The 115,343-nt window shown below is 44.1% G+C and carries 100 protein-coding genes, 2 tRNA genes, 4 pseudogenes and 1 riboswitch (2 of these 107 running past the window's edge); of the genes and pseudogenes, 42 read left to right on the forward strand and 64 right to left on the reverse strand.

The features are described 5' to 3' along the window. The 5 genes from rsxD to gloA form a co-directional block, all read left to right on the forward strand. On the forward strand, window positions 1-352 hold the end of the coding sequence (rsxD, locus tag sps_RS05685) for an electron transport complex subunit RsxD (protein WP_077751640.1). The gene continues 701 nt to the left of window position 1, outside the view; only the last 352 of its 1,053 coding nucleotides appear in the window; its start codon lies beyond the left edge, outside the window; it ends in the stop codon at window positions 350-352. Between the two features lie 15 nt (window positions 353-367). Next, window positions 368-1,006, forward strand: coding sequence for an electron transport complex subunit RsxG (gene rsxG / locus sps_RS05690; protein ID WP_077751641.1), 639 nt, complete (start codon window positions 368-370; stop codon window positions 1,004-1,006). Between the two features lie 68 nt (window positions 1,007-1,074). Next, window positions 1,075-1,773, forward strand: coding sequence for an electron transport complex subunit E (locus tag sps_RS05695; protein ID WP_149027386.1), 699 nt, complete (start codon window positions 1,075-1,077; stop codon window positions 1,771-1,773). 65 nt (window positions 1,774-1,838) lie between these two features. Beyond that, complete coding sequence (gene nth, locus sps_RS05700; RefSeq protein WP_077751644.1) at window positions 1,839-2,480, forward strand: endonuclease III; 642 nt, start codon at window positions 1,839-1,841, stop codon at window positions 2,478-2,480. A gap of 413 nt (window positions 2,481-2,893) precedes the next feature. Next, complete coding sequence (gloA, locus tag sps_RS05705; protein ID WP_077751646.1) at window positions 2,894-3,304, forward strand: lactoylglutathione lyase; 411 nt, start codon at window positions 2,894-2,896, stop codon at window positions 3,302-3,304. Window positions 3,305-3,380: 76 nt separating this feature from the next. Here the strand turns inward: gloA and sps_RS05710 are convergent, their stop codons facing one another. From sps_RS05710 to sps_RS05730, 5 genes are all read right to left on the reverse strand, one after another. Further along, entirely contained in the window at window positions 3,381-5,972 is a 2,592-nt protein-coding gene (locus sps_RS05710; RefSeq protein ID WP_077751647.1) for a TonB-dependent receptor, read from the reverse strand. Between the two features lie 707 nt (window positions 5,973-6,679). After that, the gene (locus tag sps_RS05715) at window positions 6,680-7,099 is read right to left on the reverse strand and encodes a hypothetical protein (protein WP_077751649.1); all 420 of its coding nucleotides are present in this window, start codon (window positions 7,097-7,099) and stop codon (window positions 6,680-6,682) included. A gap of 118 nt (window positions 7,100-7,217) precedes the next feature. Next, a complete protein-coding gene (locus sps_RS05720; RefSeq protein WP_237157998.1) occupies window positions 7,218-10,199 on the reverse strand; it encodes a TonB-dependent receptor in 2,982 nt (993 codons plus the stop codon). Window positions 10,200-10,277: 78 nt separating this feature from the next. Continuing rightward, window positions 10,278-11,078 (reverse strand): fimbrial biogenesis chaperone, encoded by an 801-nt coding sequence (locus sps_RS05725; RefSeq protein ID WP_077751651.1) that lies wholly within the window; start codon window positions 11,076-11,078, stop codon window positions 10,278-10,280. 144 nt (window positions 11,079-11,222) lie between these two features. Continuing rightward, complete coding sequence (locus sps_RS05730; RefSeq protein ID WP_077751653.1) at window positions 11,223-11,690, reverse strand: hypothetical protein; 468 nt, start codon at window positions 11,688-11,690, stop codon at window positions 11,223-11,225. A 555-nt stretch (window positions 11,691-12,245) separates the two neighbouring features. Here sps_RS05730 and sps_RS05735 point away from each other — a divergent pair. Next, complete coding sequence (locus tag sps_RS05735; protein ID WP_237157999.1) at window positions 12,246-12,704, forward strand: hypothetical protein; 459 nt, start codon at window positions 12,246-12,248, stop codon at window positions 12,702-12,704. Window positions 12,705-12,752: 48 nt separating this feature from the next. Here sps_RS05735 and ruvB read toward each other — a convergent pair whose 3' ends face one another. The 6 genes from ruvB to sps_RS05765 all read right to left on the reverse strand — a co-directional run bounded on the left by ruvB (window position 12,753) and on the right by sps_RS05765 (window position 20,583). Continuing rightward, window positions 12,753-13,772, reverse strand: coding sequence for a Holliday junction branch migration DNA helicase RuvB (gene ruvB, locus sps_RS05740; protein WP_077751655.1), 1,020 nt, complete (start codon window positions 13,770-13,772; stop codon window positions 12,753-12,755). 36 nt (window positions 13,773-13,808) lie between these two features. Further along, window positions 13,809-14,426 carry a Holliday junction branch migration protein RuvA gene (gene ruvA / locus sps_RS05745; RefSeq protein ID WP_077751656.1) on the reverse strand — a complete coding sequence of 206 codons (618 nt, stop codon included), beginning with the start codon at window positions 14,424-14,426 and terminating at the stop codon, window positions 13,809-13,811. Beyond that, window positions 14,423-14,944, reverse strand: coding sequence for a crossover junction endodeoxyribonuclease RuvC (gene ruvC, locus sps_RS05750; RefSeq protein ID WP_077751657.1), 522 nt, complete (start codon window positions 14,942-14,944; stop codon window positions 14,423-14,425). Before ruvC ends, ruvA begins: the two co-directional genes overlap by 4 nt. A 3-nt stretch (window positions 14,945-14,947) precedes the next feature. Continuing rightward, window positions 14,948-15,694 (reverse strand): YebC/PmpR family DNA-binding transcriptional regulator, encoded by a 747-nt coding sequence (locus tag sps_RS05755; RefSeq protein ID WP_077751659.1) that lies wholly within the window; start codon window positions 15,692-15,694, stop codon window positions 14,948-14,950. 131 nt (window positions 15,695-15,825) lie between these two features. After that, a complete protein-coding gene (aspS, locus tag sps_RS05760) occupies window positions 15,826-17,613 on the reverse strand; it encodes an aspartate--tRNA ligase (protein WP_077751660.1) in 1,788 nt (595 codons plus the stop codon). Window positions 17,614-17,784: 171 nt separating this feature from the next. Beyond that, window positions 17,785-20,583, reverse strand: a complete 2,799-nt coding sequence (locus tag sps_RS05765) for a transporter substrate-binding domain-containing protein (protein WP_237158000.1) — start codon at window positions 20,581-20,583, stop codon at window positions 17,785-17,787. Window positions 20,584-20,732: 149 nt separating this feature from the next. On the opposite strand from sps_RS05765, the gene cmoA reads away from it, so the two are divergent. The 8 genes from cmoA (at window position 20,733) to sps_RS05805 (ending at window position 29,639) form a co-directional block, all read left to right on the forward strand. Continuing rightward, a complete protein-coding gene (gene cmoA, locus sps_RS05770; protein WP_077751662.1) occupies window positions 20,733-21,467 on the forward strand; it encodes a carboxy-S-adenosyl-L-methionine synthase CmoA in 735 nt (244 codons plus the stop codon). A 66-nt stretch (window positions 21,468-21,533) separates the two neighbouring features. Next, window positions 21,534-22,526, forward strand: a complete 993-nt coding sequence (gene cmoB / locus sps_RS05775) for a tRNA 5-methoxyuridine(34)/uridine 5-oxyacetic acid(34) synthase CmoB (protein ID WP_077751664.1) — start codon at window positions 21,534-21,536, stop codon at window positions 22,524-22,526. Between the two features lie 81 nt (window positions 22,527-22,607). After that, the gene (locus sps_RS05780; protein WP_077751665.1) at window positions 22,608-23,351 is read left to right on the forward strand and encodes an ATP-dependent zinc protease family protein; all 744 of its coding nucleotides are present in this window, start codon (window positions 22,608-22,610) and stop codon (window positions 23,349-23,351) included. An 11-nt stretch (window positions 23,352-23,362) separates the two neighbouring features. Beyond that, window positions 23,363-24,868 (forward strand): UUP1 family membrane protein, encoded by a 1,506-nt coding sequence (locus sps_RS05785; RefSeq protein ID WP_077751667.1) that lies wholly within the window; start codon window positions 23,363-23,365, stop codon window positions 24,866-24,868. Window positions 24,869-24,870: 2 nt separating this feature from the next. Then, on the forward strand, window positions 24,871-25,833 hold the full coding sequence (locus sps_RS05790; protein ID WP_077751668.1) for an alpha-L-glutamate ligase-like protein: 963 nt from the start codon (window positions 24,871-24,873) through the stop codon (window positions 25,831-25,833). Next, on the forward strand, window positions 25,796-27,616 hold the full coding sequence (locus sps_RS05795; RefSeq protein ID WP_077751670.1) for a M2 family metallopeptidase: 1,821 nt from the start codon (window positions 25,796-25,798) through the stop codon (window positions 27,614-27,616). Before sps_RS05790 ends, sps_RS05795 begins: the two co-directional genes overlap by 38 nt. Then, the gene (locus tag sps_RS05800) at window positions 27,555-28,652 is read left to right on the forward strand and encodes a DUF3541 domain-containing protein (protein WP_077751671.1); all 1,098 of its coding nucleotides are present in this window, start codon (window positions 27,555-27,557) and stop codon (window positions 28,650-28,652) included. The genes sps_RS05795 and sps_RS05800 overlap by 62 nt, the downstream gene beginning before the upstream one ends. A 69-nt stretch (window positions 28,653-28,721) precedes the next feature. Continuing rightward, window positions 28,722-29,639 (forward strand): LysR family transcriptional regulator, encoded by a 918-nt coding sequence (locus sps_RS05805; protein WP_077751673.1) that lies wholly within the window; start codon window positions 28,722-28,724, stop codon window positions 29,637-29,639. A 42-nt stretch (window positions 29,640-29,681) separates the two neighbouring features. Here the strand turns inward: sps_RS05805 and sps_RS05810 are convergent, their stop codons facing one another. The 9 genes from sps_RS05810 to sps_RS05850 all read right to left on the reverse strand — a co-directional run bounded on the left by sps_RS05810 (window position 29,682) and on the right by sps_RS05850 (window position 39,548). After that, window positions 29,682-31,064 carry a putative metalloprotease CJM1_0395 family protein gene (locus sps_RS05810; RefSeq protein WP_077751675.1) on the reverse strand — a complete coding sequence of 461 codons (1,383 nt, stop codon included), beginning with the start codon at window positions 31,062-31,064 and terminating at the stop codon, window positions 29,682-29,684. Window positions 31,065-31,069: 5 nt separating this feature from the next. After that, window positions 31,070-31,327: a chemotaxis protein gene (locus sps_RS05815; RefSeq protein ID WP_077751676.1), complete on the reverse strand. Its 258-nt coding sequence runs from the start codon at window positions 31,325-31,327 to the stop codon at window positions 31,070-31,072. Between the two features lie 131 nt (window positions 31,328-31,458). After that, window positions 31,459-32,574 carry a 2-iminoacetate synthase ThiH gene (gene thiH, locus sps_RS05820; protein WP_077751678.1) on the reverse strand — a complete coding sequence of 372 codons (1,116 nt, stop codon included), beginning with the start codon at window positions 32,572-32,574 and terminating at the stop codon, window positions 31,459-31,461. A gap of 24 nt (window positions 32,575-32,598) precedes the next feature. Beyond that, the gene (locus tag sps_RS05825; protein ID WP_077751679.1) at window positions 32,599-33,363 is read right to left on the reverse strand and encodes a thiazole synthase; all 765 of its coding nucleotides are present in this window, start codon (window positions 33,361-33,363) and stop codon (window positions 32,599-32,601) included. Window position 33,364: 1 nt separating this feature from the next. Beyond that, the gene (gene thiS / locus sps_RS05830; RefSeq protein WP_077751680.1) at window positions 33,365-33,607 is read right to left on the reverse strand and encodes a sulfur carrier protein ThiS; all 243 of its coding nucleotides are present in this window, start codon (window positions 33,605-33,607) and stop codon (window positions 33,365-33,367) included. Next, window positions 33,608-34,435: a HesA/MoeB/ThiF family protein gene (locus tag sps_RS05835; protein ID WP_077751681.1), complete on the reverse strand. Its 828-nt coding sequence runs from the start codon at window positions 34,433-34,435 to the stop codon at window positions 33,608-33,610. Continuing rightward, the gene (gene thiE / locus sps_RS05840) at window positions 34,422-35,999 is read right to left on the reverse strand and encodes a thiamine phosphate synthase (protein WP_077751682.1); all 1,578 of its coding nucleotides are present in this window, start codon (window positions 35,997-35,999) and stop codon (window positions 34,422-34,424) included. The genes sps_RS05835 and thiE overlap by 14 nt, the downstream gene beginning before the upstream one ends. A gap of 4 nt (window positions 36,000-36,003) precedes the next feature. Beyond that, window positions 36,004-37,980 (reverse strand): phosphomethylpyrimidine synthase ThiC, encoded by a 1,977-nt coding sequence (thiC, locus tag sps_RS05845; protein ID WP_237158001.1) that lies wholly within the window; start codon window positions 37,978-37,980, stop codon window positions 36,004-36,006. A 229-nt stretch (window positions 37,981-38,209) separates the two neighbouring features. After that, a riboswitch (TPP riboswitch) is annotated at window positions 38,210-38,308 on the reverse strand. Window positions 38,309-38,486: 178 nt separating this feature from the next. Continuing rightward, window positions 38,487-39,548, reverse strand: a complete 1,062-nt coding sequence (locus sps_RS05850) for a hypothetical protein (protein ID WP_149027222.1) — start codon at window positions 39,546-39,548, stop codon at window positions 38,487-38,489. A 345-nt stretch (window positions 39,549-39,893) separates the two neighbouring features. Here sps_RS05850 and trhA point away from each other — a divergent pair, with 345 nt between their 5' ends. Then, window positions 39,894-40,574, forward strand: a complete 681-nt coding sequence (gene trhA, locus sps_RS05855) for a PAQR family membrane homeostasis protein TrhA (RefSeq protein WP_077751686.1) — start codon at window positions 39,894-39,896, stop codon at window positions 40,572-40,574. Window positions 40,575-40,602: 28 nt separating this feature from the next. On the opposite strand, the gene sps_RS05860 is transcribed toward trhA, so the two are convergent. Beyond that, on the reverse strand, window positions 40,603-41,130 hold the full coding sequence (locus sps_RS05860; protein ID WP_077751687.1) for a DTW domain-containing protein: 528 nt from the start codon (window positions 41,128-41,130) through the stop codon (window positions 40,603-40,605). A 175-nt stretch (window positions 41,131-41,305) separates the two neighbouring features. Between sps_RS05860 and sps_RS05865 the strand changes: the two genes are divergently transcribed. After that, window positions 41,306-42,745 (forward strand): HAMP domain-containing sensor histidine kinase, encoded by a 1,440-nt coding sequence (locus tag sps_RS05865; protein WP_077751689.1) that lies wholly within the window; start codon window positions 41,306-41,308, stop codon window positions 42,743-42,745. Between the two features lie 34 nt (window positions 42,746-42,779). Here sps_RS05865 and def read toward each other — a convergent pair whose 3' ends face one another. Beyond that, complete coding sequence (gene def, locus sps_RS05870; RefSeq protein ID WP_077751690.1) at window positions 42,780-43,271, reverse strand: peptide deformylase; 492 nt, start codon at window positions 43,269-43,271, stop codon at window positions 42,780-42,782. A 182-nt stretch (window positions 43,272-43,453) separates the two neighbouring features. On the opposite strand from def, the gene sps_RS05875 reads away from it, so the two are divergent. The 3 genes from sps_RS05875 to sps_RS05885 all read left to right on the forward strand — a co-directional run bounded on the left by sps_RS05875 (window position 43,454) and on the right by sps_RS05885 (window position 46,930). Continuing rightward, a complete protein-coding gene (locus sps_RS05875) occupies window positions 43,454-45,175 on the forward strand; it encodes an MFS transporter (protein WP_077751691.1) in 1,722 nt (573 codons plus the stop codon). Window positions 45,176-45,610: 435 nt separating this feature from the next. Continuing rightward, the gene (locus tag sps_RS05880) at window positions 45,611-45,937 is read left to right on the forward strand and encodes an MGMT family protein (protein WP_077755562.1); all 327 of its coding nucleotides are present in this window, start codon (window positions 45,611-45,613) and stop codon (window positions 45,935-45,937) included. A 234-nt stretch (window positions 45,938-46,171) separates the two neighbouring features. After that, window positions 46,172-46,930: a DUF3108 domain-containing protein gene (locus sps_RS05885; RefSeq protein WP_077751692.1), complete on the forward strand. Its 759-nt coding sequence runs from the start codon at window positions 46,172-46,174 to the stop codon at window positions 46,928-46,930. A gap of 94 nt (window positions 46,931-47,024) precedes the next feature. Here the strand turns inward: sps_RS05885 and sps_RS05890 are convergent, their stop codons facing one another. Next, a complete protein-coding gene (locus tag sps_RS05890; RefSeq protein WP_077751693.1) occupies window positions 47,025-47,816 on the reverse strand; it encodes a class II glutamine amidotransferase in 792 nt (263 codons plus the stop codon). Between the two features lie 248 nt (window positions 47,817-48,064). On the opposite strand from sps_RS05890, the gene fadE reads away from it, so the two are divergent. Next, on the forward strand, window positions 48,065-50,512 hold the full coding sequence (fadE, locus tag sps_RS05895) for an acyl-CoA dehydrogenase FadE (RefSeq protein ID WP_077751694.1): 2,448 nt from the start codon (window positions 48,065-48,067) through the stop codon (window positions 50,510-50,512). A gap of 162 nt (window positions 50,513-50,674) precedes the next feature. Here the strand turns inward: fadE and sps_RS05900 are convergent, their stop codons facing one another. From sps_RS05900 to dnaQ, 7 genes and pseudogenes are all read right to left on the reverse strand, one after another. Beyond that, window positions 50,675-52,582, reverse strand: coding sequence for a cation:proton antiporter (locus tag sps_RS05900; RefSeq protein ID WP_077751695.1), 1,908 nt, complete (start codon window positions 52,580-52,582; stop codon window positions 50,675-50,677). Between the two features lie 152 nt (window positions 52,583-52,734). Beyond that, window positions 52,735-52,946, reverse strand: a pseudogene (locus tag sps_RS28660) (transposase); the annotation flags it as partial. 18 nt (window positions 52,947-52,964) lie between these two features. Continuing rightward, a protein-coding gene (locus tag sps_RS05905; protein ID WP_169915688.1) for an IS630 family transposase occupies window positions 52,965-53,997 on the reverse strand; the annotation gives its coding sequence in 2 pieces (ribosomal slippage) (window positions 52,965-53,532 and window positions 53,531-53,997; 1,035 coding nt in all). Window positions 53,998-54,147: 150 nt separating this feature from the next. Continuing rightward, a tRNA-Asp gene (locus sps_RS05910) sits at window positions 54,148-54,224 on the reverse strand. Between the two features lie 68 nt (window positions 54,225-54,292). Further along, window positions 54,293-54,369: transfer RNA gene (locus sps_RS05915), tRNA-Asp, on the reverse strand. Between the two features lie 131 nt (window positions 54,370-54,500). Beyond that, window positions 54,501-55,832 carry a TIGR03503 family protein gene (locus sps_RS05920; RefSeq protein WP_077751696.1) on the reverse strand — a complete coding sequence of 444 codons (1,332 nt, stop codon included), beginning with the start codon at window positions 55,830-55,832 and terminating at the stop codon, window positions 54,501-54,503. 147 nt (window positions 55,833-55,979) lie between these two features. After that, window positions 55,980-56,708 (reverse strand): DNA polymerase III subunit epsilon, encoded by a 729-nt coding sequence (gene dnaQ, locus sps_RS05925; protein WP_077751697.1) that lies wholly within the window; start codon window positions 56,706-56,708, stop codon window positions 55,980-55,982. Between the two features lie 68 nt (window positions 56,709-56,776). Between dnaQ and rnhA the strand changes: the two genes are divergently transcribed. Next, entirely contained in the window at window positions 56,777-57,241 is a 465-nt protein-coding gene (rnhA, locus tag sps_RS05930; RefSeq protein WP_077751698.1) for a ribonuclease HI, read from the forward strand. Between the two features lie 13 nt (window positions 57,242-57,254). Here the strand turns inward: rnhA and sps_RS05935 are convergent, their stop codons facing one another. Together sps_RS05935 and sps_RS05940 are read right to left on the reverse strand one after the other, a co-directional pair. Beyond that, window positions 57,255-58,151 (reverse strand): LysR substrate-binding domain-containing protein, encoded by an 897-nt coding sequence (locus tag sps_RS05935; RefSeq protein ID WP_077751699.1) that lies wholly within the window; start codon window positions 58,149-58,151, stop codon window positions 57,255-57,257. Between the two features lie 10 nt (window positions 58,152-58,161). Then, entirely contained in the window at window positions 58,162-58,902 is a 741-nt protein-coding gene (locus sps_RS05940; protein ID WP_077751700.1) for a class I SAM-dependent methyltransferase, read from the reverse strand. Window positions 58,903-59,084: 182 nt separating this feature from the next. Between sps_RS05940 and gloB the strand changes: the two genes are divergently transcribed. Together gloB and sps_RS05950 are read left to right on the forward strand one after the other, a co-directional pair. Further along, a complete protein-coding gene (gloB, locus tag sps_RS05945; RefSeq protein ID WP_077751701.1) occupies window positions 59,085-59,894 on the forward strand; it encodes a hydroxyacylglutathione hydrolase in 810 nt (269 codons plus the stop codon). Between the two features lie 84 nt (window positions 59,895-59,978). Then, a complete protein-coding gene (locus tag sps_RS05950; protein WP_077751702.1) occupies window positions 59,979-61,526 on the forward strand; it encodes a LysM peptidoglycan-binding domain-containing protein in 1,548 nt (515 codons plus the stop codon). Window positions 61,527-61,603: 77 nt separating this feature from the next. Here sps_RS05950 and sps_RS05955 read toward each other — a convergent pair whose 3' ends face one another. The 3 genes from sps_RS05955 to sps_RS05965 are packed head-to-tail and all read right to left on the reverse strand — an operon-like array spanning window position 61,604 to window position 64,528. Continuing rightward, window positions 61,604-62,176 carry a BsuPI-related putative proteinase inhibitor gene (locus tag sps_RS05955; RefSeq protein WP_077751703.1) on the reverse strand — a complete coding sequence of 191 codons (573 nt, stop codon included), beginning with the start codon at window positions 62,174-62,176 and terminating at the stop codon, window positions 61,604-61,606. Further along, complete coding sequence (locus sps_RS05960; RefSeq protein ID WP_077751704.1) at window positions 62,176-64,002, reverse strand: AsmA family protein; 1,827 nt, start codon at window positions 64,000-64,002, stop codon at window positions 62,176-62,178. The genes sps_RS05955 and sps_RS05960 overlap by 1 nt, the downstream gene beginning before the upstream one ends. A 31-nt stretch (window positions 64,003-64,033) precedes the next feature. Further along, the gene (locus tag sps_RS05965; RefSeq protein WP_077751705.1) at window positions 64,034-64,528 is read right to left on the reverse strand and encodes a putative 4-hydroxy-4-methyl-2-oxoglutarate aldolase; all 495 of its coding nucleotides are present in this window, start codon (window positions 64,526-64,528) and stop codon (window positions 64,034-64,036) included. A 193-nt stretch (window positions 64,529-64,721) separates the two neighbouring features. On the opposite strand from sps_RS05965, the gene sps_RS05970 reads away from it, so the two are divergent. After that, the gene (locus sps_RS05970; protein WP_077751706.1) at window positions 64,722-65,045 is read left to right on the forward strand and encodes a hypothetical protein; all 324 of its coding nucleotides are present in this window, start codon (window positions 64,722-64,724) and stop codon (window positions 65,043-65,045) included. 63 nt (window positions 65,046-65,108) lie between these two features. Here sps_RS05970 and sps_RS05975 read toward each other — a convergent pair whose 3' ends face one another. The 3 genes from sps_RS05975 to msrP all read right to left on the reverse strand — a co-directional run bounded on the left by sps_RS05975 (window position 65,109) and on the right by msrP (window position 68,673). Continuing rightward, window positions 65,109-66,755 (reverse strand): methyl-accepting chemotaxis protein, encoded by a 1,647-nt coding sequence (locus tag sps_RS05975; RefSeq protein WP_077751707.1) that lies wholly within the window; start codon window positions 66,753-66,755, stop codon window positions 65,109-65,111. 194 nt (window positions 66,756-66,949) lie between these two features. Continuing rightward, the gene (gene msrQ, locus sps_RS05980; protein WP_077751708.1) at window positions 66,950-67,582 is read right to left on the reverse strand and encodes a protein-methionine-sulfoxide reductase heme-binding subunit MsrQ; all 633 of its coding nucleotides are present in this window, start codon (window positions 67,580-67,582) and stop codon (window positions 66,950-66,952) included. A gap of 65 nt (window positions 67,583-67,647) precedes the next feature. Next, window positions 67,648-68,673: a protein-methionine-sulfoxide reductase catalytic subunit MsrP gene (gene msrP, locus sps_RS05985; protein WP_077751709.1), complete on the reverse strand. Its 1,026-nt coding sequence runs from the start codon at window positions 68,671-68,673 to the stop codon at window positions 67,648-67,650. A 295-nt stretch (window positions 68,674-68,968) separates the two neighbouring features. Between msrP and rmuC the strand changes: the two genes are divergently transcribed. The 6 genes from rmuC to sps_RS06015 all read left to right on the forward strand — a co-directional run bounded on the left by rmuC (window position 68,969) and on the right by sps_RS06015 (window position 77,520). After that, window positions 68,969-70,465: a DNA recombination protein RmuC gene (gene rmuC, locus sps_RS05990; RefSeq protein WP_077755563.1), complete on the forward strand. Its 1,497-nt coding sequence runs from the start codon at window positions 68,969-68,971 to the stop codon at window positions 70,463-70,465. Between the two features lie 50 nt (window positions 70,466-70,515). Further along, window positions 70,516-72,516, forward strand: coding sequence for a transglycosylase SLT domain-containing protein (locus tag sps_RS05995; protein ID WP_077751710.1), 2,001 nt, complete (start codon window positions 70,516-70,518; stop codon window positions 72,514-72,516). 211 nt (window positions 72,517-72,727) lie between these two features. Next, window positions 72,728-73,468 carry an EAL domain-containing protein gene (locus sps_RS06000; protein ID WP_077751711.1) on the forward strand — a complete coding sequence of 247 codons (741 nt, stop codon included), beginning with the start codon at window positions 72,728-72,730 and terminating at the stop codon, window positions 73,466-73,468. A 120-nt stretch (window positions 73,469-73,588) separates the two neighbouring features. Next, on the forward strand, window positions 73,589-74,500 hold the full coding sequence (locus sps_RS06005) for an AAA family ATPase (protein ID WP_077751712.1): 912 nt from the start codon (window positions 73,589-73,591) through the stop codon (window positions 74,498-74,500). A gap of 9 nt (window positions 74,501-74,509) precedes the next feature. Beyond that, on the forward strand, window positions 74,510-75,511 hold the full coding sequence (locus sps_RS06010; protein WP_077751713.1) for a DUF58 domain-containing protein: 1,002 nt from the start codon (window positions 74,510-74,512) through the stop codon (window positions 75,509-75,511). Beyond that, a complete protein-coding gene (locus sps_RS06015; protein ID WP_077751714.1) occupies window positions 75,508-77,520 on the forward strand; it encodes a transglutaminase TgpA family protein in 2,013 nt (670 codons plus the stop codon). Before sps_RS06010 ends, sps_RS06015 begins: the two co-directional genes overlap by 4 nt. A 367-nt stretch (window positions 77,521-77,887) precedes the next feature. Here the strand turns inward: sps_RS06015 and sps_RS06020 are convergent, their stop codons facing one another. The 6 genes from sps_RS06020 to sps_RS06045 all read right to left on the reverse strand — a co-directional run bounded on the left by sps_RS06020 (window position 77,888) and on the right by sps_RS06045 (window position 83,406). After that, entirely contained in the window at window positions 77,888-78,400 is a 513-nt protein-coding gene (locus sps_RS06020; protein ID WP_077751715.1) for a YybH family protein, read from the reverse strand. 74 nt (window positions 78,401-78,474) lie between these two features. Further along, entirely contained in the window at window positions 78,475-79,500 is a 1,026-nt protein-coding gene (locus sps_RS06025; RefSeq protein ID WP_077751716.1) for a copper resistance D family protein, read from the reverse strand. Continuing rightward, window positions 79,493-79,891 carry a copper resistance CopC family protein gene (locus sps_RS06030; protein WP_077751717.1) on the reverse strand — a complete coding sequence of 133 codons (399 nt, stop codon included), beginning with the start codon at window positions 79,889-79,891 and terminating at the stop codon, window positions 79,493-79,495. Before sps_RS06030 ends, sps_RS06025 begins: the two co-directional genes overlap by 8 nt. A 120-nt stretch (window positions 79,892-80,011) precedes the next feature. Next, complete coding sequence (locus tag sps_RS06035) at window positions 80,012-80,740, reverse strand: copper resistance protein B (protein ID WP_237158003.1); 729 nt, start codon at window positions 80,738-80,740, stop codon at window positions 80,012-80,014. 62 nt (window positions 80,741-80,802) lie between these two features. Then, entirely contained in the window at window positions 80,803-82,722 is a 1,920-nt protein-coding gene (locus tag sps_RS06040; protein ID WP_077751718.1) for a copper resistance system multicopper oxidase, read from the reverse strand. Window positions 82,723-82,932: 210 nt separating this feature from the next. Beyond that, window positions 82,933-83,406: a hypothetical protein gene (locus tag sps_RS06045; RefSeq protein WP_077751719.1), complete on the reverse strand. Its 474-nt coding sequence runs from the start codon at window positions 83,404-83,406 to the stop codon at window positions 82,933-82,935. A 453-nt stretch (window positions 83,407-83,859) separates the two neighbouring features. On the opposite strand from sps_RS06045, the gene sps_RS06050 reads away from it, so the two are divergent. The 6 genes from sps_RS06050 (at window position 83,860) to sps_RS06075 (ending at window position 95,377) form a co-directional block, all read left to right on the forward strand. Continuing rightward, window positions 83,860-84,675 (forward strand): M23 family metallopeptidase, encoded by an 816-nt coding sequence (locus sps_RS06050; RefSeq protein ID WP_237158004.1) that lies wholly within the window; start codon window positions 83,860-83,862, stop codon window positions 84,673-84,675. Beyond that, window positions 84,585-84,992, forward strand: coding sequence for a bactofilin family protein (locus sps_RS06055; protein ID WP_077755565.1), 408 nt, complete (start codon window positions 84,585-84,587; stop codon window positions 84,990-84,992). Before sps_RS06050 ends, sps_RS06055 begins: the two co-directional genes overlap by 91 nt. A 374-nt stretch (window positions 84,993-85,366) precedes the next feature. Further along, window positions 85,367-88,966 carry an exodeoxyribonuclease V subunit gamma gene (gene recC / locus sps_RS06060; protein WP_077751721.1) on the forward strand — a complete coding sequence of 1,200 codons (3,600 nt, stop codon included), beginning with the start codon at window positions 85,367-85,369 and terminating at the stop codon, window positions 88,964-88,966. Further along, entirely contained in the window at window positions 88,966-92,667 is a 3,702-nt protein-coding gene (gene recB / locus sps_RS06065; RefSeq protein WP_077751722.1) for an exodeoxyribonuclease V subunit beta, read from the forward strand. Before recC ends, recB begins: the two co-directional genes overlap by 1 nt. Further along, window positions 92,664-94,658 (forward strand): exodeoxyribonuclease V subunit alpha, encoded by a 1,995-nt coding sequence (gene recD, locus sps_RS06070; protein ID WP_077751723.1) that lies wholly within the window; start codon window positions 92,664-92,666, stop codon window positions 94,656-94,658. The genes recB and recD overlap by 4 nt, the downstream gene beginning before the upstream one ends. Then, window positions 94,649-95,377: a DsbA family protein gene (locus tag sps_RS06075; RefSeq protein ID WP_077751724.1), complete on the forward strand. Its 729-nt coding sequence runs from the start codon at window positions 94,649-94,651 to the stop codon at window positions 95,375-95,377. Before recD ends, sps_RS06075 begins: the two co-directional genes overlap by 10 nt. Window positions 95,378-95,394: 17 nt before the next feature. On the opposite strand, the gene sps_RS06080 is transcribed toward sps_RS06075, so the two are convergent. After that, window positions 95,395-95,628 carry a hypothetical protein gene (locus sps_RS06080; RefSeq protein WP_169915621.1) on the reverse strand — a complete coding sequence of 78 codons (234 nt, stop codon included), beginning with the start codon at window positions 95,626-95,628 and terminating at the stop codon, window positions 95,395-95,397. Between sps_RS06080 and sps_RS06085 the strand changes: the two are divergent. Then, window positions 95,626-95,859 (forward strand): annotated as a pseudogene (locus sps_RS06085) (transposase); the annotation flags it as partial. The gene sps_RS06080 and the pseudogene sps_RS06085 overlap by 3 nt on opposite strands. Before the next feature lie 278 nt (window positions 95,860-96,137). Here sps_RS06085 and sps_RS06090 read toward each other — a convergent pair. From sps_RS06090 to sps_RS06100, 3 genes and pseudogenes are all read right to left on the reverse strand, one after another. Further along, window positions 96,138-96,413, reverse strand: coding sequence for a hypothetical protein (locus sps_RS06090; protein WP_077751726.1), 276 nt, complete (start codon window positions 96,411-96,413; stop codon window positions 96,138-96,140). Further along, window positions 96,410-96,871, reverse strand: coding sequence for a hypothetical protein (locus sps_RS06095; RefSeq protein ID WP_149027225.1), 462 nt, complete (start codon window positions 96,869-96,871; stop codon window positions 96,410-96,412). Before sps_RS06095 ends, sps_RS06090 begins: the two co-directional genes overlap by 4 nt. Before the next feature lie 367 nt (window positions 96,872-97,238). Then, window positions 97,239-97,886 (reverse strand): annotated as a pseudogene (locus sps_RS06100) (outer membrane beta-barrel protein); the annotation flags it as partial. 115 nt (window positions 97,887-98,001) lie between these two features. On the opposite strand from sps_RS06100, the gene sps_RS06105 reads away from it, so the two are divergent. Further along, complete coding sequence (locus sps_RS06105) at window positions 98,002-99,129, forward strand: ISAs1 family transposase (protein WP_077751231.1); 1,128 nt, start codon at window positions 98,002-98,004, stop codon at window positions 99,127-99,129. A gap of 541 nt (window positions 99,130-99,670) precedes the next feature. Here sps_RS06105 and sps_RS06110 read toward each other — a convergent pair. From sps_RS06110 to sps_RS06150, 9 genes are all read right to left on the reverse strand, one after another. Beyond that, window positions 99,671-100,132, reverse strand: a complete 462-nt coding sequence (locus sps_RS06110; RefSeq protein ID WP_077751728.1) for a hypothetical protein — start codon at window positions 100,130-100,132, stop codon at window positions 99,671-99,673. Window positions 100,133-100,190: 58 nt separating this feature from the next. Next, a complete protein-coding gene (locus tag sps_RS06115) occupies window positions 100,191-101,108 on the reverse strand; it encodes an IS5 family transposase (RefSeq protein ID WP_077750614.1) in 918 nt (305 codons plus the stop codon). Window positions 101,109-101,143: 35 nt separating this feature from the next. Next, window positions 101,144-101,620 carry a hypothetical protein gene (locus tag sps_RS06120; RefSeq protein ID WP_149027226.1) on the reverse strand — a complete coding sequence of 159 codons (477 nt, stop codon included), beginning with the start codon at window positions 101,618-101,620 and terminating at the stop codon, window positions 101,144-101,146. 55 nt (window positions 101,621-101,675) lie between these two features. Further along, window positions 101,676-101,903 carry a helix-turn-helix domain-containing protein gene (locus sps_RS06125; RefSeq protein ID WP_077751730.1) on the reverse strand — a complete coding sequence of 76 codons (228 nt, stop codon included), beginning with the start codon at window positions 101,901-101,903 and terminating at the stop codon, window positions 101,676-101,678. A gap of 9 nt (window positions 101,904-101,912) precedes the next feature. Beyond that, window positions 101,913-102,461, reverse strand: coding sequence for a DUF2975 domain-containing protein (locus sps_RS06130; RefSeq protein ID WP_077751731.1), 549 nt, complete (start codon window positions 102,459-102,461; stop codon window positions 101,913-101,915). Between the two features lie 201 nt (window positions 102,462-102,662). Then, window positions 102,663-103,286, reverse strand: coding sequence for a homoserine/homoserine lactone efflux protein (rhtB, locus tag sps_RS06135; protein WP_077751732.1), 624 nt, complete (start codon window positions 103,284-103,286; stop codon window positions 102,663-102,665). 42 nt (window positions 103,287-103,328) lie between these two features. After that, a complete protein-coding gene (locus tag sps_RS06140) occupies window positions 103,329-104,285 on the reverse strand; it encodes a serine/threonine dehydratase (RefSeq protein WP_169915691.1) in 957 nt (318 codons plus the stop codon). Next, window positions 104,278-104,460, reverse strand: a complete 183-nt coding sequence (locus tag sps_RS06145; protein WP_169915693.1) for a RidA family protein — start codon at window positions 104,458-104,460, stop codon at window positions 104,278-104,280. The genes sps_RS06140 and sps_RS06145 overlap by 8 nt, the downstream gene beginning before the upstream one ends. A gap of 8 nt (window positions 104,461-104,468) precedes the next feature. Next, window positions 104,469-104,741 (reverse strand): RidA family protein, encoded by a 273-nt coding sequence (locus sps_RS06150; RefSeq protein ID WP_077751735.1) that lies wholly within the window; start codon window positions 104,739-104,741, stop codon window positions 104,469-104,471. 163 nt (window positions 104,742-104,904) lie between these two features. On the opposite strand from sps_RS06150, the gene sps_RS06155 reads away from it, so the two are divergent. Both sps_RS06155 and sps_RS06160 read left to right on the forward strand, forming a co-directional pair. Further along, the gene (locus sps_RS06155; protein ID WP_077751736.1) at window positions 104,905-105,792 is read left to right on the forward strand and encodes a LysR family transcriptional regulator; all 888 of its coding nucleotides are present in this window, start codon (window positions 104,905-104,907) and stop codon (window positions 105,790-105,792) included. 76 nt (window positions 105,793-105,868) lie between these two features. After that, window positions 105,869-106,495: pseudogene (locus sps_RS06160) on the forward strand (tyrosine-type recombinase/integrase); the annotation flags it as partial. Window positions 106,496-107,147: 652 nt separating this feature from the next. Here sps_RS06160 and sps_RS06165 read toward each other — a convergent pair. After that, window positions 107,148-107,357, reverse strand: a complete 210-nt coding sequence (locus sps_RS06165) for a hypothetical protein (RefSeq protein ID WP_077751738.1) — start codon at window positions 107,355-107,357, stop codon at window positions 107,148-107,150. A gap of 241 nt (window positions 107,358-107,598) precedes the next feature. Between sps_RS06165 and sps_RS06170 the strand changes: the two genes are divergently transcribed. Further along, window positions 107,599-108,609 carry a D-alanine--D-alanine ligase gene (locus sps_RS06170; RefSeq protein ID WP_077751739.1) on the forward strand — a complete coding sequence of 337 codons (1,011 nt, stop codon included), beginning with the start codon at window positions 107,599-107,601 and terminating at the stop codon, window positions 108,607-108,609. 100 nt (window positions 108,610-108,709) lie between these two features. On the opposite strand, the gene sps_RS06175 is transcribed toward sps_RS06170, so the two are convergent. Further along, complete coding sequence (locus sps_RS06175; RefSeq protein ID WP_077751740.1) at window positions 108,710-109,450, reverse strand: substrate-binding periplasmic protein; 741 nt, start codon at window positions 109,448-109,450, stop codon at window positions 108,710-108,712. After that, window positions 109,437-111,125: an ABC transporter substrate-binding protein gene (locus sps_RS06180; RefSeq protein WP_237158094.1), complete on the reverse strand. Its 1,689-nt coding sequence runs from the start codon at window positions 111,123-111,125 to the stop codon at window positions 109,437-109,439. Before sps_RS06180 ends, sps_RS06175 begins: the two co-directional genes overlap by 14 nt. Window positions 111,126-111,321: 196 nt before the next feature. Between sps_RS06180 and sps_RS06185 the strand changes: the two genes are divergently transcribed. Beyond that, the gene (locus sps_RS06185) at window positions 111,322-112,254 is read left to right on the forward strand and encodes a LysR family transcriptional regulator (protein ID WP_077751742.1); all 933 of its coding nucleotides are present in this window, start codon (window positions 111,322-111,324) and stop codon (window positions 112,252-112,254) included. A 254-nt stretch (window positions 112,255-112,508) separates the two neighbouring features. Here the strand turns inward: sps_RS06185 and sps_RS06190 are convergent, their stop codons facing one another. The 4 genes in view from sps_RS06190 to napA are tightly spaced (at most 20 nt apart) and all read right to left on the reverse strand, a layout consistent with a single transcriptional unit that may run on beyond the window. Then, on the reverse strand, window positions 112,509-112,637 hold the full coding sequence (locus tag sps_RS06190) for a TIGR02808 family protein (protein WP_077751743.1): 129 nt from the start codon (window positions 112,635-112,637) through the stop codon (window positions 112,509-112,511). Window positions 112,638-112,646: 9 nt separating this feature from the next. Next, complete coding sequence (locus tag sps_RS06195; protein ID WP_077751744.1) at window positions 112,647-113,237, reverse strand: NapC/NirT family cytochrome c; 591 nt, start codon at window positions 113,235-113,237, stop codon at window positions 112,647-112,649. 20 nt (window positions 113,238-113,257) lie between these two features. Then, on the reverse strand, window positions 113,258-113,713 hold the full coding sequence (locus sps_RS06200; RefSeq protein ID WP_077751745.1) for a nitrate reductase cytochrome c-type subunit: 456 nt from the start codon (window positions 113,711-113,713) through the stop codon (window positions 113,258-113,260). Window positions 113,714-113,722: 9 nt separating this feature from the next. Then, window positions 113,723-115,343: the 3' portion of a nitrate reductase catalytic subunit NapA gene (gene napA, locus sps_RS06205; RefSeq protein WP_077751746.1), read on the reverse strand. The gene runs 869 nt beyond the window's last position; 1,621 of the gene's 2,490 nt are visible here — the last part of the coding sequence; its start codon lies off the right edge, out of view; its stop codon occupies window positions 113,723-113,725.

The following is a 115,343-nucleotide window of genomic DNA, read 5'->3' on the forward strand; positions in this document are numbered from 1 at the left end:
GAAATTAATCCGCTGGCATATCAGTGTGGGACTCTTAGGTGCGCTCTATCTCTGTGCAAGCATAGGGTTTATTCTTAACCCAGATACCCATGCGGGACCACTATTTCACCTGTTTTCCGGTGCAACCATGCTGGCTGCTTTTTTCATCGCTACCGATCCTGTCACCGCAGCCACCAGTGTCAAAGGTCGGCTGCTGTTCGGCGCTTTAATCGGTGTATTAGTGTATATCATACGGACTTATGGAGGTTACCCAGATGCTTATGCCTTCGCTATTTTACTTGCTAACCTCTGTGCACCTTTCATCGATCACTATATGAAGCCCAGAACTTATGGGCACAGATCCAGAAGCTAATACAGAGGATTAAATATGCAGAAATCAATCTTAAAAAACGGCTTCTTACTAGGACTATTTGCTCTGTTATGCACCGCGTTTGTTGCCGTAGTAAATCATCAAACTGTCGATAAAATCAAAGAGCAACAACAACTAGAGTTAAAACGTACGCTTCATCAACTGATACCGGACGACATGCATGACAATGAACTGACCGAGTACTGTATCTTGATCCACGATAAGGAAGCTATGGGCGTCGATATGCCATTGCCTTCATATATCGCCACCAATCAATCGGTCCCGGTGGCCATTGCCATGGAAGCCATTGCCCCAGATGGATACAATGGCAATATTAAGTTGATCATAGGCATCGACAGTCATGGAACAGTCCTCGGAGTCAGAACTCTTTCTCATGCAGAGACGCCAGGGCTTGGCGATAAAATAGATCTTAGAAAATCTGACTGGGTACTAAGCTTCAATCAAAAAAAGCTTCAATCTGAGACCGATAAGCGCTGGAACGTCAAAAAAGATGGTGGTGATTTTGATCAATTTACCGGTGCAACTATCACCCCTAGAGCCTATGTTAAAGCCGTACGTAAGGCGCTGATTTATTTCAATGAAAATAGTGAAACATTACTCAAACGCCCTGCAAACTGTGAGGTTGATTACCGATGAATGAAACGAATGTCGATGCATCAGATGAGCCCGTAGTGAATATAGCTGAGGATTCAAAATCCGGCGTGTTGAATGTGTATAAAGAGATTGCCTTTCAAGGCTTATGGAAAAATAATCCTGGTCTGGTCCAACTATTAGGCCTGTGCCCTTTACTGGCAGTGACGGCCACCTTAACCAATGCATTGGGTTTAGGTCTCGCGACCATGTTGGTGCTAATTTGCTCTAATATTTTAGTTTCACTAGTAAAAGATTTTGTCCCAAAAGAGATCCGTATTCCGGTGTTTGTGATGATCATTGCCGCCTTAGTGACGAGTGTGCAACTCCTCATCAATGCCTACGCCTATGGACTCTATTTGTCCTTGGGGATCTTCCTTCCCTTGATTGTGACCAACTGTGTGATTATCGGGCGCGCCGAAGCATTTGCATCCCGTAACTCTCTGCCCAAATCTGCGTTCGATGGCTTTATGATGGGCTTAGGCTTCTTAATCGTTCTAGCCATTCTAGGTGCCTGTAGAGAGCTTCTTGGGCAAGGCACGCTATTTGATGGCGCCGATCTCTTACTCGGGAATTGGGCGGCTGGGCTTACGATACATGTCTGGCAGTTTGAAACGAGTTTTCTCTTGGCTATGCTCCCACCCGGTGCATTCATCGGCATGGGGTTTTTGATCGCCTTCAAAAATGTTATCGATAAAAGAATCGCAGACAAACAGCCTGAAGTGACCGTACAAGGACCAGTGAAGCGAGCAAGAATAACTAAAGTCAGCTAATACCATAGGTCATAAACAAAATTATGACCTATGGTGATGCAAGCAAATACATAATAAGAAAACATATGAATAAAGATAAACGTCAGCGGATATTAGAGATCCTCAGAGAGAATAATCCCCATCCAGAGACTGAGCTGAATTTCTCCAGCCCGTTCGAATTACTGGTTGCTGTTACCCTTTCGGCGCAAGCGACCGACGTCAGCGTCAACAAGGCAACGGATAAACTGTTCCCAGTTGCCAATACAGCAGAAGCCATCTATGCCTTAGGCATAGATGGCTTAAAAACCTATATCAAGACTATTGGCTTATATAATAATAAAGCGGTCAATGTCATTAAAGCCTGTGGGATCTTAGTCGAGAAATATAACGGTCAAGTCCCTGAAGACCGTGAGGCTCTGGAGTCTCTTCCCGGTGTCGGACGTAAAACAGCTAACGTGGTACTCAATACCGCTTTTGGCTGGCCTACCATAGCCATAGACACTCATATTTTCAGAGTGGCAAACAGAACCAAGTTTGCCATGGGGAAAAACGTCGACCATGTCGAGCAAAAAATGTTAAAGGTCGTCCCTACAGAATTTATGGTCGATGTTCACCATTGGTTTATTCTTCACGGTAGATATACCTGCTTAGCCAGAAAACCACGATGCGGTAGCTGCTTAATAGAAGACTTGTGTGAGTTTAAAGAGAAAGTTTATCCAGAGGATTAAATCAGTCAGATGGACGCCATCGGACTATTTTATTAAATTATTGGTATTACAAATACTTAAAAAGCCGCTTAGCGGCTTTTTTTATGCTAACTAACACTTAAAGCGAAGCGTTAAAACATGCTCCAAAAGAAGATAGACAAACATACGCCAATGACTGCACTCAAACCAAATGCCATTTTTAATTCAGTATTCATTCTCTTTCCTATTATGTGTCAGTATAAATCATAACTTGGTAGACATTATCTTAAGAAACGACTGAAATTCACACCACAAAAGCATCAGAGTGTGATCTACACCTAAATTATTCACCTGCAAAAATGATGAGAGCAAAGCATCGAGAACCTTAGATCAATGGGTTATCATTTCAGCCAAGTACACAGCTTTTTTAATAATTAAAAACTACCGAGGTTTCAATGTCGCAATTTTTACATACCATGATCCGTGTTGTCGATCTAGAAAAAAGCATACACTTTTATACGCAAATAATGGGTATGAAGCTACTTCGAAAGTCAGAAAATACCGAATACAGATATACCCTCGCCTTCGTCGGTTTTGATAGAGAATCGACGGGAGCGGGCGTGATAGAACTAACTCACAATTGGGATACGGCGAGCTATGAGATGGGTAATGCCTTTGGTCATTTAGCCATAGGTGAAGCAGACATCTATGGCCGTTGCGAAGCGATAAAAGCCGCTGGGGGAAGCATAGTCAGAGCGCCTGGTCCCGTAGCAGGTGGCACGACAGAGATTGCTTTTGTGGAAGATCCTGATGGCTATAAAATTGAACTCATCCAGATGAGCTCAGCAGCTAAAGGCATAGGTTAACGTTATTACGTTAATTGAAAAGCATAAAAAAGCGCCTTTCGGCGCTTTTTTATTTTAATAGCTAATCTATTAAGCTTTAGAACTTAACTGATACACCTGCGAAGTATTGACGCCCAACTGTGTCGTAAACTTCTGGTACCGTACCACCGGCACTTCCGTTAGAGACATTTGATGGCTCTTCGTCAGTTAGGTTTTTAACACCCGCACTCAGCATCCAAGTATCATTGATGAAGTAAGTCGCCGATACATTGTGATAAAGAACCGCATCAACTTTAGTACCTTCGGCTAAATCATCCATCTCTCCAATATAACGGTTGAAGTACATTACACTCCAGTCGTCTTGGCTTGCTTTAATGCTAAAGTTATTACGAACTTGTGCATATGCACCGAAGTTACCATCGACGGTATTAGTGTAATCAACGCCATCTTGCTCAAAATTAAGCAAGTAAGTGGTGTCATTGCTAACGGTCCAATCTAAGTTTAACGCTTCGAAGTTATACGCTAAGTTAAAATCAATACCGCTTGTATCTTGGTAACCTACGTTAGTCAATGAATTGGTTAGGTTAGTCAAATCACCGTCCGGTCCGATATTAAATGCTTCACATGCCGTAGTATCACCTTTAAAACAGTTGGTTAGGCCATTTTGCGTGTCCAGACGTGCAATTGCATTCTTCACTTTAAAGCGCCAGTAATCGACAGTAAGAGACATACCATCCACATAGCTAGGTGAGTACACTAAACCAGCTGTATATGATTCAGATTCTTCGGCTTGAAGGTCTTCATCCGATGTGTAATTAACAAGTATCTGTGGATCTTGCTCATTACCCCATGGATCTGTTAGATAATCGTATGAACCTGAGTTACCGCCGTATAGCTCACTGACACTTGGCGCGCGGAAACCTGTTGCAGCAACGGTACGGATCATCAAGTCATCTGTCGCTTCATATGTTAGACCAATTTTCCAGGTAGATGCGTTACCAAATGTAGAATAATCATCGAAACGTAATGCAAACTCACCGGTTAACTTATCCGTGAATGGAACGCTAACTTCCTGAAACACTGACATTACGTTGTAGTTACCATCAGTAGGATCTTGCTGAGCAGCAGTACTCTCACCGGCTACAACGATTGGGTCAGGATTGTAATAACCACTCTCATAACGGTACTCTGCACCTATTGCATATGCTACTGCACCTGCATCAAGGTCAAATAGCTCGCCGGTTAAACCAGCAGACAATACATGCTGCTCGTTACCGCCATCAGCTTGTTCGGTGTACGCCACACCATCCAGCATTTCTTGATTTGTTATTGGCTCGCCAGAGAACCAAGGATCTTGGTCTGCATAAATGGCATCAGCCATCAATGACGCATTAATTGAATTTTCTACTGATGTCTCGGCTTTGTTTTTACCGTAAGTGTAAGAAACATCCCAATCCATACCTGTATTGATATCTAACGAACCAGCTAGGCCTGCAGAAATACGCATAGTGTCAGTATCTTGCTTGTAGATACGAGGACCTACATCATTCATACGTTTTCTAAAGTTTATTTGCCCATTATCATCAGCAACAATACCACCTGTAGCCATATCAGAATCAATATCAACACAAGTCGACGTATTCTGACCTGGCTCACATACATCTAACATAATGTTTGCTGGCTGTGCTGCCAACTGCTGATTGGATTTACGTTTGGTATATAAAATGTCACCGGTCAGAACTAGATCGCCGCCTAACTCTTGCGTCATATTGGCGAACAAGCTGTAACGCTTGCTTGGTGTTTGATAATAGCTATCTTGCGTATAATCGTAGCCTTGCTCTTGTGGGACCCAAGTTCCACCATTATTATTTTTAACTTCCTGTACGGGTTTTCCGTTTTCTCCTATAACGACATTTCCATTTTCATCAAATTTATTACCGATAATGCCGCCATTCGGAGTAAATGAACTAGCACCTGGATCTGTCCAATCACGATCAGACTGAATGACACCGCGACGTTCAGAGTAAGCTGCGCCGAATGTGTAGTTACCGGAATCAGTATTAAAACCATAAAGTGCGCTGATTTCGCCGTTTTCACCGTCGCTCTTATCAGTCATGCCACCAGTAACATCAATCTGGAAGCCTTCAAAATCTTTTTTGGTAATAATGTTAACAACACCGGCGATGGCGTCAGAGCCATATACGGCTGATGCACCATCTTTTAGAATCTCAACACGTGCAATCATAGCAACAGGAATAGAGTTTAGATCCACAGCGCTATTTGCACCAGAACCTGAGTTAACCATACGGCGACCGTTGAGCAATACTAAAGTACGCTCTGCTCCCATACCGCGTAGGTCAACCTGTGCTACACCGTCTGAGCCATTGTTGGTGCTTGAGCCCATGGCAGCTCCAGCCATTGAGGTCTGTGCTTGTAGCAATTGATCTACTGACGTGAAGCCTTCAGCTTTAATTGTTGCCGCATCGATAATGGTAACCGGTGAAGCCGTTTCCATATCTTGACGTTGAATGCGGGAGCCAGTTACTGAAATTCGCTCTACCTTGGCTGTTTCTTCTTGTGCGAATGCAGTGTTTGATACTGTGAATGCAGTAGTTGAAACCGATGCGATCAACCCAAGCTTGATAGCTTGCGATAACTTACTACTTGAATGCAGCGATGTTCTTATCATTAAGATGTACTCCCTAACTTATTATGACTTGCTTATTATTTGTTTTTATTTTGCGCCAATTATCGTTGATTATTTACCAATTTGTGTCGCTTTGTTAATTGGAATTAATGGCGTTGAAATTGAAACTATAGTTTCACCATAAGCCAGTCAATCACCAATTTAATTAACCCTTGATGCCGCAAAGTTAAAGCAAAGATACCAATAAGTAATAGAATGAACATTTTATAAAACACAAGAGCGGAAACATGTTATCAAACAGCATAAAAAACTCAAGAAACGCTAATTAGGCAGAGATTACATCTAGCCAATACTTAACAGTTCCGCAACCCACGCAAAAACCAAAAACGTGAGCTTCGTCACACTTTTACTGTAAGTCATTATATGGAGCGCCATTCTGTCGCGTTTTTTTGACTAAGGTCAATTCCACTTACCTTTGTTTATCTTATTTGTCAGCTTAGGTTCAGGGAGGTATTCGTGTATTAAATAACATTTACCTTATTATTAACATAAATAGTGATTACAAATTAATACATTTAAATCTATTAAGTTAATAATGCAGGAGTAGAGATTGCCGCATCAATGATTCAACCACGAAAGTGATAACAAAAAAGTAGATTGTAAATGAAAAGTTTTTAATGCCAAGATGAAATCATTTATTTTAATATGCAGCATATAAATAAGTGACCACTCAATTTATTAAAATGATGCTATTGGTAATTGACTTCAACCATATAACTAATTTGGTATTGGGTGAGTGTTAGTGGCTTTTGAAGGATTAGCTCACCACCGATGGAGATATCTAATCCTCCATCCTGTACCAGATACTTATCTGACTGAGTGCCATTAGAGAGTAATGGGATGAAACTGATGTCGCCGGCGTACACTGGTGATAAATGTATCATTACGCTCTCATCTGCAGCACCAGAGATATGGATCACACCAGGGCCCCATTCAGACTCTACACAAGCGTCACCGGATCTTAGATTCAATACCACTCTACATCGCGCCGACGCTAGATTAGCAATATCACCTAAATTAATGCTTTGAGTTTCGGCTATCTGCAGAGGCACAACAAGGTTAAAGCTTGTCTGACCGATGACTGATGCAAGAATAAAAGTCGTTAACATATAAAACCAGCAAAGTAAGTCTGATTTCATTATAGGAAGTAAATGTTCTGCTTGCTGTGAAACAGCTCAAAAGACACATCTTAGACGGTTAAGCATCGAGATCCTGGAGACTGGGTTATTATTCCAGTGTGATCCCTTTCAACTCAAGATAATCACCAGGTTTAAGCACCAAGTCTGTGGTTAACTTATCTTCGATAAAAATTTGATATGCACCAGGGAGTACACGGTCAAAAATAAAGACACCATCATATTCAACCCTAGTCTTGTATTCGCGATTCAGTGTTTGGCTTCTTAGTGTGACTAATAAGCCCATTCCAGGTATGAAATTACCGTCAGATAGGCTCATGACACTGCCTTCGAGCTCTGCTGTGTATAAGACAGGATACAAGATCTCTTGAATATTACCGGGGTGTGGATTAACTGTGATGGCTGTTGAAAGGGGCACAAGAAAAGGATCTGGAAGACTCAATTCTTTGAGTAATAGACGTTGAGGCCTTGTCGTTTGAAGATGGGTTATCAATAGCTCACCATCGCTATCTGTTGTATTGTCAAACTGACTATGGCCTGAAAAACTCAAACCACTCAAGGCTAATTCGTTTTCATTAAACACACCATCAGCATTGTCATCCTGAAATGCAATTATTTTGACTGCGCCTGTGTTGAGGTGGCTTACTCTGTCCAGTAGCCAAAGGTTAGATTCCGGCTGCCATAGCAGTGAACTGTTCCACTTTAATTGCGCGAACCAATCGCCATCGGAATAATTGTCCACCACAAAACGTAATGCGCTATGGTCGAATAGATAAGCAATTGAATTACGAATACTGAATGGATCATCATTTTGCGGATAGTAGTTCAATTCTACCTGGTAATTAAGCCTGTCATTGATTGATGAATTTGCATTCACCACCCATTGGTTTACTTCGAGATCAGGCGCAACAGCTAGGTCAAGATAACTTCTTAAATACCAATTCTGTACTCGTCCCGACGCAGCGACTCGATTATAGATCTTGTTTTCATTGGGAGAAGATTGCCACCTAAGATCATTGCTGTAGGAGATCCTATGATATTGGCCAGAGACCATAGCATTGAATTGTAGGAAATCACTGGCTAAGTTATGATCCTTCCAATTACCAGACAATGACCAGCTAAGATTTGCCATATTTAAGCTGCCACTTAAATTCAACTGAGCCTGCTGATTAAGCCTGTCATCTGGGTTTTCCCAACTGGCGAAATCATCGAAAAACTCCCAGTCGGCTAACCAGTCAATGTCACCGCCACTTCCCTGAACTATGATCCCAGTAGCAAAACCATCACCTGTCCCCGCATAATTAACTTGGATCAGGTTTTTTCCACCTAAGAAATTCATACTGAGCTTAGGGATAGTTAACCAATCATCTTCTGCAATCTCCTGTTTGACAATAGAGACCCCTGTCGTGAGGCTCTCAGTTACCGACCAATTTACATTGATATAATGTTGCTGCAAGTCATCTTGCTCTCTGAGCATGGAGCCGTAGCTAAACCCTAGGCTTCCTTTCTCTAATACTGAATTATCCAACATCTTGCTAAAAGATTCAGTTCTGGTCTCACCATTAGGACCAAAGAATCGTAATTGATATTGATTGAGCCCCATATAGTAAGGAACCTGAGTAAATCGATAGCGGGCATCGGAGCCGACCCTCTGTATTGAAATCAAACTATTATTTCGATAAAGCTCTACATCCCAGTCAGGCTCAACCTCCCCCTCGACTGTGATATAACGAAAATCCTCGGTAAAGCCCTTACCCGCGGTGACTCTAATGCCGACCCCTTCGCTTGATTCAGATATCAGCGGCATAGAATGGGACTCTATGCTACCAATACGATAATGTTTGACCCAAGAATCAGCTAATGTCTTCTCTATATAGGCATTGACCACTTCAGCAGTTTCAGACCAGGAATAACCAGCATAAACATTATGCCCGGCAATATCACTTCGAGCTTGAATAAACCCTTCAACCTGTGTGTTTTTGATATCACGTTGCTTTTGGGAAACAATACCGAGATCGAAACTCATGGCAAGATCCCCAATCATGGCATCTTCTCTTTTAATCTCTTTCACTTTTAACTTATTATTTAGATCCTGCTGAGCGGTAAAAATCTCATATCTTCGCTTTCTCTCATGTATCTGTGAAAGAGGAACTGATGCCGATTCGAGGATGGAAAAACGTTGCCTTGAGGGCTCAAATATTATTGTTAGCCCGAACATTTGTTCGATGACCTTGCTTTCAACATAGAGATCCCAGTCATCATAAAACACTCTGGTCTGTTTTATACTGCAGTCACTGCCATGTCCCCAAAACATCATCAGGTTGTTGCTAACATCGATTTTTTTCTCAGGGGATAGATACCATCCGCTGAGACTGCTTGAATCAACATCGAATTGAATGGGGAGCATAAGCAATTCTGCGAGAAGTTGCATCGGCAGGTACTGTTTTCCCTCCTCTTGATAAGCAAATAACTCATCACTCAATATCAGCTGACCATATTTAAGCTGACTGATGATAAAAAGCTCTTGAGAAGCGGGTGCATCTTGATATTGAATAGAACGAGGCTGACCACAGCCTATCGAATGACCGGATCCCGTTGGAACCGACTGCTGCGTCGAGTCACTCAAGGTTTTTTGAAAGGCTCCCTGTTCTACATTGCCATTTTTTCTATAGATAACACTTTCTTGAGAAGAGATTGATTTTACAATGACTTCTCCCTGAATGACCCTCTTTTGAACTGTGAGCAGCTTTTGGTTATATGTCGGCGGAGGCTGAAAATGAGGCTCAGCTGATTGTACTGGGATTATCTGAGTTCCAGGGATATCCAACACCTCAATAATATTATCACGCTTTATCTTGTAGCTATTAACAGGTGTGTCAACGTGGATGGGAGGCTCATTCGAAGCTAGACTTTCGTCTCCTATTAGTGCTTCTTTAGTCGAATTCGAGGCCATGCTGCTAGCTGTTTCGTCGAAAAACAGAGGATGACGAGATAAATCATCCACAGGACTGGATGGAAGGATGATCAACAGCAGATAACTGAGTAATAGCAAGAAGGAAAACAAAAAAAACATAGGCCATAACAACCCATGTTTTCTTTTATTATACTCGTTTCGGCTTGGCGGATTCATATCAAGTCGTATTGTTAATCACTAAATAACGATACGTTTTTCGATGATTTTTGCATCCTTCAGAGTCTTACTTTCCGTATAGCGAACGATGATTTCAGTGCCCTTCTTAATCTCTCTGGATAACTTTACCTGGAAGCTCCTTTTATTAAGCTCAGTGTAGATAGCCGCATTTTTTGCACTTCCCACACTTTCAAGTTGAGCCTTGCCCTCTGATATATTCTCAACAAATATTTCAATATCTCCATAGGTGCTGCGTTGTCCCTGACGAATGAGAGTGACATTGAGGCTGGCTTGGGCTTTCTCATCACTTACAGTATCTATCGTCACCTCTCCATTGAGGTCACCGACTCTTAAAATAACAGGAATGGAGATCCGCATATAGGCAGTAACTGAAAGGCTAAAGGTCTCAGCGTTATCATCACCGGCATTACTTGCAACTTCGGGCGTGAGGGGGATCTGATGAAAAACAATGTAGCTTCGGTACTCAGCGACAGGCGTATTTTTAGGCAACCTGACCGCCATCCTGACACGAGTACCTTGTTCAGGTTCTAGTGTCACTCGTCTTGGCGAATATCGAACAAACTGAGATAGTGCCGCTTTATTGTCTTCTACAGCACGATAACCGCCCTCGGCCAGTTGCAGTTTATCCTCGAAATAGATGTTATACCGAGCCGTATCCGAGCCTTTATTCACCAGAGAAAATACGCTACTGCGATGACTGGCATCATCCAGTTCTGCACGTGTTGGAGTGACAAGTAGATTTGCATCTGCATTAAAAACACAAAATAAGGCTGCAATGCAGCCAATAATAATTTTCTTCATAACATCGCCCAGCTAAATTATATGAAACACTTATTGAGTGATTCAGCGTTATTTTTGGTTAGCTTACTACGAGCAAAACAGTGCCCTTATTTCAAAACACCTTGCAATAAATGAATCATGCATTTGAAATAAGGGCAGTCTATCTTAGTAGATCACATCTACTGTGTAACTTAAGGCATGTGCACCCGCACTGGCAGAAGCGGCTAACACAGCAACTGTACCGCCCACTTTTAAGCTTGCAGTGTTAGCAGCGACTGTCACTGTAGGACTGGCAATCGTAGGGGTAAATGTTACACCCGCGACTGATGTATCGGCGCCAGAAAGAGAGATGTTCACAATACCGTTGGCAGCGGTAATGGTAAAGTCACCTGAGGCTGCAGTTGCACCGCCAGCAATACAGTTTGCACCTGTTGTGGCGTCGGCATAATCCAGGACACAGGATCCATCAATGGATACATCAATATCACCAAATTCCATTGCAGTAGCTTCAGTCACTGTAATTGGGTAAACCAAGTTAAAATTAGCAGTACCAGTTGTTTGAGTGGCACCAGCTTGGCTAGACAGTAACAACGTTGAAGCGATCAGGGTTGAGAGGAGTATTTTATTCTTCATAATAGCTTTCCAAAGTGTTCTTTTAGTTATTTTGTTCTCTTATGCCAATGAACATCCTTTATGCTCTACTTTTTCTTCCATGAGTAACATAAGTCGATGTTTAAAAGGCACTTTGAGCAGCGCCTTGTTATTACATTATCAAACTGGAAATATTTAGCAACACTTTAATTACAATTGACACGCTTATTTAACCATGTAAGGTGTAGCTATAACGTATTGAATAAAATAAACATATTCACTTACTATTAGTGTGTGAATATGTTTAAACATAAATTTTCTCTAATTACAGATGACTTATCTTCAAACACTTATGAAAAAATGAATGCTTAACGGGATAAAAGAAACCTATCTGTTTTTTTTAATATAACTTATACCTAAGCAATTAAATTATATGTTTATTTATAATAAAACGATGAGTTACTGCTAAAAAATAGCATTCAATATAGCGACTTCATGTTCTAACTAATAATAATTAAGAGATTCGTTATGCTCCGAATTACGCAATTATTCAAAATATATTCACAAGGTTGTTTTCTAAACCCTTCTACTAAGATAATGATGTCCATAGTATTACTCGGTCTTACATCTCTCTCTTTACCGGCAAGTGCAACCGTCACCATCACAGAGATACAGCCGCTGAAGTACCCATCCGTGATAAAAAACCTGACAAGCAGTACCACTGTGACAGTCAATTGGAAAGGTAAACTAGGCGGCTCCACCAATGCGACGCTTCTTGATAATGATTACCATCAAGGACGCTATCTGGTGACTTCAGATACCAGTTCACCTATTACCATTAATTTTTTTCAACTTGCAAATGAAGCTAAAATAAATTTAAAAACACTCAGAGTGAGATACAAAAATAAGACTTATAAGGGCTTCCCAGTGTCAGGTTTAGACAATCCTGGGCTCAATGGCGAATACTTAGACATAGGGGCTAAGATGGTTGCTGGGAAAAAAAGTTCTGAGGGACAAAAATATCCGCAATATACCTTAACTATCGAAGAGCAATGATGACAATCATCACTCTTCGCTGTATTTAAGCAATAACGAATTAAACAGCTAGTCTTTTTCTGGCTGAATGATATTAAAGTGCTGATAAGCACGTTGAGTGGCAATGCGTCCACGGGGAGTGCGCTGAATAAATCCTTGTTGAATGAGGAAGGGCTCCAGAACATCTTCTATGGTTTCTCGCTCTTCTCCGATAGCTGCGGCCAAATTATCTAGGCCCACCGGCCCCCCCATGAATTTATCTATGATAGCCAGCAAGAGCTTTCTGTCCATATAATCGAAACCTTCGACATCGACATCCAGCATATCTAAAGCGAGATCGGCAACTCGCTTATTGATTTCACCGTCATGTTTAACCTCAGCATAATCTCTCACTCGTCTCAATAATCGGTTAGCGATACGCGGTGTGCCACGAGAGCGTCTTGCCACTTCAAGAGAACCTTCATCATCGATAGGAAGATCGAGAACTTTGGCAGAGCGAGTCACTATGGTGCTGAGATCTTTGACATTATAGAACTCGAGTCTTAGGGGGATACCAAACCTAGCCCTTAAGGGTGAAGTTAATGCCCCAGCCCGCGTTGTCGCGCCAATCAGAGTAAATGGTGGTAGATCGAGTTTAATTGAACGAGCAGCAGGTCCCTCACCAATCATGATATCCAGCTGATAGTCTTCCATTGCGGGATAAAGTATCTCTTCGACCACAGGGCTTAGCCTGTGGATCTCATCGATAAATAACACGTCACCCGCCTCCAGATTCGTTAAAAGCGCGGCTAAATCACCCGCTTTTTCCAGAACGGGTCCGGAGGTCGACTTGATATTGACTCCCATCTCATTAGCCACGATGAGTGCTAAAGTGGTTTTACCCAAGCCAGGTGGCCCATAGATGAGCATATGATCCAAAGCTTCACCACGATTCTTAGCCGCTTGAATAAATACTTTAAGTTGAGCACGAGTCGCGTCCTGTCCTGTGTACTCGTCAAGTAATTTAGGACGCATGGCTCTGTCTATCTGCTCTTCATACTCCTCAACACCTTGAGGCTCTGCATGAATAATACGATCGGCTTCTATCATTTATCTCTCTTTAAATTACACTATCAAACAAGTTTGCTACAGCATCGACTTGAGTGATGACTTGATCAGTTCCTGAGAACTCATTCCATCCTGGTAGGCCGCTGATACCGACTTACTAGCCTGTGCAGGCTTATAGCCCAAGGCCAACAGAGCAGAAATTGCATCCTCTTCGGCAGTATTGACTATCTTAGACGGCTTATAGTTGCTCTTGAGCATAAACTCTCGCTCAGATCCCGCCGATGCTTCCATCAGACTCTTGAGCTTATCACGCATCTCTACCAGTAGGCGCTCGGCGGTCTTCTTGCCTACGCCTGGTAACTTGACTAAAGTAGCAATATCATCACGCTCGACACAGGCGACAAACTCCGCCGATGTCATACCAGACAAGATGGTTAACGCCAACTTAGGTCCAACACCATTGGTCTTAATCAACAATCGGAACAGAGCCCGCTCTTGCTTGGTTATAAATCCATAGAGAAGCTGAGCATCTTCACGTACCACAAAGTGGGTGTAGACTATCGCTTCTTGATTGAGTTCGGGGAGCTCAAAAAAACACGTAAGAGGCATCTGAACTTCATATCCTAGGCCACTCACTTCTATCAAAATTTCGGGGGCTTGCTTCTCGATGAGCAAGCCTCTTAATCGACCTATCATCTATATCGTCCATATGTTCTTTTGTTCGCCATTCCGCCTAAAGCTAACAGGCTTTGACTGGTATGAAAATGACAAATTGCGACACCTAATGCATCGGCGGCATCGGCTTGTGGGCAAGCCGATAATTTAAGAATTTGCTGTACCATGTGCTGAACTTGAGATTTCTGTGCCTTGCCCGTACCTACTACGGCACTTTTTATCTGTGTCGCCGAGTATTCGCCAACAGGAAGATTTGCATTGGTTGCAGCAACGATAGCAGCGCCTCTTGCTTGGCCTAATTTAAGTGCCGAATCGGCATTTTTAGCCATAAAAACACGCTCAATGGCAAATTCAGTAGGCTGGTACTGCCGAATTATTTCGGAGATACCATCAAAAATTTGTTTAAGGCGATAAGGAAAATCTTCTGAACTAGTTCGAATACAGCCACTTCCCAAGTATACGGGGTGCCGCCCATTTCGTTTGATCACCCCATAACCTGTGATCCTTGAACCAGGATCAATACCGAGTATTATTGACATAGGTTAATCTAATGTTTCCATCACTTCATCAGAGATCTCAGCATTATGATACACCTCTTGGACATCGTCATGATCTTCAAGATTATCAATTAACCGCAGGAACTTAGCAGCCGTGCTGGCATCCAGAGAGGCTTTAGTCGAAGGCACCATAGTCACCTCGGCGTTAACAGATTCAAGACCCGCAGCATCCAAGGCATCCTTGACTGCGCCAAAATCTTCTGGGCTAGTAAAGACGTCGATGGCACTATCATCATGGCTAACAACATCATCGGCACCCGCTTCTAAAGCCGCATCCATAACATTATCTTCATTCGTTCCTTCAGCAAAAGAGATGATGCCTTTCTTTTCGAAAAGATATGAGACCGAGCCGTCTGTCCCTAAGTTACCACCGGACTTACTGAATGCATTACGCACACCTGATACCGTACGGTTCTTATTGTCTGTCATGGTTTCGACCATGACAGCTGTGCCACCAGGTCCATAACCTTCGTACATGATGGTCTCTAATACTTGACCATCAAGCTCTCCAGCCCCACGTTTAATGGCGCGCTCGATAGTATCGCGAGTCATATTATTAGACAGTGACTTATCAATCGCTGCCCGTAATCTGGGATTAGAATCCACATCTGAGCCACCTTCACGGGCAGCGACGGTTAACTCACGAATGAACTTAGTAAAAAGCTTACCTCGCTTGGCATCCTGTGCTGCCTTGCGATGCTTGATGTTGTCCCATTTACTGTGACCTGCCATGTGAACGCTCCTTGATTTCGAAGAGAATAAATTACCGGATAAAGAAGTTAAAGAAGTTGAAGAAGTAAACGCTAAATGAGAATTGGTTCTGACTGGCAATAATAAGCCGAGTTGCCCCGGCTTATTATTTATTACTCTTGTATTTCTTTCTCTTCTTCGTCTTTGATGACGCTAATACCTAACTCGACGAGTTGTTCAGGATTAGCAAGCCCTGGTGCATTAGTCAAAGGACAAGCCGCAGTCGTCGTCTTAGGGAATGCCATCACATCACGAATAGAGGAAGCACCAGTCATCAACATGATGATTCTATCTAAACCAAAAGCCAAACCGGCATGAGGTGGAGTACCGTAGCGCAGTGCTTCTAAAAGGAAACCAAACTTCTCGTTAGCTTCTTCTGCTTCGATACCTAGAATACGGAACACTGCGGTCTGCATCTCACTGTTATGGATACGCACAGAGCCACCGCCGAGTTCACAGCCATTTAACACCATATCATAGGCATCTGAGATAGCCGCAGTTGGGTCAGCTTCCAGTTGCTCCGGCGTCATACCACTCGGCGCGGTAAATGGATGATGCATGGCATGCAGTCCACCATCTGAAGTGGGCTCGAACATAGGGAAGTCAACAACCCACAATGGTTTCCAATCACCCTTTAATAGATCAAAATCTTCACCGGCTTTTAAGCGCAGTGCACCCATAGCTTCAGCAACGATGTTTGCCTTATCTGCGCCAAATAAAATCAGATCACCGGACTTAGCATTCGTACGCTCAAGTAAGCCCTTAACAACATCTTCGTTAAGGAACTTAAGTACTGGTGATTGAATGCCCTCGAGGCCTTTATCAAGCTCGTTGACCTTCATCCATGCTAAACCTTTAGCTCCATAAATGGTGACATACTTGGCGTATTGGTCTAATTGCTTACGAGATAGCTTGGCACCACCAGGCACACAAATCACAGCCACACGTCCCTCTGGATCGGTAGCAGGTCCCTGGAACACCTTGAAGTCGACGTCCGTAAGTAAATCGGCAACATCGATAAGTTCTAATGGGTTACGAAGATCAGGTTTATCGGAACCGAAGCGTCTTATAGCTTCGGCAAACGTCATCCTAGGAAATTCACCAAGATCGACATTTAACAGCTCTTGGAAAAGACTACGCATCATCTCTTCAGTTTTCGCCATGACCTGCTCAGAGGTCATAAACGAAGTTTCAATATCAATTTGGGTGAACTCTGGCTGACGGTCTGCACGTAAGTCTTCATCGCGAAAACACTTAACGATTTGATAGTAGCGATCGAAGCCAGACATCATCAACAACTGTTTAAACAACTGTGGTGACTGAGGCAACGCAAAAAATTGCCCCTTATAAGTACGGCTAGGCACTAAATAATCTCGAGCGCCTTCGGGCGTCGCCTTGGTCAAGATAGGCGTTTCAATGTCGAGGAAGCCATTACCATCGAGGAATCGACGCACGGCACTAGTGACTTTAGAGCGGAAAACGATGCGTTCAGCCATCTCTGGACGACGCAGGTCTAAATAACGATATTTAAGTCGCTGCTCTTCCGTGTTGTGCTGATTTTTGTCCATGTTAATGGGCAGAGGTGCTGAGCTGTTTAAAATAGTTAAGCCTTTGCCTAAGATCTCAATCTCACCAGTACGCATCTGATCATTGATCTGACTATCGGGGCGAGCACGAACCAAACCCGTGATCTGGACACAAAATTCACTGCGCAGGCTACTGGCAACGTCGAACACTTCAGGTAAATCCGGATCATAAACAACCTGTACAATCCCTTCTCTGTCTCTTAAGTCGAGAAAAACCACACCACCAAGGTCACGGCTACGATTTACCCAACCCACTAGGGTCACTTCTTGTCCAACGTGAGACTTGTTAACGTCTCCACAATATTGACTGCGCATCTAACTCTTTCCTTTAATCCGCAAACCTATGGCTGAGGAATATTCTAATCAACACAAAAGCGGCATTATAGTAAAATATTACCGCTTACAAAACCACTTAGCCTCTAGTCGGCTAAGGATCAATCATATTCTGCTGAAATCTTGTGATTTCATCTCGAGTGAAAATCATTATCATGATGATTTATAGCAATTGCCACCACTTTGTTTCGCTCGATACATTAATTTATCGGCAGACTTGAGTAATTCCACCACATTGTCACCGTCTGCAGGAAACATTGCAATGCCAATGCTTACCCTAACGTTCAATTTTGTGTCCTCGCAATCAAAAGATTTTGCTAAATTAATGATAATAGTGTCAGCAACCTGACAAACCAGATCGAGATCTTTGGTTTTATTCAATATCACCACAAATTCATTACTGCCAAATCGCGCTAAGGTATCAGAGCGACGAATGCACCCACTCATCTCCTCTGCCACAAGTTTAAGTAGCTTATCACCCACATTGTGACCCATCTCTTTATTAACAGGTTTCAGCTCTCCAATATCGATAAAAAGGACGCCGAAGCTAGCCTGCTCTCGGCTATGTAACAAGACAGCCTGCTTCAGTCTGTCATCTAACAGACAGCGATTAGCAAGACCTGTCATAGGGTCATAATTGGTTAACTTACTCAACTGACTCTCAAGCTGGCTTCTTTTTACCCGCTCTTTTGCGAGTAATAATCTAAACACGAACAGGCTTGCAACCAATAGCAACAAGAAAAGAATGATGCTCAAACACCATTTAACAGTATCAGACTCACGAGGAGCAATAGCCACAGGTTGAATCCAATTCTGATAGATAGCTTGGCGTTTAGTTTGATCTAAGGTCTTAATGGCTAAGTTCATTAACGGTATAAATTTTGCGAGGGATGGATGCACACCAAAGTGACTGTGTTGCTCAGAGAAATCGGCTAACACAGACATTTTTAACTGAGCATAGTCGCCATGCTTAAGTGTTGAAGCCAAATTAATCGCCTTATCGACAAATGCATCGGCCTTGCCTTCCTTCACCGCATTCAAGCCGCTATTAAGATCAGTGACCAACACGAGTTCAATGCCATAATCTGCCCCCATTAATTGATTAACGAGTTGATATCCTTCAACTATGGCTAACCTTTGCCCCGCAAGTTGCTGTACATTAAAAATAGCCTCTCTTTCAATGGGGGTCGCCAGTGACCATGGAGAAGGCCAGTAGGGATCGCTAAATAATAAGGTCTTTTTTCTATCGGCATCTTCTGCAACACTTCCTGCAATATCGACCTCTCCTTCAATGAGCGCATCAATAAGAGATTGCCACTCATTAAATACTACAGGTTCAACATTGACTCCGAGTTGCCCAGTTATCACATCGACAACATCTCGGTTGATCCCGGAAAAAATGCCATCCTCACTGGAAAATTCCATCGGCTTCCAGTCTTTAAGATAACCCACTCTTATAGACTTTAATTCTTTTAGATAATCTAGCTGCTCACTGGATAAGAGCATCTTCTCAAGACGAGATTCAAAGATGCGATCTTGATGATTTAAGATCCACTTTCGTTCAATTTCGGCCAATTCTTGGGTTTCAATTAATTCAAAACCTGTCTTTAATCTATTCGATAAGCCTAAATTTTGCGGACTGGTTAACACATAGATGTCGGTGACAAATTCTAGCTCAGGAAACGGATAAAACTCTGACCATGCATCCTGTAGTACTAAGTAATGATGCGTCCAAGAGGAAGAGGCAACAAAACTGGTGATGTGGCCTTCTTTCGCCGCTTGGATCATGGCCGTCACCGAGTCATAAAGTTTGAGTTCGACATCGGGCAGCGCCAGCTTAAGTTCAGCAAGATAAGGGGCCGTTGGTACTGCACCAACTCTAGTTCCTTGGAGGCTCTGCAGTGAGTCAATGGGCTTTCCATAACTGTGCAACCTGCTTTTCACTTGATAGAGGAGCTGACTTCTCAATAACCCTGTTTTAAACTTATCACTCTCGGGGTAGCCAATATGCACATCGGCCTTACCTGACTTAACCTGATCTAGAGATTGATTAATCTCAGATGTGACAAAGGAAATAGGTATCCCGGTTTTCTCAGACCAGAGACTCCAGATGTCCACATAGAGTCCATGAGGCATATCATCTCCTCCAAGGGAAATGAATGGCTCTAGATTTGTCGTGGTTGCAATGGTTAACCCATTTTTCTGACGCTTTATGCCAATCCAATGTTCTTCGATTTCATCGAAGCGTCCTTTATCGATAGCCGCAAATCCTGCGTTAACTTGCCGCAATAACGCAACATTAGACTTATTCACAGCAGGCCTTAGAGAAACCTGTTTAATTAATATTCGATTAGAGAGTGGAAATAAACTGATGACCTGTTTGTTTATCTTTTTATTTCTCAGATAGCCCTGCATTCCCGCGAAGACCTTTATCTCCCCCTGTAACACTCCTTCAAGCAGTTCATGTCGGTTTTTATAGTGCTTAAATCTCATCTTCGGGCTCAGCTTCAGCAGTTCAGCCTCATGTGATGATCCCGAGACGATACCGATTTGATAGGGCGCTAACGCCTCAAAAGTGAGTCTCTGGGGCAAATCTCGGTGAAGATAAAGGTAAGTGCCGACATGACTAAGGGGTTGTGCGAAGGCAAACCTCTCGCGGCGACTCTGTGTCACCGCCATACCAATATGCAGATCTGCATCACCAACAGATAATTGTGCTAATGCGTCGGTCCAATGACGAGAAACAAACATGACGGGCCTTGCCGTTTGCTTGGACCATTCTCTCCACATATCCACCAATACACCACTAGGTTCGCCTTGCTCATCGACAAATTGATATGGATAACTGTCTTCACCCATCACTAAAATAAGCGGTTCAGCTTCATTCGCCCAAAGGGAAGCCGAAGAAAAAATGAGAGAGCAAACGACAATAACTAAGGTAAAATATTTCAAGTATCATATCCAAAAAGCTAAACATGTGTAAAAATCTTGTTATATATTCGCTATTAGACAAAACTTTACGAGAAATATCCAGTACTAGGCTTGCTGCATATACAGTTATTTCGATAGAATGAAACGTTGAATTTACACATTAAAAGCTAATGACTTCATCTCAAGATAATATCTATGCGCAGGCATGCGAAAACGTAAGCGACTTTCAGTTTGATGAAAAAGTGGCGGGCGTGTTTAATGACATGATAAAGCGTTCTGTGCCCGGGTATGGCCAGATTATTAACACTTTAGGTGCTTTCGCCCAAAGGTTTGCCACTCCCGATAGCAATATCTATGACTTAGGCTGCTCCCTTGGTGCTGCAACTTTGAGTATCAGGCGCCAGATCGATAACCGTAATTGTCAGATCATCGCAGTCGACAACAGCCAGTCCATGATTGAACGTTGCCGTGAGAATTTGACAGCTTATGTGAGTGGTACACCTGTCGACTTAGTCTGTGGTGACATCAGAGATATCAAAATTAAAAATGCATCCATGGTGGTCCTTAATTTCACTATGCAGTTTCTAGCCCCGTCAGACAGAGACGAGCTATTGAGCAAAATCTATCGAGGACTCAACCCGGGTGGCATCCTGATCCTTTCAGAGAAATTAAATTTTGAAGATGAGGCGATACAGACACTCTTATATGACCTTCACCTGGACTTTAAGCGGGCTAATGGGTACAGCGAACTGGAAATAAGTCAAAAACGCAGTTCTCTGGAAAATGTGATGAAGCCAGATAGCTTGTCACAACACGAACAACGACTGAGAAAACAGGGTTTCAAACATTTTAATATATGGTTTCAATGCTTCAATTTCGCCTCTATGGTCGCCATTAAGTCTTAGAACCTAAGTATAACGATAGATTTCGTTTATAATTTCCACTTCATAGCTTCACAAGGTGATAAGCAAGTGATTAGTTTCAGCTCCTTTTATAAACAGATTGCAGATTCAAGCCTGCAGCATTGGCTAGAAACATTGCCAGCAATACTGGGTCAATGGCAAAGAGAGCATAAACACGGCACCTTACCTAAATGGGAAAAGGTCCTGAATAAACTGCACTATCCTGAGCCGGACAACTTAGATCTAAAGGAAAGTGTCACGATTGGCTCCGGTAGCCAACTGAGTTCGGGTGAGCAAGATAAACTCGAAAACTTATTACGTATTTTTCAACCTTGGCGTAAAGGCCCCTTCTCTGTCCATGGCATAGAAATAGATACCGAATGGCGCTCTGACTGGAAATGGGAACGCGTGCTACCTCACCTATCGCCTTTAAACAATAGAACGATACTCGATGTGGGCTGTGGCAGTGGGTATCATATGTGGCGCATGCTAGGAGAAGGTGCTAAGCATGTCGTAGGTATCGATCCTGCCACACTTTTCTTATGCCAATTTGAAGCAATAAAAAGATTGGCAGGTGAACATCACCCTATCCATTTGTTGCCCTTAGGCATAGAGGAACTGCCTCCCTTAGACGCCTTCGATACCGTCTTTTCTATGGGCGTTCTCTACCACCGCAGATCACCAATGGATCATTTGTTTCAACTTAGGGACCAATTGAGAACAGGTGGTGAACTCATTTTAGAGACATTGGTTATCGATGGTGATGAAAACACCGTTCTGGTGCCTCAAGATAGATATGGCAAGATGAATAATGTATGGTTTCTTCCTTCAGCGGCTGCATTGGAAGCTTGGCTTAAGAAAGCCGACTTTATCAATGTAAGATGTGTCGACATCGATGTCACTTCATTAGCCGAACAAAGAAGTACCGATTGGATGCCCAATGAGTCCTTAGTGGACTATCTGGATCCAACGAATATCGACTTGACGATAGAAGGTTACCCAGCGCCTAAGCGTGCTACGTTTATCGCCACAAAAAACCAGCCTAATAAAGATTTAATTTAAGTTTATCTAGGCCTATATAAGTTCAAAGGTAAAAGCTTGAAACGATCCACCGGACTAAACACAATAGTAATGGGAAGCACTATGTTAAAGCAGATATTCTGTATCGCTGCAATTACGACCTTGGCAGGTTGCGCGTCTACAAATCAAACCGAAAAATTACCACAACCGATTGATGCTGCAGCATTAGAAATCAGCTTAGCGAAACAACAAGCCGATCTCGTTGCTGTCATAGATGAAAATACTCAGAAGCAAGCTGCAAGCAATACCGTGTTATCTACACAATTGAAAGCTCTAGAGACTCAGATAGCTCAAATTAAAATTGATCCCAAAGAGACGGTTGTCCCTGTTGCGCTGGAATGTCCTCCCTCCCCCTTAGGTGGCAAGTTCATATTGGGCGCGACAGAAAATGTCTATATCGATGAAATTAAAGCGAGCTTTAAGACCCGTATCGACACTGGAGCCGAATCTTCTTCTCTCGATGCTAGAAACATCATTTTATTTGAACGTGATGGTAAGCAATGGGTACGTTTTGATGTATTTACTCAAGGCAGCGATGCCCCAGCAGAAACCTTCGAATCGAGAGTTGAACGTTTTGTCCGTATCAAGCAAGAAGCCGATGAAAAAAGTGACCGCCGCCCGGTGATCCATGCACATTTACAAATTGGAAAATACAAGGCCGAGACGGATCTTAATTTAGTCGATCGTAGTCATCTCGATTTCCCTCTCTTGCTAGGACGTAAATTCATGCAAGATATTGCCATAGTCGATGTGGGACAAACATTTATCCATGGAAAAAAACAGGCTCCCGCAGCCATCAATAAATAGGAATAGAGTTAATGCATTCTAAGAAACCCTTTTACATACTGGTAGCCCTGTTATTCATTTCAGGCATAGCAACCAGTGTTTTTCGTGGTATAGAGCACAATGTTCCTTTCTTGCCCGGTAAACAAGTCCAAAGCTGGGGCGTCGAGGCAAAAGTCCGATTCCAAGGTACCGGCGAACCAGCAGAAGTCTCATTCTCACTGCCAAACGATCCAGCATTTGAAATTTTAGTTGAGAATGCCAGCTCACCGGGCTTTGGATTATCTATCACTGATGAGCCGCAAAACAGACGTGCAATCTGGTCGATTCGCTCGGCTAATGGCCAGCAAGATCTTTATTATAAAGTCACCCTGATCCCCACAGGGAGCACCACGATTAAAGCGCAGGGCATCCCAGAGGTTACCGATACTTATATCTGGCCAGCAACAGAGAAGTTAGCAGCAGAACAAGCCATCGAAGAGGTCTGGGCCAAGAGTGCAACGAATCTCTCTTTCGCTAATCAGCTTAATAAGGCCTTCAATGCTAGTGAGCGAAGCCAGAATATCGAATTGCTCTTAAGTAGCAACTCCCCTAGTAAGCTTTTTGTGCGTATGCTCAATAGCAAAGGGATACCCGCTCAAGAAGTCAGCGCCTTATACCTTGAAGATCAACGACGCAGACAACAGCTAACCAACTTTGTAGAAGTCTATAATGATGGTGAGTGGCACCTCTTCAATCCTAACGATGGCACCCAAGGCCGCCCTGACAATCTGCTTTTGTGGGATAGATCGGGTAAATCGACTCTCGATGTGATCGGTGGCATCAATTCTCAAGTCAACTTTTCAATGCTTCAGGATACCCGCTCGGCCCTAGCCACCTCATTGGATGTGATGAACAACCAAGGCACACTTGATTTTTCCTTGTATCAACTACCTCTCGAAGAACAGAGCCTGTTTAAGGGTATCTTGTTGATCCCTATTGGCGTGTTAATGGTAGTGTTTCTTCGCGTCATCGTGGGTCTTAAGACTTCCGGGACGTTTATGCCTGTATTGATTGCACTGGCATTCATTCAAACAACACTGTTAACCGGTCTAGTTGGCTTTATTCTAATCGTTGCTTGCGGCTTGATGATCCGCTCCTATCTTTCACAGTTAAACCTTCTGCTTATCTCCAGGATATCGGCGGTGATCATCGTCGTTATCGGTATCATAGGCCTGTTTACCTTGCTGTCATATAAATTTGGCCTCAGTGAGGGATTAACCATCACCTTCTTCCCTATGATCATTCTTGCCTGGACCATAGAAAGAATGTCTATTCTTTGGGAAGAGGAAGGACCTAAAGAAGTTGTTTTACAAGGCGGTGGTAGCCTGTTTGTCGCCACGCTAGCTTATTTGGCAATGAGTGCGCCTTGGATACAGCACTGGGTATTTAACTTCTTGGGAATTCATTTAGTTATCTTGGCTATCGTACTACTCATGGGTCAATATACCGGCTACCGTTTACTCGAACTTAGACGCTTTAAACCATTGGCTGGAGAATAAACATGAAGTTCTCATTTGCCAAGCCATCGGCTCTACGCAGCAAGGGTGTCCTTTGCATGAATAAGCGTAACATCGACTATATTGGTCGTTGTAATCCACGTAAATTCTACAAGCGAGTCGATGATAAATTAACGACCAAACAACTGGCATTAGCAAACAACATCGCCGTCCCTTCCCTTATTGGGGTCGTACGGGAGCAACATGAAATCGAATCTATCCCGGCCATGGTCGCCTCAGAAGATGGTTTCGTTATCAAGCCATCTAAAGGCTCTGGTGGTAAAGGGATCTTAGTCATCACTAAGGTGGAAGCGGGTCGTTACTATAAACCTAACGGCCAAGAGGTCACACCTTCTGACGTCTATCGCCATGTATCGAACGTACTCAGTGGCTTGTTTTCTTTGGGCGGCAATCCCGATGTGGCTATCGTTGAGGGGCTTATCCAATTCGATCCGGTTTTCGATGGATACTCCTATGAAGGCGTGCCGGACATTCGCCTCATTGTTTATAAAGGCTTCCCCGTCATGGGCATGTTACGTCTGTCGACAGCCGCGTCCGATGGTAAGGCTAACTTGCATCAGGGCGCCGTAGGCGTTGGCGTCGATATCGGCACAGGTAAGGGGTTGCATGCTGTGCAGTTCGATGAACCCATAAATTTTCATCCTGACACCAATAAGAAGCTCACTGATATTGAGGTGCCTCACTGGGACTTCTTACTTCATACGGCTTCTAAAGCTTATGAGATGAGTGAGATGGGCTATTTAGGCACAGACATGGTGCTTGATAGAGTACAAGGGCCATTACTACTTGAGCTCAATGCGCGCCCAGGGCTCGCCATACAAATAGCCAATAACCGAGGGATTTTGCCCTATCTGGATAATGTGGACAAACTGGGCAATCATAATATGACGGTGGATGAACGTGTTGAATATGCTAAAAAGCATTTTTGTCATAGCGCTCAGCTCTAATCTATTAATCATTACGGCGGTCAATGCCGCCGTATCTCCTCTGCCTTTACTCGTAGAGCAATGCTTGCAACTGCAGTCACCAGGCAATGCCCTTGTAATTGGCTCACGAGCATCACACATCAATTCAGGTGAAAGTCCCCAAACCGATAACCTGCTTATCGAGCAGAGTCACGACTTTGAAGCCTCCCTACAAAGCCTATTTAATATCAAAGATAGGTTGCAATATTACCGGAGCTACCCTCTACCTCCCCACTATCAGGAAAGTCTGTTGCAATGTCAGTTGCACATGGCAGATATGATGGCAGAGATACTGGATTCGCCTTGGTTGACACAACTAACCCGTCAGTTAGCAGATGACGACAACGACAAAGAACTCTCTCAGCTCCTGACCAGACTCAATGCTCTCGAGGACAATCATCTTTCTTTAGCCCAAAAGTCCCAGCTGTACACGGCTCAAGCCAGTATAAAGCAAGGGTTAAGAACCCAGCAACTGACATTAGAATTTTCTGAGAAAGATTGTCAATTACACTCAGACTCAAGTAATAAAAATGGCGTAAATAAACTCGAAGGTGACAGTGAGAAAAAGCTCTCAACAGCTCCCAAATCTAGTAATGCTTTTAATCTCAGTATTGCAGCTTACTTAATAAAACAAGGCGATCCAGTCTGTCAAAAACGTGTTTGGCAAGCCTACCAAGGGCGTGCAAAGTATAAGAACCGACCGCCTCTCGAGCGGATCTTGCAGCTAAAAACCCTACATGCACAAGAAAAAGGGTTTCCTGACTATGCCAGTTTCTCTCTGGCTAAGCAGTTTCTATCTACCCCTGAGTTAGTAAAAGCATTTTTAGACACGCAAACAGAGGTTGCCCCCACTCCACCCTGGAATTTGGGTCATCATCTGGCTCTATCTAAACCCATGCCCACCACAAAAGTAGCTGGAGAAAAGCTAGTAGATAAGATACAGGAAAGAGCCAAAACCTTAGGTTTTAGTTTTGAAACTGTCTCTGGAAATATCGATAGAGTCTGGTATTCAGGTAGGCTATTAGGGGACATATTTAAAGAAACTGCCAAGCGAAGCAAGGTACATCTATTAAGATCGCCAGTTTTAGGCCGTCAGTTCGGCCAAGTTCAACTGTCAATGAAGCAAGAGCTTAGTCATATCAAAGATAAACAAGACCTGATAAAGGCATATGCCTCAGCACTTTCAGCTTTATCTGGCAGTAGCCATTACTATCTGGTCAATACAATGGGTGAGACGCTCGATACCAGCAATATTGAGGAACGTTGGCTCGCTTTATATCTAGCAGAAGGCATTATCGAACCTTATACCGCGCTAAGCCGTGAAGGCACCATCACCCGCTTTGCCAGACAGCTGAAAGTGTTCAGGGCAAAAGTCGCGTTAGATTTTTATTCCCCACGGGGCCTTAAACCCTATAAGAGTCTCGAGAATGAGTTTACTGCATCATTCGCTGGACAATGGGCACGCTCTGAAGATTATCCATATAACTTTTACGCAATCGTCACCACCGGTCCCCTGTACTACCAGGAGCTTTGGCAAGCATCACTATCTCAATTCATCTACCAATCTACAAAACACTGTAAAAATCAACACAGTGTGTACAATACTCTAGTGATCAATGAAGATTCTAAAACATTAAATCAAAAGCTTAAAATATTAGTCGGTGACCCTGTCGATGCACTATCTCTCATTAAAAGGATACAAGATGGCTTTTCTTACCAAGAAATATCTTCTCAAGATCAGTACACTTTCACTTGCCCTATTTAGTCTGGCTGCTGCGAGTTCAGTAACTGATGTAAACCAGACTCAAAACGATGCAGTGTATCAAGGCATAAAGAACAACCTCGAACAGCACCTTTATCAGCTGCCCCCTCGCGTACAGGGCCATTATGGGATCCGTCTTTACCGCATGACGGGTGATGAAAAATATGCCAATGCAGCGCTTGTCGACCTCTATGCTGTCACCGAATCCCAAGCCTTCTATGCCTGTTCTCTCGATAAACCTGGCTTTATCACATCTGAGGCCGAAAAAGCCATTTCAGTGCTAGGAAAAGGTCCTAGAGCTAAAGCTAGAAAGAAAGCATTAGAGCCCTTCCCGGAGTTTCTGTTTTACACCGATGTATTACTCAGATTCTCGAGTCGTATCGATGAGTTTGGCTTAACGGGCCCATGTAATGACAAATTAATTTCGGCGCTGAAGAAAGCTGACTTAAAGACAGGGCTAACCGACCAAGCCATGATTAAGTCCTGGGCAGCGCAGTTAATCAATTACGCCTATTGGGCTAAACAGCTCGAGGTTGGAGACTATGTCAATGAGTATAAACAGGCCTTCATTGCCGTGTACCCAAACAACAAGGATAGCGAGCTCAATAAGAAGCAGTACCGTAACAAGCTATATGGTCTCACCCACTTCATCTTTGCGGCGAGTGAATACTATCAGCATGATGTAGATCCTAAAGAGTTTGCCTGGATTTTGGACTACTTTGAAGACAATATCGATCGTATATTAGAAGATGCCACCGACGACATCATTGCCGAAGTGGGAATAAGTTTCCACCTGGCAGGATTATCTAACAACCCTGTGGTAGCTAAAACTCAGGCCCATATTGTGGATGCCTTCGATAAAGACGTGCAGTTTATTCGTTCACCTATGGGAAATCCTGACTTAGCACTGGGTGAGCACAGGAATGTCTTGGCTATGATGTTACTCAATTGGCCACAAAAACTGCATAAGGGACCTTATTTCACCGAACTCAAGGCCACCAAGAAGTACATGCCCAAACAGGTATCGGTTAAAAAGTAATGACAATGGCCTGATATTCAGGCCATTTTTAATTCAAACATTCATATCAGACCTTAACTCGGATTAAACATGGATAGAGCTAAATCAACCTTAGAACAATGGCGAATACTACAAGCCGTCGTCGATTTCGGTGGCTATGCTCAGGCTGCTGCGGCCCTAAGTAAAAGTCAATCGTCTCTTAACCATGCCGTTGCTAAACTTCAATCTCAATTAGGGATCCAACTACTTGAAGTCAGAGGACGAAAAGCCTATTTGACCGAGCAAGGTGATGTCTTGCTGAGACGTTCTAGGCACATCACCCAGTCTGTGGCTGAACTTGAGCTGCTCGCCAATAATTTAGAAAACGGATGGGAACCTAAACTGACGATAGCGAGAGAGATTGTCTACCCCATGGATATGTTAGTCGATGCTCTGGCGACTTTTCAGCCACAGAGTCGAGGCACTCGCATCACCATCATAGATTCAGTGATCAGCGGGACACATGATCTAATAAAAGATCAAGCCGTCGATATCGCCATATGTGGCGGTGTTCCGCCCAAGGGCTATATCTCAGAGCCACTGTGTGAACTAGACTTTCTGCTGGTTTGTCATCCTGAACATGCATTAGCCCAGAATCCAAATATTCAAGATGATCAAACCTTGGCCCAGCACCTGCAAATAGTGATAAAAGATACGGGACAATCGACCCATATCGATATTGGCTGGTTAAAAGCGGAGCAGAGATGGACCGTATCCAACTTTCATGAAGCATTAGCCATTTTAAACAGAAACCTAGGTTTTTGCTGGATACCAAGACACTTGGTCGAACCCTTACTCTCCCAAGGACGTCTGTGCCAGTTAAATTTAAAGGGCAATAGCCATAGAAGAGTCATGATGAGTCTGGTTATTCCAAACCGAGATGTTCAAGGGCCGGCTTCAGAGCTGTTAGAGAAGATCATAATCAGCAAGCATCAAGAAACTCATGAGATAGACGAATCAGCACGTTAATGCTTTGATTGATATTAGTGTTTGAAACTGATTTATCCTTATTTATACTGATTGGTAAAAGGAGTCAGCCTTAGCATCTTGTGTAAAAGCATTGGTGGCGTAATGTTTCGCGACACGTTCAGCTCCAAAAGATAGGGTGCCAGTCGACAGCTCAACGGGGGGCGACTCTGAACTAGCTTCAGAACTCGGATCGGCACTTGAAGGTATCTGCTCGTTAATCCGCTCAATCAAAGGTGACAGAGTAAAAACATCGTCAAGAGATGAGGGAGAGTCGACCAAGGACGATGAAATAACACCATTTTCATCGATCTCACCAAAAACTTGCGGTTTATGTGGCTCAGGAATGACCTGTCCTCTAATCGCACTCTCGGCACTAATTAATGGCTTCATCTCATCTAGATTTAATGGTTTCTCCTGACGCACATCGATGAGCTGAGCCTTAGCATCATTGAGTTTTTTCAGTGCCTCGGATGCCACACGAATATCGGCCATCGAAGGATTAGTGGGTGCCATTGCTGCCGCATAGACCTTTTTCATCTTGTTAACCGTCGCAAGGGGATCCCCCACTACCACGGCAATGTCTATCTGTACTTCGCCGTCAACCGCATAACGGCGGCCATCGCTACCCTTTTCATAGCTAAATTGTGGACTTTGCGCCAAATTCCCACCGACTGTAGAGTGCGCCTGTTCATGGGCTTTCACTTCTGCATCACGACTCGACAGCTCCTGAAGTAATTGCTGCTCAAGTAATACAATTGCTTCCCTTTTCGCCTCTTCGTTTTTAGTATCGGGCTCATCAGTGTTAGCAACTTGTTCAGCACCTGCAAAAGGTCTAAAAATAGCTTCTTTCTCGTCTTCACCTACTCCATCAGACGGGAAAGCACCGGTATTTCGTCGTTCCTGGTTAACTTCCTGCCCTTGACCTTTATTGGCTTGTGAATGATCGAATGGACTGATATTCGATTGAGGTTCACTCATAGCATTATGTGAGCTAAATCTGGGGAATGCCTCAGTCCCATGACCCGTGCCCTTTACTAACCCTGCCACAGACAATGGGCCTAAATTAAGACTAAAGCTTACCTGAGACGAGTTTGAGCCTGATAAATTGCCACTAAGGTTACTATCACTTGAATTAGATATAGATGTCGAATTTACGCCAAAATTAATCTCAGAGACTAAATCTGATGGCCCACGGCTTAAATCTACGATATTTGATGAATGGAGACGCACCGTTTTATCTAAGCCTAAAGTTGAATCAGTAGACTTAAGGTGCGCAGGACTGTTTATGGTGGGAATGGGCGTAGCAACTTGGGCACTTAACTTAGTGCTAGTCACTGAACTTGTCTCAGCTGAATTCGCCGATAGGGATATCGGCGAGACTCTCGCGCCAACTGGTATATCAGGTGAAGCGCTCACCCCTAACATGACAACTATACCTCTAGGTTAATAATAGTACCTAAGGTCTCTGATGATGCCTCTATCACTTCGACGGCAGCTTCACCTTGCTGCTCAGCCTCTACCGCAGAGACAAGGGCTTGTGTTTGATCCACTTCTTCAACAGGCCTTGCTTCATCGGTTTCGAGATTAGCATTCGCAGGTTTAGCAACATCGATAGTCGCTTGAGTCAGTCCAGACTGTGCGCTTTGTAAGCCAGCCAGTCCCGATGCATAACTTGAAGGAATTTCCATACCTTTAGCTCCAATATTTACTTGGTGTTAGTTCAATTATTAATCAGCACCAGATAAAAGTACAGCGAAACGATAGGCCTTGAAGTTATATAAACCCAAGTTATACACGATTAACCGTGTCGAAGCGTTATCTATCCCGCCACCCAGGCTGATTCCCAATCTTTCCACACAGGATTTAATCCCCTTCGCTTCATCGCATGACTGACCTGAGCTGGTGTTCTCTCATCACTGATCTCAAACTGATCTAGCTGAGTATCCGGATTAACATAACCTCCTGGTTGAGTCGAGCTGCCCGCGCTTAAGTGGGTTATACCCAGTGGAAACAGGTTATCTCTGAGTTGTGGCGCCTCTCGGGTGGATAAACTAATATCCAACTGCTGATTAAATAATCTAAATGCACAGATGAGTTGTACCAAGCCTTTATCTGTCAACTCAGCTTTAGGGGCTATCCCACCAGTACAGGGCCTCAACCTTGGTAATGATACACTGTAACGGCTACGCCAGTACTTAGACTCGAGATAAGCAAGATGATGGCCTAACAAAAGTGCATCCAAGCGCCAATCATCCAGGCCTAACAGTACCCCTAGCCCGATTTTGTCAACCCCGGCTTTGGCAACACGTTCGGGCGTATCTAAGCGATAGGCAAAATCTTTTTTCTTCCCTCTAATATGATGCTCAGCATAAGTCTGGGGGTTATAGGTCTCTTGATAGATCATGACGGCATCAAGACCTAAACCCACCAGTTCGCTGTATTCATCCTCGGCCAATGGCTGAACTTCCATGGCTAAGTAACTGAACTGATGCTTTACCTGAGGTAAAACCTGTTTGAAGTAGTCGATACCGACTTTTGTTTCATGTTCTCCGGATACGAGCAAGATGGAGTCATAACCCAGTTTTTTAATCACCGCCATCTCAGCATCGAGTTCCGGACCAGTTAATGTCTTGCGTTTCAGCTTATTACTCATACTAAAACCACAATAATCACACTCATTGGCACATAAATTCGACAAGTATAGGGGTAAAAACATACCTATATTGGCCCCGAATCTCTGTCTTGTCAGACGAACTGACTGCTGAGCCATCTGCTCGATATAAGGTTCTGCGGCCGGTGATAGCAAAGCTAAAAGGCTATTGAGATCCCCTTCGGGCGAATTGAGCGCACGCTCAACATCACCACTCGTAGCCGAATAGAGTGCCAATTTTAATTTATCCCGGGAGATCCCCTGAAGATAAGTTAGGAAACTCATGGGCATATTCCGATAGATTCACATTTAATCATTAAGAAATCCTGTCAATGGACTGGTTTCACTCGCCACCGAGTTCACCTGACCTAAGCCAGCAAGATAAGCCTCTCTTCCAGTCTGTACCGCAGAGGCGAAACAGCGGCCCATGGCGACCGGATCTCGGCTACTGGCGATGGCAGTATTGACCAGTACAGCATCGGCGCCGAGCTCCATTGCACGTGTTGCCTGAGAAGGCGCACCAATGCCGGCATCCACAATCACAGGTACCCTAGCTTGTTCGATGATCATTTTAAGAAAAGTTTCTGTTACTAAGCCTTGATTGGATCCGATAGGGCTGCCTAATGGCATCACGGCGGCGCAGCCAACTTCTTCGAGTCGACGGCACAGTACCGGATCGGCATGGACATAGGGCAAAACGATGAAACCTTTATCACAAAGGATCTTAGCCGCTGCTAAGGTTTCGATAGGATCTGGCATCAGATACTTAGGATCGGGGTGGATCTCAAGTTTTATCCAGCTCGTATCCAAGATTTCTCTGGCAAGTTCTGCCGCGAAGATCGCTTCCTTGGCATTTCTGGCCCCGGAGGTATTAGGCAAGAGTTTAACTCCACTGCTTAATAAGGGTTGTAAAATATCATCGCTGCCCGATTTTAGATCGAGTCGCTTCATCGCCATGGTTACCAGTTCTGAACCCGAGCACTCGATCGCTTCTAACATGGTTCTTGGTGTCGAAAACTTTCCAGTACCGGTAAGCAGTCTGGACGAAAATTGATGATCGGCAATCTTTAACATCTTAGCCTCCCGCCACTAGGGCAAATACTTCAAATTTATCGCCATGGCGACACAAGGTCCCTTCCCAGCGTGACTTAGGCAATACTTGTCCGTTACATACGACTGCAACAGAATTAGCGGCAATATTTTGCTGCAGGAGTAAAGATTGTATGCTCAAATCATTCGTCAATACGGTCAGCTCATCGTTGAGCATGACCTTGATTGACGCTTCACTGATATTATTCTCGGGGATTTTGTGACTCATTTATGCCTCTCCTTCACAGTACAAGCTTGGATTGGATGTCCGGGATTGAGCCTTGATTTTATTTTTGATCGGTTCCACTCGTCCACCACATATATGACATTCAAGATCTCGATTCAAATTAGCCTCACGCCATTGCATAGCAAGGCCATCGAACCAGAGTAATTTCCCATGTGGCACAGAGATCCCCAAGAGTAAATTCATCCCAAGTAAAGCCTGCATGGACGCCATCACTCCAACCATAGGGCCTAAAACTCCAACACTCTGACAGGTTTCACTGACGAGAGAATCTTCAGGAAACAGGCATGCATAGCAGCCAGACTCTGGCGATGACTCCATGTCTACGATGAAAATCTGACCATTAAAATTGGCCACCGAAGCCGTGATTAACGGCGCTTTGACTCGAAGGCTGGTTAAATTAATCAATTGACGAGTGCTGAAATCATCGGTGCAGTCGAACACAAGATCCATGTGTGCCAGTAACTCCACACCATTATGTTCGACTAATTTATCGGTCACCGCTTTCACGTTACTACCAGCATACGCATTTAAGAGCTTATGAGCCGCAGTCACTGATTTATACTCGCCGATATCCTGATCACTAAAAAGCAGCTGCCTTGGCAAGTTTGATAACTCAATGATGTCATGATCTATCAGTGTCAAGTTACCCACCCCCGCAGCCGCCAGATACTGTGCGACCAGATGCCCTAGACCACCAACCCCCACAATGGCGACATGAGCCTGTAACAAATTAATCTGACCCGCTTCACCGACATCCGGCAATAAAATTTGCCTAGAGTAGCGCAAAAAATCAGTATTACTGAGAGACATCAGCTTGCTCCCAGGCAGAGGATAAGGCTTGATAGGCGACGCCTGGCTGTTCTGACTCGGTCACGGCTCTTACCACTGCAACATCATCTACCCCAGTGAGCTTAACGGTCTCAATACGGCTGGCGTCTATGCCACCAATTGCTACCAAGGGATAATGTCCCTTAAACAAATTCACATAGTGTTGCAGTTTCATCAGACCTTGGGGCGCTGAGGGCATCACCTTAGTGGTCGTGGGGAAAATATGCCCCAGCGCGATGTAGGAAGGCATTATTTGTGATGCGAGCAAGAGCTCGAAGTAGCTATGGCTCGAAATACCAAGGGCAAGATTTGCGTCAGCGATACGGTTAAGATCGGCATCATAGAGATCTTCCTGCCCTAAGTGCACACCATAAGCGTTATATTTGAGCGCCAACTCCCAATAATCATTGATAAATACCTTCGCCTGATAATCCCGGCCTAAAGTGATAGCTTGCGCTATTTTATCTTCAAGATGAGGCTCCCCTGCATCCTTTATCCTAAGTTGAATCGTTTTAGCCCCAGCTCTGAGTAAGGTTTCTAGCTGTGACAATTGAGACACCACAGGATAGAGTCCCAACCGCTCATCTATTGCCTTAAACTTGATCCCAGATGGAAGTGAAGGCCCATCGTCTAAGCTAGAAATAATCGGAAAATCATTCAAATCATTAGGCCATCCAGTACGTGATAGGGGACCAGGGCCCTCACCTACAGGGTAACTGTGCTTTATTCCGGCAGTCACATAGGCTTTAGCGACGGCTATAGCATCATGAAGCACAAAACCTGAGGCCATTACGCTGGCAATAGCAGAGCTTAGCGTACAGCCAGTGCCATGGTTATTGTTCGATGGGATACGTTGACTCGATAGCAAGAAACTACGGTGTTGATGCATTTCAGAGCAAGCGGTAACGCGGGTGCAAACAAAAATATCTTGAGCTGCGTTAGCGCGCCAGGCAGGCCCTTTATCCCCTCCTTTAGCCAATACATTAGTCTCGAGCAATTGGGACAAGTCTTTGGCCGCGAGATGATACTGGGACATGTCATCTAAGGTTCGCCCCACCAGCTCTCCGAGCTCAAAGGCATTTGGGGTGATCAAGGTGAGCAAGCCTGTAAAGGGAGTAAAGTCGAGCCGACTTTCATCTCCATCGAATCGGTCACCGCAACTGGCTATCATAACGGGATCTAAGATAACCGCGACCTCAGTACCATTGCGCTTCATGTGGTCATGAAGATCCAAGGCAAGCCAGCGACTCAAGAGATCTATTTGATGCTGATTTGCCAGCAGACCTATCTTTATCGCTTTGGGTGGCAAGTCTTGCAGCAAGGTATCGAGTTGAGCCAGCAGCATCTCATCTGAGACAGGCTCAACCAAATTAACCGCTACTGAACTTTGGGCCGTTAATGTCGTGATCACAGTGCAAGCATGACAAGCGAGATCGTTCATGGTAGCGAGATCCGCCTGAATACCTGCACCGCCGCCACTGTCAGAGCCTGCTATTGACCAAACAACAGGCTTTAAAGCCGACAAGGTCAGCTCTAAATTTGCCATTAGATTATCCCTCAACCTCATCGAGTACAGGTTTAGCTGCACCGGCTTCATGATATAGGGCTGCGCCCTTAGCCTTAAACTCAGCAGACATAATGGCCATCCCCTTCTCTCTACCCATATCAGAACTTAAATCGGCAGTACTTCTCGCCTTAAACTCATCATTGGTTTGTATTTCAAGTTTCTGAGCCGCAGCATATTCACGCACCTCTTGGCTGATCTTCATCGAACAGAATTTAGGTCCACACATGGAGCAGAAATGCGCCACCTTAGCCGATTCCTGAGGCAAAGATTCATCGTGATAGGCTTTTGCGGTTTGTGGATCCAATCCCAGGTTATATTGATCTTCCCAACGGAACTCGAAACGCGCCTTAGATAAAGCATTGTCGCGAATTTGCGCCGTCGGGTGCCCTTTAGCCACATCACCAGCATGAGCCGCAATTTTATAGGCAATTAATCCCTGCTTCACATCTTCCTTGTTCGGCAATCCAAGGTGCTCTTTAGGCGTCACATAACAGAGCATAGAGCAACCAAACCAAGCGATCATCGCCGCCCCAATGCCTGAGGTAAAGTGATCATATCCAGGTGCGATATCTGTCGTTTGTGGGCCTAAAGTATAGAAAGGCGCTTCATCACACACTGCTAACTGTTTATCCATATTCTCTTTAATAAGGTTCATAGGGATGTGGCCAGGACCTTCTATGATCGTCTGCACATCATATTGCCAGGCGATCTTAACCAGTTCGCCTAAGGTCTCGAGCTCGGCAAACTGCGCCTCATCGTTCGCATCAGCGATGGAACCCGGACGCATGCCGTCACCGAGAGATAACGACACATCATAGGCGGCGCAAAGCTTACAAATATCTCTGAAGTGCTCGTAGAGGAAATTTTCCTGATGATGGGACAAACACCATTTTGCCATGATGGAGCCACCGCGTGAGACGATCCCCGTCAGGCGATTTGCCGTCATAGGCACATAGCGCAGTAATACGCCGGCATGAATAGTGAAATAATCGACCCCCTGCTCAGCCTGCTCAATCAAGGTATCCTTAAACACATCCCAGGTCAGATCTTCGGCGACACCGTTCACTTTCTCTAAGGCCTGATAGATTGGCACAGTCCCGATAGGCACCGGAGAGTTGCGAATGATCCACTCGCGGGTCTCATGGATATAACGTCCGGTAGACAGATCCATCACAGTATCCGCGCCCCAACGGGTAGACCAGACCAGCTTCTCGACTTCCTCTTCAATAGATGAGGTCACCGCCGAGTTGCCGATATTAGCATTGACCTTAACCAAGAAATTCCGGCCTATGATCATGGGTTCGGCTTCGGGATGGTTGATGTTCAACGGAATAATCGCACGGCCTCTGGCAATTTCGCTTCTGACAAACTCGGGGGTGATCGGCTCAGAAATCGAAGCGCCGAAACTTTCGCCAGGAGCCTTGCGGGTCAATACCTCGTCGGTGATCTCAGACTGTGCCATGTTTTCGCGAATGGCGATATATTCCATTTCAGGGGTAATAATCCCTTTTCTGGCATAATGTAACTGAGTCACACACTGACCTTGTTTCGCCTTTCTTGGAGGAAGTAGAGAATCGAACCTCAGGTGATCTAAGCCATCATCTGCGAGTCTTTGCTGAGTAAAACCAGAACTGGCACCGATAAGTTGCTCAGTATCATCACGTTCTACAATCCAGTTATTTCTGAATTTATCCAAGCCACGGCGGACATTAATATTGGCATCAGGATCTGAATATGGCCCGGCGCAGTCATAGACTTTTAGCGGTGCATTGGGCTCCAAAATAGGATCCGTTTCTGTTCCGCCCACCATGGTATCCGACAGGAGAATTTGGCGCATACCGACACGAAGATCTTCGCGACTACCGGTTAAATAAACTTTCTCAGAATTAGGGTGCTGTAACGGCTTTAGGGTATCGATGAACTCTTGAGCTTGAGCTCGGGTTTCGCGGCGGTTTGACATAAGCAATCTCACTTTAATTGAAATGAAGTTGCTTGCCTGGAGAGTTGAATAGCAGACACGAGAACAAAGTCTCGAAGTCACAGACAATGACAATAAACGGATCTATTCTGAAACCAGATACTAAGACTCCAGATCGTCGTCTCAAAAGTTGAGGCGATAACTCTAAAATTAGCAGGCGTTGAATCAAAATATAATGATTCAATGAATACAGAAATTCACACGATTTATGGACATTATCATGCTTGTTTCCTTCGCAGGTTTTAACCTGATCAGGTTCAACGGATCCCGAATAAACGGTCTCAGCCAATAGGCACTCCGACAAGATGTGAGCAGTATAATCTTAAAACATGAAAGTTAACAAGGCTTTTGTAAAGATATGGAATCGAAAAATATCACAGAAGTAAAATAAATAACCCGTTGAATTTAAATAAAATAAATTTAATTCGCAAAACTAAAGTATAAAAATTTATTTTACCATTAAATTATTTCATCATTATAACGATGACTTAATGGATCTTTCTATGCACCTTTTTTGCTATAGCCCGCATTAACGCCGCCGCAACAGAGTCACCATCACAGCGAAATGGATAACCTAGATTCTCCGCATGGGGATTAATTGGGTTGGGGGTTTTCACGATTCGGTAGCAAGTATTACCCTTTTTGACGATTCGATTAGGATCTAACTCATTATCCAAGGACTCAGCATCACTCCAGATATCAAGTTCGGGGAGTTCGAGAATGAACATCTCACCATCCATCTCACTGAGTGTTTTAGTTTGGGTATATTGATTGGCTTGCTCCACAGAAAGCTCATTGAGTGACACCTCTCTTTGACGAGAAAGGTATTCTTGAGTTGAGGCACTGAACGTCGACATGTTAAGCCTCTCGCTCTCGTCATTCTTGCTATAGGCCGAGGAAGAAAAATAAGCAGGTTTACTCACAGATAACGCTTTCTTTGACGTGGAAAAATCTTGCTTAACCAGAGGGTGTTTAATTTCTTTTACCACTCGATCCTGTACCACAGATTTCTGCGCTAATCTCTCTTCTATCACAGGTTTGTCGTCCCTTACGGCTGACATCATCTGCTTTGAGTTCTCCTTAGGCTGAACTTGTTGCAAACCACCCTGTGTCAAATCATCTGCTGCGAGTTGAGGCGATGGAGCTTCACTCTTTACTCGTTTTGATTTTTCTTGCGCTATCACTGGAGCTTGAAAATACATATAGGCGCTTAATTGAGGAACCTCAGATTCAGTGCCATTGATCTTGCTTTCCGGGTATAACAAAGGAGCTGGGGTCCAGAGCAAATCTAAGATAAACATCATTACCAGATGAAAAATAATGACAAGAATTATCACCAATAACCAGGAAATTCTGCGCTTGTTGGTAACAGGATTAACATGCTCATTTGCAGATAAGATAAAGGGTCTAAGCTGATCGCTAAGCTCTGGAAGCTCGACAGCAGCATCAAACTGAATATCCAGATCCGCGGCACAGGTACTTGCCTTTAGTCCCTTCAGTTCATCTCTGTCTTCATTAACTAACACTTCCTCTATCTGAAACGCCTTCAATAACATCATCCCTGTGGTTTATCATTGTCACTTCACTTACATTGAGTGACGAACTCATTGCCAGAATCTTAATCTAGGCCCTATAACGATAAAATTAGGATTCCTAATGAGCCATAAAGTTCATTCTAATGGCTACTGAATCAGGTTACTCATGATGAGCAAACTGGCCATAATCAGTCAATCATCTGGTTTTCCCTTGGAAATAAGTTAGGAAGCAATGCAAAAGAGCATAAAGGTTTTAATTTAACCAACAAACAAATCAGGCTTACACGTGTACGCTCAAGTGTGGTTTTATGCTGGTTATGCTGTTAGACTCCACCGAAACGATTTATGAGAAAAATTTCTATGGCATTAGAACAATCATTAGCCCAGCAATCATCGACAGTCTCAGTTAATAGCAGTGGATATACCCATAAAGAAGAGATGGCAAACAGCATAAGTCATGGTCTGGGGATTGTAGCTGGGATTATAGGGCTCATTCTTTCACTGATGAAGGGTCAACAAACACTGGATAGCGTTCAATTATTCGGACTGGTTGTCTACTGTTCCAGCATCATCTTACTTTTCTCCTGCTCGACCTTATATCACTCAGTCTCCTCTCCTATTTGGAAGCACAGACTTAAGATTGCCGATCATTGCGCCATCTACTTTTTAATCGCCGGTACCTATACTCCTCTGATGCTTATTGCACTGAATGGTACCAAGGCAAATATTATTCTCATCGCCATCTGGTCTCTGGCATTTGGTGGGGTAATATTTAAAACCCTGTTTATCAGTCGTTTTAAGAGACTCAGTGTTGCCCTTTATTTATTGATGGGCTGGCTATGCGCAACGGTAATGAATGAGCTGATCGATTCGATGACAGAGCTAGGTTTTCAGTTATTAATTTTGGGCGGATTATTTTACAGTGTTGGGGTAATTTTTTATGTAGGTAAACGCATTCCCTATAACCACGCGATATGGCACCTATTTGTTCTCGCTGGCGCGGTAAGCCATTTCTTCTGTGTTTACTTCACCCTGATTTAAGCCGCAAAAATTAGATATATCTAGACTGTCAGCCGTCTTGAAAATCACGGAAAGCTTGTGTCAATAGCTCAGCCTCTTCAGGTTTATTTTTTAACTCGAGTAGGCTGATGATACACTCTATGGTGCACAGGCCCCCTTCAATCTGATTACGTCTCAGCGTAAAACCTGAATCTGCCTGCTCAGTTAAGGCAAACTTATCAGCAGCCTTAAGATATGGGCTTTGTCTCATCATCTTACGGGCCTCTTGCCAAGTTGCATCTAAGATGATGAGGGTATCAGGTACATGATCGAGATAGACTTCTGATTTACCCACCAAAGGCGCCAGCTTATCTTTTTCACCTAAGTCTAAGCTGACATCAGCGTGGCATGAGTCCGTCGGCTTTGGAAAAAGCACCGCGGCACTATGGCTAAGGATTAATTCTATCAAGACTTGATCCGGCGCTACCCTCGACCAAATAACTCTCCGACACCATTGAGGAAATACTTGTAAAGCAAGTGATCCAGTATTGGTTGGACGCTGTACTTCTCTCTCATGTGTTAACAAGACCAAGTTCATCTATTTTTACTCTTATCATTATTCATGCATAAAAATATGAAAGTCATTAAAGGAAAACCCACCTTAGGCAGAGATTGCTCACCTATTTACGCTCTTGTACTAGGAAAATCCACTACTGTGAGATAAAATCAGACGATAACAATTCTCATTCCCACAGATAAAGTCAAAGTGTATTATGTTCATAAATAAAACCGGGCTATTTTCAAGCCTGCAACTTAAGCTATTCAGTTACTTTGCCTTTTCATTATTGGCTATTTTACTTATCGCTACAGGGATTGAAAGGGTGGTGATCAACCGATTACTGACTCTGCCTCAATCCACTCAGGCGCAAATTAACGACTTGGCATTACAAGCAACCGACTTAGTCAACAAGGGGGAGCTGGCATCATTGACAAGATGGGAAAATAATCAGGAATTTCGTGTTTATGTGCTAGACAAAGACCTTACTTCTATCACCAAATCAGCATTGCATCCACATTTCATCTTTAAATTACAATATATGCGTCAACTCCATCTCCCTATGGGTAACAGTGTCAGAAAACCGTTAATCGGTATCCCACTGCCTAATGCACACTTTAGCAATGGTCCCTTAACGTTAGTGGTGCAACTAAAACCCGAACTCCATCCGGCTCAAAAACTCACCCAAAGTTTGTGGATTATTCGTGTTCTGGTGGGAATATCGGTATTACTGGTATTTACTTCCATTTTAACCCGTTACTTAATTACGCCCCTTAAACATTTAAAAATGGGCACTCAAGCTCTGGCAAGTGGCAGATTAGACACTAGAATCGCACAACATTTCTCAGTTAACGAGCCGGAGTTTTATCACCTCGCTACAGAGTTCGACCATATGGCAGAGCAAGTACAGCAGTCGATGCAAAACCAAAAGCGTTTATTGAGAGATGTGTCCCATGAACTGAGAACCCCCTTAGCCAGACAGGAACTCGCACTACACCTCTTGGCGAAGCAAGCGAGTCCTGAGCAGAGTAAGTTTGTAAAACGTTTAGGACAAGAAAATCAACAAATGGCGTCCCTAATCACTAGCATCTTAGATTACAGTCGACTCAATAATGCCTATGTGGAGTTAACTTACGCTTTGGTTTCCTTAAAGGATATTCGTTCGAGAGTCTTGTCAGATATCCAGTTTGAAGCTAAAGATGGTCAGACCATCACTTGGACGGAGTTAGGCCGTGACTTGAGTATCATGACTGACGCCAGTTTTCTTATTCGCGCCATCGATAATGTACTGAGAAATGCGCTCAAATATGCAGGTGAACACTGTAACGTAGTCATTAACTCACATGTCTGCGACGGCAAGTTGGTTATCGATATACAAGATGACGGTCCCGGGATCCCAGAAAGTGAATTAGATAACCTTTTCAACCCCTTTACCAGAATGGATGAAGCCAGACACTCTAGTCAGGGGGGATACGGTCTGGGGCTCGCGATAGTGAAACAGAGCCTTAAACTGCTGGGGGGGGAAGTGAATGCCACAAACCAATATAGAGGGGGTCTATGTATCAGCTTTAACTTGCCCTTAAATCTCATGGAGACAGCAAAAGCCGAATGTCTCCATGCCATGAAGCAGCAAAACTATGAGGTATCAACCAGCTGAGTCGAGAAAATTGTTAAGCTGGAACTTATTTTACTCAGCCGTATTTCTTCACTTTCTTGAGTGCTATTTGCTGCTTAAGTTTCGACAGATGGTCGGTAAAAACTATGCCTTGCAGATGATCCATTTCATGCTGTAATACAATAGCTAAGAATGTATCAGTCTCAATTTCAAACGCTTTACCGGTACGATCCAACGCTTTGACTGTGACTTTCTCACTTCGAGCCACCTTAGCGCGATAGCCAGGGATCGATAGACAGCCCTCCTCGCCCATATAATCACCTTGTGTTGCCACAATTTCTGGATTAATCAGCACCTGAGGTTGATCTCTTTCTTCTGACAGGTCTATGACTAAAATGGCGTGCTGACTACCGACTTGTGTCGCCGCCAGCCCTATTCCATCTTCGGTGTCATACATGGTCTCTAGCAGATCATCTATAAAACCTTGAACCGCATCTATGTCTTCAACGACGCGAGCTTTGCGTTTGAGACGTTCATCGGGAATAGTTAAAATATCGAGTACGGCCATCGTTAGATCACATTATGTAAAAATTTGGCGCCATTATGACCGAATAAGCGCTAAAGGCAACTCCATAGCGCTCAAAATCTCATCAGTCACCTTGCCGTTTTTAACCTTATTGTCACATTACTTGAATTCCTACATATATGGGGATAGCATAGATAAATCGTATAAAATATACAGGACGTAGTATGACACAAGTGACTCGTACCCCCTTGCCCAAGACATTCTTTGTCGCCAACACCATGGAGATCTTCGAACGTCTTGCCTGGTATGGATTTTTTACCCTGTCATCCCTCTACATGACCTCACCTTCTCAACAAGGAGGTTTAGGTTTCAGTGATCAAGAACGTGGATTACTGCAAGGCATGATCCCTTTCTTCCTTTACTTATTTCCTGTCGTCACAGGTGCTTTGGCTGATCGATACGGTTACCGTAAGATGTTTTTAATAGCCTATGCCATCATGTGTCCAAGTTACTTCATTCTGGGACAAGTTGATTCTTTTGCAGGTTTCTTCATCGCCTTTATGGGCGTAGCACTCGGTGCAGCCTGTTTCAAACCAGTGGTTACTGGCACCGTTGCCCGTACGACCGATGATACCAACCGCGGCTTAGGTTTCGGAATTTTCTATATGATGGTCAACATCGGTGGGTTTCTCGGCCCCTTCATTGCTGGCTATGTTCGAGCAATAAGCTGGGACTGGGTGTTTATCATGTCATCATTCTGGATTGCGGTTAACTTTATACCCGCCTTACTCTTCTACAAGGAACCCACAGATCAAAATGCTCAGAAAGGCAAACCACTCAAAGCCGTCTTCGCCGATATACAGGAAGTACTGGGTAACTTACGCTTCGCGTTGCTCTTCTTTGGGACTCTGATCATCCTCATGTCTTATGGCGCTAAATGGCTATCGGGACAAACCACACTCTTGGTTTATCTAGCCTGGTTTTCGGGGCACTATCTGTGGAACTTGAAAGGTAAGTCTGATTTGACCGCACCTTGGTATAAGCAAAAAATAGCTATCGGTAATAAGCCATTCGTGATCTATTTACTCATTTTGTCTGGTTTCTGGATGGTCTATCAGCAAATTTTTATCACGCTACCTATCTATATTCGTGACTTTGTCGATACCTCAGATCTCATCGCTATCATGGCCTCTTATCCGAATCTTCTCAGTTTCCTGGCTCCGGTCGATCTTTCAAGCTTACAAACTGAGATCACCAGACTGTCAGCCGCTTTAGTTAATCAGGAGCTCACGGCTCAGGCCGCTTACTTTGACCTGGTACATTACAAAGTCATGGTGCCCGTATCTGAACTAAGCCTAGGGCTAAATGCGATAGCTGCCGATCCTTCTCAAGCTGAAGCTTATGCAAATGCCTGGTCTACAGAGTATCGCCAGATTAACCCTGAATATATGATAGGCCTTAACTTCCTATCTATCGTATTCTTACAGTTAATAGTGAGCCGTTTTGCAGAGAAATTCCAGGCTTTACCTGTTCTGGTTGCCGGGACTGTGATCATTGCCTTCGGCACTGCTTTGGGTGGCGTGGCCCACGGTGCCATCATGGGGGGCGTCATGGTGCTGACTTCTATCTTGGTCTTCTCTATTGGAGAGATGGTAGCCTCACCTAAGAGTCAGGAATATGTCGCCAGTTTTGCACCACACGACAAGAAAGCCATGTTCATGGGTTACTACTTCGTCTCATCAGCCATCGGCTTCCTACTGGCTGGCCCCTTGTCAGGCTATCTCTATTCAGAGGTGGCAAAACAAGCACAAAGGCCGGATTTGATGTGGTACATAATAGGTGCCTTCGGTTTAATCACAGCACTAGGCCTTGTCTTGTTCCACAAGTTTGGTGTCATGAAAACGCCAACTCATAAGCCTGTGGCTAATGAAGTCGAGGTGGTTTAACCGAAGCATTAGCCAATTAAGACCCCATAAAGTAATCTAAGAAGCCCATAACTCATTGATGAGTTATGGGCTTCTTATCATCACTGTATTTTTCACTATACCTTTTACAGTACTTTGCCGACGCTAAACAGAAAGTAGAAAACCTACACCTCCAATAAAAATCTAAGTGTTTATCATCAATAGTCCGTTACTTTATTAATGTTATAACCCATTACTATCAGTTAAATTAATCGTGACAAGTTAACCTTAAGAAGGACAGATACAAGCCAAGATCCCGATTAAAACTCCTTTAAACTAGCGAGTTAAAGATGAAGAGGATATGATGATTCAAATGGTCATTACATGGCACAAGAGAGTATGACGAGGCTTAATAGACAATGTACATCTCCCAATCAAGACGCTAATTCCCCGTCAACCATAGCGGCCAAGTCCCCCATGGAAAAAATCTGGTTCATTGTAGCCATGCTCCCAAAGGGTCAAGTAAGTTGCTACGGTAAGGTCGCCGATTTAGCAGGATTACCCGGTAGAGCAAGATATGTGTCTAAAGCATTAAAGATGGCCCCCGACACATTAAACCTGCCATGGCACAGGGTCATCAACAGCCAAGGAAAGATCTCTTTTAAACCTGATACCCAAGCATTTAGAACACAAATGCAGTTACTCAGATTAGAAGGTGTTGAGGTCAACCGAGGGAAAATATCTTTAGCCAAATTTGAATGGCGGCCAGATATGGCGACACTGGTTTTACAACTGCCGTTTTAACTGAACATAATCAGTAATCGGGTGTTGAAGCCAAGTGAAAGTAAGCTCAATGAACCAAAAAACAGATTTATTGTCTGACTTATTGTCTGGCCTAAGCTTTACTCCATTAATGATTAGCCAATTTAGAACCAATATCGCGCTAAGATATAGCCAGTAAGAAGTCGCCACATAGGGCATAGTCCAGTAAAACAAATATTATTTTATCAATGTACATTTAAGGAGACTTCATTGTCCATGGGTCAGCGTTTAGCATTAGCCACCAATTTATTCCTTTTCAGCTTCTATGTGGCTGCGGCTCCGAGTCCGTTAACCCCACAAACAGCAGAGTATCAGGTTAATTATGGCAGTATTGAACTAGGAAAGGCGCGCTACCAGCTCCCTAAAGCCGAAGGCAATCTCTATCATTACCGTTTCGATAGCGATGTTAGCTTACTGGTATTATCAGACAGGCGTAATGTGCGCAGTGACTTCATACGCGAAGGCAACCAACTCACTCCCATGCGATATACCCATAACAGGAAAGGAACCGGCCCCGGCTTTCAAGAACAAGCCGCCTTTGCCAAAGCACAAGCAGTCGTTCACAGTCGCTATAAAGATGAAAAGTCTAAGCTAGATTATACCGATATTTTATACGATCCTCTCATGGTGCAGCTGCAATTCCGACTCGACTTGACCCAAGGAAAAGAAAACCTTCACTATGCCATGGTCAAAGAGGGAGAAGTCGATGAGTATGATTTTCGGATCATAGGTAAGGAGAGAATGAATATCGAGAGTGGTAGCTATGAAACCATCAAGGTTGAAGTGGTCAGAGACAGCAAGAAACGCCAGACCTTCTTTTGGATGGCACCGGATCTTGGGTACCTACCCGTGCGTCTAACCCACTTCGAAAAAGGCAGTAAACAGCTAGATATAAAACTACTTAACTATCATTTTTCTTCAGAGCAAACGGTAAAAACTGACGAAGCTGCAACTGATTCAAGTATACAGCCATAAACAAGCAACAAGTCTGTGAAATACATTCATCATAAAAAGGAGCATAACCAATTTTGCTATGCTCCCTAGACTAATTCCCTACATAGCGTAATAATCAGCCTTGAGCATCTTCATCAAGAATCAATACACCTTTACGGAATAATTTCCAATCCCCAGGCGCTAAAATATGCCACTCCTCATCCTTAGTGAGGGGACGAGTCGCAATCACTGTGACGATATCGCCAGGAGTGGTCTCTTTATCAAAGTCTATCACCACATCGGTATCAATAAGCTTAGCCTTACCGAAAGGGGCTTTACGGGTGATATAGCAGAGATTATTACTGCAATAGCTCATCAAATGAGCACCATCGGTCAAGATCATATTAAATATGCCCAAAGCACGAATTTCATCGGCTAGCTTGGCGATAAACTGATACACCAAGGTGATATCTTCAGGCTCTTGCTCACCAAATTTGTCAACCACCTTCTCTAAGAGCCAGCAAAATGCCAACTCACTATCTGTATCACCCACAGGCTGAAACCTGGAAACAGAAAATGTGTCTTGATAATCGCTTAACTGGCCATTATGAGCATAGGTCCAATATCGCCCCCAGAGTTCACGAGTGAATGGATGCGTATTTTCCAGAGACACGCATCCGCGATTCGCCTGACGAATATGACTAACGACCACTTCACTCTTAATCGGATAGCTTTGAATGAGCTCAGCGATGTGAGACTCACTGCTAGGACGTGCATCTTTAAAAGTACGACTACCTTTTCCCTCATAAAAGGTGATCCCCCATCCATCAACATGGGGGCCGGTGACACCACCTCTTTGAGCCAGGCCGGTAAAGCTAAATACGATATCTGTCGGCACATTAGCGCTCATGGCAAGGAGTTCACACATTAATTCAACCCTTAAATTACATCTGTAATATTTAAATTCTAACGCATTCTAACTATTTGAAGCAGAAAGTGGAATCACGACTTTGACAATTTTTCTAAACGTTTGTTTGAAAAAAAACTTGTATTAAATTTCACATAGGTTTAAATTTTATGCGACACAGGTCAGACCACAACCTATAATTGTGATAATGATCAGAAAAAGTTCTGGCCTCAGTACAATATTCAGGTCGCACCTTAAGGAGAATAACAGTGACAAGCTTACTATGGATCCTCGCGTTTCTTTTTGTGTTAGGCGCACTCGCCTACCTAAGAGTTTCGTTGCTAACATCTAGCATCATTGCCGCAGTCGTTATGGCTGTCGGTTCAGCAACTGAAGTCGTGAGTCCCCTATCGTGGATCATCTTCTTAGCCATCGCCCTACCACTGAATATCAGTGCATTTCGTAAAAATTTCCTCACGAGACCATTATTGAAAATCTATCGTGGCATCATGCCTGAGATGTCTTCTACCGAGAAAGAAGCCATTGAAGCCGGAACCACATGGTGGGAAGCCGATCTATTTGCCGGAAATCCAGACTGGAAGAAACTCCACAACTATCCGGTAGCCAGATTGAGTGCTGATGAGCAAGCCTTCTTAGACGGTCCTGTTGAAGAGGTGTGTAAGATGCTTAATCAGCATCAGGTCTCACATCAACTCGGTGATCTTCCCGTGGAGATTTGGCAATACCTAAAAGATAATGGTTTCTTCGCCATGATCATCAAGAAGAAATATGGTGGTCTGGAATATTCAGCCTACGCACAATCACGAGTCTTACAAAAGCTTGCGGGTCTTAGCAGTGAACTCGCCTCAACCGTCGGCGTGCCTAACTCTTTAGGCCCAGGCGAGCTTTTACAACACTATGGCACACCCGAGCAGCAAGACCATTACTTACCTAGACTGGCTCAAGGTCTGGAAGTCCCCTGTTTTGCACTCACGAGTCCTGAAGCTGGCAGTGATGCTGGTGCTATTCCTGACTTTGGTATTGTGTGTAAAGGTCAGTGGGAAGGTGAAGAAATTCTAGGTATGAAATTAACCTGGAACAAACGTTATATTACGCTCGCCCCAGTCGCCACCGTGCTGGGTCTGGCGTTTAAATTACGCGATCCGGATCAGTTATTGGGTGACAAGGCAGAGCTAGGCATCACTTGTGCCCTCATACCTACGGATATGGAAGGCGTTGAAACTGGGCGTCGTCACTTCCCGCTCAACTGTATGTTCCAAAACGGTCCAACCAAAGGTAATGAAGTCTTTGTGCCTTTGAGCTTCATCATAGGTGGTCCGGAAATGGCAGGACAAGGCTGGCGCATGTTGGTCGAATGTCTGTCTGTAGGGCGTGGTATCACCTTGCCTTCAAACTCAGCGGGGGGCATCAAGACGGCGGCAGTGGCAACGGGCGCTTATGCGCGTATCCGTCGTCAGTTTAAACTACCTATCGGCAAGCTTGAAGGTATCGAAGAACCCATGGCGCGTATCGGCGGTAACGCCTATCTGATGGACGCTGTGACGAGTCTAACCACAACGGGCATAGACTTAGGCGAAAAACCTTCGGTTATTTCTGCCATCGTGAAATTCCACCTGACCGACAGAATGCAGAAGTGTGTGATTGACGCCATGGACATCCACGGTGGTAAGGGGGTCTGTTTAGGCCCGAATAACTACTTAGGTCGAGGCTATCAGGCTGCTCCTATCGCTATTACGGTGGAAGGCGCTAACATTTTGACTCGCTCTATGATCATTTATGGTCAAGGTGCTATTCGTTGTCATCCTTACGTCATCGCCGAAATGGAATCAGCATTCGATACCGATGCAAACCGCGGCCTAAACACCTTTGATTCTGCGCTATTTGGTCATATCGGCTTTACCATCAGTAATCTGGTTCGCAGTTTCTGGCTTGGACTCACCTCTTCAAGGTTCTCCAATGCGCCCTATTCAGATAAAACAAAACGTTATTATCAACAGATGAACCGTTTTAGCGCTAACTTAGCTCTGCTCTCAGATCTGGCGATGGCGACACTAGGCGGTGAACTGAAACGTAAGGAACGCATATCGGCTAGATTAGGCGACTTACTCAGTCAGCTCTATCTCACCTCTGCCACCCTTAAGCGTTATCAAGATGAGGGACGTCAGACTGAAGACTTGCCATTGGTTCAGTGGGCCGTCGAGGATTCATTATATAAATTACAAGAGTCACTGGACGATCTGCTCAACAACTTCCCTATGGGACTGGGCTTTATCCTTCGAGGCATTATCTTCCCATTCGGTCGTCCATTGAAGAGACCTAGCGATGTGTTAGATCATAAAGTGGCTACCATAATGCAAACACCTTGTGCCAGCCGTGAGCGCTTAGGCAAAGGCCAATTCTGGACCCCATGTGAGAATAATCCCGTCGGTGTGCAGGAGCAGACCTTCAAAGACATTCTCGCCTGTGAGCCATTACATGCCAAGGTATCTAAGGCTGCAGGTAAGCGTATTCCATTTATGTGGCTTGATAAAGTGGCCGCACAAGGGAAAGCATTAGGTGTACTCACAGACGAGGAAATTGACCTGCTTGAACGTGCCGAGGTCGGTCGTTTGAAGTCTATCAATGTGGATGATTTCGACGCCGATGAGTTGAAGGCCATGGGGATAAACAAACCAAGCCATGAACAGGCAGCTTAATCGAGCTACGACGATTTATAGTTAATCAATAAAAAAGGAGGCTCACGCCTCCTTTTTTATCTTATACCCATCGCTGTTAAAAGTACTCAAGCGCTATCAGTATCTACTACGACTCGCTGTTAGCAAATTCTTAAAGCATGGACTCTTCTCTTGGGAGCAGCTTCAATCAGCTTGTCTACTTTCATTTTCCATACCGGGTTTTGCCTTAGCTTCATGGCTAAGCTCATCTTGAGCAAGTTGATCCGCCGCTTTAGATCCCAGTAATAGAGCACGTTCCTTAGCCAGCAGCTGCGCTTCTATGGGTAGCAAGCTAATCAACTCTATGCCACTCGCTAACTTATCGGCAGGACCTGTGTAGATATTCACTTTACCTGCCTGAATGTACACCAATGGCATGGCGCTTTCTCCATATCTGGCGATAAAATCATCGAAACTGAAGCTGTCGGTAATATTAGTGCTTTTTATCAGGGCGCCTTTCGATATTAAACTGGCAAGTTTGGCATAGGTAACTGACTCACCAAATAAACATAAACGCGCTAAATATGATTCAGACAGCTGATGCCTGGCACTCGTCCCTTCAATATTGTTGAGTCCATAGACCTTATTGGTGCCAAGCAAATCTTGATAATGAAAGCTCACCAATGGATTGAGCTGACGGTAGGGAGAGATCACCAATAAGCGCCCTATTCCCGTCATATCGAGAAAGTTACTGGCATGTTCGGAAGTTGGATTACCAAAATATACAGGAATATTGTCCATCCTAGCCAGCCGAATATTGTCCCAGTTATTATCAGCTAGTGTCACTGTGATATTTTTAGACTTAAGCACTTTTGCCAGTTCACGGGAAAAAGCCGAGGCACCAAAAATAAGCAGCCCTTGTGAGGATCCCGAACCCACACCTAAATATCTCGCCCACACGCCAGCAGTTAGGCTTTGCACCACAACTGTACCTATGATTATTAGGAAGACTAAAGGTACGATAAGATTAGCTCCCGGGACACCTAAGCTTTCAAGTTTAATAGCAAAGAGTGACGATACTGCAGCAGCCACTATGCCTCTAGGAGCCATCCAACATAGAAACCACTTATCATTGCGCTTAAGTGATGTCCCGATCCCACAAGCCCAGACACTCAGCGGTCTAGCGATAAACATCACCACAGCTAATAATACTAACCCTTGCCAACCTAAGTTAAGTAATGCATCAGAATCCAGACGGGCCGCCAACAAGATAAACAGTGCCGAGATAAGCAGTACAGTTAATGTTTCCTTAAACTCGATAATATCCGAGATATCTATGCCCCGCATATTAGCCAGCACAATTCCCATCACAGTCACAGTGAGTAATCCCGACTCCTCCTGTATCAGATTCGAGCCGACAAATACCCCTAGCATGATAGTTAACACCCCGGCATTCTTAAGATAATGAGGCAATAAATTCTGCTTGATAATGACGCCTACCAAATAACCTGTGATCGCCCCAAAGCCTATTCCTATCCCTAACATGTAACCTAAAGCATGTAAGACATGAACCGTTGGATCTGCCGCGACAGCTATGTATTCAAACACCAATACAGCAAGGAGAGCTCCGATAGGATCGATAACGATTCCTTCCCAGCGTAGAATTCGAGCGAGTTCTGATTTTGGTTTAATACTCCTTAGCATAGGGACTATCACAGTGGGTCCTGTCACGACAACTAAAGCGCCGAAGAGTAATGCCATCTCCCATTGAAAATCCATCAAGAAATGCGTTGCCGAAGCGATACAAGCCCAAGTGATCAAGGTGCCTAGCGTCACAAGGTTAGTGACCATACGACCATGATCTTGGATCTCTTTGAAGTTAAGGGTTAGTGCACCCTCAAACAATATGACTGCCACACCTAATGAAATAATGGGGAATAACAGATCACCAAAAATGGCATCTGGATTGAGTATATTGAGACCGGGTCCCAGCAAGAGTCCACAGAGTAAGAGAGGCAAAATGGCGGGTAAGCGTAACTTCCATCCAATCCACTGACACAAGAGTGAAAGAACACCTAACAAACCTAACATGGCAGTGATCTGCTCAACCATAATATTTATCCTTAAACAGTGTTATCAGTATAGATAACAAGATCTCTTATGTTGACCTAATATAGGCCTATCATGGTTTCTCGAAGTAATTAATTTCAAACCTAACCGGGAATTGTATCGAGATAATTAAGTAATACCATTCCATCTTAACATTAAGTCATAATTGCCCAATCCCTTCGGCATAGTGACATCACTCTTTTTGTATCACTAATGAGGCTGTTCCAAGCAATCGAACAGGCGTCCACTATATCTTCGTAACCTTTGAAACTGAGATTAGCAAGGTGATGTTGTCGTCGTAACCAACTCCATACTTGTTCTATTGGGTTAACTCTGGTGAATACGGAGGTAACTTGATGATACTTAATACCATTCCATCTTAACATTAAGTCATTATTGCCCAGTCCCTTCGGCATAGTGACACCACTCTTTTTGTATCACTAATGAAACAGTTCCAAGCAATCGAACAGGCATCCACTATATCCTCGTAACCTTTGAAACTGCGATTAGCAAGGTGATGTTGTCGTAACCAACTCCATACTTGTTCTATTGGGTTTAGCTCTGGTGAGTACGGAGGTAACTTGATGATACTTAGATTATTAAATTCATCCGCTATATCATCGGTATGCCAACCTGCACCATCCATCACAACAACAGCATGTCGACCAGCCTTTGTTCTTTGGGATATCAGTGATAGATGTTGACGCATAATGTCCTTACTTAGGTATGGCGTAATTATCGCTTCAGTCTCTCCTGTTTGTGGGCAAACAGCACCAAAGAAATGGACATATTCAAATTGCTGCTGACGCACAGCTCTTGGACGCGTCCCTTTTCTCGCCCACAAGCGTGTCGTACTATTTTGTTGACCAAATCGAGCCTCATCCTGAAACCAAATATCTACCCGTTCAAGCGCCACACTACCAGGGATGTTAAGGATCGTTTCCAGTTGGAACTTTTTTAAAAGCCATTTGGGCTTCAGGTGATTGCTTTGGATGCTTAGAACGACTAGTTATCCAGCTAAAACTTAACTGTTCCAGTAGTTTGTAAATCGCATTCGGGTGGTAGTCGACATTAAAGCGTAGCTGAATATATTTTAGGATAGCGTCACCTGTCAGTCTGCCTCCAGAGGAACTTATGCTTTGTTCTTCTATATATGCACTTAGTTGCTGCTTTTGGCTTGAGGTGAGGTAGCTATCACGGCCCTTATTCTTTTTGGCATCTAATCCTTTGGGGCCGCTCGCAAGATATTTTGCTACCCAGGCGTTAACACTGCCACGGGCTACTTTTAGTCTCTCGGCGACATCTGTTCGGCTATGCCCCTCTAGGAATAAGGCTACTGCCAGTAATCGGATCCGTTTACGCGGCTCTTTTTCTGCTCTAGATAAGATTAAAATCTCTTCAGCGGTATAGTTTTTCAAACGGAGATACGGGTTATTTGCGATACCTATATTAGATCACAACTCATTACTGATTGGTATAAAAAAAGTCGATCGACTCCACATAAATGAATACCCAAGCATATTTCAGGCACAAAAAAGCCCTCATCTTTCGATAAGGGCTTCGTTATTTGGCGGAGCGGACGGGACTCGAACCCGCGACCCCCGGCGTGACAGGCCGGTATTCTAACCAACTGAACTACCGCTCCTAAACTTATTGTCTCTCGGCTTTTAGTTGCTATGTCACTAACAACTAAAATAAATTTAGTAACTTGATTGGCGGAGCGGACGGGACTCGAACCCGCGACCCCCGGCGTGACAGGCCGGTATTCTAACCAACTGAACTACCGCTCCACATCAAGTTGCGGTGAATAATACGTAGGCGAGCATGCCGCGTCAATAGTTATTTTAAACAGACAAACTGATCAGCTAAAAAAGCAGCAATTAGGTGCAAATTACTGCTTTCTGGATATAAAAACCACTCGCTAGCCTTTTCCTTCTTCAGGAGGATCTTCTGGCATGGTCAGATCAATTTCATCTAATGATGGACCTACGTCTTTTTCTTTCTCTTCATCTAACCTTTTTTGAGTTGCGGCTAACGCTTCTTTCAGATTACGTCTCTTACGCCAGATGAGTAATCCAAGTGTCCCTAACACCAATAGTGTTAAATTTACCGTTATGATCCAGAAAACCGCATCATCTTTGGCCTTCTCCTCGGCAATGGCTGCTTTCTTCGCAGCTCTAGCCGCTAACTCTTCGGCTGTAGGCGGTGGTTTAGGGGGCTCAATCAAATTAAAGAAGCGTTCAGGTAAGGCTAATACTATCTCTCGTCCACCTAAGGTTGTCGTTACTGCCATCCCTTTGATTCTATAGCTACCAAAATCTGATACTTCAGGAAGCATTATCTCACTCTGTGAGGATTCCAAATCACTTAATGTAATAGGCAGTTGAAGCCCTGCTGGACCGACTAACTCAAGATCTAAATGTGTCTCAGATAGTTGCACCACGGCTTCATCAACTTTGACATATAGCTTCCAGCGCCCTGTTAAGGGATCTTCTGGTTCAATAATATCTATTTCAATGGGGATAGGTGACAACATAAACTTAAACAGGCTTTCTCGGGTAAACACATTATTCCGCACCTTAACTTGAAAGGTGTAGTGACCCCATGGCTGATTTAAATTAATTTTCCCGGTGAAAATGCCGTCATCGGGTCGTTCGTCTAACCCTTCACCGTAATCTTTATATGAGCCTACTATGAGTGTGCCCGCCGCAAAATTTTCATCTCCAGCGAGATGATCACTGATGAAACGCGCCGTCCATTCAACTAAGTAATCTAGCCCTGGCATTCTTAAACGCTGCTCATCTCCTAAGAGTTGAGCTGTGACCTTCAAGCGTTCGCCTTGAAATAAAGGTTGGGGTAAAGGCTCGACCTTAATACCCAGTTTAGATACCTTTTGAATTTTAGATCCTTCTACGACTCTGCCTATAAGCTGCCAGGGACCCGGCATGGGGTTTTGTATGGTGACGATATCGCCGCTCAAACCATCGACCCATTGTACCTCTTCGGGATGTCTGCTCGCATACCACTTACTGCCATCGGGTAAGACAATGACGACTGGCGAGCTGCCATACTGGCGTTGAATAAACAGGGTAAGACTATCCACCATATGATCTATTCTGAAGCGATTCTTCAATACACTGGCTTCACTGGAAGGCACAATATCGGCCAAAGCCGATGTGGAAAGCACAGTACTTAGCATCATAACTAAGGCAATTAATTTTTTTGTTTTCGAAACAAGGTGATTAACATTCATAAAGGTGACGTCTGTCCTCGTCAAAGATAGTAGAAATTGAATATAGAATGTCGGATATTTTCTGATAGTTATGATGCTAGTTATAGGGCGACTAATAAGCCAGCACCCTTATTTTCTATTTGATATCGCACTAACCCCTTCTCTATCTTATTCACGCCAGGCACAAAGTCCGCCCTTAGCCACAATATCGAGTCGCGCTTCATGCTTAGCTAGTTCATCGGCCGATGCTGAGATCACTTTAAGTTTTGTACGTTCTTGGCTTAATCGTATGATGCCACCAGCCCCCTCGCCTCCGGTTTCGCTCGAAAGATTAAACTTGGTTTGTCCGCCAGTCATCAATAGATAGACATCGGCTAAGATCTCCGCATCTAATAATGCGCCGTGGAGTTCTCGACGTGAGTTATCGATACCATAACGTTTACATAATGCATCCAGGTTATTTTTTTGACCTGGGTGCAAAAACTTAGCAATGGCTAAGGTATCTAGAATGGCACAGATATCTGCCGTTTTAGGGCCTTTGGGCTGTAATAAGCCAAACTCATGGTCCATGAAGCTAATATCGAACGACGCGTTATGAGCCACCACTTCGGCACCATCAATAAACTCGATAAAACTCTGTGCTATCTCGGAAAATTTTGGCTTGTTCGCGACATATTCATTGCTAATACCATGGACTTCAATGGCTTCTTCGTCGATAAGCTGTTGCGGATTAATATATTCATGATAATGACGACCGGTCAAGCGACGATTAATCACTTCGACACAACCAATTTCTATGATTCGATGACCAAGATAGATAGCACCTGCGCTCTGGTTCATACCCGTGGTTTCTGTATCGAGAATGATCTGCCTTTTTGCACTAGAAACTATGTTCATAAATTTTGCTAACACTTCTTAAGTTTTTGGGTATACTCGCCCGATAATCTGTCTATGGTAACAACTTGATGTTAAAACCGCTCTCTATATTTACCGATGGTTCCTGTTTAGGAAACCCAGGCCCCGGAGGTTATGGGGTGGTGATGAAATATAAATCACAAGTCAAGGAACTCTCTGATGGTTTTCTGTTAACCACCAATAACAGAATGGAGTTACTGGCGCCAATCATCGCATTGGAAGCCTTAAAAGTGCCCTGTAAAATCGTGCTCACCAGTGACAGTCAATACATGAGGCAAGGCATCACTCAGTGGATCCACGGTTGGAAAAAAAAGGGCTGGCTCACTTCCGCTAAACAACCGGTCAAGAATGTTGACCTCTGGAAACGTTTAGATGCAGCCACAACATCCCATGAAATTGAATGGCGCTGGGTTAAGGGTCATGCCGGTCATGTGGAAAATGAACGTTGCGACACCTTAGCCAGAGTGGCTGCCGAAGCTAAGCCAACTCAAGAAGATATTGGTTACCCGGTTTAAACCAGACTTATTGCTAAATCGACAAGTTATTAAATTTGGTACAGAAGCCGATAAACGCATCACACAGTGGTGTGAAATTTCGGCTCTTATGGTGAATCTGATAAAACTGTCTCGTTAGCGCTAGCCCTTCCACTTCGATAACAGCCAACTCCTTACGGCTCAGCTCTTTTTCCAGAGTTAACTCTGACAGCACAGCCAGACCGGCCCCCTGTTTGACCGCTTGCTTTATCGCATCGGGCGTACTGAAACTGAATCTTTCAATGGGCTGCATATCCAGAGCATTGGCAGCACTAATAAAGTAATCTCGGGTACCAGAGCCCTCTTCTCTCATGACCCAAGGTTGACCACGTAACTGCATAGGCTTAACCCGCTTCCCCGCTAGAGGATGAGCCGTATGACAGAATATGAGTAAATTATCTTTATGCCAAGCCTCTACTTTAATACGACTGTCGAGACATTGCCCCTCAATAAACCCGACTTCTGTTCTAAATTCCAACACCGATTTTATAACAGCTTGAGTGTTGTCAATATCGAGATCGACGAAGGCGCTGGTGTGCTGCTGACAGAAGGCCACCGCACTTTTTGCCATCAAGTAATTACCAATTGTGGAGCTCGCGCTGACATTTAACGTGCCACTGAGTTCAGCCTCCGAGGATGAGAACAGATGTTCAATCTGCTCCATTTTCTGTAGCGCTTCGGTAGCCAATGGCAGTAAGAGACTGCCTTGGGAGTTTAGCCTTAACCGATTACCGACCCGCTCAAATAATCTGGTATCGAGTTGTTTCTCTAATTCAGATAGGGCCATAGAGGTCGCTGGGGCCGATAGATTCATCATATCGGCGGCTCTGGCAACTTGGCCACTGCGGGCGACAGCTTCAAATATTGATAATTGTTTTAGTGTTATTCGCATTTAAATTCTATTACTTCTGTTTAAAGGTATCGTTTTTTAAAGCGGTTCTTCCTGCCGTAGGAGCCGTAGTCCAATTAGGCTGACGCACTTTCTTCCTTTCGTGTATTGGTGTCAAAGGCGTCTCTAACTTACGCGCCACAATCAAATAGACACTTCCGGTTCCAGGTAACCAAGCCTTGAGTGCGTTTTGCCAGATACTCTCTTTGTGCATTTCACTCAGTAAATGGTGGTGAATGATGCGCTCATCGGCAACCACCTGATAGCCCAGTAACCCAAGCCAATCCTTGACTCTCGATGGGGTAAAAAATCGACCACACCAGGGGAGTTTATTTTGATACTTAGGCAAGGCTTTACCGATAAAAGCCGGACTCAAGGGATTAAAGCCCACAATAAACAGGTAGCCACCGGATATGAGAACTCTGTCTGTTTCACGGAGTAACTTATAAGGATCGGCTTCAAACTCGAGCAACATGTTCATGACAACCGCATCAATAACCCCGTTCTGTATAGGCAACGCATTAAACTCGGCGCGCAAAGATGCATTATCGCCATCAAATAGAGAAAATTGACGACCGATAGGCAGGCCTGGCATGCTCAGTTCTGCGCTTAAGGGACCTAAGCTTAACATATGATATCCAAAAACTTTTGGCCACCATGATTCAAGCTCTTGTTCTACAGTCGCCTTAATTTTCTCTCCATTAGGCAATTGCGACCACGTTCGAGGTACCAGTATTTTTGTGTCATTAAACAAGCAGTACTCCCTTTGTTTGTGCAGCGACTCTGGATAATATACCTAGCTAAACTGCAGTGGTATAATTATAGGGCGATTAACAACATTAAAGCGTTAATCTGTATTGTAAGCAATAAATTTACTTGGTTAACTGAAGCTAGATCCCCAATATGAAAATTACCACCTGATGAGATGAAACATATATGCAAGCAATTGAATCTTCAAAATTAAAAATCACTCCATTAGCTGCATTCAATGATAATTATATCTGGATTATTTCTCAGTATGGTAATCAATCTGTGTACGTAGTCGATCCGGGCGATGCCCAAGTCGTCATTGATTATCTGAATATCAAGCAATTACAACTCGCCGGGATTTTAATCACACATCACCACCATGATCACACTGGCGGTATCGCTACACTCTTAGCCCATACAGGGCACACCATAGAAGTGTATGGACCCGATAATGAAAACATAGATAATCTAAATAACCCACTCTCCTCCAACTGCCAAGGTCAGCGCCATATTACCCTAAAACATTTCAACCAAAGGGTGGATATCATTCCTTTGCCAGGACATACATTAGGTCACATTGGCTATTTGATGGAAGGTGAGCTTTTTTGTGGTGATACGCTATTCAGCGGCGGGTGTGGCAGACTCTTCGAAGGCACACCTAAACAGATGTACCACTCTTTAGAGGCCTTATCCCAGCTTCCTGGCGAGACCCGAGTCTATTGCGCCCATGAATATACCCTAGCCAATCTGAATTTTGCCTTGTCGGTGGAACCGGCTAACCCCGAGCTTGTCCAATATCATAATCTTTGTCTGGATAAACGCAGCAGGCAAGTGGCAACAATTCCAACCAGCATAGCCACAGAGCGTAACATTAACCCGTTTCTACGTTGCAATGCCGACACGATTAAGGCCTCAGTAAATCAACATTTTGTCCAAAATGTGTCAGATCCTGTGGACACTTTTGCTCTTCTCAGGCAATGGAAAGACAATTTCTGAAAAAAAGATTACAATGCAGCGCTAAATAAGTCCCCTTTTCGATTTGTTCAAAATAGAGGGACAGAATTAAGGAATTCTTTTTCGATGCGCATACAAAACATGTTCCTAGCGGGGAGTATTGCCCTGCTTTCGGGGTGCCAGTCATTCGACAGCCCCGTCTCTGAAGAACACAATACTCAAGCCTTACCCATTATACCTTTGAGCTTACCTAAAGAAGTCAAAGAACCCAAAATTGAAGTTGCTGAGATAACCGATGTCTGGCAAAGGATCCGCCTGGGTTTATCATTCAATGTGCCAGACCAAAAATTAGTCAAGCAATATCGGGACTGGTACATTAAGCACCCACAACATCTCGAGAAAGTATCGGAACGCGCCACCCCTTTTCTCTATTTGATCGTCGAAGAGATAGAGAAGCGTGATTTGCCTATAGAGCTGGCCCTTCTTCCTATCGTGGAGAGCGCATTCGATCCTTTCGCCTATTCACATGGCGCAGCCTCTGGTTTGTGGCAGTTCACTTCCCCTATGGCGAAACATTTCGGTTTACAGATGAATTGGTGGTACGACGGTCGCAGGGACGTTCCAGCTGCAACCATTGCTGCCTTAGATATGCTCGAATACCTGTATAAGAAGACCGATGGAAACTGGCTTTACGCCATCGCGGCATACAACACAGGTGAAGGACGTGTGATCAACGCCGTCAAAAATAATAAGCGAAAAGGAAAACCAACCGACTTTTGGTCATTAAGTCTGCCGACTGAAACTCGGCGCTACGTGCCTCAACTTCTTGCACTTGCAGACGTGATTCAGCATGCCGATGAATATGGCATCAAACTGACTCACATAGACAATCAACCCTATATTCAAGTGATCGATGCGGGTAGCCAGGTGGACCTTGCACTCGCTGCAGGGCTCGCCGAAATGACAACATCCGAATTACACAAGCTTAACCCAGGATATAATCGTTGGGCGACTCCACCAAATGGTCCTCACAACATTGTTTTACCCGTAGAAAAAGTGGCTAATTTCCAATTAGCCATGGCAGAGACACAAGCAAGTGACAGACTGAATTGGGAACGCTACCAGATTAAATCAGGTGATAGTTTAGGTCTGATAGCTCAGCGTTATCGCACGACACCTTCGGCCCTTCGTGCTGTCAATGACATTAAAGGCAATACCATTATTGCCGGGCGTCATCTGCTCATCCCTGTCGCGGCAAACGATCCTGAACAATATGCCCTTAGCCTAGCCCAAAGAGTAAAGTCAAAACAAAATATTAGCCGCGGTAACATAAAAATCGACTATATCGTTAAGTCTGGTGATTCATTTTGGAAAATTGCAAAAAACCATAAGGTTAAGACGTCACAGCTAGCCCGTTGGAATAATATGGCGCCAAAAGACACCCTTAAAATTGGGCAGAAATTAGCTATCTGGACAGGCAATAAGAATAACGCTTCAGTAACCCGCAAGGTGAATTACACGGTACGTAATGGAGACTCCTTGGCACGCATCGCCTCGAAGTTTAAAGTGAGTCTCAACGACCTGGTACGTTGGAATGCATTGGAAAAGGCTAAATACATCCAGCCGGGTCAAAAACTACAGCTTTATGTTGATGTGACTAACGACAGAGCCTGATATTTATAGAAAGACAAACAAAAAATGCCAAGTCCTACCCATGGACTTGGCATTTTTTGTTAAAACTAAATCGCCAACTAGTTTACATAATTGTCGAGAGACACACTCACCTTCCCCATAGCCGCTTGAGTCGATTCTGTTGCCTGTCCGGCATAGATTGCCACTAAGCTATAGCCTTTCCCCTTAACTTTAGCTAATGCTTCTTTAGGTAAAGTAAATCTCACTGGAGTCACTTTGCCTGGGGGGATCACCACGTCACGAATAGCCTGAGTAAACATCATAGTATCGGACCAAGCCCAGACCTTGTTTCCTTTGGGATCCAATAAGTGAAGATCGGCCGTCATGCCAGAGCGATACTGAATCGGTATACCATAACTTTGATTATTCGTGATAAGAAGTGACACAGTAAAACCTGATGCCAAAGAGATTTGTAATTGCCCTGATAACAAGCCTTTATCCATCTTGCCCTCCGCTTTTCCAGCCAGTTTATAGGACTCTGAAGACGTTAATGAAGAGGCATCAATTCTAGCTGGTTCCACTTGAGCAACTGACTGCTGTTTAATTTGAGTGGGTTCAACCAATTGCGATACTTCTTGAGTGCAGCCGGATAAACCGATAATTCCCAAAGAAAAATAGAAGAATTTATTCATTAAAAACCTCCTAGTTTCTTGAGAAGACTATCTTTAAGCTTATCCTGCACCTTCTCTGCTTCTTGTTTTAATTTAGCATCAAACAGACCGGCAGTATCCAAGGCAAACTCTGGCTTCGACATGGTTCCTGTAATTAAGAATGGGATTTCAATTCCATGAAGTAACTCTTTTTCTCCACCGCCTTGTCCTTCGAGGGAACCAACCACAGCTGTGGTTAATTGGTAATCTAGCGCTTCTGAAATAATATTGGCAGTACCAGCGCCCGAAAGCCTAATTAATGGAGACGACATCACCAAATCCGGGTTAGACACCACACCATTGACGACTGAAAAGGAGCCTGTCAATGAAGTAAAGTCTGTCTTCTTTTCTGCTGAAGTCGTTGATGATGAACCACCACTGAATTTTGCTTGAGCATCTCTGAGCATTTGCGGAACATTCACTCCGTATAAGGCACCATCAGCAATCTCAAACTTGCCCTTAGCGGCAATATTCTTCTTAATATTATCGGGGAGCAAACTTCTGCCCTTGCCTTTAACATTGAAGTTTGCACTTCCCGCCAACAGATCAATATCTGCAGCATCTTTTAAGAGTTCACGGATCTGAACCCCTGATACTGATTTTTCAAAACTGTAACTCGGTACAGCTTGACGGCCATCCAGGCTCGCCTTAACCGCCAGTTTTCCACCATAAAGATCGGCTGCTAGCTTCTTCAAGTTAAGAATCCCCCCCTTTAAAGTCAGATCCATCACCCAATTGCTGGTCAGCATATTTGATGCTTTAATGGATTTCGCTGTCAGCGCTAAGGTGAGATCCAGAGACTTCATGGCACTTAAATCAGGCTCAGTAAGAGCAGCCTCTGGCTGGCTCTTTCCTTTGGCCTTTTCTGCTTTATCGGTTTGTGGCAAAAACTTATCAAGATCTATGTCACCTAAATCCAAATTAGCAATGATTTTAGGCACTTTATGACCATAAGCAATATCCAATTTCCCTTTAGCCTGAATGTCGTCTGCATTTAATTCATCCAAGATAAGATGAACTTGCTTGGCCTCTAATAACACTTCAAGCTGGGTTAACAAGGTAATATCTAACTTCTTATTAGGTATTGCCTCACCAGCAATCGCGTTAGTTATCTTAAAATCTTTAACCTGAACCTGAGTCATGTCTTGAGCGACTCTGATTGAGCCCTTGCCCTGACTCATTAGTGTCATATCAGGCATTTCGGCACTGAAGCTATACTCGAGACTGGCAAACTCACCCAGAGAGAATTTCCCAAGGGTTAAATTATCCAGGCTAAATACTTGTTCGCTCCCCGTTTGTTTATCTGAAACGCGAATTTGTGTATTGGTGATCGAGACGCCACCAATATCCAAACTCGATAACATGCTAGGTGAAGCTGTCGCGTCGTCAACTTGAACTGGTTTTTTTTCTGAGCTCGCACTCTGTAAACCATCGAAACTCGTGCGCCCATCCTTACGGGTTTCTAGATTAACGATCAAACCATCTAAATTGAGTTGAGCAATCTCTACTTTTTTGCTGAACAGAGGGACTAGCTCTACTTCAGCCACTATTTTCTTCACCTCTAACATGGAAGCGGCATCGAATCCCTTAGGGTTAGATAATGAAATATCAGCTAGCTCAATTCCTATGCTTGGGAAAAACGTCCATGAGAGATCTTTTGCAATGATGAGATCACGCCCAGTTTGCTTTTTTACCGCATCGACTATCTCAGGTTTAAAATCATTTGGATCAAATATGAGGGTCAAGTAGGCCGCGAGACTCGCGAACACGAGGAAAAAGACAATAAAAAACCATTTAACAATTTTCATAACAGGTTCCATCCAAATAACTAAGTTGAAATTATAGCAAGCGAGAAAGGTCGAGCTCGGTATTGGCAATGCCGATGCCATTTTCATCAGAATATAACATCATACCGGGTATGATTATAATGTTATCCATTAAAATCATACAATTGACTTCTCCTACACCTTTCTTTTGTGTTTTTATCGGGTTAGTACCTATGGCTTTGATACCTATATCCATCATTTTCAGTGCCCCGGCGTCTCTGACACAGCCATTTATAACAATACCTTCCCAACCATTTTCAACTGCACTCAAGGCGATTAAGTCACCGAGTAAGGCTCTGTTAAGCGAAGCACCACCATCGACGAATAGCACCTTCCCCTTACCTTCTGTTTTAAGGATCTCTTTTACTTTTGAGTTATCTTCAAAACACTTAATGGTAACAATCTCACCCCAAAATATTGTACGCTTAGCGTATTGTTTATATTGAGTCGTTAACAATACCAGTTCATTATTAAAATAATCGAATAAATCGGGTAGCAGGTCCTTCATCCTATTCTCCATAAAATAAAATTTAAGATTACTCGTTCACTATTACTGCAACAAGATTATCCTGAAACATTTACCTACTTTTTTTTATATGATCAAATACCTTTGAGAGCCACAATAAAAAGTCTATAATTGGCTAATTATAGACACGTTTTAATACTGTCCTTCCTCCCTTATGCGAGAATAAGTAAATTTAATGCTTGATAACAATGACTTAAAAGATGCAATTGCGGCTTTAGATGAATACGGCTTCGATAAAAAACACTCGAGTGATTTATCTCAAGCCAGAAATAAACAACAGATGACTAAATATGTTGATTCGCTTGATTATAGTTTACGTCGTTTACTCATATTACAAGAAACAGTAGAAGACTTAGTTGAAAAGAAGAAGCACCAAATTAAGCAACGAGAAAATATTCAAACATATAAAACTAAAGTCATAAACCTCTCAAGACAATTCAACATCCCCTATGATGAAGTAGTACAGGTCATGGTTAATTTAAAAAACCAGACAAATTGATTTGTCTGGTTTTTAATACTCTTACAATCAAGACTAATCTTAGCCTTGATATGAAAGTTGCAATTACACTTTAAAACTAGAGACAAGCCCATCTAACTCAGTCGAGCCCTGTTGGATCTGCTCACTCGTCTCACCAATTTGTACACTCTTCTGTTGATTCTCCACTGAAATATCATTGATTCGAGTCACATTCATATTTAACTCTGCAATAACCGAACTCTGCTCTTCCGTTGCAGCCGCAATTTGAATATTCATATCAGAAATCTGTCTAATTGAAGATTTAATGGTATCTAACGCCGTAACGACTTGTGAGGTTTCTTCTACAGTCTGGCTCGAACGGGTTTTCGCTCGCCCAACCGAATCATTGACACTCTCTATCGAGCCCCTAATCGCATCTATGATGCCATTAATCTCTTGGGTTGACTCCTGAGTGCGACTCGCTAGGGTTCTCACTTCATCCGCAACTACGGCGAACCCCCTACCCGCTTCCCCCGCCCGTGCTGCTTCGATAGCAGCGTTGAGAGCCAATAAATTGGTTTGTTCGGCAATTCCCACTATGACATCTAAAATTTGTCCAATTTTTCCTGAACTCACCTGTAGCCCCTGAGCAACTTCCGAGGTATTTTCCAGCTCTTCGGATAGCTCCTTTATTTTAACAACTGCATTATCAACAACCTTTGTCGTTCTATCAGCTTCTGCATCGGCACTTCCTGCACTATCAGCCGCTAATTGTGCATTAGAGGCGACTTCTGAAGCTGCCATAGACATCTCATTAATTGCAGTGGCTACACTTTCCGTTTCGCTTTGCATATTGCCAGTGATCTCGTTTGCTTCAGTTGAGATGCTGGCCAGACCAACCGCTAGATCACGGCTATGGGTCACAGAGTCCATTACTGATTGTACGAGTGTCTGAATTTTAACCACAAAGACATTAAAGTTACCTGCAACCTCATTGAGCTCATCATTTCCCGCCTCTTTAAGCCTAAGAGTGAGATCTCCTTCCCCCTTTGCAATATTCTCTAGCGCTAGAATAGTCTCGCTCATCGGCCTAGATATACTATGAATGATGATAAATAGAATAGCGATCACCGGAAACCAGACCAGCGCAACTACCAATAGATACATCCAGGCAAAGTCTAATTTCTGCGCATCGATATCATCGACATACATACCTGTGCCAACAATCCAGCCCCAAGGTCTGAACCGCTTCACTACGCTCATCTTAGGACTCGGAGCCGTGGCATTTGGACGGTTCCACATATACTCAACTTTCGCGGAATCCTGTCCCTCTGTCCCTCTCACCATCTCCTCGAACAAACGCACGCCGTTAGGATCTTTCATTCCTAACACATTGGTGCCTACTAATTTTTTAGCAAAAGCATGTTGAACCATTACACCTTTTGTTGTGATGGTGAAAAAATATTCTTTCCCAGCATAGCGTAACGTGTCCAGCGCCATAATAGCACCAGCCTTGGCCTCATCTTCAGTCATCAGCCCCTGTTTAGATCTCTGATAATAGTCGCTAATGACTTTCTCCCCCACATCGGCCAGAGAAGATATCTTGGCCTCTTTCTCGCCAACCAACATATTATCGATACTCATAAGCGCAAACATGAACATGAATATGGTAGCCAGGATGGATAGACCCAACATGATAAACAGGCGACTCGAGATTTTTATCTTTCTAAACAGGCTAATAGTCGTGTCCATTAACAATCCTTAAGCAATGTGTGGAAAGCTGATTTACCTATAATAACTTTTGGAGATATTTCACTGTTTGTCAAAGATCCTGTGGATTTATTATAAGCTCATAATCCGCACCTTCCGTCCTAGCCTTCCCAGCTTTAAATAGGCATATATATGTATCAACAGTGCAGTTTCAATAAAGCTACATCATATCGACTTTACTGACTGCTCAACTTTAGTCTTAAACGAGAAATTGTCTGGGATATCTTCTTGCCTACGGAAAGTCGTAAACTCAATAAACCAACGACGATTAAAATATAGATACTTGGTTCAATGACTTCGGACTTCACCGACCAATAAAAGTGGATCGGCACTAACATAGCCACAAGATAAACCCAATTATGTAATTGCTGCCAACGTCTGCCCATTTTCTTTCTAATGACTTTAAATGAGGTAATCGACAAGGCGATGAGAATGAGATAAGCCACAGCCCCAACTAATATGTAAGGACGCTTAAGGATTTCTTGAAACAGGAGTGACCATTCGAACAAGAGATCTAAACTAATAAAGGCCAAAATATGCAAGCTGGCATAAGCAAACACATAAAGGCCAATCAGGCGGCGAGTCTGTATCAATACCCCTTGCTTTAAGCGACGTGCCAAGGGGGAGATCATCAGAAGGATCACTAAGGTATTGAGAGCACCGATGCCAGTATAATGAATAATGTACTGCACAGGGTCCCCCCCGGCATCACCAGCCATCACAGAGATAACCAAAGAACCGATTGGCCATAGGGCAACTAGGTGTATGATGACTTTCAACCAAAAAAGATGTTTTGAAGTTAACCGCATTTTTCCTCCAAGCCTATCAATCCACCAAACAGGCGTTACTTTCTAGCACAGGTGCTTGATGCTAATTAAAAATTACTTTTCAAATCTAATCCCTGATAGAGATTTGCAACTTGCTCCCCATAACCATTGAACATCTGAGTGTTAATCCGCTTGGCTGAAAACAGACCTCCCTCGCCTATACGTCTCTCGGTTGCCTGAGACCAACGAGGATGGTCGACATTGGGGTTCACATTGGCATAAAAGCCATATTCATGGGATGCAAGCTGATTCCAGCTAGTTGGTGGCTGTTTATCCATGACTCGGATCCTGACGATAGACTTAATACTCTTAAAACCATACTTCCAAGGCACAACTAGACGGATAGGCGCACCGTTTTGAGGCGGTAAGGTTTTGCCATATAAGCCAACGGCCAAGAAGGAGAGATCGTTCATTGCTTCATTAATGGTGAGGCCTTCCACATAGGGATAATGGATCCCACCTCCCATTAAACGACTCTTCTGACCGGGCATCTGCTCTGGATCAAATAAGGTCTCGAAAGCCACATGGGTAGCATGACTCTTCACACCGGCCTTTTTCAATAAACTAGCAAGCGGAAATCCCACCCAGGGCACAACCATAGACCAAGCCTCGACACAACGAAGACGGTAGGTTCGCTCTTCCAAGGCTATTAGCTGATTTAAATCGTCTAAATCTAACGTTAGTGGGCGCTCGACTTCTCCTTCGATAACCAGCGTCCATGGATCGACACTAAACCCTTGAGCATTATTAGAAGGGTCTTGTTTACTGGTGCCAAATTCATAGAAATTATTATGAGTGGTGATTTTATCGAAAGGCGTTGTCGCCCCATTACCAGTGAAATTCAAATTAGAGGTATAGGTTAATGGTGAGGTAATAAATTGAGATTGAGTTTTCTTGTCACCAAACAGATCAAAGATCCCAGCCTGAACAGATCCAGGAATACTCGCCCCTAAAGCACCGAGCCCCATAGCCTTGATGATACGGCGACGGTCATTGAACACCTCTTCAGGTGTCACATCCGAATCTTTAAGCTCCCACGGGGCTTTTTGTCTTATACCTTTGGTAAACTTCATATACAGCCTCTTCTGAGTTCAAAGCATTAAAAATCACACACAAGTATTAGACAGGAAAAAGTAACAAAAAATTTCCTCAAATTTCAGTTAACTTCAACAGTGATTTGCTAAGTGGATAAATTTACACCATAGAATCATCTTCAAAGCGTCCCTTTACATCCCCCACCAAAAACCAACACACTGACAACATACGATTAAGACTTATTCATTTACACGACTAACTGCAAGATGTCACTTGAAGATAGTGACCCTGCATGAGAGTCTATTATCCTCATTTTTTATGGCCACCTTTCCTATGCCGACTACTCTACCTCTGTCATTACCCGAAATTATTGTATTGAGCGCCGTCGCTTTTCTCTCACTTCTTATTGGCGCCTTATTGAATCAACGTCTGACTCGTCAAAAATGGCAAGATGTGAAAGCGCAATTCACCGAGCAATATCAGCATAAAATTGATGAAGTTCAAATTGAAATTGGGCATAAGGATTCTTTATTATCAGATAAAGAAGCGCAGATAGACACGTTATACGCCAAAGTCGAGCACAACCTCAGTGCCTTAGGGCAAGCTCAGGCCGAATCAAGTCGTCTTCCTCATTTAGAAGGTCAACTGCAGGAGTCTCAACGTAAGTTAATGGAAACTCAGCTGGCCCTGTCAAAGTCTAATGCCATGCAACAAACCTTAACCGTTAAATTTAATACTCAACAACAAGCATTAGAAGATAAAGTATCAGTGCTAGAGAGTGCTGAAATCCGGTTAAAAATTCAGTTTGAAAATCTCGCTAACAAGATATTCGAAGAGCGTAGTGAGAAGTTGCAGAATCAAAGTTCCCAGCATTTAGATGCGGTATTGTCGCCTTTTAAACAGCAGCTTGAAGGATTTCGTAAACAGGTTCAGGAATCCTATAGCATTGAACAGTCAGAGCGCAGTGCATTTAAGCATCAGTTAGAATCACTCAAGACCCTCAATCAGCAGATGAGCCAGGATGCTGTCAACCTTACCCGTGCACTCAAGGGGGATAATAAGCAGCAAGGAAACTGGGGAGAGGTGATTTTAGACCGTGTATTACAGGAGAGTGGTTTGCGAGAGGGTCATGAGTATGACACGCAAACCGATCTAAAAAATGATGATGGTAAGCGCTTTAAACCCGATGTCATTGTTCATTTACCTGAAAATAAAGATGTCGTCATCGATGCGAAGATGTCATTGGTTGCCTATGAGCGCTATTTCAACAGTGATGATGAAGCGATCAAAGCACAGGCGCTTAAAGATCATGTTCTCTCCATCCGGGGACATATAAAAGGGCTGAGCCAAAAAGATTATCAAAAACTTCATGGGCTAACCAGCCTAGATTACGTTCTCATGTTTATCCCCTTAGAGCCTGCATTTTTACTCGCACTGGAACATGATCCTAGCCTAGTGAACTATGCCCTAGAGCTCAACATCATGCTTGTCAGCCCCACCAACCTTTTGGTTGCTTTAAGGACCATTAACAACATTTGGCGCTACGAATATCAAAATCAAAATTCACAACGTATCGCCAAACAAGCAGGAAAGATATACGATAAACTGTGCGGTTATATCGAAGATATGGAGAAACTCGGTAGAGCCATAGAAGGCGCAGAAAAAAGCTATGCCAACGCCATGAACAAGCTCACTAATGGTAAAGGAAACTTAGTCAGGCAAGCCCATCAGATGCAGCAGTTAGGCGTGGATACCAGTAAAAAAATCGATCAACGCCTATTGGATAGCGCATTATCAGACTACCCAGGATCTGAGTCAAAATTGAATTAGTCAGTCAATCGATGAGCTCCTGATAAATATGGATATTGAAGGAAGACGCAATGCATAAGCAGTTTAATGGCATTTTAAAATCCTTGTTTTTTTATACTGGCCTGAGCCTGGTATCGATATCGACATTTATGGCGAGCTCGGTGGTTAATCCAGCTTATGCCAGTAATTATACTGCCGAGCAGCAAACCTATTTAGATGCGCGAATAGCACTCAAAAACAAGCAATTCAGCCGTTACAATAAGTTACGTAAACAACTCGATGACTATCCGCTAACTGTCTATCTGGACTTTCATTCCACTATCGACGGTATTCTGACTCATAAGGGGAGCAAAGCCACCTTAGAGATTGACCAATTTAAAGATACCCCTTTATTTAACACGGCCAGATATCGCTATTTAATGAAGGCGGGATCCAAACACCGTTGGGATGACTTCCTAATCGTCAGTCCAAGCAGGCCCAATAACACCATTTTGCAATGTTATTTCTATCGAGCTAAATTTGCTGCTGGTGATAAAGAGACCGCTTTAAAAGGCGCTCAATCTCTCTGGCTTTATGGAAAATCGAGACCTGAAGAGTGTGATCCACTTTTTCTAGTTTGGCAAAAAGCAGGGTTTCGCACCCAAGAAATGCTCTGGTCACGCATGTTGCTCAGCTTTAATACTAGTCAATATGGATTACTCACTTATCTATCAAGAAACATCACAAGCAATAAAACCGAAGCTAAGCTACTCCTGTCTGTATATAAAGACCCCCGCAGCCTGAGACACACAAAAAAATATATGGGGCAGGCTAAAATAAATAGCGAGATCGTTGCCGCCGGATTAAAGAAACTGGCAAGAAAAGATCTCAAGCAAGCTGTAAAACTCTATATGACCTACCAAAAGCTGGACAGATTTAGTGATTATCAAGGCAGAAAACTCAGCCGATACTTCGTCAAACGTGCCATTATCAGACAGGAAGAACAGCTAAAATCGTTCGTCGATACTATGTTGCCACTGCTAGACAGTGATGATCTAGTGGAGTTGCGACTTAGGTGGGCCATCAGACAGGCTGATTCCCCAATGCTGATCAAATATTTACCCCTGTTAAGTCAACAGAAAAAAGCCAAGTCCAGATGGCAATATTGGCAGACCAGGGTTGATGACATAGTTGCGAATGGAAATTTTCCGTCACCAGCCTCAGAGGTACATGACAAGCCTGATAACCTAACCAAATTGGAAAAATTGAGCCTACGCAGAAATTTTTATGGCTTTGCCGCGGCAAGCAAACTGACCAGTGAGTTTCAACTCGAACACGTTGACACCGTCAGTGACAAAGCCATTAGAGAGAAAATCTTCGATGATAAAGCTTTAGCCCGAGTGGTTGAGCTACTGGCCATTGATAAAACCATTGATGCCAGATCAGAATGGGTCCTTATGCTAGGTCGTCATAACCAAGCGATGCAGAAAGAATATGCAACATTCGCATTGGAAAATAATTGGTATGATCTCGGTGTTCAAGCCAGCATACAAGGCAAACTGTGGAACGACATGACGTTACGATTCCCTTACGCAGCCGAACAAGCCTTTGTGGCTGCCAGTAAGAAACAGAAGGTCAATATCGACGAGCTCAGGGCTATAGCCAGACGAGAGAGTGCTTTTTACCCCTACGCAACCTCAGGTGTAGGTGCCAGAGGTTTGATGCAGCTTATGCCTGCAACCGCAAAAGAAACAGCCAAGAGATCTGGCGAAAAATATAAAGGCCGACGTAGCCTGTACGTCAATGAGGTTAACATTCGCCTCGGCAGTACTTACTATGCCTCCCTATTAAAGCAGTTCAATAATAATCGTGTATTAGCCACAGCAGCTTATAATGCTGGCCCCCATAGGGTTAAGCGTTGGTTAAAGAAAACGAATGGCGAGCTCGATGTGGTCGCCTTCATCGAAGCTATCCCCTTCAGCGAAACTCGAGAGTATGTGCAAGCAGTGCTTAGCTATCGCGTCATCTATCAAATAAAACAAGGCAAGAAACCCGAACTGTTTTCGGCCAGCGAGCTGGATTTTAAATACTGATATTTCATTAATCCAAACCAGCTCTTCGTTGCTAACTTCTCCTTAGTGTCGATTAGCTGGTTATATCAACCAACTAATGACCAAAGAAAAATACTCTCCGCCATAAAATGCCGAAAAATAAGTCACTCGTGCTCTATTAGCGTAAAAAGCTTAGACACTCAGTTAAAGATATGAATAATTATCATTAAAATATAATGATAAAATCGACTTCATGATCTCACTGGATAATCTTTACCTGGGCGCAGAATATCAACCCCTGATCAACACCTCAGACTCGTCTGTCTTTGGCTATGAAGCCCTGTCTAGGTTTTCCAATCTTGATGGCTATCACACACCGCCCAATATCGTCTTCGATCATCTTCATAATCAGTCATCTCTGTTGGAGGAAGTTGAAATACAAGCTAAGTTGTTTCAACTTAAACATTCAATAGTATCTCTACCTTTATTTATCAACTTGGATCCCCATGCCATAGGCAAAAAAAGCCAACACATGTTGAACCAGTTATCGCTTCGGCCTAATTTGACCGTAGAGATCATTGAGAATACTTGCATCAATGATGCAAGACTCTCGAGGGTGTTGGTATCCCATTTAAAATCTAAACAAATAAAAGTGGCACTCGACGACATTGGGGCACCACATTCCATGCTGTCTCTTTCACTGTTAGGCCAAGTCGATACCCTCAAGTTTGATATAGACTGGCTTAACCAAATCGGCAATATAGAGCAAACATATCTAATGAAAGCACTGATCCAATTTGCTAAAGACTGTAATAAACAGACGGTTCTCGAGGGCGTCGAAACGACTCAACAATTTAACCTTGCCAAAAAGTTAGGCATAGATCTGGTACAAGGCTTTTTATTTAAGACTCAATTTATCACCGCGCCGGCTGTCATCCCTTTACTCTCCCTCAATCATAATCTGAATCTTTTTGAGACTTTGCATGAAAATTAGTGACATTACAGCTCATACAAGGGTGATGATTTGACCTAGACTTAGAGTTGAAATCAAGAGACTGGATCGAGAGACTAATTTGTCGCATAGTAATAACCTAATATTAGTAAAGGGAATTCAATGTCCAAACAGACAATTTCAGAGATTATCACTCAGCTTGGGCGTGTTCTCTTAGGCAAGCCAGAACAGATCAAATTGGCCCTTGCATGCATTCTCGCCAAAGGACACCTGCTGATCGAAGATCTTCCCGGCATGGGGAAAACCAGTTTGTCCCACGGCATCGCCCAGAGCCTAGGACTCACCTATCAAAGAATACAATTTACCAGCGATATGTTACCCGCCGATATCCTAGGTGTCTCTATTTTCGATAAGGAACAAGCTCAATTTATTTTCCATCCAGGGCCTATTTTTAAACAGATGGTACTGGCAGATGAAATCAACCGTGCCAGCCCAAAGACCCAGAGTGCACTGCTAGAGGCAATGGCTGAAAATCAAATCACAGTCGATGGGATCACTCACCCACTCCCTAGCCCATTTTTTGTGATAGCCACTCAAAACCCCAGTGAGCAATCAGGCACATTTCCGCTGCCAGAATCACAACTAGATCGTTTTATGATGCGTCTGTCCATTGGTTATCCCAACGCCGAAGCCGAACTCGAAATGCTTAAAGGGCACGACCAATCACCCCAAGTTATCGTTCTTCCCCAATGTATTTCCCAAATAGAACTGGTTCAATTACAGCAAGGGGTTGAGAAAATAACGGCTTCCGACGCCCTGCTTAATTATGTGCTCGCCCTCGTCGAAGCCTCCCGCGTACAAAATGAAGGCTATGGTCTGTCACCACGGGCGAGCAAGGCACTCCTTCAAGCTTCTAAGGCCTGGGCATTTATTAATGGACGAAGTTACCTTGTGCCCGAAGATGTACAAGCGGTGTTCTCATCAGTGGCCGAGCACAGGATCCGCAGCAGTAGCCAGCAACAAGGAGCCGCTCTATCTCAAAAAATTCTCAGCAACGTCAACCCGATCCTGTAAGCCAGTATTATGATGAATCGTGCTAATTCCACTGAGTCCATTAACCCCAATAAACCTTCTCTTTGGTGGAACGCTTGGTTAGCACGCAGGCTGCCGCCATCAAAACAGATCACATTAGCCCATAAAAGTATTTTCATTTTGCCCACAGGCTTCGGCCTATTGTGGGCGAGTCTGATCTTACTCTTGTTTATACTCGGCACTAACTACCAAAACAACTTGATCATCGGCCTCAGTTTCTTACTCGCAAGTCTGTTTAATACCTGCATAATCTATAGTTATAAGAATCTGGCTGGGCTCTCACTAAGCTCATTACCCTCTCCTCAAGCCTACGCAGGAGAAACTCTGGTATTTCCCATAAAATTATCATCTAAACAAGCTCAATTTGAAGTATTAGTTTCCTACCCCAATAACCAGGTCAATGTCGTCAAAGTGATTAAAGAAGAAGCCCAACTCTCTCTGCTTCAATTTAATAATCCAAGCCGAGGCAGAATCATTCCTGGACGATTGAAGATAGAGTCAAGATACCCGTTGGGATTATGCAGAGCCTGGTCACATATCGATCTTGATAACCAAGTGATTGTCTTTGCCAATCCCATAGAATCACATTCAACCTTATCTGCTTTAGACACTGACGATATCAGTCTCACCTTAGACAAAGGCCTACACGTTCAAGGCGTCGATGAATTTAAAGGCCTCAGGCAACATATTCCCGGAGAGTCATTAAGACAGGTCGCATGGAAGCAACTGGCACAAGGACGTGGCATGCTGAGTAAGGAGTTTCAGCAGCCTCAAGGACAACCCCTATGGCTCACCTTAGATAATCTGAGCGCGGTGGATATCGAAGAAAGGATCAGTAAGTTAACTTGGTCCATTGATAAACTGAGTGAACGTGGGCAGATTTTTGGACTGGTGATCGGTCATTATAAAATTCCGCCATCGGATGGCGAGAGCCATCGCCTTGCGTGTCAACAAACCATAGCGCTTCTTCCATTTAGAAGGGAGATAGGATGAAGGGATCACGGCAACAGGAGATCATTTCCAGACATAGTCTACTTTGGTTACTCATCACTAATGTCGTGATACTTTTGCCACTCTATGACAAATTAACCCCATGGAGCATGGCCATCTGCGGTATCTGCCTAGTGTGGCGATACGGTATATTTATGGGAAGAGTCGCCAAGCCTCCTCGTTTGCTCGTCACAACACTTGCCCTAGCCTCGGCATTGACTTTAGCACTGGTTACGTCAAAAATCGGCTTACTCAACGGTTTAATCAACTTACTGATATTAGGTTACTCACTCAAATATATAGAAATGAGAGACAGGCGTGATGTCAGAATTGTCGTCATTGTTGGCTATATTTTAATTGCAATCACCTTGCTCGGACAGCAATCTATCTACTTCTCTGTCCTATTAACCTTTATTGCTACCATTAACACTTGTGTCTTGGTGAGTCTTTACCGAGAAGATGTGAAGCTCAATGAAACCGCCAGAATAGGCTTTAGTCTCATCATACAAAGTTTGCCCTTAGCCGCCCTGCTCTTCCTGGTGTTTCCTCGTTTGCCGCCCCTTTGGATGATGCCACAGCTGAAAACGGAACAAACAGGGATCTCAGATGAAGTGAGTTTCGGTGAAATAGGCAGGCTTACCCGCTCAGCGGCTCTGGCATTTCGGGTCAAGTTTGATGGTGCTCCTCCTAGGAATCATCAACTCTATTGGCGGGCCTTGGTCTTAGAAGATTACGATGGTCAAACCTGGAGGCAACACGATAGTATTAAAATGCTAGAGTCTAACCATTTAGCACCGCGAAGCAGATCAGATCCAAAAGGTCCTTCCTTGGAGTACTCCGTTATTGCAGAGAGGAGTAACCAACACTGGCTCTTCGGCTTAGATGTAGCATTCAGCGATACAGCAGACATCGTCCAATTACCGGACTACCGCCTCTACTCTCCCAAGAGCCTGACACAAAAATTTCAATACCGAGTCAAATCGATCCCCTCTATGCCCATGGATATGACACTCACAGAGCACGTCAGGAATATCAATTTACAGCTTCCGGATCAAAATAACCCCAGGACCCATACATTAGCCAAGGAGTTTGAAGCCCGCTATCCAAAGCCGGTAAATAGGCTCAATGCCATGATGAATTACTTCACCAGTCAGCCTTATTTTTATACGCTGACACCACCACCCGTAGGCCCACAGCAAATTGATGATTTCTTATTGGAGAATAAGGCAGGATTTTGTGTCCATTATGCCAGTGCATTAACCTTTATGGCTCGCGCTAGCGGGATCCCTGCAAGAATGGTAACAGGCTATCAAGGTGGTGAATGGAATAAACAAGCACAATACCTCAGCATCTATCAATATATGGCCCATGCCTGGGTAGAAGTCTGGCTAGAAGGCAGAGGCTGGATAAGACTCGACCCTACCTCTATGATCGCACCAGAGCGAATTCTTGAAGGCTTCGATGCCTATTTTCAAGGAGGTGACAGCTATTTTATGGACAGTCCCTTCAGCGCACTGAAACTCAGAAACTACCCCTTTCTCAACGAGCTGAGGCAAACATTCTCCAGCATAGATTTTTATTGGAGTGTCTGGATTTTAGGCTTCGATTCGAGTAAACAAGAACAAGTGCTACACCAGTTGTTGGGGAAGATCACCAGAGAAAAGATAGCCTTTTTTATGCTCTCGAGCCTAGCCCTTATCATATTAGTCATCGCATACAGTGCCGGGTTATTACATTTCAGCAGAGGTAAAGACAAAATCTCTTCGGCTTATTTGAAAGTCTGTAAGTTATTAGATAAGAAAGGCGTGCCCAGGCGCTTTGATCAGGGGCCGATGGATTTTTGCCTCACAGTAGAAAGTCAGCTGCCTGTGATTGCTGGCGATTTCTCTCAATTGACTCAGTATTATATCGCCCTCAAATACCGAACATTGACACCCAGTGGCAGAAAAAGTACCACTAAGCTGTTTATTCGATTATCCCGCCAGTTAACGCTTAAGTTAATCAAGTTATAGCAAGAAACGGTAAATAAACGATCTGCACACCATGTTAATTAAACTTGAACGTAGAAAAATCCTTATGTAGACAGAGAAAAACGGGGCATCCTGCCCCGCATACTTAAACTGCACATGTCCGCAGGACATATACCCACGCTAAACATCGATAAATCCAAGCAAAAATTTAGCGCACAAAAAGGCATATGTCTTGCCAGAGTTTGTCTCCATACACTCAATCATTGACTATATGGAGTAGCCAGTATCATAGAGAATATATCTGCGTCGATGGAAGCACTACACTCTTTATCGACATATTCCTGCCCATCCTAGGGCTTACCTCGCAGACTAAAACGAGTAGGTTAAAACAAAAATTGAGCCAAAGAGATTAGTTCGACCAATGGATGTGAACGATTTGCCACTCTCCACCAGTTTCCTTATTCAGTACTAAGGTTTCCATCCCCTGACTATCAATCGACTTTCCCTTATACAGACCAGAGGATTTTGTCACCGACGTAGAGATTGCCGTGTTGCCATACACTTGTATCTGCTGCTCGATCATGATTACAGTTAAGCCCTTGAGATAAGCCATATCGGCCTGCATATGATGGCTGGCATATTCCAGTAGTGAACGTTCGACATTACCTCCTTCATAGATCAATACATTTTTTGCCAATATCCTCTTAACTGATGCTTCATTCCCGGTCTGAATAGCACGATGAAATTCACTCACCACTTTGGTCACAGGTTGATCCATACCCATGAACACTTTAGTCGCGGCTTGATGTTCTTCATCACCATGAGCTAATACAAGGCCAGAATAATTGACACCTAAGAGCAGTACTAACCCCAAAAATAGCCCTAAAAAGCATCGCCATTGTTTTTTATGATATCTAGGCATTTCATTTCCTTATTTGCTTTTATATTTAATCTTCTAAGCGGGACAATATGCCCTGCTTTAATCAATTTTCATGTTTACGCTAAGCTTTGTGGTCCCAACACACTGGACAGGACTGCTGTCGTGGTTAAAATCAGACCAGCGATGAAGATCTCGACGCCAATGGATCGCTTCAACATCCCTATGGACTTAGCCAAGCCTTGCTTTGAGTTTGAGATAGGTTCTGAGATAGATTCTGAAATAGTGTTCACCTTCACTGCTAACGATCCTGACTCCAGTGCTTTATCATCAAGCTTAGGCACCAAATGAAACTTGTGCAGTGCGGCTATGGCCAGAATCACCGAGATGATAAATATCTTAATCAAAATGGCTCTTCCATAACCCGTATCGATAAACTCGACTGGACTGTTAATCAGAAGGCTTAGCAAAATCAGTCCTGTGGTAGCGACTACCGCAACGATAAATATGGCTAGCTTGCCAAATAACTCCATGATGCCCTTGAGTGGTTGCGCCTCTAAACGGCCACACATACTCCACAAGGGGATGAGTGAACCAATCCAGACACCAATAGCAACGACATGGACAGCCACCAGCCATTTACCTAAATCATCCATATCGGCACTGTGGCCTATCAAGGTGAATGAGAAGGCCAAACACAGGGCAGCAACAAGAAGCAGAACCAATGCGCTATTTAAAGCGAATCCTGTCCGCTTAACTAGCATAAATGTGGCGGCTAAAACCAAAACGAAACCAGTAATACGCCAAGATACTGATGCCCCTACAGAACTCTGCCATAAGATTTCGGTCATCAGAGGATCCCACATACCTGAAAGACCACTCTCGGCAAACGAACCCACCTGAATGAAGAAATTCATGGTGACGGCCAAGGTTCCGATCAGCGCTCCCTTCCTCATGTAGCCAGAAACGTCGCCAATACCCGTTCCTGTCGTTGCGTCTATTCCCGCTTCCTTAGATATCGACCTAGCATTCATTAAGATCATCAAAAAGCCGCCTAGACTCGTCCCCACGCCAATATAGATGAGCCATTTGGTTATGATGCCTAGTATGTCAAACAGGCTCAGCACCATTAATACATCAGTCATGAGAATGGCTGGCGTGATCGTGCGCAGTCACCTTTTCCATCGCTTTATGGACCATAAAATTAAATTGTCCTTTCATCTTATGGGCATCTTCTCCCATGATCATCCAGCTAACCGAGTAGCTTGAGGGGGTCAATTGAGGCAAGTCCAGAGAAAATTGATTTGAGCTTTGCATCTTGGGCTTGAAACCAAATTTGATGTTATTGCCCCCGCCATCTTTCAGGATCAATTTAACCAGGCGCACCGGACTACTGAAAGTCAACGCCAGCCCTTGGGGCGAGTCTTGTACCATCTCATTCTTAGCTGGACTCGAGTTAACCAGCCCGGAATGCGCCAACGCGGTAGAGCTAAATATCATGGTGGCAGAGATAACGATTGTCTTAATAAATTTCATTTTGACCCCTTCAATTTCTGTTAAAAACTTTGATTGTTTTTTATTTATGCATTTATTCATGCTTTAATTTTTAATGATTTGATTATTAGTTATTTTCTTTATTACTCGGTAAAACTCGGCTTAAAACCAAGCTCTTAAACCGACAACGAATTGAGTTTCACTATCTTCCTCCCCCTCATCCCTCGCATAATCCGCCGTATTGCCAAATTTCTTACTCCAATTCACGCCAATATAGGGCGCAAATTCCCTTACGATTTCATAGCGTAATCTCAGCCCAGCACCAAAGTCAGACAAACCTGACCCGATCCCGACTTCGGGATCATTCTGTCCATAGAAATTCATCTCTATCTCTGGGGTTAAGATGAGTTTCTGGGTGATCAGTAGTTCATACTCACTACTGAAACTCATCGCCGTTCTCCCCTCTTTTCCCACATAAAGCGCCGCATCTATTTCAAAAAAGTAAGGCGCGAGTCCCTGAATTCCCAATACCGCCCAATCACGGGAAGGTGACGGTTTCAAGTCTCGCCTCAGTCCCATCTGCAGATCCCAATAAGGTGCGATCGCCCGGCTATATAAGGCTTGAATTTCGGCATCAACAACCTCTCCCCCCGAATATTCTCCCTCTGTCTTAATCCAGAGTTTATTCAGATCATAGCCAAGCCAGCCCTGTGCCCCCCAACTGGTGGTGCTGTCAGTACTGAGTGAGTTCTCAAATTCATCGATCATCACCTTAGCCAGCAAGGGATCATCGGTTTCCGCGCCAAAAGCTGTGTCAACACTGGAAAAAATAGCCAGTGTGAGCAAAACGATGGCGATAAAGGGATAGCGATTTATCAAATTTGTATTCATTTTCTTCTCCATATTTATTCCCTTCCATGATCTATTTCTTAAGCTTTTACTTGAGCTTATAGTTATGCGTTATTAACTTGGACTCTTCTAAACATGCCCGGCATATGGAATAGCAAATGACAATGGTAAGCCCAACTACCTAACGCATCAGCCGTCACCAGATAACTGATGCTCGAACCTGGTTGCACTATCACTGTGTGTTTGCGGGGAATAAAATCTGGATCGCCCGTTTCTAATTCACTCCACATTCCGTGTAAATGCATAGGGTGGGTCATCATAGTGTCGTTGACTAAGGTGATGCGCACTCGCTCACCAAATTCAAGTTCAAGTGGCGCGGCATCAGCGAACTTGATACCGTTTACCGACCACATATAACGGCTCATGTTTCCGGTGAGATGCAGCTGGATCTCCCGGCTAGGCTGCCTTTTATCCCGTGTAGGAGTCAGTCCCCTGATATCTGCATAGGTGAGAACCTTTCGCTGGTACAAGATCTGGTGATCTCTGAGCCCTATTCCTGGATCGGTCAGGCCACTGCGGGGACTCATCGCCCGCATATCAACCTGGGGACCGAACTCACTGGAAATATGCTTTATTTCATTATTGCTGCCATACCCAGCTAACCCCAGCCCCGTCGCACTAACCTTATTCATGTCCATCTGCATCGAGCCGTGATCCATGCCTTTCATGTTCATGGTTTTGTCACCATTTCCGGACATATCCATCTGCATGGCACTGTGATCCATACCTTTCATGTCCATGGCTTTGTCATCATTTCCGGACATATCCATCTGCATCGAGCCGTGATCCATGCCTTTCATGTTCATGCCCATGTCTCTGTGTGCTAACACGGCGACGGGATCCATTGGTGGGATTAATGGTTTGAGAGCCAGATCTGAAGTCAAACTGCCATAGGTGAACCCCGTGCGATCTATGCTCTGAGCGAAGATACAGTAAGCATTATCCACCTCAGGCTCGACAATCACATCAAAGGTTTCAGCGACACCGATGCGAAACTCATCGACACTGACGGGCTGAATATTCTGACCATCACTGGCCACCACAGTCATCTTCAAACCCGGGATACGCACATCAAAAATACTCATGGCCGCACTGTTTATGAACCTAAGCCTCACTCTTTCGCCCTTGCGAAACAGCCCCTGCCAGCCCTTCTCCGGCGTATTACCATTCATCAGATAGGTATAGGTATATCCGGTCACATCGGAAATATCCCTGTCACTCATACGGCCCTTGTTCCACATAGCGCGCGCATTCCAGGTGTTAACCAAGCCATTATCTGAGATGTCATCGAAGAGATCGACTAAGGTGCGTTCACGAAAGTTGTAGTAATCGGACTGTTTCTTGAGCTTGGCATAGATGGATTCAGGTTCTTCATCTGACCAATCCGACAGCATTACCACGTATTCTCGATCGTATACCACTGGGTCGCTATCCTTAGGATCGATGACAATGGCACCATACATGCCTGTTTGTTCCTGAAAGCCTGAATGACTGTGGTACCAATAAGTGCCACTCTGCTCCACAGAGAAGTGATATTCGAATGTCTCTCCGGGCGCTATGCCCTCAAAACTGATCCCAGGAACACCATCCATCTTTGCCGGCAGAATAATGCCATGCCAGTGAATGGAACTGAACACATCCAGATTATTTTTGACCCTGAGGGTGACCGTTTCTCCCTCTTTCCAGCGAAGCAGAGGTCCGGGAATACTTTGATTAACCACAGTGGCGCGAACATCTGTGCCGGTGAAATTAACGGTCTGATAATCGATACTGAGATCGAATAATTTACCGCTGAGTGTCGTTAACCCTTGACGCATTGATGCGGCTAACACGCTCTGAGTGAAAGGCAGGCTGGCCAACATCATGGCACTTGCTGCCCCCATAACAAATCGTCGGCGAGAGAGACTTGATTGAGGCTCGAGTACTAATTTTTGAATATTTGATAGTGTGTTTTTTGAAGCCATAGGGCCTCCGAATATACACAGCCTGAAAAATAATTCAGTAAAATTGCTGACCCTTAAGGATGAATAGTTAGCCTATGGGTCAATGAAATTTCAGGCCTAGAGCTGAGTTGACGTCAAAGCGAACAGGAAAATCTGAATAGAGTTCACTCTATGGGACGCAGTTAGCGGCAAAAGGAACAGAGCGTGAATTTTAAACGGATCTGTGCCTTATCAGGCGAATATTGGAGGACGGTATAGCGAAGAAGGGAATTGATTTAGCGTCGACACGGTAAACACACTCATCTTAAGTAAAGGATGTGTTGTCGTATCAAAAACAGGCAAAGCCATGGTTAAAGCCACTGAAGAACAAGAGCCCATGGCACAATTGCACACGCTCTTACAGCAGTCTTGATGCTCATGGCCATCACTTATCATAGTCTGGGATAAGCTTGACTGAGCCGAGTCTAGGCCCATCGTGGCTTTACTCGATGTAGAGGTCAAGATAACATCTTCGGACATATTGCTATGAAGCATCTGACCTTGAATCGTAGAACTGTGAGTCATCCCATTTTGAGACATGCTCATGGACATTGAATATGGCATGATCACAGACGCGTATGCCTGACCGACAAATGTCAGTAGCATCAACATCAAGATGACCCCTTTACCTTTATTCAAAATGACCTCAACAGAAACGATTAACATTTTTAGCATAACCTAGGGCGTGTCATTTTTAAACCCTATTTTAAATGATGCCAGTATTGACTATGCCCGATATGCGTATTTTTAGCCTGATATTTTAATCAACTTCTCGATCTAGTTTCAGGTGAGATGTATTTAAATTCAAGTGTAAATACAGCTAACCCCTAAGGTTTATTTACAGGTCAATCAGTCCATTCGCCACAAGGGTAACACTTGTTAATCAACTGAATTCAAGTGAAATAATCACATTAACGAGTTATAATTGTCGTTCTTTTAAGTCTATATTGCTGACCACTGGGCAGCGAACGCTTTATTGAAGAGTCACAATTGAAAAATCTAGTTACAGTTTCATTCTCAACAATTAATGGCTCAAGACATTTCAGGCTAGATAAACGATCCCAGAGAGGGATACGTTGGGCTTTCTTATGCTTTATTTTCATAAGTATATTTATCCTGATGTCCTTGGTTTACCTGTCTGAAACCGCTATTGATGCCAAGACTAAACAAGCCTCTTTGCAAATTCAATCTCTCGAGTTATCAGAGGATCTGGATGTTTTGATGAAGTTGAAGGGGCAACTCGAGCAAGAGTTGACGATGCGAGAATCTCATCTGCTACAGGTCTCTAATCGACTCGGCGATCTGGAACAAATGTTAGGTGTCACAATAAAAGATGAGCCCGGATTACAGAGTCGGCTAGATACTGCCGCTATTACATCAGCAGTGAGGATAACGTTACTGCAAGAATTACCCAATGGCGCCCCGGTTAAAAATGCCAGGATCTCTTCTAACTTTGGCACGCGAACTCACCCAATTACCGGTAAGAAGCGCAGTCACAATGGAATTGATTATGCGGTTAATACCGGAACGCCGGTCTACGCGACCGCAGATGGTGTTGTAGAAGTGACGCGTCCGAGTAATACAGGATCGGGAAATTTCCTTCGTTTACAACACTCATTTGGGATAAGCAGCTCTTATTCACACTTACAAAAATTTAATGTCGCAGCGGGTGCCTTTATTAAAAAAGGTGATTTAATTGCGTATTCAGGAAATACCGGCATGTCTTCCGGGCCACATTTGCACTATGAAGTGCGCTTTGTTGGACGGCCAAAAAACCCAAGAAACTTTGTTGAATGGGATCTGGAAAACTTTGATTCTCTCTTTGAAAAACAAAAAGGTATACGATGGGATTACTTGGTAAAAACAGTCGAGCAACGGGTGAGCTCACAACTACAACTGTCATCGCAAAAGGTTGCCATATCGCCGGCGAGCTGAGGTTATCCGGCCATATTCAAATTGACGGATTTATCGAAGGAAAAATGAATACGCAGCAAACCATCATAGTCAGTAATGAAGGGAGAGTGAAAGGCGAGCTGTGGGCAGACAAGCTCATCGTCAGTGGTCTAGTGGAAGGAAATTGCTATGCTGACACCATACAAATTTTGGCTAATGGTAAAATCAACGGAAAGATTTACAGTGATAACTTGAGCATCGAGCTTGGGGGATGCTTCCTTGGAGAAACCCAATTAAGTATTACAGATCGGGTTATTGAGCATGACGAAACCAATATCGAAACTTTAAAAACCGCTTAACATCTCGCCATTTCACTGGCGAGTAACAGTAAACATAGACAAAATGTTGGCCATTTCCTTAATTTATTATGGGTAATACCTGTAGGTGAAATGGCTAACACAGCCTGCTTCAAACATAGATCCTTGTAAGCCACATCAAACACTGTTTCAACTCTTTCCCATTTTCAACAGTGACCTCACAGCTATACCGATTGATACTAATGAAAAATCATCAATCAGCCGTTTTAATCATGGCTTTCATTGGACATCTAAATTCAATCACATAAAATGGTTTCACCTATTTGAATCCGCTTCGTTGCTGCTGATTTCTAGAGGTATATAAACTCTAGTCTTCTATTTCATATAGCTTTTTCAAACTCTTCTTTAGGAATTTTATGCTCTATCTTGTTCAGTCTAATCGAATGGAAGCACTCTCGGCGCAACTAGCCGAGGAGTTACAGACGCCCATTGCCGGTATGCCAGTGTTAATGCCTGAACATGTGCTAGTCCAAAGCCCAGGAATGTCGACCTGGCTTAGACTGGAAGTTGCCAAGAAGAACAAGATAGCCGCGGCGCTGGAGTTCCCTCTGCCTTCAAGCTTTATCTGGCAACTCTGTCACATACTGTTGCCCGATGTACCTAAGGAAAATGCCTTCACCAAACCCGCCATGACCTGGAAATTGATGGAGCTGCTGCCAGCACTGTTGCATGTCGAGGAGTTTGCCCCGCTGAAAAACTATCTTAACGCAGGGTCTAGCAAAGAGACGAACACAAGAGCTAACACAGATGAGGCAGATGATAATCCACTGAAACTGTTTCAATTGTGTGGCCAAATAGCCGATATCTTCGATCAATACCTGGTTTATCGCCCGGATTGGATTGCTGCTTGGGAGGCCAATGAGCCAACACTGCCTCCCAAGGGGGACAAATTATCCCAGGCTCAAGCCTGGCAGCCGATGTTATGGCGAGCCCTGATTGAGTTTAATAACCAAGTCCTTGGTAAGAGCCAATACCACAGGGCAAATTTACATCAATCTTTATTCGATGCCCTGGACAACCCCAACACTTCACTCGACGGTCTGCCGAGACGTTTATTCGTATTTGGAATATCTTCCATGGCGCCACAGACATTGGATGTACTCTATCATCTGGCCAAGCGTATCGATGTGATCATGCTTAACTTGAGTCCTTGTCAGCATTACTGGGGAGATATAGTCGATCCACGCCTGCGCGCCCGCATGGCATTGGAATATGCCGATAAACAAAAGCTTGAACAAGACTGGGAAGATAAACTCGAGGTAGGTAACCCGTTACTGGCCAATAATGGCAAGATGGGTCGTGAGCTACTTGATCTTATTCTCGAGCTTCCCGAAGAGCACGCCAATTTTAACTTCGAGTGCTATCAAGACCCTGGTACTGATAGCCTACTGAGTGGCATTCAACATGACATTCTTGAACTCAGTACCCGAGAAAGAAGCTTAGGCCCGGATGCCTCCCTGTATCTGACAGTCGATGGACGCCGGACTTTGACTAAATCTGATGACTCGCTGACGCTTCGAAGCTGTCATAGCCCGCTGCGGGAAATTGAAACCTTGCATGACCATCTGCTGGATATGCTCTCCCGAACACCCGAAGACCCAGACGAGCCATTGCTTGCCAAAGATATCGTTATCATGTTGCCCGATGTCGCCGCTTATGCCCCTTACATCGATGCCGTCTTCTCAGCAAAACACGGCGCGCATTATATTCCTTATGCCATAGCCGACAGGGGCGCAGCCCAGGAATCGCCATTAATCAACAGCTTCTTGCATATTTTATCGATCAACCAGAGCCGTTTTGGCTTGACCGATATCTTAGGTATTTTAGAAGTCCCTGCGGTATTAAGACGCTTCGAATTAGATGATGAGTCACTCAACTTAATTCGGCATTGGCTCGAACAGGCGGGGGTGCGTTGGGGACGAGATGAAACCAGCCGCACCGCTCAGTCACTGCCCGCTTTCGATAAAAACTCCTGGGCATTTGGCATCAAACGTCTCATCTTAGGTTACGCCTTCAGTGACGATGCTCCGCTCTATCAAGACACCTTATTAGTGACAGGTATTGAGGGACAATCGGCCCAAGCCCTTGGCAAGTTACTCAATTTTATTGAGACATTAGATGGCTATCAACAACTGCTTGGGCAGACCAGCTCCATAGAAGAGCGAATGAGCCAACTCGCCCAGCTTCTTGAAGATGTTTATGAGGTCGACGATGAAGAGCGTATGCAACTGCAAGCCATACGCGAAGCGATCAACAAGTTGAAAACTGAGCTTATAGAAGCCGGACAAGTTACACCACTCAATACCCAAGTGTTGCAAAACTGGTTTAATAGCACCTTGAGTGAGTCCAGCGTCGGTCAAAGATACCTGGCAGGTAGCGTCAATTTCTGTACCTTGATGCCCATGCGCTCCATCCCTTTTAAAGTGGTGTGTCTGGTTGGCATGAATGATGGCATCTACCCTAGAGTTCAGCACCCGGTAGGCTTCGACCTTGTGGCTCAATTTGGGCCAAGAAAAGGCGACCGTTCTCGCAGGCTGGATGACAGATACTTGTTTTTAGAAGCGATCCTCTCGGCCAGAGAGCAGCTCTATATCAGCTATATCGGCCACAGCGAGCGCGATAACTCCGAGCGAATTCCCTCTATGCTAGTGTCTGAATTAGTGGAGTATTGCCAGCTCTGCTATCTACCAGAGGGCTTTGAGCCTGATACACTCAATCAAGAGCCTGGCGATAAGCCTGATATCTCGGCCATCGAAAAAGCCATCCACCAGCAATTATTAATCGAGCAACCGCTGCAACCGTTCGATGAACGCCTGTATATGAACCAGAAGCCCTCCTTAGTTCATGGACTTAAACAAAGTTATTCTGCCCAATGGTGTCCGAGTCCAGCAAACGAGGTAGATGAGACTAACCGGGCACAACGCTTTATCGATACCGGAATAAACATCATCCAATCCAGCGACATCGTCGATAGCTTAAATCTCGTGGAAGTAGATAATGAGCTTGAAGTCTCGGCGCTTATTCGTTTCTTCAGAAACCCGGCCCAGTACTTCTTCAATCGTAGCCTCAAGGTCGATTTAGGCTTAAATATTCAGGCCGACGATAACGATGAACCCTTTAGCCTCAATCCCCTGGAGCGTTACAAGCTTCAGGCATCTCTGCTAGATAATGCCATCTCACAGAAACTCGATATGCCCGATGAGATATTGCTGCAGCGATTAAAAGCCAGTGGCGAGCTGCCGCTTCACCCCTTCGACGATCTGTTACTCAATCAATATCTACATGACATTCAGCCCTTAATCGGCCGCGCCGTCTATCTTCAGGGGGATAACCAGCGTTCCATGGATATCGCGCTAAACTTCACCCAAGCCGACGGCGTGGATGAGCCTATCATCTTAGTCGGTCGCATCGATGACTTGTGCGCTAAAGGCCTAGTGAACTATAGGCCCGGCACAGCCAATGGCCGGGATCTTATCCGCGTCTATATCAGACATCTGTGTATTTGTGCCATGGACTCAATTAACACCGCTGACAGACTGCCGCATATCAGTTACTTGCTTGATATCGGCCACTTCCATGCTTTTCATTGCCTGACACAAACCCAAGCCAAGGCTCAACTTAGCCAATGGCTGGCTTACTTCCAGTCGGGGCAAGTTCATCCCTTGATGTTTATGCCAAGAACCGCCCTCGCCTATGTTGAAGCCGAAGGCGATCATCATGATAAGTTACTCGAAGCCCAGAGTCAGTGGCTCGATGAGCAGAGCCAGTTAGGTGAAGGTATGGAGCCTCATTATCAACGCCTGTTTAGTTTCCCTGATGATTTTTCAGAAGCAGAGTTCGGACACATTGCCATGACACTACTTAGCCCCATGCTTAGCCTGTATCACAAAGACAAGCTCAGTGAGCTGGCCAACTTCGTCGAAGGTGGACTCGTCTCTGCAAAGGGAGATAAATAATGTCATCAGCACCTTCAACAGCGAATAAGAATACACATCACAACACATCTCAGGCCTTAGATACGCTAACCTTGCCCTTCGGTGGCAGTCGTCTAATAGAAGCCAGTGCCGGCACAGGGAAAACCTTTACCATAGCCGGCCTGTATGTGCGTCTGTTACTCGGCCACGACATTGACAAGCCCCTCAGCTGTGAGCAGATATTGGTTGTGACCTTCACCAACGCTGCCACAGGTGAGTTAAGGGACCGTATTCGTAAGAAAATCCAACTGGCCTACCGCCATTTTATCGGTATAGATACCGGCGATGAACTGATAACATCTCTGTACCAGATCACGCCAGAGTCCGAGCGTCCCTTAGCGCTTAAACGTCTGGATCTGGCATTAAAATCTCTGGATGAAGCTTCAATTTTCACCATCCATGGATTCTGTCAGCGAATTTTAGCCGATATGGCCTTCGAATCATCCCTGTTGTTCGAGTCTGAGTTTACCTTGGACGACAGTGAGTTTTTGCACCATGCGGTACGGGACTTTTGGCGTGAACACTGTTATCCGTTACCTGGCTCCCTTGCCGAGATCATTCAAAAGAAGTTTGCCGATCCCGATGCCCTGTCTAAGCAGCTCAGACCACTGCTTGGTGCGAGTCAGGCTAATGCCCATCCACAGCCACAGGACTTTAAGAAACTACAGGACACACTCACACAGAGCATGAGCCGACTCAAGCTCATTTGGCCCAGAGAGCGCGAAGCTGTCGAGATCTTGCTGCATTCACTGCCCCTCAATGGCGTACGTTTCGGTAAGAAGCCTGATGGCTACCCTAAATTGGCCATTATGCTCGATGCCATGGACAACTGGTGTAAATACAGCATGAGTTTGCCACCGATAAAAGTGATGGAGAGTCTTTCACTGAGCGGCATTAAGCTCAATAAAGGTGGCGAGGTGCCAACCCCGGAGCAGGCACCGGTATTGGATCATATCGAGCGACTGTGTTTACTCATCAAAGATTTCATCCCTAGCTTCCTCTATTGTGCCAGAGACGGCATATCGAGGCGTTTTTCATCGCAAAAGTCTGAGCGTAACTTGATGACGCCGGACGATCTCTTACTCACCCTAGAGCAAGCTCTGCGTCCAGACTCAGGGGAAGAAAACAAAAATAGCTTGGCTAACTTGATAGCCAAGCGCTTCCCCGTGGCTCTCATCGATGAGTTTCAAGATACCGACCCCTTGCAGTTCGCTATTTTTAACCGTGTCTACCAGCAAAAATTGACCTCAGAGACAGAAGAGGCCGCGCTTGTTCCGGCTAATCAGACATCAAAAAATGTCAGCCTGTTAATGATTGGCGACCCCAAACAAGCCATTTATGCTTTCAGGGGCGCCGACATTCACACCTATATTCAGGCGCGAGAACAAACTAAACAGCACTATAGTTTGGGCACTAATTACCGCTCCAGCCGTAATATGGTCTTGTCGGTCAACGCCCTGTTTGAGAATCGAGACGATCCTTTTATCAGTGACGCCATCCCCTTCGAGTCAGTGCAGCCGTCATCTTTCGCCGATAAAAAAATCTTTATTGAAAAGAGTGCAGACACATCAGCGCTGAAGATAAAACTACTGAGTGAAGATCCCGAAAAGGGACTCAACAAAGCCAGCGCCAGAAAACGTTTGGCCGAGGACGCCGCGGCCGAAATAGCCAGGTTGCTGACAGAATCACAAGCTGGCCAATGCAGTATCAGTGGTAAAGCACTCAAAGCCCAAGACATCGCCGTGCTGGTGCGCGACAGAAACGAAGCGGCGGTTATACGAGAATCATTATCTCAACGTCAAATTGGCTCGGTATTCTTAAGTCGGGACAGCGTATTTAATACCTTAGAAGCCCGCGAGTTAGCCTTAATATTACATGCCTTGGCCACGCCTAAAGATGAGCGAGCGCTGCGCTCTGCCTTGGCCACCTCCTTATTAGGTTATAACGCCACATCTATTCATGGATTCAACCAAGATGAAATGATTAGGCAAGACTTGCTGGAGCAATTCGATAGCCTGCATCAGCATTGGCTAAGACGGGGGATCATGCCAGCCCTACTCAGTCTTGCCAATGAGACTCAGCTTATCGAACGTTTACTCCAAGGCGATGATGGCGAGCGACGTCTGACCGATTTCAGACACTTAGCCGAACTTCTGCAGCAAAAGGCCACAGAGCTTGATGGTATAAGTGCCTTGGTCAACTGGTACGAGCAAGCCCTTATCGCCAACAATGCCAATGAAGAGGCCCAGCTCAGGCTATCTAGCGAACAGAACCTAGTGCAAATCGTCACCATACATAAGAGTAAGGGACTGGAATATCCCGTCTGCTTCATCCCTTTTGTCAGTCTGGCCAGAGATAACCGCCGTAAGCCAGCCCCCATGCTCTACCATGAGAAGAACCGTCTCATATGGGATATAGAGCAAACTGATGATGGCTGGGAACGCCATAAACGGGAAAACTTAGCCGAAGATCTGCGACTCTTATATGTCGCCATGACGCGTCCGGTTTATCAATGCTACCTCTATATCGCCAACCATAGCCGTTTCACTAAGAAAGCGGGGATCACCAGCCAACTCCATGAAACCGGGATTGGCTACCTGCTTGGAATAGAAGACAAAGCCTGTGATTTTTCTCGCATTCAAACTCAGGCTCAATCTTTAATGAGTGATGCCATCAGTGTCAGTGATATCCAAGATGATATCTCGACTCAAGCCTTGATAAGCGTTACCGATGAAAAATGCACCTTAGCGCCTAAGGTGCTTAAGCGAACACTCTATACACCATGGCGTGTGGGCAGTTACTCGGGGTTAGTCAAAGACTTGCCCCATGAGCGTGTTGCACCGGGCGCCGATGATGAAAGCTTCCCCGAACTTGAAGTCATTCAAGATGAGGTCGACCCGGCGCCTTCTCGATTTACCTTCGAGCGCGGGGCCAATGCCGGTAGCTTTATGCACTTAGTGCTGGAGCTGATTGATTTCACCTTGGCCGAGGCGCAGCTGCCTGTTCAACTGCCCATCGCCATGGAAAAATACGGCATCGATGAGACTTGGTTTACCATGCTCAATGCCTGGTATCTAGATATTCTCGATGCCTCCCTGACTCAAGATGGCGCACTGACATTAGCTCAGCTAACTCCGGGGCAAAAATTGGTGGAGATGGAATTTTATCTGCCCATCAAGCAACTAAAGGCAGAAGAACTCAATCACGTGCTCGAAGGTTATGGTTACAGCGCCGGACTGAATTTTGAATCGCTCAAGGGAATGCTTAAGGGCTTTATTGATTTGACCTTCGAGTACCAAGGTCAATTCTACATCGCCGATTACAAATCGAACCACCTGGGTGATGATTTCTCTCATTATGGTTTCGATGCCATGGCAGGCGCTATTCGCAGCCATAGGTACGACTTGCAGTACATCATCTACACCTTAGCCCTGCATAGATTCTTAGGCTTGAGAATGCAAAATTATGATTATGACCAACACATAGGTGGCAGTTACTACCTGTTTCTGCGTGGCATGTCAGTGAGTTCACCTCAGTCCGGGATCTTCTATGATAAGCCGCCTAAAGCGCTTATCCAGGCGCTGGATGCGCTATTTGACAGTGAGCAAGCGGTAGGTGATAGAGGAAACGAGCAAGTGGTGAAGACTGCACTAGATAACGATCAGTTGGAGCTTAAGTTATGATCCAGTCAACGCAACCCATAAAGACCCTGCTGAAGTTATGGGAGAGTGAACGTCTCATTACGCCACTTGACCGTCATTTTGCCCTAGAGCTGGCAGAATTTCATCGACAACAGCTTAATCACCACAGTGAGAGCGATAATGAGCTATTTCTGCTCATATGTGCCCTGCTCAGTCACCAGCTCTCTCAGCAGCACACCTGCTTGCCCGTAGAGCAAATCTTGCTGGATAACCCCATGAATGAGCAGGTATCTCAGTGCAAAATTACCTGCAGTCACGATGAATTGCTTAACGTATTGAGCCAGTTCAACGCCATAGGTGTTCCTCAAGATGACGTTCAGGCGGTGAGCTCGGCGCCTATGGTACTAGACCAAGGCTCCCTCTATCTGCAGCGCTATTATCAATTCGAGACTCAGGTGGCTGATAAGCTTATCAACTTGGCTAAAGGTGAGATCCAAGATATCCCAGCGTCGACTCAGGAGACCTTAAACATACTGTTTCCCCGCACTGCAGACACAGATTCCCCTCTATATGATTGGCAGAAAATAGCCACGGCGACGGCGTTCACCCAGAAAATGGCGGTGATCACAGGCGGACCTGGCACAGGAAAAACCACCACAGTCACCAAGTTACTCTACCTGATGACTCAAGAAGCCGACTTGACGATAAAACTGGTCGCCCCGACGGGTAAGGCAGCCGCCAGACTTAGCGAGTCGATCAAGGCCTCTAAGCTGAGGTTAAAAGCTGAGCTCACCCCTTTCGCAGGCACAATCGATGTACAGAGTTTAAATAGGGTTCCCGAGGAGGCGTCGACGTTACACAGGTTACTCGGCGTTATTCCTAACTCGCCTCAATTTCGCCATCACAAGGATAATCCCCTCAGACTGGACTTGTTAGTGGTCGATGAGGCTTCTATGGTCGACCTTCCTATGATGCACAAGTTACTGTCGGCCTTACCTAGCCATGCCAGACTCATCTTACTTGGGGATCAGGATCAGCTTGCATCCGTCGAGGCCGGCGCCGTGCTCGCCGACATTTGCGACGGACTTAAGACAGACAAGAGCCAATCGCTAAAGTGGCAGATGCGTTACTCTGCACCATATTCCAAACGCTTATCAGATCTCACAGAGAATGATTTAAGCGGGTTTACCAGCACATCTCCTGGCATAGGTGACAGTTTATGTATGCTGATGCACAGCCATAGATTTAAGGGCGATGCCGGGATCGGCCAGTTGGCAAGTGCGGTCAATAACTCTGACAAATCACGCATCATGGAAGTATGGCAAACTGGCTACGATGAGCTGTTCTGGATTGAACATCAGAAAACCAGCACAGGCAATAGCGGACTCGAGCAGTTAATGACTCAATCGGTAAGTCACTACAAGGCCTATTTGGAGATGGCTAACAAGCCGCAAAGCGATCCCCTAGAAATCATAGAATGTTATAACCAGTTCCGTATATTGTGCGCCATGCGTGCAGGCGAATACGGCGTTGATGGCATCAATCAAGGAGTGAAAGACGCCTTGAAACAGGCCAAGTTAATCTCGCCTGAGCATGAGTTCTATTCAGGTCGTCCAGTCATAGTACAGAGCAATGATTACAACCTAGGCTTATTTAACGGTGATATCGGTCTTATTTTACCCGATAGAGTCAACCCGCAAGCAAGCGGTGGTGCCCCTCGTTTGATGGCACACTTTATCCAAGCTGATGGCAGTATCTTAAAGGTTCTCCCGGCTCGTCTACCGAGCCACGATACCTGCTTCGCCATGACGGTACATAAGAGTCAAGGCAGTGAATTTAGCAAGGTTGCCATGGTGCTCCCCCTCTGGCCTAGCCAAGCACAAAAACAGCTACTCACTAAGGAGCTGGTGTATACGGCCATCACTCGTGCCAAGCACCACTTTACTTGTCTGGGCACCCAAACCGTCTTCGAGCAGGCCAGTCTACAGGCAACCAAGCGTTCATCTGGACTGGCGAGGCGACTATGGAACTAAACCATCTCAGTAAAATAAATAACGGAAACACACTAAGCGACAAACTACTTAGCGGAAAAACAGCCCGCGAAAAATCAACTCACAAAAAGCCAAGAGTCTATTACGTATATGACCCCATGTGCAGCTGGTGCTGGGGTTACGCTCCAACCTGGAGTAAACTGAGGGCAGCACTAGAAGAGTCAGGAATATGGGTCGAATATCGTCTCGGTGGCCTAGCACCAGACTCAGACCTTCTTATGCCAGATGAAATGAAGGCCTTTCTTGAGCAGACCTGGCATAAAATAGCAGCACAACTTGGCACCGAGTTTAATTTCGATTTTTGGCGCCAGTGTCAGCCCAGACGCTCAACCTACCCTGCGTGCCGTGCCGCCTTGATTGCCAGAGAGGCGGGACTTGAACAACTCATGCTTGAGGGCATTCAGCAGGCCTATTACCTTAAAGCCATGAACCCATCGGATCTCTCCACCCTAATATCAATTGCCGCATCCATAGGCATAGGCCCCAAAGAGTTTGCCCTGCAACTGAGCAGTGAGGCGATAAACCATCGCTTGATGACAGAAATACACAAGGTTCAGGCACTGCCCATTCAAGGCTTCCCCTCTTTGGTGCTGGAACACAATGGCAGCCTTAGCCCGATACCACTTGACTATCTGGATTATCAAACCAGCTATCGACACTTAATCAACAGCTTAAACAACGGCTTAAATAAAATGGAATAAGTTTACCTCAGCGTGATTTAGGGCCTGACTCCTGTTTCTTTATCACCGTTTGGAGCTTGTTTATAAGCCAGCGCCAGAGTCTCTGGCTTCATCTGAGCCAGCAAGTTACCTGAGATCACTAAGCCCAAACCTAAGCTCGAATACACAGACCAGTGGTAATCTTCAAACAGGCTCGACACGGCTAAGGCGACGATGGGCGTGATCAACATCAGATAATAAAGATGTGCCTGTCCTATCTTTTTTATCTTCAAAACATCCGAAAAGCCATCTATACAACCAATGCTATCGAGTCATTAAACAGTGTGATTAGGAAAGCAATCAAGAATCGTAAGCTCTTCCCAAATGATGACTCAGCGAAGAAAGTCGTTTACTTGGCGATCATGCAAGCTTCGAAGAAGTGGACCATGCCGATAAGAAACTGGAAACCAGCACTCAATCGTTTTATTATTGAATTTGAAGATCGAATAGCAGACTACATATAAAATAGGTAGTTACACAGAATCTGCTACAGGGTCTTGACTAGTACACTATGTGGGTACATTCCAGTTATTAACTTTCAAAATTCTGTATATTTCCCTTTTAAATTAGCACATGCCTTTAACAAACATAGCAGCGAAGCTGCAATCTGAGCGAGAGTTAAATATGAAAATACCTTTGATAAGCCATTATTGAAAACCCATAAAGTTTACAAAATAATCATTCCACGCAAAGGCGCGTAGAGCCAAGATCCTGTCTATGTTCCACTGTTTTAACAATACGTTTATTTCGTCAATGCTTTAACGTTATCACCCATTGAAATGTAAGCGCCTTTTGTTGGTTCGTCATCACCAACTGCTCGTACTGAATATCTAAAGCCAGTAATGGTATCAGGTTTCAATAACATGAAATATGTGTAACCTTCACCACTGCTCATGTAGTAAATTGGCGATCCTTTGGCACCACACACTTTGTTTTCATTGTCACACGTCGGTTTGATGTAAATTGTTGATGGCCGATCCAACTTATAATCGAACTTGATATATGACTTACTTTTCATTTTTTGCTAACTTTCATCGATACGTTAGTTAAAATACTTCCTTCCTGATCATCTAGTTTCTTTCCAAAGAAACCATCACATATCTGATCATTGCCAATGCGGAACGATAACTTGACGTTATCATCTTCATACTTGTTCTCTTTGCATAGACTTAGGTTGTTCAATATAACCGATGATGTTTGAGTAACAGAAACACCGTTTAGCTCAATCAATAAATCAACCGTTTTATGATTCTGGTCATACGCCACTAACTCAGTACCAAGATAATATCCGCTTGCAGTCCCATTAACACCGTGCAAACGAGTGATTGCTGAATAACCTTTGTTTAGTTCTTGATTGAACGATTCATAATATCCACCCGTTACTTTTGCATCATAGGTAACGTGTAGTTTACTTTGACCAGCGAAAGCACATACAGGCATCAGTGCAACTAAAAGTAACGCTTTATTTATATTCATGATTTTTACCCTCTTCAGACAACTAATTAATACTTCTTGATGCGTGAGGAAATCATCTCGACTAATGCTGATAATTTTACGGGTTCCACCGAACGGGTTCATATATTCAGCTTCCGCCTCAACGGTAAAGCCGAAGCTTGTATATACTTTTCGGAATATTTATCTCTAACGAATAACATTCGCATGAATAGAAAACCACTAACGATAGAAGAAACTAAATGTTAACTAGTAGACACCACGCTTACCCTTCTTTGATTGTGATCTCATCTCAATCATGGCAGATTGCGATGCCGCTAAATACTAAGGTGACCATTATCTTGGAGATACCTTCGCTTCTCTAGCATTCCACGGCAAAGGAGCATAGAGTCTAAAAGTTGTATTTCACACCCACTTGCATCGAGGTTTCATTGATGTTTGTACTTGCGCTTATCATATTACGGGAGCTGACATTCGCGACAGCTGACCAATTCTCGGTAAGCGCATAATCGTTACCAAAGTAAATTTCATGAATTTTTAGTTTGGCACTTTGATTTTCCACTGCTGAGTAGTTGTATGAAAAATTCACTTTATAGCTTTTAGAAACTTGGAAATAAGTACCTATTTCACCGGCGACACCACCTATTGTATTACTGTCTTTTGTTATGACACCTGGAGCAGGGTCTTCACTACGTTTATATATTGATTCTGAAAATTTGTAATCAACATAGCCTAATGAAACGTAAGGAGTAAACTTATTCACTGGTACGAAGTAACCTAATGAATAATATTGCCTTGTAGTTGAGAAATAATTTTGTCCAGATTCAGAACCAGAACCAGTATCGTTAGCCCAAGCTCTAGCCCATTTATTTCCATCGTAAGAATTATAGCCAATATTGTAACTAGCAAATACATTATCGTAGAAATTCCAAGATACATCGAAGAATGCACCGAGTGCGCTTTGAGCGTGATCATCTCCAAATAATTCATTATCAGCCTCACCAAACTGTAAGCCTGTTGAAATATAAGAAAAATCATTGTTAGCACTTGCTAGCGGGCAGGGTCAGATCGTGAACGTTATTTGAGCCGTTTCAGCAAAATATTGACCTGATCAAGTGCTTGTGATCTTATACTCCTTTTTAAGGAGTCTCATTATGTATATTGAATCATTCAAAGAGCATTTTGGCGCGATTGACGACCACCGCCAAAGTGCAAAAATCACCTATCCATTGTTCGATATATTGTTCGGTTCTCTTTGCGCTGTTATTGCAGGTTCGAATGGTTGGTTCGATATCCGAGAATACATTCTTGGTCACCACCATTGGTTCAAAACGCAAAAAATGTTTACAGGCGGGATCCCTACTGACGATACAATTGCTAGAACAATTTCTGTGATTAATCCTGATAGTTTTAACGAGTGTTTTCTAGCATGGATGCAATCGGTTCACCAGCTAACTAATGGGGAAGTCATTGCGATTGATGGAAAAACGCTACGCGGCTCATATAATCGTGATGACCGAAACAGCACTATTCATATGATAAGTGCTTATGCTTCAGCAAATAAGCTGGTACTTGGTCAATTAAAATCAGACCAAAAAAGTAATGAAATTACGGCAATCCCAGAGCTTTTAAAAATGCTAGATCTACGCGGAGCGCTAGTGACAATCGATGCTATGGGCTGTCAAACGGCTATTGCTAAAGCGATCATCGACAAAGGTGGTGATTACCTACTGGCTGTAAAAAGCAATCAAGGCCACTTAGCTAAAGCGGTAAATCAAGCTTTTAGTCAGCATCGTTCAGCAGGCTTAAGTAATGATGATTTCAATATAGAAACAGGCCATGGTCGTATTGAAAATCGAACGTGCTATGTTTTAAATTCGGCTGAACTCGAAGGTGATTTCTCACGCTGGGAAGCACTCAAATGCATTGTTATGGTTGAAAGTTTTAGGGCGGTTAAAGGTAAGGCGATAAGCCTTGAATATCGTTACTATATTAGTTCGAAAGAGTTATCAGCAGAGCAAGCCTTAAGTGCTACTCGTGAACATTGGGGTATCGAGTCAATGCACTGGGTCTTGGATGTCAACATGAACGAAGATACATGCCAGATATACAAAAATAACGGCGCTGAAAATCTAGCTTACTTGAGGCATATGGCTCTCAACATGCTTAGAAAAGAACCGACCAAACTCAGCATCGTTGGTAAACAAAAGCGCTGCTTAATGAATCCTCAACATCTAGAGAAAGTTTTACTCGCTGGATTATGTAGCTCGACTAAAAAATAAACACTCATGCGGTCGCCCTGTGCTAGCGGGGCAGCTATGATTGCAGATATCATGATAATTTGTAATTGTACTTTTTTCATTTAATTTATTCTCTTTGTTACATTGCTTAAAAATAATAATAACGCCGCCACAAGTTGTAGGGTATATGGCGTTAATTAATTCTGATTCCTTCTTATAAAGATAGTCAAATATGGATATTCATTGATTAATGATTATTTAACTAAATTCATTATATGATTAACCTGAACATAATTCGACATTAGTAAATATGCCATTATCAATAATCCCAAAAATAATTAACTAGGTATTATAATTCCCTCCCGCGATGGAAACAACATCAGCTCTTTTAAATGTTCGAGGGGATCATTAAAAATAACATTCCAATAAAAATAAAATCGATTAAAGCCAATAGTTAAAGTAACGTTCGTTCTTTCTATTTAAGACTAGTTGATTCAACGCTAAAGATAAATATAACCTACATAATAAACTTCGTGACACAGTAAATAGACGATATCTCAGAAACATTATTCCCTTACCTTTATCAGATATTTATCTGAAAGGTTTTTCTATGATAGCTGTTGGTTAAATAAACCATAGCAGCACTGACAGCTAATCCAATCACAACCAATTCAAGCGTAAATTGCGATATACTTAAAATACGATCCATCGTGTTCTCTATTGTTGAGAAGTAGAGGTAAAAGAAAAATTTGGCACCTGCTTGGGTTAGAACCATTAAAGCTAGAATTGTTTTAAGTGATAAATCAGCAAAACTAGAACGGCACCCTTTAGATATTAAATAACAAATAAATAATGCAGCCAATACAGGCTCAATAAAAGTAATTGATGCAATCACATCCACTTGCCATGGATAGGGAGGAATGAGTATTGCTGAAGAATTCGGTTCTTCGACAAAAACAAGTAATGAATGACTAACGTCTTGTAAAGCTGATTGCAAATATAGAAATGCGAGAGCAGAAATTCCCCCTAGTATCAGGTAATCCACACGGCGTTGTTGATCAAATCCTCGCTATAGATGCAGCTACTCCAAGGGTTTGAGCTAACTAGGCAGCCTGTTTCCTAACTGGCATTCCTAGTCTTATGACTTTGTTCATTGCCTTTACACCTGCCAGCGCTTCACCTACTTGAGCATTATAATCTCGTAGGCTAAGTTTCGGACTAATTAGTTGCTTATATCGGTACATTGCTGTTTCAGATAGTGACCGTAAGTGATAGTCATTTTCCTTCTTCCATTGCGCTAACTCATTATTTTTGAGGGCTCTCACAGCCTCGTTTCGAGGGTGCCCATCCTCCCAAAACCCAGCACTGCTTCTTGGTGGGATAGTGGGTTTGCAACCTTTACGCTGAAGGAGTTTGTGACACGCTTTGGTGTCGTATGCTCCATCAGCAGAAACTTGTTTAATCTGTCTTCTTAACGGCTTGATTAATGTGGGTAACACTTCATTATCAGCAACGTTAACCAGAGTGACTTCTGCTGCTACGACTTCATGCGTATTAGCATCTACTGCGAGGTGTAACTTACGCCAGGTACGACGCTTTTCTTTACCATACTTTCGAGTCTTCCATTCTCCCTCGCCGTAAACTTTGAGGCCCGTTGAATCAATCACTACATGTGCCACAGAGCCACGACTCGGTGAGCGATATTTGATATTTACGGTCTTGGCACGTTTGCTAATGCAGCTATAGCTTGGTGAGGTTAGTGGCACATTCATAAGCTGGAAAACCGAGGTAGTGAAACCTTCTAGTGCTCTCAGTGATAAGTTGAATACACCTTTAACAACCAATGCAGTTTCAATAGCAACATCAGAGTAAATATACCCACGGCCACGGCGGCCGTGATGTTCAGAGCAACACCAAGAGCTAATGGCGTGCTCATCAATCCAAAAGGTCAAGGACCCTCGATTAATCAATGCCTTGTTGTACTGAGACCAATTGGTCATTTTACGCTTAGCTTTACCCATCTTGATGTTTCCAATAACCACATTGGAAGATCAGATCACATAAGCTGCAAAAGGTTCAATCGATTTAGGAAACAAGGCCAATCCACACACCAACGTTGGATTTTGGGAGTACGACTAATGAACACCATAGCAGCAGTCAAAATTAACGTCATAAGCAACTGCGGTAAGTAAGTGTAGATCCATTGAAAAATGTACTTCTGATCCATCACGTAGCCAGCGGTCAGAGGTAACCGGATTAAGAGCTGTTGCAGGGCTCCCATCGTAATAAAAACAATAGCCCAATGCCTAACAAAACTTGCTGTATTCATCAACGTAAATACACTTTTTGTCACCCATAACGCACCAAGACTTTGAATTACAAACATGGCAACATCTACCCACTTTGGTGGCTCCCATGCAGGGTAGCTAACACCTAAATGAGTCATTTGAATATGTACATTAACAGCAATAAGTCCAGTGAGAAATAAGTACCCCGTTAATGCTAACAGTGATTTAATATTCAGGTTTATCATATTGATCTCGATAGGAAAAAATTGAAATTTCCGAGTTATTAAGTTGAATTTACATTTAGGCATATGAGTCAATTTCTGATTTCGGTTCGTAAACTAAAATATCCCCAGGCTGACAATCTAGTACTTCACAAATCTTTTCGAGAGTACTGAAACGTATTGCTTTCGCTTTGCCATTTTTGAGGATTGATAAGTTTTGCTCAGTCACACCAACTAGCAGAGAAAGATCTTTCAAACGCATTTTCCGTTTGGCCATCATCACATCAAGATTAATCGTAATGTTCATATCTATTCCTTAAATGGTATGTTGATGTTCATCAGTGATTTGCTGGGCTTCTTTCATAACCCAAGCAATAGTTAGAACAATGAAACCGCAAAGTATAGACATGGCATCTAAGCCAACAAAAGAAAGTGCTAGCATTCGCTCGCTAGGGGGATTATTAAAGCTCAGCTCGACAGAGATCAGGCCGCTGTAAACAAAACTACCTATTGCCCAGTAAAAGAAGACAAAACCCAGCTTTTGGAAATACTTGGCAGTATTTACCGTAAACACTTCGGCTTTTTCATAGCTCTTAAACAATTTGACCAAAATACCCAACGCATAAACCAAGATGCCACATGGCAGCATACTGGCTAAAAAGGCCCATAGTCGTGTCGACATCGTTAACGGTTCTTGTGTGAATGAAGCAATATCGTACCCAAGTTGAATGATACCCATCGACACCAGGAAGTCATTTTCCGATTGGACAGATAGCCAGAAACACAAATTCATAATAGGTAATAGTACCATTAGAAATTGAAGGATTAATCGAATTCGGTGGCTGTAAGTTTGAATTTTTTGCATGGTTTTCTCCTCTTTGATGAGCACTAAGGTAACATTAACAAAATTAAACCCAATAATTAATTTTCGATAAACGATAATTAATTAGCGAAAAGCATGACACCTATCAACCATCCTCCCATATCAGAACAGACAATTTAAGTTATCACGCAGTGCTGGAAAGTTGCTAAAATACTGACTCATAATCACTTCGCTGTTTTCACGTTAATTTCTGCTAACCACCGCCAGTAAAGTTCCGGCGCCAATAAACATACTGCCAAAAATTCTGTTTTGAATCATCACGTGGCGTCTGCTCCGTACTAAATGAGCAACTCTGGAAGCCATTAGTGCATATCCCACCATTACCGTCATATCAACGAAGACCAACGTGCTGCCAAGGATCAGCATTTGATGTAAATGTGGAGCTGTTGGATCGATAAACTGAGGTAACAATGCCACCAGAAAAACGATGCTTTTAGGGTTGGTAATATTGACAAAGATTGACTGGCTAAACACTTTCCATATGCTTGTACCATGTCGATTTTCTAATCCAGTGCAGTAGTTGGTGCTTTCTCTGAATTTCTGGACTCCCAGATAGATCAAATAGAAAACACCAACCCACTTAATTGCAAAAAACATCGCATCAGACTGAGCGAGCAATACACCGAGCCCCGCCCCAACGACGGCAATATTAACTATATTCCCAACCTGTAACCCAAGGTTAGAGATTAAGCTCCCCCTAAGGCCATATTTAATCGTTATAGACATCGTATTAACCGCCCCAGCACCAGGGGATATCGCCAATATTATGCAGGCCATTAAAAATGCCAACCATAAATCAAAGTTCATAGATTAATCCTGATGAAACATGCCGAGCTTAGTTAAGCCAACTTATTTCCAAATAGCCTTAAAAGTGTCTGCATCCATATTTCCTCCAGAGAGGATCACTAGGAGAGTCTGGCGCTTATTGCTGGCTTGGTTATCTAGCCATTTTTTGCAAGCAACCATCGCCACAGCGCTCGTTGGCTCGACGGTCACCTTAAGGTGAGAGAAAAGCGTTCTTGTCCAGAGTAGTATCTCCTCTTCACTTGCCAACATAATGTCATCGAGCTGCTTGATCTGGTGAAAAGTACGCTCTGAAACTTCAAGTGTCCGGGCACCATCAGCGATTGTTTCAGGAGACAGGCTGAACCCGACTATCTCCCCTTTGTGATAGCTCTGATAGGCATCATTTGCTAGCAGAGGTTCACCCCCAATAATTCGGGACGAAGGAGAAAGCAGCTGGGCAGCTAGAAGAGTACCGCTGATTAAGCCACCTCCACCAATTGGCGCAAAAATAGCTTCAGGTTGTAGCCCTTCCAACAAAACCTCGTAACAGCTGGTCCCCTGACCAAGTACCACTGAATGGTTGTCATAAGGGTGAATAAATGTAGCCCCTTGAGCTGCAAGCTGCTGAGACAACACTTCTGCTTCTTTTCTATTATCAGTAACAACCACATTAGCTCCTAGATATCGTGTCATCTTTATCTTGAAATCTGAGGCTGTTTTGGGAATATATATTGTTGCTGGAATATCTAGCTTTTGGCAAGCATATGCCACAGCTTGGGCATGATTCCCTGAACTGAACGTAACGACTTGCTCTGGTGTTCGCCCCTGCTCCTGTAAGGTTAACAAGGCATTTAATGCACCTCTGAGTTTGAAGGAGCCCGTTGCCTGTGCACCTTCAAATTTAAAGAATATATTCGCATTAAGTAGATCGTTAATGTATTCGTTTGTCAGTAAAGGCGTAGCCTTAATGTGTGGCTGAATTCGCTCGTAGACGGTTTTAATATCTTTGGCATCAAACATAACTTGTCTCCAGTTCAAAAATAGCATCAATTTCAATGGCGAACCCACTAGGTAAGCTAGCAACGCCCACCGTTGTGCGGCTGTGAACTTCTCGGTTACCAAGCCGATCAAGCAAATACTGAGAAGTGCCATCAGCCACTGCAGCATGTTGGGTAAAGCATTCCGTGGTTTGCAAATAAAGATTCAATTTGACACTGATTTTATTCGGGTCAGATCCCCATTACAGGCTTCATAAACCTGATTAATAATATTGATTGCACACAATTTGGCTGCGAGCTGTCCACACTCCACGTTCAGCTCTTTTCCTAGCCTGTCGTAGATGGCAACCTCACTATTAATACGGACCGTCTGACCGGAAACATATAAGTGATCGTCGACAAGTTTATAGCTTGCATAACGGCCTGAGGGTCGATTTAGTATCGTGAGATCAGATTCTTTTATTTGAGTACTGAGCATTCAATGATTTCTTCATTTGTTCCGTCGGTTCATCGCGTTAATAAATTAAATATTAATTGGATAGCTGTAGCTGTTCTGGACTTAAACAGCAATTGGGGCTAGTTTAGTGAAAGTTGTTCATTAGAAATACTATGTTTATGATTTTTTGTTCGTAAGGAAAACTATGGATACTCGGTTTCTTGATAGTCTGATAGCCGTTGCAGAGGAAGGGTCTATTGCCGGTGCAGCAAGGGCACAACTGATAACCGCAGCTGCAGTCAGCCAAAGAATTCAGGCGCTTGAACGAGAGTTTAAATGTAAGTTATTCAGCAGGGCTGGAAACACGGTACAGCCAACGGATGCTTGTTTAACGATTATTCCAAAGGCTAAATCCCTAGTCAGGGAGGCTCGTGATCTAATTGAAATAGTTCAAGATTCAGGGCTCAATGGCACATTAAGGATCGGGGCGAACTCGACCTCCTTGACTGCTTTTATTCCAGCCACACTTAAGTCAATTCGCGCATCGGTACCTGAAGCAAAATTTCATATCACCCCGGGCAATTCGATAGATTTATATCGGAGCCTTATCAATGGTGATATTGATGCTGCAATAATGGTTATGCCACCCTCAGCTATTCCTAAGTCGTTGAGGTACTGGGTACTGAGGGATGAACCCTTGGCTTTACTTCATCATAAAAGCATCAAGGGAACCCTTACCGACATTCTTGATAACAAGCCTTATATCCGGTATGACCCAAGCTGTTGGGGAGGCCAGATGCCTGAGTTATTTATGGTTGAAAAAGGGATGACCAAAAATACCATCTTCGATCTAGATTCACTTGAAGCGATTGCTCAACTGGTTTCTGAAGAGGTTGGAGTGTCAATGGTTCCGATCTGGGCTGGATTAGAGCTGTTTGATGAAACCATCACCACGCTGCCTATCCCTGATAAAAAATACCATAGAAAAATGGTGTTAATGAGTGCTTATCACCCCAGACAACCAAGGCTGCTAGAACTATTTATGAAGCACTTGGGCGAACTAGACTCGGTTGATTTACAGAAAGATCTGTAAGCTCAATTACAAGGCTTTGTTGCAGCACTAAAACTACGTAGTCTTTTGGTACGGTTAGTCGGCCCAGTAGAACGGACCTATCGTCTTGTCCACATCAGAGATATCTCTGGTGCTAAATCAGCTTTCTGGGCGCAATAGGTTAATCATTGAATTCTTATTTGGCAGTGGATTACGCATTCAGGATATCGATATGGAGCACTGTGCACTCACAGTTAGAGATGGAAAAGGCCATAAAGATAGGCAGACAATCCTCAGTCACAAGTGCGCTGTTAAGCTCCCCTCCTATATAAACGCAGCGCGTGATATTCAGCTTAAGGATAATACAAATGGTATCGGTCCTTCTTTGCCGAATGCGCTAGAACGTAAGTATCCTAACGCATTTAGACAAGCAGGATGGATGTTCATTTTCCCTTCAACTACCACTTGTGATAATCCATACACCGGAACACATTGTAGACACCATTTACATCAGAGTGTCATTCGAAAAGCACTTGGTGTAGCTGTACGAAAAACCAATATCGTCAAACGCGTCACTTGCCATACTTTCAGGCATAGCTTTGCGACTCATCTACTTCAAGCTGGTCGAGATATAAGAAGTGTTCAGGAACTGCTTGGCCACAACAATGTCAATACAACACAAATCTACACTCATGTGCTAGGCCAGCATTACGCAGGAACGGTGAGCCCCTTAGATAGTCTGTAACGTGAGGATATCAACAAAACGAAATTAGATAATGTATTACAAAGAGGTAACCGCAGCATTTAGCAAAATGCTCACACTAACTGGTAATAAGGAAAAAGTGAGTTACGGAACACTAGCCATAACCACAATAGAAGAGAGAAATAACCGAGTGTAGATGCGACTGCGAGATTCCAAAAGAGATTTTTGGTAGAGCCCACATGGCCAATTTTGTTCCATACAAAATTTGGCATTTCCTCCATCCCTGGAGGTCAGACAGACTCTAAATGAAATCAAGAATTGGCGACTGGCAGAATCTTCTCGAAATAAAGAGTGCACAATCCTCGCCGGACAGGCGTTAGGTTACAATGAAGGTACGACCTTCAATGACATATTCCAACAGCACAGGTCACTGGAGTCCGGTTCAAAAGGTCTACCGGAATGACGAAAAGTAGCGACCAAAAAAAATGAACCAAGATGAAAATGTAATAAGACTTCATTTTAAGGCTAGCAAGCCTATTGTCTTAAAGCCATGAATCCATCGGATCCCACAACACTAATATCAATCGCCGTATCATTAAGCATCGAGCCCCAAGCATTTCCCCGGTAACTGAAAAGCGAGGTCATAAACAAGCGTTTAATGGCTGCAATACACAAGGTACGGAGCTACCGATCCCTAAAACTTTTCTAACATGGCCTCTTCATTGATTAAATAGAGACACCGTGCCAAACCACCATGACAGGACAGTTCCTGCAGTTTAGTGTCTTCTTCGGGAAACCATTTCTGTATCACAGCTAATATTTCATCGGCCATTGCGGTTACATTCACATCGCCCGTTGCAGTCTCACTCGAAATTTGTATTTGCAGTTTATTATTTATATCCAAAACAGCTACCCTATAGAGATTAACTAAGCCCAATTATCCGAGTCATGACCTGGATAAAAAAGCCGATCAACATGTTAATGCGACCTAAGCGTTCACCTCCTTAAATTCACCACATAGATAAATCTACTCAGCATAGAAAATCACCACTTAGTGCAGAAGTTTGGTGTCAGTGGTTGCAATAAATAACCATCGCGTCATAGTGAGCCTGCAATTGATAAAACTGTCAGGATATGGAGAGACAATGAGCCAAACGAATCTACTATTATTATGTGGTGGCGGTGGGGATGAACATGCAATCTCATTGATGTCAGCGAAATTTTTTGAGACCTCATTGGCCAAACTTGCCCATATAAACCTATTGAAAGTCGAACTTGATGCACAGGGCCATTATCGAACTAGCGACGGTGAACTCTGTGAACTGACCAATCGCAAACAAATACGTTTCGATGACGTGAGTAAAGTATCCTGGCCTGTGGATTACGTCATTCCCTGCATTCACGGTTACCCTGGAGAAACAGGTGATATTCAATCCTATTTTGAGCTGATCAACTTGCCCTATTTTGGTTGCGATTCAGAAGCGAGTCGTAATTGTTTCAACAAAGTCACGGCTAAGATGTGGTTCACGGCACTTGGGATCCCCAATACCCCTTATATTTTCCTCAATGACTTTAATGATGACGCTATCAATCAAGCCAAGCGGGCTTTAACATCTTGGGGCTCGATATTCATCAAGGCCGCGTCACAAGGCTCATCTGTTGGTTGTTACCGTGTAGACAGCAAAGAGGAATTAACTGAGTCATTGAAGCAAGCTTTCAACTATTCGCCTTATGTCATCGTCGAAAAGACCATTGAAGCCAGAGAGCTTGAAGTGGCCGTATACGAGAAAAACGGCGAAATTATCGCGACTCAGCCAGGTGAGATCATCTGTGGGACAAATACCTTCTACACTTTCGATGAAAAGTACGCCGAGAACAGTCAGGCCGAAACCAAAGTGGTTGCCGATATCAGTGAGAGTGTGAGCCAGGAGATCCGTGAATATGCAGTCAAGGTATTCAAAGGCATGAAACTCAGTCACTTGTCCCGTATCGACTTTTTCCTCACCCAAGACAACGAAATTCTTCTCAATGAAATTAATACTTTCCCAGGGCTCACCCCTATCTCCATGTTCCCCAAGATGTTACAGAATCATGGCGATGATTTCAGCGATTACCTCAACCGCAACATCATGGACCAACTGAGTAAGAACGTCTGATTGTTCACTCCGGCCACATCATACTGTGGCCGGTCTATATTTCCACGCTATATTCGAGATTTTAAAACTCCACTCTATATTTACATTCTGTATCTTAGTCCTATATTTCCACGCCATATTCAAGATAGAGCTCACTCATATAGCCATCACGGTACATGCTGGTCAATGCCTTATCCAGCTTCAGCTTTACCTCCAAGGACATCTCTCGATTACATGCCATTGCCCGCAGTGAAGTGTAGAAAATAAGCTCGGGTTCACCGAAGTTCATTGCCTGTTTCAGCATCTGCTCTCGGGCACTGATCAACTCTGCAGCCCAGAGTTCAATTCTGGCACGCTTAAGCTTACGTAAGTTTTGTGCACTCACAGAGGCCAGCTCGACGTTGAAACCAAGGTCAGTGAGATACTCTCCTATGCCACTGCCCAGAAAACTCCCTATCTTATAAGGTTTAGCATCACTGAGCGTAGTTAGGGGAATGATGACATCATCTCGGCTGTAGAGGCCATAACGCGATACCAGTACCGGACTTATCCAGTGAAAACTTGCTTCCCGCTCCTGACTACGTCCAACGGGAAGCACGCAATGGCCTGGCATCCTTTCTGTGGTTATGATGGCTCGTTTAAGTGGGATAAACTTAAGTTCATATTGAAGGTCAGTACGGGAAAATAACTCCTTGAGCATATCCACCAACAGGCCTTTATGTGTCTTACCAACCTTTAAGGCGAAAGGCGACTCTTCATAGGTGAGGATCTGCAAGGTTTCTGCCTTCAAAGATAAAGCACTGAGGAAGATGATAGTTAGCAGAACCGTTAAAAGACGAGTAACACCTTTACTTCCACACATTAATCGCCTCCTCATATTGAAGGGTTCTGCCCTTGGCCTGCTCGGTGATTTGTTGCTTAGGCGCCCCGGTTTTCTCAAGCCAGAATTCACGTGTAGATTTAGGATTTAACTTAGGCTCACAGCTTATCCCATTATTGTCGGCGATTAATGCTAAATGCTCATCCACTGCGGCGGCAAAATTGTCCATGCCATTCTGAGTGGTAACCTTACCCTCTATGATCTGTGAAATATATTGCCACCAATAGTTAGCGAGCCCCGGATAGTCCGGTACATTAGTCCCAGTTGGCGTCCATACATCCCGGCCTCGACTTCGATAAAACTCCACCAGACCACCAAGATGGGGGGCGCGTTGTGTCATGACCTCCGAGTCAATATCCGATCGCCTAATGGGCGTCAGCCCCACTAAGGTCTTCCTGAGAGAAACAGTCTTAGAGACTACAAACTGAGCATAGAGCCAAGCTGCCTGTTGTCGCTTCAAAGGCGTAGATTTGAGTAACGTCCATGACCCCGCATCCTGATAACCTGATTTCATTCCCGCCTGCCAATACTTACCCACAGGCGACGGTGCCACACGCCATTTAGGGGTGCCATCTTGATTAACCACAGGTAAGTCAGGTTTAGTCAGATCGGCAACAAACGCTGTATACCAGAAGATCTGTTGGGCGATTAACCCTTTTCCTGGCCACTCTCCGGCCTGGGTAAAGTTGAGGTGTATCGACTCTTCCGGCGCAAATCGGTTTAACCAGTAGATAAATTTATCCACCGCATAAACTGCCGCCGGACCGTTTAACGCACCACCTCGTTCGACGCTGGCTCCGGCTGGATGGCATCCTTCTACGCGTATTCCCCACTCATCCACAGGCAAACCATTGGGTAAGCCCTTATCCCCCACGCCAGCCATGGACAACCAAGCATCTGACATTCGCCAGCCTAGGGAAGGGTCTGTTTTAGCATAATCCATATGACCATAAATGCGTTTGCCGTCGATCTCTTTAATGTCTTCGCTGAAGAACTCGGCTATATCTTCATAGGCCTGCCAGTTCTGCGGCACACCGAGTTCATAGCCATAACGGGATCTGAATCGTTTCTGGAAATCCTTGCGGTTGAACCAATCATGCCGATACCAATAGAGGTTGGCAAACTGCTGATCTGGTAGCTGATACAAGTGACCATCGGGACCCGTGGTAAATTTAAGTCCGATAAAATCCTGTAAATCTAACGTCGGTAAGGTGACACTTTCTCCCTCAAGTTGCATGAAATCAGACAGAGAAACCACGGCATTAGATCTAAAGTGAGTCCCGATCAGATCGCTGTCGTTAATATAAGCATCATAGAGGTTTTGCCGAGTCATAATTTGAGCCGACAGCTTCTTTATCACATCGTCTTCACCGGTTAACTCATGCACTACATGAATGCCGGTGATCTCATAAAAAGCCTTAGCTAAAGTACTCGCTTCATACCAATGGGTCGCTATTCGCTCGGATACCACACGGATTTTCATACCGACAAATGGCTGACTGGCGGAAGTAAACCAAGCCATCTCTTGCATCTGCTCGTCTAAGGTCAATGTCGATGGCTGGAACTCATTGTGCACCCAATGCTCCGCGGCATTTGATTTAGGATCAAGCTCCGCGGTAACCGCAAAACTAGTGAACACTAAAAAGAGAAATAACATTAAGAGTAAATAATGTTTATTAGGATGTATCACTCGCCCTCTCCAATCATCTGTTGATGGCAAAATAAGCCCTCTATAACTATGGCTGAGCCTCTATGTTTGTGCCAATCTCCACCTTGTTTTTCGAATGAAAATAATTACACTAAGCCAAGACGTTGACTTGGAAAGCCCATAAACCCTAAATGGTGGTAGCTGATTGAAAAATTTTGACTTTAACTTACTCACAGTACTTGAAGTATTACTCGAAGAGCAAAGCGTCACCGCAGCGGCGGCTCGTTTACATTTAAGTCAATCGGCAGTGAGTAAACAACTGTCAAAGCTAAGGGAAACCTTCGACGATAAACTGTTCGAACGTACCGCATATGGTCTGAGGCCAACGCCTAAAGCCAAACAATTGGCACCGGAATTAAGACGGGTTCTCAATCAAGTCGAACAGCTAACCAGACCCAGTGAATTTGACCCCTCTATGAGCCGGAGAAAATTCCGCATAGAATTGGTTGAGACAGCATACTCGCTTACCTACCCCTATTTTATGCCTGAGCTACTCAAACAAGCGCCGAATGTGAGTATAGACAGCCAAACATGGCACAGTGAGAGTATGGATAGGTTATTACGCTGTGAAACCGATATAGGGATAGCCTGTCGTGAGTGGGATGAGCGCTCCCTATTACACATAAAGAATCTGCCCGAAGAGCTGAACTATACCGAGCTGACTCGAGATCATTCAGTGTGTCTGGTGAGAGAAGACCACCCCTTGCTAAAAGAAGTGTGGAATTTAGATACGTTTCTCAAATATCGTCACCTGCAAGTGACTTTTGGTGGGATTGCCCAGTGGCTCTTAGATGATGTGTTACAGATACAACACCTGAAACGAGATATCGCGATTAATCTCACCGACTTTAATAGTGCCATGCAGCTCTGTGAGAAAAGCGATCTCATTCTTTGCTCCCCCGCCAAATACGCCAAGGAAATGTTAGGACATTACCGGTTAATCACACTTCCTGTGCCCACTCAGCTTGTCCCCGGTACATACGTGTTACTCTGGCACAAACACTTCGATTTAGATCCCAGTCACCGCTGGCTCAGGGAGATGATCATTGAATCAGTGCAGCAAGTTTATCCGGTTTAGGGCTTTAGGAACTAGGCAACTAGGCAGCTAGGCAGCTAGGCAGCTAGGCAGCTAGGCAGCTAGGCAGCTAGGCAGCTAGGCAGCTAGGCAGCTAGGCAGCTAGGCATGCATTATGACCTAGCAGTAAGCGAAGCGAATAAAAAAGCCTGACTTTGAATCATTAAAGTCAGGCTTTTAGGTGTTATTGCATCTTTTATTGTTAAATGCCAATCGGTTTAAGCCACCTTGGTCTTGGCCGACTGTAACAAGCCTCTTTACTTATCTGATGTTTTGGACAGAATCCAAATACAGGCAACTGCAACAACAGAAAAACCACCTAGTATAATGACCGGCATGGCGCTGTAACCAAGGACATGCCATATAACATTCTCTAATGTACTCATAATGGCTCCTTAATTCCAACCTTCAACTTGGTGCATATCTGGCAATTTATGGGCGATACCTTTATGACAATCCACACAGGTCTTTTCACCACTGGCAAGCGCAGTAGAGTGCTGCCTGACACTGCGTGGGCTCTGCTCGGAGAAGTCCATATAATCAAAGTTATGACAGTTACGACACTCTAAAGAGTCGTTCTTTTTCATTCTTGCCCACTCCCTTTCGGCTAAATGACCTCGTCGCTCTTTGAACTTCTCTGGTGTGTTAATTGTTTGAGTAACAAAATAAGCGAACAGCTCTTTAGAAGCCTGAACTTTACGTATTATTTTATCCGTCCAAGCATGAGGTACGTGACAATCTGAACAAATAGCACGAACACCAGAGCGGTTAGCATAGTGAATCGTTTCTCGAATTTCCGCCACAATTGGGGCGTGACATCCAGAACAAAACTCTTCAGTATTTGTCGCTTCCATACCTGTGTTAAATGCCCCCCAGAACATGAGTCCACCTGCAAAGCCCATAAATAGCACGATACCTACGGCGGCTTTACTGGGCCGCCTCAATATGCTCCAGAAGCCTTTTAAGGCGTTAATAATCCATTTCATATTATTACCAGCCTATTATGTTATTGCAGTGATTTAACACGTTCGAAGGAGTTACCCACTAACGGTTTAGCATCTGCTTGTGTCACGTGGCACTGCAGGCAAAAGTATCGTCTAGGAGAAACATCAGCCAACACTTCATCGTTTCGATTAGTAAAATGCGTCACACTGATTTTAGTGGCGCCCATCTGCTTGGCTTTTGTCCAACCATGGCATGATAAGCACTTGTTAGCATTGAGTGATATTTCATAACTCCTGATGTGATGCGGGATCAGTGGTGGCTGAAACACATAACTGCTTTCAATATCCACCTGATCTCGCGGCACTTTCTTCAAAGGATCTGCCGCTCTGGTGACTTCTAACTCAACATTGCCGCGTAAAGACTCGACACCACCTATGCCCCGCTCCTCACTGACAGCAAAACCACTGATCAGAGTTAAGGCAATACTCAACGTCAATAAAATTGATTTTTTCATCATAACCCTGCCTTATGCTATTTTAGTTATTTTAACAGGACACTTTTTATAGTCTGTCTGTTTCGATAACGGATCGGTTGCATCTAAAATAAGTTTATTAATTAAGATACGTGCATCGAAGAAGGGCACAAACACCAAACCTTTTGGTGGACGGTTACGCCCTCGAGTCTCGACACGCACACGAATATCGCCACGTTTGTTACTCATTAGCACTTCATCACCACGACGTACACCATGAGACTTAGCATCATCTGGATGCATGTAACAAAGTCCATCAGGGACAGCCTTGTACAGTTCAGGTACTCGGCGTGTCATGGTTCCTGTATGCCAGTGCTCAAGTACACGACCAGTACATAACCACAGGTTAAACTCTTCATCTGGAGACTCTGGTGGCGCCTCGTAAGGTGCCGAGATTATCCATGCTCTGCCATCTGGCTTACCATAGAATTCAAACCCTTTACCTTTACCAACATAGGGATCTGAGCCTTCTTTAAAGCGCCATTTTGTCTCTTTACCATCGACTACAGGCCAACGTAAACCGCGCTCTTGATGGTAGCGATCATATGGTGCTAAATCATGGCCATGTCCACGGCCAAAGCTTGCGTACTCTTCAAATAGACCTTTTTGTACATAGTAACCTTGGTCTTTAGCATCATCATTAAGCTCTTGCGCTTCAGATAATGGGAACTGGTTCACTTGGCCGTTTTCAAATAGCACTTCACACATATTCTTACCACGTACTTCTGGCATTTGAGCTAACAGCTCTTCGGTCCACACCTCTTCAATTTTGAAGCGTTTTGCAAATTCCATAATCTGCCATAGATCGGATTTCGATTCACCAGGCGCTTTAACCTGCTGATACCAAACCTGAGTACGACGCTCAGCATTACCGTAAGCCCCCTCTTTTTCTACCCACATCGCTGTCGGTAAGATCAAGTCAGCAGCTTGTGCTGTTACTGTTGGGTATGGGTCTGAACAGACAATAAAATTGTCAGGATTTCTAAAGCCAGGTAAGCGCTCTTGATTGATATTAGGACCGGCCTGCATGTTGTTGTTACACATAGTCCAGTAAGCATTGAGCACACCGTCATTTAATTTACGGTCTTGCTGTACTGCATGGAAGCCCGGCTTAGGTGGAATAGTGCCTTGGGGAATTTTCCATAGCTGCTCAGCACGCTTTCGATGCTCGGGGTTTGCTACCACCATATCTGCGGGTAAACGATGAGAGAAAGTCCCCACCTCACGTGCTGTACCACATGCGGATGGTTGGCCTGTCAATGAAAATGGACCACTACCTGGTGTCGATATTTTGCCTACTAAAAGATGAATGTTATAGACCAAAGAGTTCATCCAAACACCACGGGTGTGTTGGTTCATCCCCATAGTCCAAAGTGACATAACCTTAATCTTTGGATCGGCAAACTGCTTAGCGAGTGTGAGCAGTTTATCTTCACCTAGGCCGGTCATTTCAGCAGCTTTTTCAAGGGTATATGGTGCTACTGATTTCTTATACTCTTCAAAATCAATTGAATACATTTTACCGACATTGGGATTAGCTGCCTTTTTTTGCAGGGGATGCTCATCCCTTAAACCATAACCAATATCTGTAGTGGCTTGCTTGAAATGGGTATGC

The sequence above is a fragment of the Shewanella psychrophila genome, assembly GCF_002005305.1.
GTDB lineage: Bacteria > Pseudomonadota > Gammaproteobacteria > Enterobacterales > Shewanellaceae > Shewanella > Shewanella psychrophila.

Bases quoted from the DNA above. Each gene is read 5' to 3' on its own strand.
- recC (WP_077751721.1), top strand. From the start codon at position 85,367: ATGCTCTATCTTGTTCAGTCTAATCGAATGGAAGCACTCTCGGCGCAA.
- thiH (WP_077751678.1), bottom strand. From the start codon at position 32,574: ATGAGTTTCCTAACTTATCTTCAGGGGATCTCCCGGGATAAATTAAAA.
- sps_RS05885 (WP_077751692.1), top strand. From the start codon at position 46,172: ATGGGTCAGCGTTTAGCATTAGCCACCAATTTATTCCTTTTCAGCTTC.
- sps_RS05960 (WP_077751704.1), bottom strand. From the start codon at position 64,002: ATGAAAATTGTTAAATGGTTTTTTATTGTCTTTTTCCTCGTGTTCGCG.
- rsxG (WP_077751641.1), top strand. From the start codon at position 368: ATGCAGAAATCAATCTTAAAAAACGGCTTCTTACTAGGACTATTTGCT.
- sps_RS06050 (WP_237158004.1), top strand. From the start codon at position 83,860: ATGTCCTTGGTTTACCTGTCTGAAACCGCTATTGATGCCAAGACTAAA.
- sps_RS05875 (WP_077751691.1), top strand. From the start codon at position 43,454: ATGACACAAGTGACTCGTACCCCCTTGCCCAAGACATTCTTTGTCGCC.
- sps_RS05975 (WP_077751707.1), bottom strand. From the start codon at position 66,755: ATGGACACGACTATTAGCCTGTTTAGAAAGATAAAAATCTCGAGTCGC.
- sps_RS05890 (WP_077751693.1), bottom strand. From the start codon at position 47,816: ATGTGTGAACTCCTTGCCATGAGCGCTAATGTGCCGACAGATATCGTA.
- sps_RS05715 (WP_077751649.1), bottom strand. From the start codon at position 7,099: ATGTTAACGACTTTTATTCTTGCATCAGTCATCGGTCAGACAAGCTTT.
- sps_RS05725 (WP_077751651.1), bottom strand. From the start codon at position 11,078: ATGAAGAAAATTATTATTGGCTGCATTGCAGCCTTATTTTGTGTTTTT.
- sps_RS05860 (WP_077751687.1), bottom strand. From the start codon at position 41,130: ATGAACTTGGTCTTGTTAACACATGAGAGAGAAGTACAGCGTCCAACC.
- sps_RS05755 (WP_077751659.1), bottom strand. From the start codon at position 15,694: ATGGCAGGTCACAGTAAATGGGACAACATCAAGCATCGCAAGGCAGCA.
- sps_RS06140 (WP_169915691.1), bottom strand. From the start codon at position 104,285: ATGTTTGATGCCAAAGATATTAAAACCGTCTACGAGCGAATTCAGCCA.
- sps_RS05920 (WP_077751696.1), bottom strand. From the start codon at position 55,832: ATGAATGTTAATCACCTTGTTTCGAAAACAAAAAAATTAATTGCCTTA.
- sps_RS06000 (WP_077751711.1), top strand. From the start codon at position 72,728: ATGATCTCACTGGATAATCTTTACCTGGGCGCAGAATATCAACCCCTG.
- sps_RS06020 (WP_077751715.1), bottom strand. From the start codon at position 78,400: ATGCCTAGATATCATAAAAAACAATGGCGATGCTTTTTAGGGCTATTT.
- sps_RS05795 (WP_077751670.1), top strand. From the start codon at position 25,796: ATGCTAAAAAGCATTTTTGTCATAGCGCTCAGCTCTAATCTATTAATC.
- aspS (WP_077751660.1), bottom strand. From the start codon at position 17,613: ATGCGCAGTCAATATTGTGGAGACGTTAACAAGTCTCACGTTGGACAA.
- sps_RS05780 (WP_077751665.1), top strand. From the start codon at position 22,608: ATGTTAAAGCAGATATTCTGTATCGCTGCAATTACGACCTTGGCAGGT.
- thiE (WP_077751682.1), bottom strand. From the start codon at position 35,999: ATGGCAAATTTAGAGCTGACCTTGTCGGCTTTAAAGCCTGTTGTTTGG.
- sps_RS05995 (WP_077751710.1), top strand. From the start codon at position 70,516: ATGCATAAGCAGTTTAATGGCATTTTAAAATCCTTGTTTTTTTATACT.
- sps_RS06055 (WP_077755565.1), top strand. From the start codon at position 84,585: ATGGGATTACTTGGTAAAAACAGTCGAGCAACGGGTGAGCTCACAACT.
- sps_RS05970 (WP_077751706.1), top strand. From the start codon at position 64,722: ATGCTTGATAACAATGACTTAAAAGATGCAATTGCGGCTTTAGATGAA.
- sps_RS05935 (WP_077751699.1), bottom strand. From the start codon at position 58,151: ATGCGAATAACACTAAAACAATTATCAATATTTGAAGCTGTCGCCCGC.
- sps_RS06125 (WP_077751730.1), bottom strand. From the start codon at position 101,903: ATGAACATTACGATTAATCTTGATGTGATGATGGCCAAACGGAAAATG.
- ruvA (WP_077751656.1), bottom strand. From the start codon at position 14,426: ATGATAGGTCGATTAAGAGGCTTGCTCATCGAGAAGCAAGCCCCCGAA.
- sps_RS06175 (WP_077751740.1), bottom strand. From the start codon at position 109,450: ATGTGTGGAAGTAAAGGTGTTACTCGTCTTTTAACGGTTCTGCTAACT.
- sps_RS06030 (WP_077751717.1), bottom strand. From the start codon at position 79,891: ATGAAATTTATTAAGACAATCGTTATCTCTGCCACCATGATATTTAGC.
- thiS (WP_077751680.1), bottom strand. From the start codon at position 33,607: ATGAGTCACAAAATCCCCGAGAATAATATCAGTGAAGCGTCAATCAAG.
- sps_RS05965 (WP_077751705.1), bottom strand. From the start codon at position 64,528: ATGAAGGACCTGCTACCCGATTTATTCGATTATTTTAATAATGAACTG.
- sps_RS05835 (WP_077751681.1), bottom strand. From the start codon at position 34,435: ATGTCTCTCAGTAATACTGATTTTTTGCGCTACTCTAGGCAAATTTTA.
- sps_RS06190 (WP_077751743.1), bottom strand. From the start codon at position 112,637: ATGAGTACATTAGAGAATGTTATATGGCATGTCCTTGGTTACAGCGCC.
- sps_RS05730 (WP_077751653.1), bottom strand. From the start codon at position 11,690: ATGAAGAATAAAATACTCCTCTCAACCCTGATCGCTTCAACGTTGTTA.
- msrP (WP_077751709.1), bottom strand. From the start codon at position 68,673: ATGAAGTTTACCAAAGGTATAAGACAAAAAGCCCCGTGGGAGCTTAAA.
- sps_RS06010 (WP_077751713.1), top strand. From the start codon at position 74,510: ATGATGAATCGTGCTAATTCCACTGAGTCCATTAACCCCAATAAACCT.
- sps_RS06150 (WP_077751735.1), bottom strand. From the start codon at position 104,741: ATGCTCAGTACTCAAATAAAAGAATCTGATCTCACGATACTAAATCGA.
- sps_RS06035 (WP_237158003.1), bottom strand. From the start codon at position 80,740: ATGAATACAAATTTGATAAATCGCTATCCCTTTATCGCCATCGTTTTG.
- recD (WP_077751723.1), top strand. From the start codon at position 92,664: ATGATCCAGTCAACGCAACCCATAAAGACCCTGCTGAAGTTATGGGAG.
- thiC (WP_237158001.1), bottom strand. From the start codon at position 37,980: ATGTCAAACCGCCGCGAAACCCGAGCTCAAGCTCAAGAGTTCATCGAT.
- sps_RS05810 (WP_077751675.1), bottom strand. From the start codon at position 31,064: ATGTTAGGGGTGAGCGCTTCACCTGATATACCAGTTGGCGCGAGAGTC.
- msrQ (WP_077751708.1), bottom strand. From the start codon at position 67,582: ATGCGGTTAACTTCAAAACATCTTTTTTGGTTGAAAGTCATCATACAC.
- cmoA (WP_077751662.1), top strand. From the start codon at position 20,733: ATGACTTCATCTCAAGATAATATCTATGCGCAGGCATGCGAAAACGTA.
- rhtB (WP_077751732.1), bottom strand. From the start codon at position 103,286: ATGAACTTTGATTTATGGTTGGCATTTTTAATGGCCTGCATAATATTG.
- sps_RS05815 (WP_077751676.1), bottom strand. From the start codon at position 31,327: ATGGAAATTCCTTCAAGTTATGCATCGGGACTGGCTGGCTTACAAAGC.
- def (WP_077751690.1), bottom strand. From the start codon at position 43,271: ATGGCCGTACTCGATATTTTAACTATTCCCGATGAACGTCTCAAACGC.
- sps_RS06015 (WP_077751714.1), top strand. From the start codon at position 75,508: ATGAAGGGATCACGGCAACAGGAGATCATTTCCAGACATAGTCTACTT.
- sps_RS05800 (WP_077751671.1), top strand. From the start codon at position 27,555: ATGGCTTTTCTTACCAAGAAATATCTTCTCAAGATCAGTACACTTTCA.
- gloB (WP_077751701.1), top strand. From the start codon at position 59,085: ATGCAAGCAATTGAATCTTCAAAATTAAAAATCACTCCATTAGCTGCA.
- rmuC (WP_077755563.1), top strand. From the start codon at position 68,969: ATGCCGACTACTCTACCTCTGTCATTACCCGAAATTATTGTATTGAGC.
- rnhA (WP_077751698.1), top strand. From the start codon at position 56,777: ATGTTAAAACCGCTCTCTATATTTACCGATGGTTCCTGTTTAGGAAAC.
- dnaQ (WP_077751697.1), bottom strand. From the start codon at position 56,708: ATGAACATAGTTTCTAGTGCAAAAAGGCAGATCATTCTCGATACAGAA.
- sps_RS06090 (WP_077751726.1), bottom strand. From the start codon at position 96,413: ATGAAAAGTAAGTCATATATCAAGTTCGATTATAAGTTGGATCGGCCA.
- sps_RS05865 (WP_077751689.1), top strand. From the start codon at position 41,306: ATGTTCATAAATAAAACCGGGCTATTTTCAAGCCTGCAACTTAAGCTA.
- sps_RS06155 (WP_077751736.1), top strand. From the start codon at position 104,905: ATGGATACTCGGTTTCTTGATAGTCTGATAGCCGTTGCAGAGGAAGGG.
- ruvB (WP_077751655.1), bottom strand. From the start codon at position 13,772: ATGATAGAAGCCGATCGTATTATTCATGCAGAGCCTCAAGGTGTTGAG.
- sps_RS06120 (WP_149027226.1), bottom strand. From the start codon at position 101,620: ATGATAAACCTGAATATTAAATCACTGTTAGCATTAACGGGGTACTTA.
- nth (WP_077751644.1), top strand. From the start codon at position 1,839: ATGAATAAAGATAAACGTCAGCGGATATTAGAGATCCTCAGAGAGAAT.
- sps_RS06130 (WP_077751731.1), bottom strand. From the start codon at position 102,461: ATGCAAAAAATTCAAACTTACAGCCACCGAATTCGATTAATCCTTCAA.
- sps_RS06045 (WP_077751719.1), bottom strand. From the start codon at position 83,406: ATGTTAATCGTTTCTGTTGAGGTCATTTTGAATAAAGGTAAAGGGGTC.
- sps_RS06105 (WP_077751231.1), top strand. From the start codon at position 98,002: ATGTATATTGAATCATTCAAAGAGCATTTTGGCGCGATTGACGACCAC.
- ruvC (WP_077751657.1), bottom strand. From the start codon at position 14,944: ATGTCAATAATACTCGGTATTGATCCTGGTTCAAGGATCACAGGTTAT.
- sps_RS06005 (WP_077751712.1), top strand. From the start codon at position 73,589: ATGTCCAAACAGACAATTTCAGAGATTATCACTCAGCTTGGGCGTGTT.
- sps_RS05735 (WP_237157999.1), top strand. From the start codon at position 12,246: ATGATGTCCATAGTATTACTCGGTCTTACATCTCTCTCTTTACCGGCA.
- sps_RS06180 (WP_237158094.1), bottom strand. From the start codon at position 111,125: ATGTTATTTCTCTTTTTAGTGTTCACTAGTTTTGCGGTTACCGCGGAG.
- sps_RS05790 (WP_077751668.1), top strand. From the start codon at position 24,871: ATGAAGTTCTCATTTGCCAAGCCATCGGCTCTACGCAGCAAGGGTGTC.
- sps_RS06115 (WP_077750614.1), bottom strand. From the start codon at position 101,108: ATGGGTAAAGCTAAGCGTAAAATGACCAATTGGTCTCAGTACAACAAG.
- gloA (WP_077751646.1), top strand. From the start codon at position 2,894: ATGTCGCAATTTTTACATACCATGATCCGTGTTGTCGATCTAGAAAAA.
- sps_RS05825 (WP_077751679.1), bottom strand. From the start codon at position 33,363: ATGTTAAAGATTGCCGATCATCAATTTTCGTCCAGACTGCTTACCGGT.
- sps_RS05720 (WP_237157998.1), bottom strand. From the start codon at position 10,199: ATGTTTTTTTTGTTTTCCTTCTTGCTATTACTCAGTTATCTGCTGTTG.
- sps_RS06040 (WP_077751718.1), bottom strand. From the start codon at position 82,722: ATGGCTTCAAAAAACACACTATCAAATATTCAAAAATTAGTACTCGAG.
- sps_RS06200 (WP_077751745.1), bottom strand. From the start codon at position 113,713: ATGATGAAAAAATCAATTTTATTGACGTTGAGTATTGCCTTAACTCTG.
- recB (WP_077751722.1), top strand. From the start codon at position 88,966: ATGTCATCAGCACCTTCAACAGCGAATAAGAATACACATCACAACACA.
- sps_RS06075 (WP_077751724.1), top strand. From the start codon at position 94,649: ATGGAACTAAACCATCTCAGTAAAATAAATAACGGAAACACACTAAGC.
- sps_RS05950 (WP_077751702.1), top strand. From the start codon at position 59,979: ATGCGCATACAAAACATGTTCCTAGCGGGGAGTATTGCCCTGCTTTCG.
- sps_RS05710 (WP_077751647.1), bottom strand. From the start codon at position 5,972: ATGATAAGAACATCGCTGCATTCAAGTAGTAAGTTATCGCAAGCTATC.
- sps_RS06195 (WP_077751744.1), bottom strand. From the start codon at position 113,237: ATGAAATGGATTATTAACGCCTTAAAAGGCTTCTGGAGCATATTGAGG.
- sps_RS06025 (WP_077751716.1), bottom strand. From the start codon at position 79,500: ATGACTGATGTATTAATGGTGCTGAGCCTGTTTGACATACTAGGCATC.
- sps_RS05880 (WP_077755562.1), top strand. From the start codon at position 45,611: ATGGAAAAAATCTGGTTCATTGTAGCCATGCTCCCAAAGGGTCAAGTA.
- sps_RS05805 (WP_077751673.1), top strand. From the start codon at position 28,722: ATGGATAGAGCTAAATCAACCTTAGAACAATGGCGAATACTACAAGCC.
- trhA (WP_077751686.1), top strand. From the start codon at position 39,894: ATGGCATTAGAACAATCATTAGCCCAGCAATCATCGACAGTCTCAGTT.
- sps_RS06170 (WP_077751739.1), top strand. From the start codon at position 107,599: ATGAGCCAAACGAATCTACTATTATTATGTGGTGGCGGTGGGGATGAA.
- sps_RS05955 (WP_077751703.1), bottom strand. From the start codon at position 62,176: ATGAATAAATTCTTCTATTTTTCTTTGGGAATTATCGGTTTATCCGGC.
- sps_RS05900 (WP_077751695.1), bottom strand. From the start codon at position 52,582: ATGGTTGAGCAGATCACTGCCATGTTAGGTTTGTTAGGTGTTCTTTCA.
- sps_RS05785 (WP_077751667.1), top strand. From the start codon at position 23,363: ATGCATTCTAAGAAACCCTTTTACATACTGGTAGCCCTGTTATTCATT.
- sps_RS06095 (WP_149027225.1), bottom strand. From the start codon at position 96,871: ATGAATATAAATAAAGCGTTACTTTTAGTTGCACTGATGCCTGTATGT.